Origin of the sequence: Cognatundibacterium aquatile (assembly GCF_014699135.1) — a bacterium.
GTDB classification, from domain to species: domain Bacteria; phylum Pseudomonadota; class Gammaproteobacteria; order Burkholderiales; family Burkholderiaceae_D; genus Undibacterium; species Undibacterium aquatile.
The window spans coordinates 230,686-346,028 of record NZ_JACOFT010000003.1 but is presented as its reverse complement, the minus strand read 5'-3'; the positions used below and the strand labels follow the sequence as shown (position 1 = coordinate 346,028).

The following is a 115,343-nucleotide window of genomic DNA, read 5'->3' as shown; positions in this document are numbered from 1 at the left end:
TGACGATGGCAGGCTGACGTTTCTGATTAAAGGCATAGGCGATTACACCGCAAGCTTACCGGCAACATTGAAAACCGGCGATCTGGTCAAAGTGGAAGGTCCGTATGGACGCTTCGCCTTTGACGATAATAAATCGCGCCAGATCTGGGTTGCCGGTGGCATCGGCATCACCCCGTTCATCGCGCGCATGCAGGCGCTGGCAGAGCAGGCCGACGCGCGTGAGATCGATTTGTTTTACAGCACGGCAGCACCGGATGAAAGCTTCATTGCCAAGGTGCAGGCCAGTGCCGACAAAGCTGGCGTGCATTTGCATGTCTTACGTTCGGATACCGATGGCAAACTGAACGCGGATAGGATTTGCGCTGCCGTGCCAGCGTGGTCATCCGCCAGCATCTGGTTCTGCGGACCGAAAAATTTCGGTAAAGCGCTGCGTCAGGATATGCTGGCAAAAGGCCTGTCTGGCAATGACTTTCATCAGGAATTATTTGATATGCGCTGATCCCGCCAAGGTATAAAAAAAGGCTGAACATGTTCAGCCTTTTTTAACGCTTATCAGATAGCTTTTGCGAAACGGATCAGTTTGCCGCCGGTCTGGTTTTGTGAAACACCATAGGGCTGTAAGGCACAGACGATGGTGGCGGCGATTGCAGGATGTGTTTTTTCATTGCGCCTATGATGTGCATTTCGCAGGGCTTGCAATCAAATTTGAGCGTGTATTTTTCATCGCCCGTCACCAGCGTCATCGGTTCGGCTTTAACCTGACCCTGCACGCCCTTCACGCCTTTCGCCTGTTTCGGGCACAGATTAAACGAAAAACGCAGGCAATGTTTGGTGATCATCAGCGATACCTCGCCCGCTTCTTCATGTGCTTCATACGCGGCGGCGATCAGTTGTACACCATGCTTTTTATAGAATGCCGTCGCCTTGCTGTTATACACATTCGCCAGATAACTAAGCGTTGTTTCAGGATAAGTGACTGGCGGTTCGACTGCCGGTGTGCGCGGCTGGCGTGGCCATGCCGCCACCCGCGCCGCCTCATGCGCAGCAACCGCATCACGGCGCAAGGCATTGATGACAGAGGAAGGAACAAACCACGGCTGGCGCAAACGCAGATCAACATTCGCCGCTTCAAACATGGTGTTGCCCAATTTGGCGAGGCTGTCGCGCAGCGATGCTTCAGCTTTATCGGACTGCTGCGCCGGTTCCAGCGCCAGCACCGTGTGCACTGATGAAGTGACACCATCTTCATCATGCGTGGTCAGCGTCAAGCCATCCGCATCATCGTTGAGCGTCAGCCAGACCGGCACGCGGCGCTCTGCCGATTTTTTGGTCAGTGCCTGTTCCCAGCGCTGATCGCGATTGCGATTGATCAGCATGCCGACTTTCAGCCCGATCAATTCGCTGACTTTTTCATTCGGAGAAATGCGCCAGACGTCGCCATTCTCGTTCTTGCCCATGTGCTCGACGGTGTTCGCTTGTATGCCCATGACTTCGCGTTTGTGCATGTAGTTCAGGCCATCGCCGTTCGCCATAGGCTCATTCGCTTCGATCTCAAACCAGGTCGTGCCTATCTTCGTCACGTAACCGAGATGCAGGCCGACATATTTCGGCGAATCAAACGCGCCGATATTATCGAGGCGACCGTTGGCAAAATAATCGGTGTGACCACGATGGAAATTTTTATCAACATCCGGTGTAAACGCGATCTGGCTATGACCGCTGGAGGCGCGGGTAAATTCCGGGCGGCGTTCTAAAATTTCATCGAGCAAGACACGATAATGCGCCGTGATATTTTTGACATAGCCCATGTCTTTGTAGCGGCCTTCAATCTTCAGCGATTGCACACCCGCATCCAGCAGCGCTTCCAGATTGCGGCTCTGGTCATTGTCTTTCATCGACAATAAATGTTTTTCATACGCGACCACCCTGCCCTCGCCATCGGTCAGGGTATAAGGCAAACGACAGGCTTGCGAACAATCGCCACGATTCGCGCTACGGCCATTGTCGGCATGCGAGATATAACACTGGCCGGAAAAAGCGACGCACAAAGCGCCGTGGACAAAATATTCCAGCGGCGTTTTCACTTCGGCTTTGATCGCCTTGATCTGTTCTATCGTCAGTTCACGCGCCAGCACCAATTGCGAGAAACCGACATCGCCGAGAAATTTTGCTTTCTCCACGCCACGGATATCGCACTGGGTACTCGCGTGTAACTGTATCGGTGGAATATCAAGTTCGAGTATGCCCATGTCCTGCACGATCAGCGCATCGACACCCGCTTCGTACAATTGATGGATTTGTTTGCGCGCCGGTTCGAGTTCGGATTCATGCAATATCGTATTCATGGTCACAAAAATACGCGCATGGTAGCGATGGGCAAATTGCACCAGTCCGGCGATATCACTGAGTTCATTACTTGCATTGTGGCGCGCACCAAACGACGGGCCGCCGATATACACCGCATCTGCGCCATGCAGGATCGCCTCGCGCCCGATATCAACATTCTTGGCGGGGGATAAAAGTTCAGTTTGATTAACGAGCAAGCTCATGGCGGTGACCGGTGACGAAGGAAGGGCGAAATTATAACGAAATCAAGGGCTTATGTCCTGAAGCAGCGTTTTTTACAGGAGCGAATAAGGAATTGGCATAGGTCAGAGCGAATCTGTCATAGCTTGCAGGCCGTCCGCAGACTGTTGCTGCCTGCTGCATTCCTCTACAATGCAGCATCGAAGAAAGAGGATCACCATGCTGAAACTGACGACGTGCTTGCTGGGAATAATATCTTCAACGCTGTATTCAGCCAGCCTGCTGGCACAAACGGCGCTGCCGCTGAAAGTGGAAGACGCTTTCCGCAATTCGCCGGTTCCGTCTGCGGCGATGAGTGCGGTGGTGATACCGCTGAATTCGGCAGCTGCGACGCCGGTGTTACAGCAAAATGCGGATGCCAGCTTCAGCCCGGCATCGACGATGAAGCTGCTGACGACCCTGATTGCCCTCGAAGAACTGGGGCCGACGTTTCGCTGGAAGACGCAATTTCTTGCCGATAAGCCGCTCAAAAAAGAGGTACTGAACGGTAATCTGTATTTGCGCGGTGGCGGCGACCCGAATCTGACCTGGGAAAAATTCAGCGTCATGCTGCGCGCTTTACGCACACAAGGCATACGCAAAATCAATGGCGACCTGATTCTGGATCGCAGTTATTTTCAACCTGAACGCCTCGATATCGGCACGCCACCGTTTGATGAGCATCCCGATGCGTATTACAACGTGATTCCCGATGCTTTGCTGATCCACAGTAATCTGCTCTCATTCGCCATCGAATCGACCACAGAAAAAATCGATACCCGCTTACTGACGCCTCTCGACAAAATCAAATTTTCGAATCATCTGCATTTCAATGAAAAATCCTGCGCCGAATGGGAAAGCGAATGGAAATCGCCAGTTATCGAATTTCAGCGTAAAGACCAGATCGAGATCATGCTCAGCGGCGGTTTTCCACGTCGCTGCAAAATCACCACGCACCTGAACATCATCGAGCGCAATCAATACATTGCACACATGTTCCGCACGCTGTGGCAGGAAATGGGCGGCAGCTGGCAAGGCCAGGTGCGCGACGGGCTGGTACCGGCGAACGCCACGCTCTTGCATGAACGTGCATCGGAAACGCTGGCTGACACGTTGCGCATCGTGAACAAGCAATCCGATAATGCGATGGCAAAGATTTTATTTCTGACGCTGGGCGCAGAATCCCCCGATAAAACCAACGGCAACACCTTGCAAACCGCTGATGCCCGGGTCAGAAACTGGCTGGCGAAGCAAGGGATCAATGATGCCGGACTGGTGCTCGAAAACGGCTCAGGCTTGTCGCGCACCGAACGTATCAGCGCGAATCAGATGGCGGCGATTTTAGCGGTCGGTGCGCGCAGTTTATGGAACCCTGAATTCAGCTCCAGCATGCCGGTCGCGGCACTCGATGGCACCATGCGCAAACGCCTGAAAGGCAGCGCTGGCGAGCTGCGCGCCCGTATCAAAACCGGCACGCTTAAAAACACCACGGCGATTGCTGGTTATGTGCGCGATATCCGTGATCAGCAGTGGATCGTTGTTGCGATGATTAACCATGACGACGCCGCAAAAGCCAAATCGGCACTGGATGAATTACTGAACTGGGTTGCCGCTGGCCGCCCCTGAGACGCCAACGACGGCACTGATTTCAGCATCAACAATCAACACCGCCATAAAAAAGGCAGCGCCGGATTTCTCGCGGCACTGCCTTTTTTATGCAATGCAGAATTACTCTTTGTAATACACGACCTGCGTTGTCGTTGCCAGTAATGCGCCGTCCGGCGTCCAGAGTTCCGCGATCTGATCGAAATAATTATTATAAAAACGATTCGCCCGCGCATAACCCAGCACAGGCTGCGTACCATGCGCAGTCAGCGTCGCCGCATCCGCATGAAAATACACGGTCAGTGAAACCGTTCCGGCTGGCACCGCTTGTTTGCGTTTGATAAAAATACGTGGGAAAAACGCGTCGGCAATCGCCGTCAGCGAACAGAAATCCATCACGCGTGGCGGTTCATCACGTATCCATTGCTGTGTCACCGTGTCGCTGGCCGTTTCCTGCGCCGTCGCGCTCAGCCCAAGATGGCCGCGCAGCGTGCGAACATCGTAGCGATTCACCCAGACCGGCAACCCGGTTGCAGGCATCGCCACGCCCTCACCAAGATTACTGAGATCGGGGAACTGCGCTTCGGTCGCCGACCAGGTTTCACGACGCGTCGCAAACAAGGCAGTAGCAGTCGCGGCGATCTGGTCGTTTTGCAGCAATTCCATACTCCAGTGTTGCGTCGAACGGTTGGTGCGGATCAGCTTGGGCACCAGATCAAATGCACCGTCGGCGACAGGTGCGGCAAAATTCACGGTCAGCGCCAGCGGCTCGCCCTGGCATTTTGGATGATCCATCACGGCGCGCAGCAAGGTCGCCGCCGTGACGCCGCCAAACGGGCCGACCATATTCGCGTATTTCGCAGAAGTCTGGCCACGGTAATGATCGCCCTGTGGCGTCAGTTGTATTGCTTCGTCAAACGGGTGCATCGTGTTCGCGGTCGTCATGGTCTCTCGTTTTGATTATTGTTGAACGTTGTTGAATGTGATTATTTATTGTCGCTGCTGATGTTGATCAGAAGCCGCGCACCGGAAAGCTGGCATCGCGCTGTATCCAGTTCTGCGGCGAATAATGCGTTGCGCCATCGGTGACATGCAAGGTATACGCATGGCGCGATACCGGCGAGCGATTCGGCGCGCTGTAATGCGGCAGCAGCCCGTGAAAACAGACCAGACTACCCGCTTTGACTTCGAGCGGCACAGCGGTGCTGTCATCCGGCCACGGCGTGGCATCGAGTTTTTCCACGCGCACCAGATCGCCTTCGCGTACAAAACGCTCGCGCATCGCCGTGCGATGACCGCCCGGTTCGGCCCACAGGCAGCTGTTGTCCAGCGTTGCGTCTTCGAGCGCAAACCAGAAAGTCGTGACACTGACCGGGTCGGTTTCAAAATACGTTGCATCCTGATGCCAGCGCACTTCGCCGCCTATGCCGGGCTGCTTGAAAATATACATCGACTGCCAGATTTGTGGCTGCTGCAAACCCAGTTGCTGCGCCACCTTTGCCAGCGCCGGGCCGCGCGAAAAGGCGCTGAACACCGGGTCCAGATCGTGCATCGCATGGCCGATTTTATTAATCGACAGCGATTTATCCTGACGCAGATTGCCTTGTACATCGAACGCTTCTTCTTCAAAAAAACAGCTGATGTTATTCGCTGAATTTAAGAAATAGTGATCGATATGTTGTTCCTGTTCTTTGGTCGTGAAGATGGAACGGGATTGCGCCGGGTCGAACGCATAGACAATCTGCGCCGCACGTTCACGCAGCGCAGCGATCTCGGCTGCAGTTTTAAAATCCGGGACGATGACGTAGCCGTCTTGTGTAAATTGGGTGATTTGTTCCGTCGTTAACATCGTGATTTCCTGTATGAATTTCTTGTCTGAATCCATTGCTCAGTCGCCTATCTTAATAGAATTTCTATTCCGCTGACGGCAACACTTCTTTATCGCCATGCGCATGTGTTGTTGCAACGGCGACAAACATAGCGCGAAGATGATCATTTCACCATAGAAACATTAGGCGCTGACTGAAAAATGTTAGCATCGTCAACAATGAATAAAAAAGATGAATAAAGAAGACAAATAAAGAACGCGTAAAACTACTCCGATCCGAACCAGCCCGGTCAACAACGAGACTCTCATGATTGCTTTCATCAAGCGCCGTATCCAAATTGTGATCGATGCTGTCTGCGATAAGTATTTCCTGACCTGGTTTATTCCGTTGATGGTTATTGCCCTGTTCGTGGCAGGTCTGCTGTTTGAATTGGTCAGCTACGACAGAATTTTTAAGCTGGCGCATTTGTATTCGACGCATTGTCGCGAGCTCAGCGACAAAGAAGCGTTTGCGATGCTGATGACGATCTTTATCGCTGCAGTCAGCTGCCTGACGACCATCGGCGAGTTAATGATCTTCGCCGATAAACGCCGCCGCGGTCTGCCGATAGAACATATCAGCCTGATTATCAGCGCATCGGCTGCTGTGATTTCGCTGGTGCTGATACTGGTGCTGTCGCAACAATGGTGCCGCTGAGATTAACCCCATCCTGTGCCTCACGCCCCAGCCAGTCTGCCACAATGCCCCATCTGGATTGCCGCCATACCAGCCGCTACCGCTGAACGGTATTCCGGCAGCATCTCAGTGGCATCTCAGGGACATCTCAGGGACATTTATATACTCCCCGGAGTATGTAAAAACACCCTTTATTTTATTAAGGCATTTCACTGGTTTTTCAAAAAACAGGGGGGAGTATGCATATACAGCGGATAAACGCTGGTTTGTGCAGGGCGAATGCAGTAGCATCACAGCTCTTTTCGTTTTCGCCGTTATCGACGCATGATCTCGCTTCAAGCCTCATCCTCTTTTTTCAAAAGCAATCATCAGGACATCGTGCGCGCTTTGCTGGCAGGCGTGCTCATCGCTGTACTGAGCGCCTGCAGCTCGCCGCCCGTCAGCGTTAAAACTCCGCCAGCACCGTCAGCGATCATTGCCAACGCACCACCGCCTTCGCTGCCCCTGAGTCGCGAAACGCCGCCGACACCGCGTGAATTCCGCGCCACCTGGGTTTCCACCGTCGCCAACATCGACTGGCCGAGCCGCCGCGACCTCAGCAGCGATAAACAAAAAGCGGAGATCATTACCATTCTCGACAATGCGGTACAGATGAAGCTCAACGCCATCGTGCTGCAGGTGCGCCCGGCCGCTGATGCGATTTATCCGTCGGCGATAGAGCCGTGGTCGGAATTTCTGACCGGCGAACAAGGCCGCCCACCTTCGCCGTATTACGATCCGCTGCAATTCTGGATAGAACAGGCGCATGAACGCGGGCTGGAACTGCACGCCTGGTTTAATCCTTACCGCGCCCGCACCGCGCAAGCGAAAACCATCGCCGCAAAAAACCACATAAGCAAAACCGCGCCTGACGCAGTGAAACAGTATGGCGATCAGTTATGGATGGACCCGGCGGAACCCATCGCCATGCAGCAAACGCTGAATGTGATCAGCGATGTCGTGCGACGCTACGATGTGGATGGCGTTCATATTGATGATTATTTTTATCCGTATCCGATCAAAGCCGCGAACGGTAGCGAAGTCGAATTCCCGGATGACAAAGCCTGGATCAAGTATTTGCAGAGCGGCGGCAATCTGATGCGCGCTGACTGGCGACGTGCCAACGTCAACCATCTGGTGGAAGCGATTTACACCACCGTGCATCAGGAAAAAAGCTGGGTGAAATTTGGCATCAGCCCATTTGGCATCGGTCGCCCTGATCGTTTACCAGCGGGCATCGCCGGTTTCAGCCAGTACGACAAACTGTATGCCGACGTGGAACTCTGGATGGCAAAAGGCTGGTTTGATTATCTGGCACCGCAGTTGTATTGGCCTATCAATCAGACGCCACAGGCATTCAAGGTGTTGCATGATTACTGGATTGCACAGAACGTACAACGCCGTCAGATCTGGCCTGGCTTATATACCAGCCGCATTGATCACAGCGAGAAATCCTGGCCTGCCGAAGAAATTCTGAATCAGATTGATGCTGTGCGTGAGCGCGGCGGTAACGGCCATATCCATTTCAGCGTCATCAGCCTGAATCAGAACCGCAAAGACATACGCAAGCGTCTGATGGCTGAGAAATATACCTCGCAGGCACTGATCCCGGCGATGCCGTGGCTCAACAGCAGCAATATCACCGCGCCGCAGTTGCAATTATCCGATGACAGAAAAACGCTGCAAGTCGCGCTCGCCGATGTCGCCAACACGAAGCTGCTGGCGATCTGGAAACGCACCGATCAGCAATGGCTATTCTCAGTCCAACCTGCGACAAAACTGAGCATCGATACCAGCGCCGATCCCCAGGCTGGTGCAATCCGGCAAATTACCGTGATGGCGATCAGTCGCTCAGGACAGGAAAGCCAGCAAGCAAGCGTGCAGTTCCCCTGATAAAGCAGCAAAAAAGCAGCGCGGAATGTGGTTTTTTTGAACCTCAGACTGCTGTTTTTTTACGCACATAAAAAATTATTTTTCAGTATCACCCCCCTTCAATCAGCCTGTGCCATACAGGCTGATTGAACAGTATTTTGATCTATATCTTTTAGTTATTACCCGCGTAGAATTTTTCATTTGTCACCGGCAAAGTGAAAACCCTAGTCTGAATCTCAACGCGTATATCGTTATAACGATTTTGCCTGACACCATGAAGCCAAATTGGTGCAAAAAGAAAAGAGCCTTGTTTCCGGATGTTGCAGCTAAAGGTATTTGTCATTCTGAACCCGTGACGATTGCCCCACATCCTGACCGCACATTGAACAGAATTATTTGAGGAGAGACCCGTGAAATTGAAAACCATTGCCCATTGCATCGCCATTATTGGCGTGACTGGCGTTTCTGCGACATCTGCGGTGGCGCAGGAAAAACCTGCCGATGTCACGCAACGTATCGAAATTACCGGTAGCAGCATCAAGCGTATCGCCGCCGAAGGTGCGTTACCCGTCGAAGTCATCACCCGCAAACAGCTCGAAGCCTCAGGCATCGTGACGGCCGAGCAGTTGATCTCAACGCTCAATATCAATGGCAATGGTTCCGATAATCTGGCAAGTAACGCCGACGTCACCTCCGGCGCGCAGCGCGGCAATAACGGTGCCACTTCCGCCAACTTGCGTGGTCAGGGTTCTGACAGCACGCTGGTCTTGCTGAATGGCCGCCGTATTGCCACACACGGTATGAAAGGCTCCGCAGTCGATCTGAATTCGATTCCTATGGCGGCGGTTGAACGTGTTGAAATTCTGAAAGACGGTGCGTCGTCAACTTACGGTACCGATGCGATCGGCGGTGTGATTAACTTCATCCTGCGCAAAAATTACAACGGGATTGAAGCACAGGCATTCACTGATCTGACGCAACAAGGCGGCGCCGACATTCATCGTGTATCGATGGTCGGCGGTTTCGGTAATCTTGATACCGATGGCTACAACGTGTTGATCACCGGCACCCACAGCGAGAATCAGGCATTGCGCGGCGATCAGCGTTCGTTTGTGAATACCTTCCAGCCGAATCGTGGTTTGTCGGTCGATACACGCGGTACCCCGTTTGCGACCGTGTTTGCCACGTCGCTGGCAAACACCATCATGAGTAACAAGAGCAATACCGGCCCTATCCTGCCTGGCACAAACCAATCGATGAACGCGGTCAACGTGCTGAATCTGCCGGGTGGCGCGGGTTGTAACTCCATCGATGGCATGGCTGCTTATGATTACAAAATCTGGGATGTCGCTTCTTCCAAATATGCCTGCGCCTGGGATACCGGTCGCGCCGCTGTTTTACAACAACCGGTAACAAACGATAATTTCGTTTCGCGTGCCACATTCAAAGTCGGTGAACATCAGGTATTCGCTGAACTGGTCGGTTCCCGCGTCGATGTATCAAAAAGCTTTTCACCAAATCAGGTGTCGCCAGGCAGCAATTTCCCGGTCTCGTCTTTCTATCCTAAGACCGGTGCTGCGTATGACATGGTATTCAATTCCATCGCCGCCGTTTTGCCTAGCATTAAATCCAACTACGGCGCGCCTATTGCTTATCGCTGGCGTTGTATGGAATGCGGCAACCGTGAAATCAGCACCCGCACGGATGCCGCCCGCCTGCAAATCGGCGCCGATGGTCAGATCGGTAACTGGGATTACCGCGTCGGCCTGTCACGTGCCTACAGCGAATCACAATCCACACTGGGCAACGGTTATAACTACACGGTCGCGCTGGCGAACGCGCTCGGCACCGGCATCATTAATCCTTTCCTGTTGCCAGGCCAGAAGCAATCACAGGCCGCGCTGGATCTGATCGCCAGCACCTCAGCCAAAGGCGTTGTGCTATACGGCGGTAAAACCACATTGACGCAAGCGGATGCAGCGATTTCCGGTGAAATTTTTAAACTCCCTGCCGGTGCAGTCATGGCTGCGGTTGGTACTGATCTGCGTAAAGAAGAATATACGTTTAACGGCGATGCACGCGCCGCCAATACCCGCCCTGCGATTCTGAATGCACCGTTTGATGATGCAAATGCCTTGCCTAAAGTCAGCCGCGATATCCGTGCGATCTACGCAGAGTTCCTGGTACCGGTGTTTAAAAACATAGAAGTCACGCTCGCTGGTCGTCAGGATCATTACACCGGTTTCGGCAATACCTTCAACCCGAAAGTCGCGTTCCGTTACACACCGGTCGAACAGGTATTGTTCCGTGGTTCGTATAACACCGGCTTCCGCGCACCTTCGTTCAATCAGTTGTTTAACGGCATTACTGAGTCGCCATACGCTGGTAAAGATCTGGTCGATCCAGCGACGTGCCCTGGCCTGAAAGCAGACAGCACTAAATCCGGCTGCGGCATCATCACACCAAATACCCTGACCGGCGGCAAAGCCAATCTGGGACCGGAAACAGCAAAGCAAGCGACTGTCGGCGTAGTCTGGGCACCAAGTAAAAATTTCAGCGCGAATATGGATTTGTGGGAAATCCGCAAGGAAAACACCATTACCTCGCTGGACTTAACCACCATGCTGCAAAACTATAATCTGTTCAGCGCACAGTTTATCCGTGACGCGAGCGGCGCGATTGTACAAATCGACCAGCGCTGGGTGAATGCAGGTTCAAGTATCACCCGTGGTCTGGAAGTCGGTGCCAATGCGAATGGCACAATCTGGAACGGCAAATGGACAGCAGCGATTGATGGCTCTTATCTGCTGGAGAAAAAATCCCGCCCAACCGCGAATGCACCTTATGGCGAAAGCGAAGTCGGCCGTTTCACTTACACCGGTGATTTAGGTCTGCGTTGGAAGCACACTGCTTATGTGACCTACACAGAAGGCAACTGGACAACCATGTTCTCGCAAATCTTCCGCTCTGGTTATAAAGATCAGGTCTTGCCTGGCGTACTCAATGGTCTGGTTTCCCCATCGGATTACAATCCTGATGTAAAAAGCTATTCCACCTTTAACCTGAGTGCGACCTACAGCGGCATCAAAAACATGACGCTGACCGCAGGGATCAAAAACATCCTGAACACCGACCCACCATTTGCCATCACTTACGACAGCAACTCTGGCGCCGGCAGCTCATGGGAACCACGCGTCGCCGACCCACGCGGCCGCTCCTTCACCTTGCTGGCGAATTACAAGTTCAAGTAATTCCGGTTGTACTGACAAAAAAATCCCCGGCAGTGATGTCGGGGATTTTTTTTATTCAGAGTCAGAATGAACATCACAGTAAGCTGGAGAGCAAGTGAGATGCGTTACAATGTAGATCACAGTCTCATTTATCATGTGGAGTATCACGATGCTGACAACTGAAATGAAGCGCCAGGCATTCCTGAAGCTGCGCACCGAAAACTACCGCGCCAGCTTGCGCCTGGAAGGGCTGGAGCCACGCCCAGTCAAGACCAATAAGTCGACGGCAAAACCAGTGGAGCTCAAAGCCAAGCATGTCCGATAAGTACGGAACGGGTCAGGATAAGCAATACTGCTATCCCAACTCCGCTGTCTTAATCAATAAGCTCGGCTTAAAAGACGCCGATAGCCTGGAAGCGGCTGAAATCGAGCACACTCAGGCGCGCATTGAACAGTTTGTGCCCGACTTCGACGATATTTCTATGTCGGCTCTGCGCGCAATCCACTTCCATATATTTCAAGATATCTACGACTGGGCCGGAGAATTACGTACCGTTGACATCAGCAAAGGTAGTACCCGATTCGCCAACGTCAGCAGGATAGAACCTGAAGCGAATAAGCTCTTTGGGCTTCTGGCGCAAGAAGGCCATCTGATCGATTTGCCGCGCGAACAATTCCTTGCCCGTTTGGCTCACTACTACGGCGAACTCAATGTGATTCACCCATTCCGCGATGGCAATGGACGCGCCCAGCGTTTGCTGTTTGAGACTATCAGCATTAATGCCGGCTATGCGTTACGCTGGGAGCCGATTGGACGGATTGAATGGGTCGAGGCCAACATTGAAGCCTATCATTGTCGCTTAGAACCACTCAAAACCTTGCTGGATCGTGCACTGACACCCATTTGAGGCAAGCAAGCGCAGAGGCTTACACACACAGAACGATTCATTAGCTTGTGCTTGTGCTCGTCGGTTGACGTTAGTTGCCACCTGTTTAAGACAAGCAATCACTATGCGCCTCGTGGCGAGATTTCAGTTCGTATGGCGTGAGAATAGGACGTGTGCTGTTTGAATGAGAAAAATGGTGCGTATGACGCACTCTACGGGGTACGCATGCGACGCTTGCCAAACAAACTCAATATTGAGGTTGCTATTCAAGGAGTAAAAATTGAACAACACAAAAAAAGCGTTATCGGATAATGACTCTGAAAAAAATAAGAATTCAGGCATAGTTTGGTTAGCAATTTTTTTATCTCTGCTTAGCGCCTTTTTTGTTACGTTGTATGCTGGATATAGGTGGGCAAATCAAAGTTCTAGCGAGTTAACTGGGTTGGCATACCTTTTGGTTTTTACCGACGTTTTTCCAAAAATGATGTTTTTTTGTATTCCCTTAATATTTGGGTTTAGTTTACTAAGAAATAGGAAAAAACGACGCTTTGGAATAATACTTTTGCTCTCGAGTTATGGCTTAATTATTTACTACGTTCTTACAAAAGAATTTATTTAAACAAATTTCAACCTATGTGTAAGCGTGCTGTAAACCTCCCCCAATCATTGCCAAGTGTTATTAGCGTTTTGAGATTAATGAAATAATCGATATTCAACGGTGTCATGCCGTTGAGTGAATCGGGTGGGAATTGCTTCTTGTTTCGCTGATCCACAATTCCGTTCGTGCTGTAACCTCCTGCAAGCAAGCGTAACCGATCCACGCGGCCGCTCTTTCACCTTGCTGGCGAATTACAAGTTTAAGTAATCCCGGTTGTACTGACAAAAAAATCCCCGGCAGCGATGTCAGGGATTTTTTTATTCAGCGTAAGAAATACATCGCTTTGCGACCAACGCTCTGACAAGCACAACACTTATCGACTGAAGATGGCAATATTCGGGCATAAGAAGCCATGTTCAGAAGAACACGTGATTTTATTTTTTAATAAAACATCTGATTTTTCCTGAAAATACGGCATATTAATGAATTGCTAAAATCACGTCAAAACTTGGTTGCATTATGAAATTCAATTTTATTCATCCATCATCACAAGCTCGCATTACGAGAGAATGCTCTCCATCGCTAAGTTCTATTCAAATCTTATTCGGCCTTGCTCTGATCGTATTTATATTCAGCACATCTTCCGCATTTGCGATGACCGGTCAGCCAACATTAGAACTTCCAAAATGTTCCGCCGACAAGGTATTTGAAAGAAGAATCTGCCAGCTTTCCAATTCAGAAGCAGCGACAGAGGAAATTTCTGATGGTGCCAAAGCACGAATTGAAGGCAACAATCTGACTCTCTCTTTTAAAGGCCAGGCCTCATCAGTCAGAGTCAATCTGGAGCCAGGTGTCGAGGTTCCAATGGTTGCAAAGGATCTTTGGCAAATCCGCTTGCATGTACCTGAGCTTGCACAAGCTGTCGCGAAAGTAAGATTCGAAATTCGAAATGCGATCGGCGAAACAAAAAAAATCCCCGTCGATATTCGCGGTGCGGACGCACCAAAAGCCGACTACTCCTCAAATTTAATTCCAGGCTCACAGTTCAAAGAATTTCCTATTGAGAGCAAGTTTCTTAATGCCGTGAGAGTAGTCAGAGTATGGCTTCCCCCGTCCTATAATCCAGAACACTCTTACCCAGTCGTGTATATCGGGGATGGATCAGCTCAATTCGGGAATTTGTTAGGAAGAGAAATCAGTACAGATCAGATAGCTCCTTTTATTACGGTTGGAATCGACAATTGTGGTGGAGCCAAGTCCGGTAAACCTTGGTGCCGCTATGAGGAGTATGTACCCGCGCCAGAAAAACAACGTGGAAACAGACAATCTTTTGAGAACCACGAAAGGTTTTTTCTTGAAGATGTCATACCATTCATTGAGAAAGAATTTAGCTGTGAAAAATCTAGTGCGATGAGGTCAATCAGCGGATTTTCGAGCGGTGCCGATTGGGCGATAGCAATGGCCGTACGACACCCAGACTTGTTTTCTCAAGTTATCGCGATGTCCCCTCCCATGTCTGGACATTTGGCGTATCAATATCCGATTGGGCCAAAGTTTTTTTTGAGCGCTGGATATTTTGAACCTCCGATTCAGGAGTCGGCAGTGGATGTGTACAAGGCGATTATCAAAGAAGGAGGGAAAGCGGAGATATGGACTTTCCCTTATGGACACGGTAATGAAGTCAATTTCCAGACGTTCAAACAAGCAGTTGCGCTTTGGTTAAAAAAATAAAACCAGAATTACTTTTTCTGATGCAACGAGTAATCCCGGTTTTAATGAAAAAAAAATCCCCGGCAGCGACGTCGGGGATTTTTTATTCAGCGTCAGAAATACATCACTTTGCATTCAACAGCTTTGTCAGTTTGTCGATGCCGACCGGCTCTTCTGCCTGCAAAGGAATGATGGCCCAACGCTGACTGTGTTGATCTGCGACCAGGCGGATTTGTTGCAATTCATTTTTTGCCCTTTGCTGCAACAAGCGCGATTGCGGCTGCGCCATCGCCAGGCTGTTGTTGATGACCCATGCCCACGGCTCAATACCGGCGCGGCGTAAGTCATTTTGCAGGCCAGCGGCTTCCAGCACTGGTGTGGTTTCTGCCAGTGTCACGATCACGATTTTCGTTTGTTGCGGGTCCTGCAATTGCATCATCGGTGTTGTGTAATGTACGCCGGTATGCGCCATCTGCCGCTCAATTTCGCGATGATAGGCCCCGGTGGTATCGAGCAGTAATAAGGTATGCCCGGTCGGTGCGGTATCCATCACCACGAACTTTTTCCCGGCTTCGCGGATGACGCGTGAGAATGCCTGGAACACAGCGATCTCTTCGGTGCATGGTGAGCGCAAATCTTCTTCCAGCAAGGCTTTTCCCTGTGCATCAAGATGCTTGCCTTTGCTCGCCATCACTTCCTGACGATAGCGCAAGGTTTCAGCAACAGGGTCAATCCGGCTGACGCTCAGATTCAGCAAGTTGCCTTCCAGTGTTTCAAGCAGATGCGCAGCAGGGTCAGAGGTCGTCAGATGAACCGGAAAGCCGCGTTGCGCGAGGGCGATGGCGATCGCCGCAGCAACTGTGGTTTTACCGACGCCGCCTTTGCCCATCGTCATGATCAGGCCATGCCCGCTGCCTGCCAGCCCATCGACCAGCGTCGCCAGCGATGGCGCATCAGTCAGAGCAGGCAATGCCTGCGCTGCGGATGAATCAGCGACATTCACTGCGGTAGACGCCGTCAGCAAATGGCGCAAGGAATCAAGCCCGACCAGATTGAATGCCCGCAACGGAATATGATCGGTCGGCAAGCCGCGTAATACCTCGGGCATAGCAGCCAATGCCGCCTGCTCGCGTTTCCAGACGGCGCGCGCCAGCGCATCGTGTAGTGTTTCTGCTTCCGGCAACACGCCATTGATGATCAGATATTGTTGATGAAAGCCGATGGCAGCCAGCTCGTCATGTGTGCGGGCGGCTTCCTTCAGGCTGGAATGCTGGGCACGTGCCACCAGCACCATGCGGGTACGTGCGGGGTCGGCTAAGGTCTGCACGGCTTCATGGTATTTTTCACGCTGCTTGCCCAGACCTGCCAGCGGCCCGAGGCAAGAGGCATCGCCTTTACCCTCTTCCAGAAAGCCCGACCAGGCACCGGGCAGTTGCAACATGCGTATTGTGTGCCCGGTTGGCGCGGTATCAAAAATGATGTGATCGTAATCGTGCAGCATCTGCGGATTAGTCAGCAGCCCGGTGAACTCATCAAATGCGGCGATTTCTGTGGTGCAGGCACCGGATAATTGTTCCTCCATCGCTTTGATCACCACCTCGGGCAGGGTGCCGCGCGCAGGTGTGACGATGCGGTCGCGGTACAGTTGTGCAGCCGCTTGCGGATCAATTTCCAGTGCAAACAGATTGGCAACCGACTCCACCGCTTTGATGCTGTTACCGATACGGATGCCGAATACCTGACCGACATTCGATGCCGGGTCGGTGCTGACCAGCAATACGCGTCGTCCCTGATCGGCAAGCCAGACGGCAGTGGCGCAAGCGACCGAGGTTTTGCCGACGCCGCCTTTACCGGTGAAGAATAAAAATTTCGGCGTATTGTCCAGAAAAAGCATATTCATTCCTTTTATAAAAACGGTTTAAGGCTGTCACCCGGCAACGACTCAGTTAAGCACGAATCAGGCTTTGGCGATGATCTTGTTGGCGGCGTTCAGTGCATCCTGTTTGCGTTCACTGTAACGGCTGGTCAGATAATCGCTGCGACCACGCAACAGCAAGGTGAACTTAAATAATTCCTCCATCACATCCACCAGCCGGTCGTAATACGGCGATGGTTTCATGCGTCCGGCCTCATCAAATTCTTCATAGGCTTTCGGCACCGATGACTGATTCGGTATCGTGAACATGCGCATCCAGCGTCCCAACAGGCGTAGCGTGTTGACGGTATTAAACGATTGCGAGCCGCCACACACCTGCATCACTGCCAGTGTACGCCCCTGGCTGGGACGTATCGCGCCTTGTTCGAGAGGAATCCAGTCGATCTGATTTTTCAGCACCGCCGTGATCGCGCCATGACGTTCAGGGCTGCACCAGACCTGACCTTCCGACCACAAACAGCTCTCGCGCAATTCCACCACCTTGGGATGTGTTTCCGGCACACTGCCAACCATAGGCAAATCATGCGGATTAAAAATTCTGACTTCCGCGCCCATGTGTTGCAGCAGGCGCGCCGCTTCCTCGACCAGCAAGCGACTGAATGAGCGCTCGCGCAGCGAGCCATACATCAGCAGTATCCGTGGCGGATGCTCAAAACCCGCCACCGGTGCGAGTTTCGCGGCATCAGGAATATCCATGTGTTCCGCCTTTAAGTTCGGCATTTCTTGGTCTGATACAGTGACGAATTTTCCTGCCACATCAGTCATGCGTAACTCCTTTAGTTGATAGCACCGGTGTCAGCTTAAACGCAGCGCCAGCGCGGCCAGTGTCAGCAACAGCACCGGCAAGGTCAGAACGATACCCAGCCTGAAATAATAGCCCCAGGAAATCGTGATATTTTTTTTTGCCAGCACGTGTAACCACAACAATGTGGCGAGGCTGCCGATAGGCGTGATTTTTGGCCCGAGATCGCAGCCGATCACGTTCGCATAAATCATGGCTTCACGCACCGCGTTGTTTGCCACGGCGGCATCAATCGACAAAGCGCCGATCAGCACGGTCGGCATATTGTTCATAATCGACGACAGAAATGCGCTGAGTAATCCTGTGCCCAGCGCCGCGCCCCAGACACCATGTTCGGCAAAATAATTGAGCACGCCACTGAGTTGATTCGTCAACCCGGCATTGCGCAAGCCGTACACCACCAGATACATGCCCAGCGAAAAAATCACGATCTGCCACGGCGCATTTCTGACGACGTCACGGGTGTTGATCACTCCGGCGCGCGTGGCGACGGCCAGCAACACCGCCGCCCCCGCTGCCGCGACCACACTGACGGGAACACCCATGCCATCCAGCCAGAAAAAGCCGAGCAACAGCCAACCCAGCACCCACCAGCCCGCATTGAATGTGGCGCGGTCACGAATCGCCAGCGTAGGTTGGCGCAGTTGTTGCACGTCGTAATCGGCGGGCAAGTCGCGCCGGAAAAACAGCAGCAACACCGCTATCGTGGCAGCTACCGACACCAGATTCACCGGCAGCATCACCGATGAATAGGCAGCAAAGCCCAGCTTGAAATAATCAGCCGAGACAATGTTGACCAGATTCGATACCACCAGCGGCAGGCTGCCGGTGTCGGCGATGAAGCCCGCCGCCATCACGAAGGCCAGCGTGCCTTTCGGTGAAAACCGTAGTTCCAGTAGCATCGCAATCACTATCGGCGTCAGGATCAGCGCCGCACCATCATTCGCAAACAAAGCGGCGACCACGGCCCCGAGTAACAACAGCAACACGAATAATTTGCAGCCGCTGCCACCGCCCCAGCGCGCCACATGCAATGCCGCCCATTCAAAAAAGCCCGCTTTATCCAGCAACAGGCTGATGATGATGACAGCGATAAATGTGGCCGTTGCATTCCAGACGATATGCCACACCAGCGGAATATCCGATAACTGAATCACACCGGCCAGTAAGGCCAGCAACGCGCCGCCAGCCGCGCTCCAGCCTATGCCCAGGCCACGCGGCTGCCAGATGACAAAGGTCAGCGTCAGCAAAAAAATCAGGATAGCAATCAGCACGACATGCGCCCCATTTCAGAAATGAATTTGATGTACAGCGAGATCATCAGATGGACGCATCAGTTGAGCTGCTCTCTGATCGCTTTGAGTTCCTGATGAATGGTATTTTTTTCCAGGATGTGTGCAGGCAACGAAACGAAGCTATTGACGCAAGACATAATTTCGCGGAACACCTTGCGGAACGCCGCGCGCTTTGCTTCATCGCTGCCAGTGACTGCGGCCGGATCTTCAAAACCCCAATGCGTCGTCACCGGATGACCGGGCCAGACCGGGCAGACTTCACCTGCGGCGTTATCGCAAACGGTAATGATGAAATCCATCACCGGCGCATCCGCCGCCGCGAACTCGTCCCAGCTTTTGCTGCGTAAAGCAGTCAGTGGATACGCGGTCGTCTGAATCTGCTCTATCGCCAGCGGATTGACCGTACCAGCGGGAAAACTACCGGCAGAAAAACCTTTAAAACGCCCCTGCCCCATAGTCGTGATCAGGGCTTCCGCCATGACGCTGCGCGCAGAGTTGCCAGTGCAAAGGAACAGTACGTTGTACGTTTTTTCAGTCATTTTTCTCTCGATTCATTTCAGGGTAAGGGATTAGAAGGGTAAGGAATTACAACGAAACTATGTGGTTTGCATCAGCCTATGCTGCGCGTTAAATTTCAGCTTTATCAGTAACTTTATCGGCAGCTTTATTCGCTGGCAGATTGCTCGCCTGCAGCGCGGGCAGACAGGCCTGACCGTTGCAGCAACTGTCACTCAGAAATGCCAGCAAATCATTCATGGTGCTGAAATTGGCGGCGTAAATAATAAAACGCCCATCCTGACGCGCCGAAATCAGATCGGCATTACTGAGTTCTTTGAGATGAAATGACAATGACGAAGCCGGAATCGCAAGCTCTTCCGCGATTTTGCTGGCTGCCAACCCTTCGGGGCCGACCCGCACCAGCAGACGAAACACCGCCAGCCGCGATTCTTGCGCCAGCGCCGCTAATGCGCTGATTGCTTGTTTATTTTCCATGGGCAGACTCCGGTTCAGGCTTATTTCTATATTTCGACAATTATCGAATTATAGAAAGGAAAGCGGAATTTTGGCAACAGAAATTTGTGATTCCTCATGTCCTGCGTGTGCAAAACCGACAGCTCAGTCAACAATGGTACGTATCGGCCAACGTAGCCAATATCCGCCTTGAAAAAAACCGTGAAAACAGGTCTCAAATAAGCACTTTTCGGGGAGTATCTGGCGATTTTGCCTTTATGTCCTTATAAATAAAGGGCTTTAAAAAATACTCCCCCCAGTATATTTATGCCCTCAGAGGCACGAAAATCGACTTTTTCAGCCTCTTTAGCACCCGACTTCCTACCAGATGAATGCTCTTCGTCTGTGCTTATTTTTGCGGCAGCAAGTCCGCTTCGGTTTCAGCGACAAATACTTCCGCGCCTATATCCACCTTGTCGAACAATTCAACGATATCGGCAGAGCGCATGCGTATGCAACCGTAACTGGCCGGGTTGCCGAGCAGGCTTTCTTGCGGCGTGCCGTGGATGTAGATGTAGCGCTGATACGCATGCTGATTGCGCTCTTCGGTGCCGCGCAACCATAGTATGCGGGTCACCACCGGGTCGCGCCCCGGCGCGTCTATCGCAACGATTTCACCAGTCGGCACGCGATCTTTGAACGCGGTGCCGACCGGCATACCGGCGCCGAATTTTTCAGCGATTTCCATTTTGCCGCCGGGTGTCATGTAGCTATCGGGTAAATCGCCAATGCCCCGCTTCGCGGTTGAAATGGTATAAGTGGCGATCACTTTGCCGTTATCGAATAAGCGCATTTTCTGTTCCGGCACAGAAACGACGATGCGGTGTTGCGTGTCTTTGGGTACGAATGCGGGAGTCAGCACAGACTGGCAGCCAGATAAGAATAAGGTCAGCAGCAAAAAAAAGAGGGCGAAAAGTCGATTTTTCATGTGGCAGAGATTTCAGATGTGGTGTCAGGGCTCGCTGCAACGAGGCCAGATTGTGGCGCAGGGAACAGATAGCATCAATGGCAGAATAAGCACAGCCAGCGATGATGGCAAATACTTGTTCACCAGCGACACATTACCTGCGGTTATGACTGCGCGATCAGCTTTCATTTGTGAGTGGCGCGACTCCTCTGTAAGTTCAATAGCATCGCGGAGAAATGATCATGTTGAACACCGAAACACCGAATGTCTTACATACCGAGCTCGATACCTATGCGACGGCAGAGCTGGCCGCCGCATTGATCGATGATCAGTTCATCGCAGTGCAAGCGGTGCGGGCAGCAGCGCCACAAATTGCGGCAGCAATTGATGCGGCACTGCCACGGATCAAAGCGGGCGGGCGTCTGGTGTATGTTGGTGCCGGCACATCGGGTCGGCTGGGTGTGCTTGATGGCGTCGAATTATTACCGACCTTTTCGTGGCCGAATGAACGGGCAATTTCGCTGATTGCCGGTGGCAAACAGGCGATGTTCGTCGCCGTCGAAGGTGCCGAAGATGATACCGAACAAGGCGCGATCGACATTCGTGAGCTGCATCTGAATCAGCATGATGTCGTGTTGCTGATCGCCGCCTCCGGTGCCACACCGTATGTGCTGGGCGCGTTGCAAGCGGCGCGTGCCAGTGGCGCATTAACGGTGGGTTTCGCGAATAATCCCGATGCGCCGGTGACCCGATGCGCAGACGTCGGCATCACACTCAACACCGGCAGTGAAATCATTTCCGGCAGCACGCGCCTGAAAGCGGGCACCTCGCAAAAAATTGCGCTGAATACGTTTTCCAGCGCACTGATGGTGAAACTGCACAAGGTCTACGGCAACCTGATGGTGGATGTGAAACCGACCAATATCAAACTGCTGCGGCGTACGGTCAGCCTGACCATGCATGCGACCGACAAGGATGAACAGACTTGCCGCAAAGTGCTGGAAGAATGCGACTTCCACGTGAAGACCGCGATCGTGGCGCTACAAAACAACATCAGCGTCGTTACGGCTGAAAAACTGCTGACCTTATATCAGGGCGATGTACGAAAAGCCCTGGAAGCTGTCGAATAAGCGCCTTCTGCGGTTACAATCGCAGGGTACAAACGAGTAACGGTAACAGGTAACACTCATGCGATTGCGTCACATAGAAGTTTTTCATGCGATTATGCAGGCCGGCACGATCAGCGGTGCCGCACAATTACTCAGCATTTCCCAGCCAGCCGCGACTAAAGTCTTGCAACATTGTGAATTGCAGCTTGGCCTGAAATTGTTCGAGCGCATCAAAGGAAAATTGCATCCGACACCGGAAGCGCACAAGCTGTTTTCCGAAGTCGACAAACTGAACCGCGACCTGCAATCGGTACGCCGCCTCGCAAATAATCTGAAAAACCATCCGGATGAAGCCGTCAGGCTGGCTTCAACTCCCACCTTATCGATCACGGTCGTACCAGCCGCACTGGCCGCCTGGCGCAAGAAATTTCCGCAAGTGCACTGCACTTTATCGACCCACCATACCAGCGATATGGTGAGCGCCTTGTTGCTCGGCGACGTTGATTTCGCTTTATCTTTATATGACCCCTGCCATCCGAATCTGGCATCCGAGCCGCTGGTGCGCGGCAGTATGACGGCGATTGCGCCGATAGGCAGTTGGACAAAAAAGCTCGACAACACGCCCTTGTCCGTCGCTGATTTGCCGAAAAATCTGATCGCACTGGATCTGGATGATCATCTGGTCAGCCGCGTGATGGATGCGTGCGAAGAACTCGGCATCAGCTTTACTTCTTACACCGAAGTCCAGACGTATGTGCTGGCGCGCACGCTGGTTGAATTCGGCGCGGGTGCTGCGGTGATCGACCCATTTACGGCAGCCACAGCCAATCACGACAAAGTGCAGTGCCGCCCCTTGTTACCGAATGTACCGGTGGACTTATATTTGCTGACAAAAAAATCGACGCCATTGTCACGCTCAGCACGTGCATTTGTCGAATGTGTACAGACAGCTGCTGCCGAATTTATTGCCAGAACCAGCAAGGAATAGTTCAGCATTAGGACTTACGCAGAATTGTTCCAGCTAGGCTTACAGCCGAAGGTAACCTCCTTTGTAAAGGAGGTTCGTTGCGTCGGCAGACAACATGTTGTCTGAAACCCCGACTACACCGTGTCGCCGAAGACAGTGCTTTAGCACGGCTAGGCGACAACAACAACGCTGGGGCAGTTCTGCGTAAGTCCTTAACGTAATTGTGCGGCCAGCGCGGTCATGATTTGCTCTTGCCATATACTCAGGCTGGAATACTCACCGGTATTTTTATCCGGATCGGCACCAGTGCCGCCAATCAGATAGATCATGCCGTTGCGGGTCTGCGGATCAAACACAAAACCTGATTCCAGACCATACGCAAATCCCAGATGACCGACACCGGTAAATCCATGTCCACCGGGCGTGACAGGAGGCGTCAGGCGATCGCCATGATGTGCGGCGCTGATATCAGTGAATACCTGAAACCCCAGCGCCCATGACTGAAACATGCCCTGATAATCGTCGCCATTCTGCAGCGCAGCATCGTAACGCCACTGAGGCGTTAACAAAGCCCGCACGCTGGCTGGCTGCAACAGACGCACACCGTCAAACTCGCCCTCGCACATCAGCATCTGCATCAGACGACTGAGGCCGCGCGCGCTGATGCGCAAGCCACCCTGCGGGCTGAATAAGGTGGCATTCCAGCCTGGTTGATACGTCGCCAGATAAGTACGCTTTGGCACCGCTTGCTGGTGATAATCATCGACCTGTGGCTGCCAAGCACCTGCTGTATCCCAGACATCGTTTTTCTGTTTGCGATACAAGGTGGCCAGATTATTCAGTTCTGACGGACTCAGATTTTCCGGATGAAAACTGCCGCTGATCTGCAGCGGTTGCAAAATCAATTCCTGCATCAGCACATCAAAACGTTTTCCTGATACGGATTCCATCACGGCACCGATCACACCCCAGTTCAGATTCACGTAACTGAAGTATTTTCCCGGAGCATAGTTTTTGTTACTGGCATCCGGTCTGGCCCAGAATAATGCTGATACTGCGTTTTTTTCCGCCGCTTGCAAAACACTTTGCAGGGACGTATTCGCCGGAAAATTATAGCCACCATCATCGCGCAACGACGAGGTATGACTCAGCAGCATACGCAATGTGATCGCGGCATCAGGATAAAAAGGATTTCTGAGGGTATAGCCGAGATAGCGGCTGATATCGGTATCGAGCGCGAGTTTGCCCTGTTCAACCAGACGCATTACGCCAAGCGCTGTCACCATTTTAGAGACAGACGCAATACGGAATAAGGTATCTGCATTCGCTGGCAAACCAACGGCGGCAGTAGTCGGGATAAAGCGCTCGCCGAACTGCTTTTCATAGACGATCTCACCAGCGCGTATCGCGATCACAGACAAGCTCGCCAATAGCCGTTGCGGCTGGCTGACGATGGCCTGCAATTGCTGATCGGTGGTCGTTTTCATTGATGCGCGTGTGATCGGAACTGTCGCCGTCTCTGCCATTTTTACTTCTGCCGCTTTTACATCTGCCGCTTTTACTTCAGCAGGCGGGCTTGCTGCCTCCACGATACCAGCGAAAATACCAGAAAAAAATAACACCGCCGACATACTTACTGCTGCGAAGGAAACGCGCTGTATCAACATATTCAGTCTATCCGCAGATAGGTCTGGCGAACGACAGCAGGATCACCAAAATTGAAATGCCACCATTCGCTGTTAATCCCTCTGAAACCCGCATGAAACATGGCTTGCCGCAATATCTCGCGATTGCTGCGCTGCTGCGCGGTAATTTGTCCGGCAGCCAGCATTTTTTCTTCCAGTGCCGGATGTGATTTTTCCACCATCTCGTCGAAGCCGCTGCCCATATCAATTTCTACGCCTTGCGGATCAATGACTGTCACATCGACCGCCATGCCAAACGAATGAATAGAACCGCGCGCAGGATCAGCTACATACATCTGTAAAGGTGTGCCATCCAGATGCGCCCACAGCATTTCCTGTACGCGGTGCGGGCGCAAGGCGTCCAGCACAATGATGCGATAACCCGGATGCTGCTCTGCGAGATAGTACGCCGCCTGCTCCAGCGCTGCTGCGGCTTCTCTGTGCAACCATGCGCAATCGAGATCGCCATACAAGTCACGTCCGACGAAATTATCGGTGCCGACATAACGCAGATCAACAGTAATGCAATCAATCGCCGCAAGGCGACGGAAGTCAGGGTGATCAGCAATGAATTCACAACGCATGTACGACTTCTCCAGATAAATCAGAAAACAACCAGAACTCATTTCAGCTTGTCAGAATAGAGTTTGCTCTTGCTGTCTTCCAATGAAACTTTACTTGTCACGTATAACCGTAACTCATTATTTGATGCGCGATGTTGAACAGTGGCGCATCCACTTATTTTTATCGCTTCGCGTTTTGCTTTGCATCCGGAGCGATATCGAGATAGCGCCAATTTGTGAAATCCACCGGATGCCGCTGATAATGCAGCACCCAGGGCTGGCGGATATCCGCAGACAAGGGATGCACCCGCGGTATCCACGGGTTATAAGCATGCATCAGCAATGCCATTTGACGATACAAAGCGCGCCGTTCAGGTGTGTCTGTCATCGTCAACGATTTTTCATACAACTGATTAAATGCAGGCAAATTAAAACGTGCATAATTCGCCCGCCCGATATTTGCGCCATACAGTAACTGGTAAAAATTCTCACCATCGGGAAAATCAGCAACCCAGTTTGCTTCTGTCATCTGCACCTGCCCCAGACGTGATGCACGCAAAATTTCTGAATGTTTATCGGTTTTAAAACTGATGCGTATGCCGATCGCATCCATCGTCTTGCGCCAGACTTCATCGCGCAGACGCCCGGTGGTATTAGCCTGACTGTGCATCACCAGATGCAAGGGCTGTCCATCCGGTAAGCGACGATAACCGTCTGCACCACGCAGATAAGAAAAGCGATCAAGCAAAGCATTCGCCAGCGCAGGATCGTAAGGCACAGGGCTCTTGAAGCTGGCATCGTAGCCAAGTACATTCGGTGGCAACGGTGACTGTGCCGGAATCGCCAGACCTTTTTCCATCAGGCTGATATCTTCGCGGCTGTTATAACTCATCGCAATTGCGCGGCGTAGGGCAATTTTTTCCTGACTATATCCACCGATGACAGGATCTTCCATATTCATCCAGACATAATAGGTCTGCAGTGGAGAAAATAAGGACAGTTGCACACCTTGCTGTTGCAGATCCGGCTTCAGTTTGCCGTCTTTCATGACCATGTCTGCCAATGGCGGTGGCACCTGTTCCAGCGTATCAAATTCACGGTTCAGGAAACCGAGCACGCGCGCCTGCTGCTCTTCGACGATAGCAATCGTAACGCGCGATACTAGGGGAATAGTCCGGCCTTTCAAGTCTGCCGCGATCTGCAGTGAGACGGCATCTTTCCCAGCCTCGCCATCAAACACCACTTTGCGATAATCAGGATTCGCATTCAGTACCAGACGAAAACTGCGCTGCCATTCACCCAGCATAAACGGGCCGGTGCCGACAGGGTGATTGCCAGCCTGATTGCCGTAGCTCTCTATCACTTCTCTGGCAACGGCAGACGTGGCCGTGGTCGCCAGAATAAACAAGAAATTGTTATCCGGCGCATTCAGCCGTATGCGTAAGGTGTAACGATCCAATGCCTGCAGGCCGGGAATGGTGGAGGCGCTGTCGAATTTCCAGCCGGGTGCCGCTTGTACATTGCGCAGTTTTTCGTCGCCCAGCAACTTGCCTTCAAACATAAATAACCACGGCGATTTCAGCGCAGGATCGTACAAGCGCCGTACGCTGTACACATAATCATCGGCGGTTAATTCGCGTACTTTTCCTTTGAATGCTGGGTCGGGTGTGAAATGGATGCCGGGTTGCAAATGCAGTGTATATGTCTTGCCGCCATCGCTGATTTCCGGCATCGCCTTCAGGGTATTCGGCTTCAATTTGACCGGACGCGCCAGATAATCGTAGCGCAGCATAGGTTCAAAAATATTCTCATTAATGCTGAGCGTCGCAATATCGGAAGCCACCGCCGGATCGAGAGCGCTTTCTGGCGTCGTCAGCAAAACATTCAAGGTTTTGCCTGTGCCTGTCTGAACACCCTGAACACTCAACGCAAATAGCGACAGCGCCAGCAAGGCACACAAACGACGCAGCCATGGCATTGCTTGCTTCATGCGTTTCCCTCTTGAATTCTGTCGCTGTAACGAGTGATATAAAACCATTCTTCGCCACAATGCGCACCGGCATCGGGGAATATCATGCGGCCATCCATTTCTGCCCTGACCTCGCTGCCATCGTGGCGCAAGCCGATCAGATCGCCTTTTTTTACTTCGTCAAAACTGCGCCAGTCGCGAATGAAATGATCGTCGTCGTGCAGCTTGTCGATCACATCATAGATGCGCAGGCTTTCAATTTCTTTGACGGCAGCAGGTGCTGTTCCGGCAATGATGCCGAGATGCGTCAGAGTATTGATGATCGCCCGGTACGCGACTTCCGGTGCTTGCGGGTCGAGATGCTGACCGCATTCCAGCGTGACCGCATAACCGCCGACGGAACGCATGTACTCTGTAGTACCGACACCGAACTGGGTATTCGCATTCGCCAGCATTCTGGCATCTGCATTCGGCCCCAGTCTTTGCTGACGGCGGGCGACGCCACGCGCATACGTGCTCAGCCAGCCATCCACCATGCGATGTACGCCCAGACGCAGTGCCATCGCCAGCTCGGCTTCTGCGTGGCTGAAGGGTTCGATATCGCCATCGTTATTTTCCGGTCCGACCAGAACAAAAGCCTCGCCTTCGCCGCGGAAAGAATGCAGGTCGAGTAAAACATCGTGCTCCGCCAGTAAAGGGCACAACCAGTTGGCAACATGATCCTCAAACTCCACTGGCGTTGCCGTTGGCAACAAGCGGCGGTTCAGATTACGGTCGCCCTGTCTTTCGCCGCGCTGATAAGCCAGTGGATTCGTCACCGGTACGAAAGTCACACAACCGGATACGATCTGAATGATGCCGGCGTCGATTTCAGCAATCACGCGTCGTATCGCCAGCGTGCCGCAAATCTCGTTGCCATGCACCGCACCGGTAATGATGATGCGCGATCCGGCAAGCGTTGACTGATAGCGTTGGCTGTTAAAAAACAAATGTTGCGAACTCATACTTATACTCATTCCAGACTAAAACGTAACCGACCTCTTGTTGATCACTTCTTACTTATAGGACTGACGCAAAATTGTCCCGGCAAGGCATGGCGACGAAGACAGTACGAATAGTACGGCCAGGAGCCATAACGCCGCCGGGGCGGTTTTGCGTCAGTCCCTCACTTATCACTTCTTGCCAAACTCGGGATCGACCGTAATCAAGGCTGTCACAATAAAGGTCGGAATCGCGGCGAGGCAAATCCATACAAAGAAATGCGCGTAGCCCAGCGTTGCCTGCAACCAGCCGCTGAACATACCTGGCAGCATCATGCTCATCGCCATGAAACCGGTGCAGATCGCGTAATGCGCAGTCTTGTGTTCGCCATCGGCAACCATAATCATGTACAGCACGTAAGCCGTGAAGCCGAAGCCATATCCCATCTGCTCAATGGCCACGGCGGCACCGACCAGGTAAATATTTTGCGGTTGTACGAATGCCAGATACACATACACGATGTGCGGCACATTGATCGCCAGCGCCATCGGCCACAGGCAACGCTTCAGACCATAAATTGAAATCAGCGCGCCGCCGGCGAGGCCGCCCAGCGTCAGTGCAATCATGCCACCGGTACCGTAGACGATGCCAACCGCCTGCGTCGATAAACCCAGCCCGCCTTTATCCAGACTATCCAGCAAAAATGGTGGCGCCATTTTGACTAACTGCGCTTCGCCAAAGCGATACAGCAACAAAAAAGCAATCGTCAGCAGAATATTTTTCTTCCTGATGAATTTGCCGAAAATCGTAAAAAACGTCGCGACGACCTGATTCGGATCACCTTGCGCGTGATCGCTGTCGGGTCTGGGCAAAGCCCATTTGTGATACAGCGACAGACTCACAAACATCGCCGCCAGCACGCCGAACACAACCATCCAGCCAAATGCCACATTTCCGGTCAGATCTTTCAGCGTTCCGGCAAGATAGACCAACGCGCCCTGCCCCGTCAGCATCGACATCCGGAAAAACATGCTGCGTACACCGACAAACGCGGCCTGCTGATGCTGCTCCAGTGCCAGCATGTAAAAGCCATCACTGCTGATGTCATGCGTGGCGGCACCGAATGCCAACAGCCAGAACACCAGCAAGGTCATCTGAAAAAAACTGCTCATCGGTATCGTGAATGCGACCAGCCCAAATAACGCACCGATCACCAGTTCCAGCGTAATCACCCAGAAACGTTTGGTCTTAAACATGTCCACAAACGGCGACCATAAAGGCTTAATCACAAATGGCAGATACAACCAGCTGGTGTACAGCGCAATATCGGCATTGGAAATACCCATGTTCTTGTACATAATGACGGACAAGGTCATCACAACCACATAGGGAATGCCCTGACTGAAATACAATGATGGTATCCAGCGCCATACACCGGTTGCCGGTGTTTGCTCAGTATCGTTGGCAGTTGTGACGTCTCTTGTCATCGTGTGAGTTTTTCCTGGTGAAATGCCAGAACTCATTTCATTAATAGAGATGAGTTCTACGAATACATCTTCCCAACAAAAACACCGGAAGACGATTGAATTTTTACGCTTTGCTCATAGAGTAAAGTTATACGCTGACGCTATCTTTTCATTTTCTGCGTGTCGCAAAAGCGACCTATGATAAACGAAGCAAACACTGATAGAGCATAGTCGTTAAAAAACTCTGATGTTTCGTAAAGAATTAAAGTGGCAGCAAGGCAGCGGGTTTTATCCGAAAATATGACAGAACAGATCATCCCTATATGAACCCAGCAGATTTCGTTTTTCCCGGTATAAAAGACAACGCATCAGCGCTGGCTTTGGGGATAGATACGGGCGGAACGCAGACGCGCTGGGCGCTGGCAACGGCCAACGAAGACATCATCGCCAGCGGCACCGCGGCAGGATTGACGGCTCTGCAACTCAAGGCGCAGCAGGGAAAACAGGAATTCGCACAAGTGTTTTCCGACCTCGCTGCTGCTGCACGCAGCCACGGCAACTTACAGACAGTCAGAGTCGGCATTACCGGTTTCAGTGACGATATGCGTGTCGTCATTCTGGAGATGTTGACCAGTATTCTGCAAATGCCGGAACCATGCATTCGCCTCGGTACTGACATCGAAATTGCGTATCTGGATAGTTTCAAGCCGGGAACAGGCTATCTGGTTTATGCGGGTACCGGTTCTATCGCCGCCTATATTGACGAAGCCGGACAATTTCATCGCGCTGGTGGGCGCGGCTATTTGCTTGACGATGGCGGCAGCGGCTTCTGGATCGCCCGCGAAGCAGTACGCCATATCTGGCGTGCAGAAGACGAATGCCCGGGAGCATCGCGCAATTCGCTGCTTGCGCAAGAAATATTCAAAACCATCGGCGGCGATGATTGGGACAAATCCAAAGATTTCATGTATCACCACAGCCGCGGTGACATCGGTAAACTGGCGTTGGCTGTAGCAGCCTGCGCGAATACGGATGACGTCGCAGCTGATATTTTAAAAAGAGCCGGACAAGAACTGGCGCGACTGGGAATGGCAATGTGCAAACGCTTCGGCAACAAGCCTGTGGTTCTCAGCGGGCGGGTACTTGAACTCCATCCATTGATTGCAGCATCTTGTCGTACCCATTTACCTTCAGACATCAGCTTACGTACCAGTATTTGCCAGGCACATTTTTCGGCAGCCCGGCTCGCTGCCAGACAACTTAAATCACTCACATGAAAAAATTACTCTTACTCGGATTCCTCGCCGCCTTCCTCACCGGCTGCGCTACATCACACATCGATTCCAGCATCTCGGCGAAAAGTCAGGAAGACCGCGTGCAATTTCTGATTCTGCATTACACCGCGATTGATGAGCCGACTTCACTCAAGGTATTGAGCCAGCAAGGTGTCAGCAGTCACTATCTGGTCGGCGATCAGATGCCGGTCAAAGTCTGGCAACTCGTTGATGAAAGTAAAATGTCGTATCACGCCGGACTCAGCGACTGGAAAGGTTATAGCCGCCTGAACGCCAGCTCTATCGGCATCGAAATTGTTAATCTGGGTTTCCGCGATGCGCCGGAAGGCCGCACCTACTTCCCTTTCCCACAGGCACAGATCGACCGTGTCATTGCGCTGGTGAAGGACATCGTTGCACGCCATCAGATACGTCCAGAATACATTCTTGGCCATTCCGACATCGCCCCACAACGTAAGTCTGATCCGGGCCCGCTGTTTCCGTGGAAACAATTAGCTGATGCAGGCCTGATTCCTTGGCCGGACGCAACACAAGTGGCCCAACGTATGCCGCTCTATGAAGAGCAATTACCAGATGTCAACTGGTATCAGAAAAAACTGGCACAACATGGCTACAACACACCGCAAACCGGCGTGTTGGATGAGGCAACCAAAAATGTACTGATCGCATTTCAAAGTAAATATCGTCAGGAAAAATTTGATGGCGTCCCCGATGCTCAGACAGCGGCCATGCTGGACGTCCTGACGGCAAACACGAAGACACGATAAATGCTGGATGCACTGGGAATAAGCGCGGAGATATTGCAGCAGCGCGGCTTCGTTGCGGTATCTGAAGCGACGTCTCTGGTGCTTGCTGAGGTGGGAGAGGATGGGCGCGAGTATTGGCTGACACCCGCCGCCAATCAGGCCTGGCAAGCGATGAAAAATACCGCGGCTGGTGACGGTATTGCCCTGCTGATGATTTCAGCCTTTCGCAGCGTCGCCCGTCAGGCTGAAATCATCCAGGCCAAACTTGCGGCAGGGCAGGAAATTCATGACATCTTGCAAGTGTGTGCCCCGCCGGGATATAGCGAACATCACACTGGCCGGGCTATCGACATCGCCACGCCGGAAGATCCTGAACTGGAAATTTCATTTGACACCACAACAGCATTCCGGTGGCTGCAACAACATGCCCACGAATTTGGTTTTGACATGTCTTACCCGCCAGGAAATCACAGTGGATATCAATACGAACCATGGCACTGGTGTTTTCAACACTGAACCACGTCAGACCTGAGGCTGAAATCACAATATCGCAATATCGGTTTCGGTCTGAAAACAGGGGTGTTCGTCGCGGATAAAAACACTCTGTTCCCGCCAAATGACGCTTTATCGCAAACAATTCGCCTTCCCTTATCGTGCCAATTACAGTGGCATTACTCCCACACGATATGGAAAGGAAATGGTATGAAACTCACTGCAAATATGGATGGTATCGTCATCGCCGCGATCGCGCTGGTCATGCTGAGCAATCTGATTCACCAGTTACTGGCCTGAGCATCATGCTGACCTTGCTGATCTGGATAATTTTATTTGTATTGTGCTGGCCGCTGGCAATCATGGCGCTGTTGCTGTATCCCTTATTCTGGCTGCTGTTACTGCCATTCAGAATACTCGGGATTGCCGTTGATGGCGTTTTCGAATTACTGCGTGCGATTGTCATGTTGCCAGCACGTTTGCTGGGTGGGCGCTGAACAAGCGCCGCGAGAATTAATGTACGCTGTTGAATAAGTCGTGCAACTCTTCAAAACGATCTTCAACTTCGTCGTTCGCCAGGCCAAGAAAATCGCAGGCTAGTTGCCCGCCTTTGTCCCACTCAGCCCAGTTTTCCTGACCGTGGTAACGGTATATGCCATATTCCGACACCAGCGCCAGCGCCACCAAAGCCCGCACACGGTCATTGGTCGCAGAATCCGTTAGCACGAGATAATCGTGGTGCAACAATATTGCGTTCGACACTTCTTCCGGTAATCCCCAGGTCCGCGCCATCAAAGCACCAATGGACGTATGACTGGTGCTGTGTCGCTTCTGTTCTATTGCGGTAAATTTTTCGTTGACGTCATTACCGGCTAACACCAGCGTTTCCTGATAATCAGGAAAACGTTCCAGCAACAATGGAATACCAATGTCACAGAACAAGCCGAATGTGTGTGCAATATCTGCTGAGCAAATGCGCATACGGCTCGCCAGATGCGCCATTGCCTGCGCCCGTTTAGACGAGAAATCCCAGAATTTAGCGAGCGGAATTTTTTCTGTCTGCACTGCCTGACGCGCAATAATTCCCGTCATCAGCAAACCGCATTGCTGTATGCCCAATAGTTTCACGGCATGCGCAACGGAAGTGGCCTTCAGGCGCAAGCCAAAAAAAGACGAATTGGTGACTTTGAGTAAAGATGCCGACAAGGACACATCATTCGAAATGATGGCTGCCAGCCGTCCCGGATCAGGCTCTTTGCTGGCTAACTCCGTCTGCAAATCCAATAGCATGCTCGGACGTGGCGGTATGCGTATGGTTTTGATCAGGGCGTCAACGGATTGATCGCTGGCGACGTGTGCAGTGCTTGGAGGAGTCATATCAAAACAGCAATTGAGTAATATTGTGCAACGCCCATTTTAACGCATATTACCGCGTAGAAAGAACTGTATGGCGCGTGTTTTCAGGTTCTGGTTGGCACTGATTCACCTTATTTTTTCACTGGAATCAGGGTATTTCTGTCCACTGGCACAGCTGTGACACTATTCTGCGGCGAACCATCAATCAGCTTATCCGAATAGGTCAGGTAAACCAGAGCATTTCTTTTCTGATCGACCATGCGGACAATGCGTAACTTTTTGAAAAGAATAGATAAACTTTGATTGAACACTTCTTCCTGTTGCTTTAACGGCGCCGGAAAACTGACCGGCCCGACCTGACGACAGGCAATCGACGCTTCAGCTTTATCTTCCGCCAATCCCAAGCCACCTGAAATGCCGCCAGTCTTGGCGCGGGATACATAACAAGTTACGCCCGCAACTTTAGGATCATCATAGGCTTCCACCACCACCTTATGATCGGGACCGATCAGTTTAAAAGCCGTATCCACGCTGCCGATATGTTCAGCGCAGACGGTTGTTGAAAATAAAGCCAGTGCTGCACATGCCAGAATCTGATGTTTCATGTTGTTCGCCTTCCATTCATTTTTCATTCATATCCGGCATCCGCTGCCAGACATCATTTATTCAACGCCGAGTGACGCTTGCTGTATGCGAAATAGATACTGATCGCAATGAACATCCAGATAAAAAATACTTTAAATGTCGTTCCCGACAAGTCTTTCAGAATATATAAACAGGCAAAAATACTCAGCGCCGGAATCAGGTACGGACCAAACGGTACGCGGAAACCCTGCACGCCATGCCCGATTCCTTTTTTACGTATCACAGGAATGGATGCGGAAACGACGATGAAAGCCACCAGCGTTCCCATGCTGACCATATCCCACAAAAATGTCGCGTCCACCAGACCTGCAACGATACCGACCAGCAGACAAACCAACACGGTATTAATCACCGGAGCGCGTGTGCGTTGATGCACTTTCTGAAATGAAGCAGGAATCAGACCATCTTTACTGATCGCATACAAAATCCGGCTTTGTCCATAAATCGTCACCAATGTGACACTGAATACAGAAATCACCGCCCCTGCGGAAAGCACCAAAGCTGGCCACGCCTTGCCTGTCACATTCTGCAAAATCACGGCGAGACCTGCCTCTTGCCCCTCAAACATATGTGCAGGTTGAGCGCCGACGGCAGCAATCGCGACCAGCATGTAAAACACGGTGACAACAATCAGCGCCGCCATGATTCCCAGCGGGACATTACGCTTGGGATTGTTGACTTCGGCACCCGCAGTCGCCACCGTATCGAGCCCGATAAAAGAGAAAAAGACCGTGCCGGCAGCAGCTCTCACACCCGCCATGCCCGCCAGCCCTTTGCTATTGTCGGTATTAAAAAACGGCGTGAAATGTTCAGCGTGAAAACTGGAAAAGGCAATCACTGCAAAAAATACCAGTATCGCCAGTTTGATCATGACCATGATCGCATTCACTGTCGCCGACTCTTTCGCGCCGCGCAACAGCAAGAAACAACAAATGATCACCAGTACCACCGGCGGCAGATTGAATTGCCCGGGATGAATTTCAACACCATTGGCACCGGCAACGATCATCGGCGTGCGTAGCATCTCGGGAATCTGCCAACCCAGCGCATTGTGTAGAAAATTGTTCAGATAAGCCGACCATCCTATTGCTGTCGCACTAGCCGCCAGTCCATATTCCAGTAACAGACAGGCGGCAACCACAAACGCTGCGAATTCACCGACAGTAGCATATGCAAATGAATACGAAGAACCGGAAGCCGGAATCCGCGCCGATAATTCAGAATAGCAAAGCGCCGTCAGCCCGGCAGTCAGTGCCGCAATCAGAAACGACAAAATAACCGATGGCCCGGCTTTAGGTACCGCTTCGACCATGGTGAAAAAGATGCCTGTTCCTATGGTGGCACCGACACCGATCATCGTCAGCGAAAACAATCCCAAAGAGCGATGCAGGCTATGCTGATGCTGTTCCTCAATGATCACTTCATGAGCATCGATAGGTTTCGTGCGGGTTAATTGGCGGGCTAATGATATAAAGCTCAAGATCATTCCTTGTTTTCAGAAACTGCTGCGCATCTGATGAAATAGCAAAGACCAGACACTCAGATCTGGCACGGCGTGTAAAAGTGCAGTTGAACGCAGAACTCGCCGGTCAGCTACGGACAATGTCTATAAGCAAAAACTGTACGCACATAACATCCAGGTAGGCTGACCAACTCAATTCCGTTTGTTTCATGACGATTACACGAAAAACGCAATGATAGCGGCAAATCCCTCCGGCACAACGTCAACTACCGTAATTTGCAGAGTTTGTGATACATCATGGTAAAAACCACTGGTGATGTTAGCATTCCAAACTTATGCCTATGCCAAGAATTTCCCTGCTGACATTTCACCATCTGGTGCGCACAGTATTACTGATGTATGTACTGACGCTCGGCGTTGCGATGGCCTCGCCGCTGATGAAGCCAAATGCCATGAATCTGATCTGTTCCAGCACCGGATATAAACTGGTCGGCAACACCTCGGATGCAGGCCAGGGCAAAAGCAGCGCGCAGACGCATTTACTCGATTGCCCTTTATGTGTTGCAACGACACTCCCTCCTGCTGTTGCGTCAAATAGTGTTTGCGAACCTCCGCATGCTTTGTCGTATGCCACGCAGTCGATTCCGGCTGCACGGCTTGCGGCTACCGTCTCAGCCCCTCTCCCAGCTCGGGGTCCGCCGGTAATCTGAAGACCCTATCCGGTTCTGTTTTCTCCTGTACGCGTCTGACCGACATGTGTGCGCTACATGCACGCGGCAATTGATTACGTTAATTACGTTAGTTACGTTTAATTGCGTTGAGTTGCCTTGAATTACGTGCGCGGAAACTTGCGATAACTGACCGGATATGCCTTTCAGCCTTGGTGCAGCAACTTTCTGCGCACCATACGATCACCGACCATCGCCGGAACCCCATCATTTTTCTGAGCATGGCTGCTTCAGTCTTGTTCCCGGCTGCGGTAACGCACCACATAAGAGAGACCATATTTCATGCAAACCCAATTCAAACAACATATTCTGGCGACGTCCATCGCTGCTCTGCTTCCTTGCGCGGCGGTTCAGGCGCAGGAATTACCATTACAAAAACCATCGGAAGTCGTCATTCATGCCGAAAAAATTCCGGCACCGAACATCGATGGGGGCACTCAGAAGTCAGCGCTCGCTGCTACCAGCGATGTCGCAACGCTGTTGCGCGACGTTCCCGGTGTCAGCCTGTATTTAGCTGGAGGCGTCTCAAGTCTGCCGGCGATCCACGGCCTCGCCGATGATCGCTTGCGGATACAGGTTGATGGCATGAATCTGATCTCAGCATGTGCCAATCATATGAATCCGCCGTTGTCATATATCGATCCTATGCAGGTTGGCAGTATTCAGGTATTGACTGGCATCGCCCCCGTCAGCACTGGCGGCGACAGCATAGGCGGCACTATTAAGGTAAATTCGCCTGAGCCGGAATTCGCGGCAGCTGGTCAAAGCACCCTGCTCAAAGGCCAGGCAGGCAGCTTTTATCGCAGCAATGGCAATGCCAAAGGCGTCAATTTTGCAGCGACTTATGCCACAGAAATATGGAGCCTGAATTACACCGGTGCGATTGCCGAAAGCGGTAACTACCATGCCGCCAACGATTTCAAAGCAGCAAAATTAGCGGCGGCAGACAAAGCCTGGATTGCTGGTGACGAGGTTGGTTCATCACGTTACAAATCTGAAAATCAATCGCTGTCTGTCGCGATGCGTAACGCCGGTCAACTACTGGAACTGCGTATCGGCACGCAGAATATTCCCTATCAGGGTTTTCCGAATCAGCGCATGGATATGACAGGCAATAACAGTGAACAGGTCAATCTGCGCTACAAGAGCCAGTATGACTGGGGCACATTGGAAGCACGCCTGTATAACGAACACACACGGCATCGCATGAATTTCGGCGATGATAAACAGTTCTGGTACGGTAACGCCCCCGGCATGCCTATGGATACCGAAGGCAAGAATACCGGCGCGCTGATCAAGGCTGATCTGATGTTATCAGAGCGCGACAAGCTCAGCGTCGGCACGGAATATCAGCGTTACCGCATGAATGACTGGTGGATCGCTTCCGGCACCGGCATGATGATGGCACCAAATACGTTTGTGAATATTGCCGATGGTCAGCGTGATCGTCTGGGTGTGTTTGCTGAGTGGGATGCCAACTGGACTCCGCAATGGATGACGCAACTGGGTTTGCGCTACGAAAGCGTGAAAATGAACAGCGGCAATGTCGCTGGCTATAGCAGCATGTATGGCAATCCGGCGCTGCCAAGCTCTGTCCCTGGCGCATTCAATGCCGCAGACCGTCAGCGCAAAGATAACAACATCGACCTCACAGCCACTGCCCGCTACACGCCCAATGCCACGTTCAGTATGGATGGTGGCTATGCGATGAAATCGCGCTCGCCGAATCTGTATGAGCGTTACACATGGGCCAGCAACAACACCATGGTCATGAACATGAACAACTGGTTTGGCGATGGTAATGGCTATGTCGGCAATCTCCAGTTAAAGCCTGAAGTCGCGCATACTTTGAGCGCGACGCTGAACTGGCATGATGCGGAGCTATCCGACTGGGAATTCAAAGTATCGCCGTACTACACGCAAGTGCGCGACTACATTGACGCCACCAGCTGTGCGGCGGTCGGTAAAACCTGTGGCACACGCAAAGATGGCTTTCAGAACCTGAGCCTCAGCAACCAGAAAGCAAGGCTGTACGGGCTCGATATTTCCGGTCACAAGCAGTTGATCAAAACCAGTGATATCGGCAGTGTTTCGTTCAGTGGATTACTGAATTATGTCAACGCTAAAAACACCGTGACCGACAGCGGTTTGTATAACATCATGCCGCTGAACACGCGCCTGTCGCTGACGCAGAAAAAGGATCACTGGGAAAATACGCTGGAAGTACAGATGGTCGATGCGAAAACCGATCTTTCGGACATTCGCAAAGAACTACGTACCGCTGGCTACACCTTACTCAATCTGCGCAGCAGCTATACCTGGAAACAGGCGCGTTTTGATGTCGGTATCGACAACGTGCTGAACCGCTTTTACCGCTTACCGCTGGGTGGCGCGTATCTGGGACAAGGCGCTACGATGGGTGCTGGCGTCGCGCATGATACGCAGGTTCCGGGTAGTGGACGCTCGGTGTATGCTGGTGTCACGCTGAAGTTCTGATGCAGTAACGCATATCAAAGGCGTCCTTCGGGCTTACGCCTTAACACCATGCTGCCCGGCTTATCTCAGCGGGCAGCGCAGTTCAGAAAGCGGACAAAAAGAAGATTACACATTGCGGGTGTTTTGCATGCGTCCATCCTCAGAAAAAAGCAAAGAAACCGGAGACGTAGAGGACTGCCCTGAAAGCAGGCTGCCATATTTTGCAATCACGGCCCCCAACGCGTTCGGACTTTGAGCATCGGTGTACTCGCGCTGGAATTTCACACCTTCATCCAGCGCATTTTTTGCATCGGTCATGCCAACCACAGTCATGAGTTTTCGCGCCATCGATGGTGTCTCATCGAGTGCCTTTTTTAATTGTTCCGTATAAGGGTAGTCTGCCGGAAATACCGCCTGTCCCATACTGTCATACGAGATACTGGCAGGCGCAGACGATATCCCATGGTCAGATAAAAATTTGGGAAACACATTTGAAATATGCGTACTCAGCGCGTCAATATTTCGCTGGGAAGGCATGAGTAAGGGCGGTAATTCAGCAAACGGTTTTTGTGGGCTGGCGGAAAAATAATCGTCGATGTTCAGCTCCACGCTTCCTTTGTCGGTGTCGAAGCTGGCGACCGCAGGGGTTGATGGCGTTGCTGCTGCCGTAGCAGATCTGGCGCTCTGCGATGTTATTTCTTGCATCAGTCTGTCACGTGCTGCCCCGGAAATACTGGCAGTATCACTGCTGCGTGCCGAAGCGGGTGTTTGAGCCGGAACGGTAGTGGAAAAAGTACCCGTTTTCTTCGCTACGTCAAACCATGCACTCGCGCCGCTGATGCCTTGAATATTCATGGTATGTCTCTCCTGCTGAATGAAATAACGGTTTATTCTCTGCTGATACTCCACGTAGTTTACAAAAAATCATCAAACTTCAAAGGCAAGAATTGCCCAGGATTTGCCGCATTGTTTAATCAATCGGTGTAGTACGATCGCGTGGTAGAAATTACAAGCACACATCCGGGCAACAACGCAGTGATATGTCAAACAGGCGTATTTAGCAAATAACTGAAAGCCGATCTCTCAGTATTAATGCGCCTTCTGGAGCAATTCTCACTTGCAGGGCTTATGGAATAAGGAGGTAAAACCCGGAGGAAAGGTGATAAACAGGCTTGAAGAAAAAGATTATCGGCATCATCAGTAATCGTGGTCACAGACCAACATCCATCACCACGATTATTGTGAGCTTACTCGTGTCGCAAGGCTTCAATCGGATCAAGCTGGGCGGCACGACGCGCCGGGAAATAACCGAACAACATGCCGATGCCAGCTGAAAAGAAAAACGACATCAGGTTAATCGACGTATTGAACATATAAGGCACCTGCATGATCTGCGCGAGCAGGATAGAGGCACCCGCTGCCAGCACGATACCAATGATGCCGCCGAGTGTCGATAAGACAGTGGCTTCAATCAGAAACTGCAATAGCACTTCACGCTCCAATGCACCTATCGCCAGTCGCAAGCCGATCTCGCGGGTGCGTTCTGTGACGCTGACCAGCATGATATTCATGATGCCGATGCCGCCGACCAGCAAACTCACAGCAGCGACCGCACCAAGCAAGGTTGTCATGACCTTGGTCGTACCAGACATAGTTTCAGCCAACTGCTTGGTATCGAGCACATTGAAGTTGTCTTCATCGGTATCGGCCAGTTTGCGACGTTCACGCAGCAATTGTGTCAGACTGGCTTTCAGGGTTTCACTGTCGGCGTCGTCTTTCATCGAGACCAGCAAAGTGGCAACGCGGCGATTGCCGGTCACACGACGCTGCAATGTATGCAAAGGAATCAGCACCACATCATCCTGATCATTGCCCATGGCCGCCTGCCCTTTCGACCCCAGCACACCGACAACCTCACAGGAAAACTGCTTGACGCGCAAATGTTCTCCAACCGCATTGCGTGTGTCGAACAATTCCCTTCTCACTGTTTCACCGATAATGCAGACGGCTGAACCAGCCTGCAATTCGCCTTCTTCAAACTGACGTCCTGCCGCCAGCGTCCAGTTATTCGTACGCAGCCACGCATTGGTACTGCCAGTCACGCTGCTCGACCAGTTACGTCCATTCGCCACGACGACAGCACTGGCGCGGCCTTCGGGTGCCACGGCTTGCACACCGCCGATTTGCGAGGCGATCGCTTCGGCATCGGCTTCTTTAAACGAAGCAGTGCCGGCACCGCCACCACCGCCAAAGCTCATACGCTGACCGGGGCGAATCTGCAATAAATTCGTCCCGAGACTGGATATCTGCGCCTGTACCGCAGCGGTCGCACCGTTACCTAAAGTCACCATGGTGATCACTGCGCTGACACCGATCACAATACCGAGGATGGTCAGAAATGAGCGCAGCAGATTACGGCGTATCGAACGCAGTGCCAGCAATATCGTATTCAGGAACATGCTGCGCCTCCTTCTGCCACCGCTGCCGCCGCATTGGCTACTGTATCTGCTGCGTCTGCTGACAATATCGCGACCGGATGCGGATTGATGGTATCGGTATCGAGCAGGCCATCAACAAAGCGGACGATACGTTTGGCATACAAAGCCATATCCGGTTCATGTGTGACCATCATGATAGTGATGCCATGTTCCTGATTCAGACGCGACAGCAGTTCCATAATTTCACGGCTGCGCTGAGAATCGAGATTGCCGGTCGGCTCATCCGCCAGCAACACCGCCGGTTCGGTCACAATGGCACGCGCGATAGCGACACGTTGCTGCTGACCACCCGATAATTCTGCCGGTGTATGGTGTTCCCACCCGGCCAGACCAACCGATGCCAAGGCCTTCGCTGCGAGCCGATGACGATTCGCGGGGCTTTCGCCGCGATACAACAACGGCAATTCAACATTTTCCTGCGCCGAGGTACGCGCCAGCAAATTAAATCCCTGAAACACGAAGCCGAGATAACGCCGCCGTAAGCGGGCGCGCTGATCGCGCGACAAGGCTTCAACATGCATGCCCTGAAATAAATACTCACCGCCGGATGGCGTATCGAGACAACCAATGATATTCATCGCAGTCGATTTACCCGATCCGCTGGGCCCCATAATCGCGACAAACTCACCGGCATGAATGTCAATATCGACGCCTTTGAGTGCCATCAATGCCGCTTGCCCACTGCCATATTGTTTCGTGACGCCACGCAAGCGTATCAAGGGCAGTGCATCAGCGTCCGCGTCGGTGATCTTCGTCTCAGGCACTGGTGCCGCCTTCGTTATAGCAGGGATATCCGAACTCATTTCAGAACTCATTTTGCGGCAATCTGACGTTGTTCAGTAATGACCTGCATCCCCGCCTGCAATTCCGGCGCACTGACTTCGGTCATTTTGCCGTCGCTGATACCGCGCGTCACCGCAATCGCGACCGGCGCATTGTCACGTAATATCCATATCTGCTGCACTTTTTTCCCATTCGCCGATTCTGTGGCCGACTTACGTGCTGCCTGACCAGGCGGGCGTGGCATCAGACTCGTCATCAGACCGCTCTTACCCGGCGCCGCAGCTGTGCCGCCATGTGATGGAGTGAAACGTAAAGCCGTGTTCGGTACGATCAATACATCGTTTCTTTCTTTCGCAGTGATCGTGGCCGACGCCGTCATTCCGGGACGCAGACTAAGATCGCTGTTATCCACATCCAGATAAGTGATGTAAGTCACCACATTGTCGGTAATCGTAGAGCCATACGCGACGCGGGTAATCGTGGCCGGATACTGGCGATTCGCATAAGCGCTGACGGTGAAACTGGATTTCTGTCCCAGCTGCACGGCACCGACATCGGCCTCGTCGACATTCACCTGCAAACGCAAATGCGTCAAATCTTCTGCTATCGTAAATAAGGTGACAGCTTGCAGTGATGCCGCTACCGCATTCCCGGGATCAACCGAACGGGTCAGAATCACGCCATCGATAGGCGAGCGGATAGAGGCGCGCGCTAAGTTGGTTTCATCGGTCGATAAGCTGGCCTTCGCACTGAGCACATTCGCATCTGCACTGAGGACCGTCGCTTTCGCCCTATCCAGCGTCGCAGCAGCTGTGTCGAGTTCGGCTTTCGATGGGACTTTGCCGCCAGATAAACGCGCTACTTCCTGCAAGCGATCGAAATTCGCCTGCGATTCTTTAACCGTCGCATTGGCCTGTGCCAAAGCTGCTCTGGCAGCATCCAGCGCCGCCCGCGAACGGACAATCTGATCATTTAACTTGGCAGTATCAAGCTCCACCAGCACCTGCCCTTTTTTGACTTTGTCATTCACATCAACCAGCACACGGCTGACTGTACCGGACAATTCACTGCCTATGCTGACCGAGCGTGTCGGTTGCAGAGTGCCATTCGCCATCACGGATAACGTCAGGTTGCCACGTGCCAGCGGCGTGGTGACAAACACGGGCGCGGCCTGATTCGCCTGATTTTTACTCCAGAAAAACCAGGCTGCCAGCAGCACAGTCGTCAGCACAACAATCAGCCAAAACGCAGGCCGGCGCCACCAGACGCGGGCATGCGGGTCGTCAAGCAAATTGAGCGCTTCCGCTCCGGTTTTCGTCGTCATCACGGGAGGTGTAGTCATCATTTTTTTTAGTTTAATTACTGTTCTGGTTAGCTCTGGTTACGGCTGTCGCGCGTGCTGCCGGATTCATCCTGATCGGCCTGCCAGCCGCCGCCCAGCGCTTTGTACAGGCGCACGTAATCTGCGGCCAGATCGTTGCTGGTACTGGCCACGGCATCCTGCGCGCTATACAAAGTACGCTGTGTTTCAAGGATGGTCTGGAAATCGATGAGACCACTGGCAAAGCGTTGACGAGCCAACAAAGCTGCATTGTTGGCAGCATCGGCAGCGTTGCGCAGACGTTGCAGACGCTCCCTGTCGTTCTTCAGTGCGACCAGCGCATTTTCCACATCTTGTAAGGCCGTCAGCACAGCGGCTTTATAAGCGAGCTGCGCCTGCTCAAGTGCGGCCTGCTGCGCCTGCAACTGCGCCCGGTTCGCACCACCATCCAACACCGGTAGCGAAACACTCGCCAATACGCTACTGAGCAAAGTGCCACTGCCACCAAGCGCACCGACTGTCAGCGCACGCAGACCGAGAGAGCCACTCAGATTAAAGCTGGGATAATTCGCGACGTCGGCCTGCCGCACCCGCGCCAGTGCGGCATTGATCTGATATTCAGCCGCGCGGATATCAGGACGTTGGCGCAAAGTTTCAGCGGGCAGGCTCAGCGCCAGATTGTCGTCGGTCTGAGGAATATTGGCAGCGCTCATCATGTCGCCAGTCTTCGCAGCGCGGCTCTGCAGTTGTTGACGCAGAGATTCCGGCGTCTGCCCACACAACACCTCTAGGCTGTGCAAATTCTGCGCTTCCGTGGTTTCCAGTAACGGAATTTGTGCCTGCGCCTGTTCGCTGGCGGCACGCCCCTGTTCACCTTCGAGTGATGTCAACAAGCCAGCCTGTACACGCCAATTCGTAATTTGCAAAGTCTCAGCCTGACTCGCGACGTTCGCCCGCGCGATTGCCAGACGAACCTGAGTCGTCCGCAATTGTATGTAGTTCGCCGCGACTTCGGCAGCAACGGATATCTGCACGTCGCCCAGACTGGCGGCACTGGCGCGGGCAGTTGCTTCACTGGCCGCCAGTGCCTGATGGTTGGCACCAAAAATATCTGGCTCCCAGCTGGCATCAAATCCCGTCGAGAACGAATTTGCAGTCGCTATGTCGCCCGATTTACTGCGCTGCCCCGAAGCAGAAGCATTGATTTTTGGAGATAAAGCAGCCGCACTGACATCACGCAAAGCACGCGCCTGTCGTAAAGCCGCCTGCGCATTCTGAACGCTGGTATTGGCTTGCAGTGATTGTGTGATCAGCTGATTTAGCTGCGGGTCCTGAAAGCGCTGCCACCAGACTGAGATATCGGCGTGCGGTACACTCGCCGATGGCACAGCGCCTTTTGCACTGACAACCCGCATGCCACCAGACCACGCGGCAGGAACCTCAACGCCGGTGATCGTGCTTGTCGATGACGGTGCGCCGGAAGAGACGCATGCGGCCAGAGGTGACAGCAGGAACAGCAGGCAAATTTTGCGCTTCATAGCATTTTTCTTGTGTTTCATTAAGCCATCAAACCTGATAGTCATGTCAGCACAAATTGTAGCGCTACGCTGGCGTTAATAAAGCGATACGTGTGTATCGCTTTGTGACGGACTATTGCCTCTGATCAGACAAACGTCATTATTCAGATGTAATCACCGGCGGATCATCAGAGAGACCGACGACACAGAAAAATATCAGTGACGCTTCACGTTCGCAAACGCCTCGCCTTTTTTCCAGACCGGCATCGCATCTGTATTCGCGATCTCATATCCGAGGTTCAACGTAAACTGTGCCTGCTGCACCATACCACTTAAATCCCATTGCGCATGATAGATATCGCGTTCGGTGTGGTAGTCCGCTTTGAAACTCTTCATCTGCTCTTTCAGCGCCTGTTCCGGTTGCTTCGCAAAATGGAAATGCCCATCACCGGAAAACACGGCTGAACCAACATTGAATGCAGGCACGCCTGCCCGTGCAAAATTAAAATGATCTGCGCGGAAATACGCGCCGCCCAGATCGGGTACTGCCGGCGCCAGTTGCAAATGCATTTGCGCGGCGACTTTTGCCGCACTTTCATACAAACTGCTGCGTTCGCTGCCAGCCACGCCGATATCATGTGTGGCGGCAACAAAATTCATGCTGTCGAGATTCAAGTCTGCCGCCGTTTTTGCCAACGGCCAGGGTGGATTGCTGACGTAACTCTGGCTGCCCAGTAAATACTGTTCTTCTGCACAAGGCCACAAAAATATCTGCGTGCGCTTTGCCGGTTGCCTGACTGCTGCCTGCGCCATTGCCAGCAAGGCTGCGCTGCCAGAAGCATTATCCACTGCACCGTTCCAGATATGGGTTTTGCCGTCAGCAGTTTTTTCCATGCCAAGATGATCCCAGTGCGCAGAATAAATCACGGCCTCTGTCGCCAGTTTGGGATCGGTTCCAGGCACCATCCCCAGCACATTAAACTGCTCGACCTGTCTTACCTGATTCTGTATGTTGACCTGAGCCTTGATGTGCAAATCGACAGGTTTGAAATCACGCTGTTCGGCACTCGCACGCAAACGATCAAGATCAAAACCGGCAGCAGCAAACAAAGTGCGGGCATTTTCTTCCTGTAACCAGCCTTCGACTGCATTCCCCATTCCCGGCAAACTGAAACGTTCGTGACTAAAGCTGGTCTGCGGTACATTCCATCCATAACTGGCCGATGGCGTGGTGTGTATCAGCAATACACCTGCGGCTCCCTGCCGCATCGCTTCTTCAAACTTGTATGTCCAGCGGCCGTAATACGTCAGCGCTTCACCAGCAAAGCGCTGCGGTTCTTCTTTCGTCGGATGAGGATCATTCACCATCATGATGAGCAACTTGCCTTTAAGGTCGACGCCTTTAAAATCATCCCATTGTTCTTCCGGTGCGCGGATACCGTAGCCAACAAATACCACGGGCGTATCCAGTGCAACTTTCTCCTTGCCACCGGAAGAGCCGAACACGATCTCGCTGCCCAGCGTCGGCGTTATCGTACGGCCGTTTATCTGAAAACTGATGCGACTCTCAGGCAGCGTCTGGCTGCCGATAATCCGCACTGACTGCCGGTAGCCAGCAACTGCTGGCGACTTCAGCGGCTGCAAGCCAATAATGGCGGCCTGGGTTTCGAGATAGCGGACTGCCAGATCACCACCGCGCTGTCCGGTGCCACGTCCTTCCAACAGATCATCGGCGAGAAAAGAAAGATGTGAGCGCAGCACAGGTTCACTGATCACTCTGGCAGGTGTTGCGGTCTGCGCACTCGCATTAAAGGTGGTCAGTCCGAGTAAGCCCAGCGTTACAGCATAAGAAAAAATATTCATATCAGGATAGGGAGGAAGTAAAAATTTGGGTGCATTGCTGTGTGTAAAACACCATTTCACAGAGCATATTTCGTACCACTAAGTGGAAGCGGGCAAATGAACGGTGGTCGCTTGTGGCTGCACTCTGTTCCGCCATTCGCGCGCGAGTAAAGAATAGCATCGCAGATCGACATAACGATCGTCCTTGCGTTCACATTCGCGCAAAATTCCTTCGAGTTGAAAGCCGAGTTTTTCAATCAGCTTCCAGCTTGCCGGATTATCGGGTTCGACCATCGATTGCATGCGATGCAGACTGAGTTTCGTAAAACAATAATCGAGCATGGCCGACAGACATTCAAGCATCACGCCTTTGCCCCAGTATTCAGGAAAAATCCAGAATCCGGCTTCGGCGCAATGATCATCCTGTTCCCACTCATTGATACCGCAAGTGCCGATCAAATGCTGCGGTTCGTCGCGATGGCAGATGCCCCACCAGATTCCGGTGCCGGTTTCGTAAATCAATTCAAACCAGTCCAGTTGCGCCTGCGTTAATTCCAGCGTTTCATAACTGATACCGTAATACTCGGTAACACGCGGATCAGACATGCCGCGAAAAATCTGCGTCAGATCCGTGGCGACAATTTGTCGTAACAAAAAGTGCGGGGTCTGAATCAGGGGAAATGGAGATTTTTCTGACATAATCAAAATTATTTGTGCACACACCTACGCACGCACCTACGCACATATTTATATACATTTAACATACAGCAACTAAGTTCCATCATTTAAAACCAGAAACCGGATATTTCCTAGATATTCTGTTGCATAATCGGGCACTCTATTTTTTCAGGAGTTTTTATGAGTATGGCGATGATCGTCTTCTTCAAGGCGTTGCTGGTGGTGCCTATCACTTTATTGCCAATTTTAAATCCGATTGCGATTGCGCCTATCTTTCTGTCGATGACAGGGCCGATAGAACCGGAAATCGCTAACCGGTTGGCGAAACGCATTGCGATCAATTGTTTTTTCCTGCTGATGGGCGCGATTTTTATCGGCTCTTATGTGCTGGATTTTTTCGGCATTTCGCTGCCTATTGTGCGCGTTGCCGGGGGCATCGTGGTCGGCATGGCCGGCTGGAAATTACTGAATGACCAGAGTCAGGACAAATTGCTGAATTCTGTCGCTGCTTCGCATGGCGGACAGTGGAGCCGTGAAGAATTACGCCGCCGCAGTTTTTATCCGTTCAGCTTTCCATTAACCGTCGGCCCCGGCACGATTGCGGCCTCCGTCACGCTCGGTACGCAAATGCCGCACAAGCCTATCGACTGGCTGCTGACCAGTCTCGCCTCTGCGATGGGCGTGTTACTAACAACGCTCGTGGTGTATCTGTGCTACCGCTTTGCGCGGAATATGGAACGTTTCCTCGGCGATATCGGTGCCACGGTGCTGATGCGTTTATCCGCGTTTATTCTGCTCTGTATCGGCATAGAAATCGGCTGGGCCGGTGTCTCTGATCTGATGGCAGATATGCGCCTGCGCTGATTCTTCAGGCGACATTTATTTTATTGGTTCTCCGCATGGCAGGCACACGCTTCGCCATGCGCTGCCGCCACCAACTCGTGCAAGATACCGCACTCTTTTCCATGATGTCGGTCGTCACAACGCGCACGTAACTGACTGAGTTGCTTCTCCAGCGCCCGCATGCTTTTCAACCTGGCTTTGACGCGTGCAATCTGCTGATCGATGAGCAGATTAATATCGCCACAATCTTCCGCCGGACTGGCGATGAAGGCGACCAGCCTGCGCACATCGGCCAGCGGAATATCCAGCGCCCGGCAATGACGGATAAACGACAGCCGCTCCAGATGCTCGCCGGTGTAGCTGCGATAACCGTTTTCCTCTCGCTCTGGTGCCGGTAACAATCCTTGTTTTTCGTAATACCGGATGGTTTCCAGATCCACTCCGGTCGCTTTCGCCAGTTCACTGATACGCATTTTTTCACTCACGTTGAATGATGATGGATTGATGAAGAGGTATTCATGATTAATTAATACTCCCCCGGGTATATAAAAAGCCCCTTTGTTTATGCTGACAATAGAGTGATTTCATTAAAAACAGGGGGGAGTATATGAATATCGGCCTGTATTGACGTCTTTTCTGATGCTGATTTTCAGTCGCTGCCACCATGTTTTCCATGCAATATCCCTATCGGAACAAGTGCGGAATAATATCCTCAAAAAAATTCTTGACCCCGTAGCCACTCCAGAGTCTACACTAAACATAAATGAAAACATCAGGATGTGATATGGCAGAAAAAATTGCTTGTTGTGGCCACGACCACACACCGGAAAAATCCGCTCAGCCAGAGCCGCATGCACACGCGCACGCCCATGAAGGCAAACAAAGTGAGTGCGGGCACGGGCATCAGAAATGTACAGCAGCGGCAGAATCAGTGGCAGCAGAACCTCAGCCAGATCTGCCGGAGGATGCGCAACGTCTGCGTTTGCATATCGCACAGATGGATTGCCCGACCGAAGAAGCGCTGATCCGTCGTTCGCTGTCAGGCTTGCCTGATGTATTGCGACTGGATTTTGATTTACTGAACCGGATTCTGACCGTCCATCACCACCAGCAAAATATTGCCGATATTCACAGCAAACTGAAAGCCGTCGGCATGTCCGGCACGCCGCTGGATGTCGGGCAGTCGCATGCGGCACTCAGCGAAAAGCCATCGCGCAGCCAATACTGGAAAATGGCGCTGGGCGGCATCGCGGCTTTCAGTGCAGAAGTCATCGCCTGGATCAGCGGCAAAGAAGACTCCGTGATGATAGGTGCACTGGCGCTGTTTGCGATACTGATTTGCGGCATCCCAACTCTCAAAAAAGGCTGGATCGCGCTGCGCCATTTCACCCTCAACATTCATCTGCTGATGACGGCGGCTGTGGCCGGTGCAATCGCCATCGGTCAGTGGCCGGAAGCCGCGATGGTGATTTTTCTGTTCGCCGTCGCTGAAATGATAGAAGCAGCCAGCCTGATCCACGCCCGCAATGCGATCAGCGGCTTGCTGGAACAAGCGCCAGAAACGGCACAGGTGCAGCAGGCCGACGGCAACTGGTTGGCAGTCAGTACCCGTGACATCGCCATCGGCGCATTGGTGCAGTGTCGTCCAGGTGACAGAATTGCGCTGGATGGGATCATTGAATCCGGACAATCGAGCGTCAATCAGGCCGCCATCACCGGTGAAAGCATGCCAGTCGACAAACAGCAAGGCGATGTCGTTTATGCCGGCACGCTGAATCAATCCGGCACTTTGCAGATACGCGTTTCGGCTCCGGCGAATGCGAGCATGCTGGCACGCATTGCCCATTCGGTGCAGGAAGCACAAAGCCAGCGCGCGCCGACGCAAAGTTTCGTTGATCGCTTTGCCGCCATCTACACACCAGTGGTGTTTGTGCTGGCCTTGCTGACAGCGGTCCTGCCGCCGCTGTTTCTACAACAAGACTGGCATGAAAACCTGTATCGGGCGTTGGTGCTGCTGGTGATTGCCTGCCCTTGTGCGCTGGTGATCTCAACTCCCGTCACTGTCGTCAGCGGCCTGGCACTGGCTGCGCGCCACGGTATCGTTGTCAAAGGCGGGCTGTTTCTGGAGCAAGGCAAACTGCTGAAAACACTGGCCTTCGACAAAACCGGTACGCTCACAGAAGGAAAACCCGACGTCAATCTGATACGCAGCTTCAGCGATCTGGATGAAAAAGAAATTTTGCGCCTTGCCGCCAGCCTGGATGCAGGTTCCAGCCATCCGCTGGCAATGGCGCTCACCGCTGCCTGCAACGAAGCATTATCCGGCGTCACGAATGCCCAGTTATACGAAGTACAGCGTGGCCGCGGTGTCAGTGGCGAAATCGATGGCCAGCGCTGCTACCTCGGCAACCGCGCGATGCTTGAGGCACTGAGCATCGTCGCACCTGGCGTTGGCTGGCAAAATCTGGATGCGCAAGTGCAGGCACTCGAACAACAGGGAAACACCGTTATTTTTCTGTGTCGCCAACAGCAATTGCTCGGATTGATTGCAATCTCAGATCAGGTTCGGGCAAGCAGTCAGGCGGCGATTGCCGAGTTACACGCGCTTGGCGTTACCACCCTGATGCTGACCGGAGATAATGCCGCGACCGCACAGGCAATTGCGGCACAAACCGGCATCAGCGATGTACGCAGCCAGTTGCTGCCGGAAGATAAACTCAATGTGATCAGAACTCTGCGTGCACAAGGCGTCACTGGCATGACTGGCGATGGTATTAACGACGCACCGGCCATCGCCACCGCCCATATAGGATTTGCGATGGCCACCGGCAGCGACACCGCATTAGAAACCGCAGACGTCGCTTTAATGCAGAATGATTTACGAAAATTGCCAGAATTCATCCGTATTTCGCACAAAACCAGTCAGGTTTTATGGCAAAACATCGGCTTTGCACTGGCAGTCAAACTGATATTTTTTGCACTCGCGCTGAGCGGACATGCGAGTTTATGGATGGCGGTCTTTGCCGACACCGGCACCAGCCTGCTGGTGGTGCTCAATGGTGTGCGGCTATCCCGTTATGCAGGTAAGGATGTCTGAGCTGTCTCGCCGACTGGCTCATTGAGTATCAATGCGTGCTCGACCTGATCGGATTCGTCACCGATGCGACTTTGCCAGGCGCGCATAAAGTAATTTTTCTCTGTCGGCGTTGGCGTTTCATGCCAGATCACCATCAGGGTTCCCTTGTGGTCATGGATTTTTGCCAGCTTGGTAATGCAGGCAGTATTACGATCGATGTCCGCCAGCCCCATCGCATAGCCGTAGACACGGCTCAGACGCTCGATCCGGTCTGGTTCAGTTTCGCTGTTCGTTGCAGAAATTTTTGGGTGATCCAGATACATATGCAGTCTCCATCAGAGTAGTCTTCATCTGATTCTATCTGAAGCCGGATAGCGCGGCTACACTTTCCCCTCCGGCAGTCCGCCCCGCACGACAGTTTGCCGCAAAAACCATTGACGACGTGGTATTTGTATGACGAGTGATGACTAACTTGCCTGTTGCAACAGCGGTAGATTACTGACCAGCAAATCACTCATATCGCGCCGGTTCAGCGGATGGTAGAAATAATATCCCTGAAAGAAATCACAGCCGACCTGTTTCAGGAAGCTTTCCTGATCTTCGTTTTCAACACCTTCCGCGACTGTTTTACAGGACAAAATCTCTGCCAGTGAAATGATCGCTTTGATGATCATTTCACTCTTGGCGTTGTAGCCGATCTGGGCGACAAATGAGCGATCAATTTTGACCGTATGTGCAGGGAAATGACTGAGCTTGGACAATGAGGAATAACCCGTGCCGAAATCATCAATCGCAATACTGAAGCCACGCTTTTTGAGTGCATTCAAATGCTGAATCGATATGGCCTCGTTCGCGATCAGGCCGGTTTCTGTGATTTCCAACTCCAGATAACGGGTTTCGATCCGGTAGTGCTGGCAACGCTCTTCAATCAGTTCAATCAGATCGGTACGGGCAAGATCAATCACTGACAGATTCAGCGCGACCACCGGGCTCTCGCCATGCGTATCCAGCCATAAGCGGATTTGTGCGCACACCGCGTCGAGGATAAAATCACTGATATGGTGTATCAGACCCGAATGTTCGGCCACCGGAATAAACTCTGCCGGAGAGACTCTGCCCAGACTCGCTGAATCCCAGCGCAACAGCGCCTCAACACCTGCGAGCTTGCCTTGATGGCAGATCTTGGGCTGATACATCAAATGAAATTCGTTGTGTTTGAGGCCGCTGATAATACCGACCTCAATTTCAATATTCCGCCGGATTTCCTGGGCTTCAGCGTCATCAAACAAGCTGGTGCTCTGGTCACTCGATTTCCGGGCTGCATCTAGTGCCATCTCACTGCGGCGGATAAGGTCGTCCGGCTCGCTTTCGCCGTTGCGCAGCAGAGCAATTCCGGCAGAGAACTGCACCTGCAGCATTTCGCCATTAATCTCGATTTCCTTCGGCATTTTTTCGCGGATCTGCTCAACGAACAGCACCACATCACCCGGCGTCTGAAAGCGTTCGAGTACAAACGAAAATACGATGCTCCGCAGCCGTGTGCAAAAACTGTTTTCCGGCAGAACAGCACCTAGTTCGTCCGCAAAGCGCCGCAATAAGGTATCGCCGGCAGGTGCGCCAAATTGCTGGTTGGCGTGACGTATACTATTGAGCCGGAACGATACCAGTGCCGTCACATGAATCCCGTCCTGATTCGCCAGCACAGAAGTCAGATGCTGGCGCAACATGTCCCGGTTAGGAAGATTGGTCAGCAAATCATGACTACTCAGGTAATCTTCACGTTCAATACTGAGTTGCAATGCATTATGCATTGCGTAAAAAGACGAAACATCGCTCAGTGCAACAATAAATTCGCCGGTTGAAGTCTGCGAAATATTGTTCATCACAACCATTTTCCCGTCGCGAGTCTGGTACGCGGACAGGCGCAGTTCATCTGTATCCTGACCGTATTTGTCTTGCAGGCGAACACTATTCTCCATCAACAACCAACTGAACAGATCGCGAGATTGCTCGCCGTGCGAGTGCCTGCCAAGCAAGGTGTTTGCCTGATTGTTCGCTTGTAATATTTGTCCGGCAGGATCTGTCAGGATCAACGCGGTTCCCGCATTTTCGAAAATTTCCTGATATTGCGCATGACTTAACTTCAGCGCCTTGCTGGCGCGGGTGAACTGGGTCAGCGTCGAATCAAGCTCATGCAACACCCGGAACACGGCGAGAGGCAGGCAAAAATTGAAAAACAGAAAAATTAATGCATGTACATCAGTCTGAACACTGGACAGAGAAACCTGCAGATCGGGCCAGCCGTATTGATCAGGCCGGGAAATCAGAAATAAAAACGGGAAAATATTAAAAAACATCAGCCACAAAGCCAGCCTCAGTCCCAGAAATAATCTGGCAATTAAGGGCGCTGCATAGACCAGAATATAACCGAGCGCGGCGATCTGATGATCCTGAATCAGAGTGACAACCGCCAGGGTGACGCCGTAAATATTCAGAATCAGCAAACCTGCACTAGCTCTGACGGAACGGGTGGAATAATAAATGGCAACTGACTTGATCACATACGACAGACCGACCACCCAAATAACTTTGTAGTTACCGCTGGCGAAAGCGGACGCGGAGGTGTGTACGGCTATCCAGATTTCGAGTAAAAAGCCTGAAACCAGGATGATGCGTAATGCGCTCAGTTTCCAGGCGGCGTTTTCAGCGGGCGTGAGAGCATTCTCATTTGGGAACAGCCAGCGAAACATCATCGTCAACAATCTGGAAAGTAAGGATAAATCAAGAAAAATGAAAATAAATTTTCAAGCGCAAAGAGTGATTTTCTCATAATCCAAACTTACTCAACAGCAACTGTTACAATTATTTCACAAAAGAAACACATTGACCTTGCTATCACCTTGCGCTTTCCACTTATTTGACATTAGACGACTGGTCTATTAGAATCCATTCCATGCAAAAATATGAAGAACGTCCACATACTTATCAAGATACCCGCGAGCGCATTCTGGCGACTGGCGAGCAATTGATACTGGGTCGGGGTTTCAGCGCTTTGGGATTAAGTGAAATTCTGGCAGCGGCAGCCGTACCGAAAGGCTCGTTCTATCATTATTTTCAATCGAAAGAAGGTTTTGGCGTTGCGATGCTGGAACGCTACTTCACCGACTATCAGCAGCGGCTGACATCGCAGTTCTCTGATCAGAGTCATTCAGCACGTGAGCGCTTGCTGATGTATTTCGCCAGTTGGCAAGAAACCGCAGAAAATGGCGGATGTCACAAGTTTTGTCTGGCGGTCAAGCTGGCAGCCGAGGTTTCCGATTTGTCAGAGCCTATGCGTGCCGTGCTGTCGGTCGGTATGCGTGGCATCTGCACGCAAATTGCGGAAACGATACGGCTGGCGCAGGCAGAAGGCAGCGTCTCTGCTACACTCAATGCAGAGGAGTCTGCCACATCCTTGTACAGCATGTGGGTAGGGGCTTCGTTACTGGCGAAAGTGCATCACGAGTTACAACCGCTGACACAGGCATTGAAGCAAACTGAACTTCTGCTACCAGCGACAAGGTAATGCAGACATTAGTATTAGAACTTACGCAAAACTGCCCCAGGGCGTTATGGCTCATGGCTGCACTATTCGTACTGCCTTCGTTGCCGTGCCTTGCTGGGGCAAATTGAGTAAGTCCTGATTATTAGATTCTTAACGTGGGCATTTGCCCATTTTTTTGAAGCAACAACTAGACGACCGGTCTAATCTTAAAAGGAAATCGTATGCTGGAAAAATTGCTCTCCCCCTTGCAGGCTGGTAGCGCCTTACTGAAAAATCGCGTCGTCATGGCGCCACTGACACGCTCACGTGCCGGCCAACCCGGTGACGTGCCACGCGCACTGAACGTCGAATACTATGCGCAGCGCGCCAGTGCCGGACTGATCGTCACCGAAGCGAGCCAGATCTCACGTCAGGGTCAGGGCTATGCATGGACACCGGGAATTTATACCGATGCGCAGGAAGCCGGTTGGAAAAATGTCGTCGATGCAGTACATGCGAAGAATGGAAAAATTTCCCTGCAACTGTGGCATGTTGGCCGCATCTCGCATAATCTGCTGCAGGAAAACGGCGCAGCGCCAGTATCAGCGTCAGCACTGCAAGCCGCCAACAGCCAGTGTTTCGTTGTCCAGCCGGATGGCACTCCTGCGAATGTACCGACAGCAGAACCACGCGCATTGAGCACCGAAGAAATTCCCGGCATCGTCGATCAGTATCGTCAAGCCAGCATACGCGCCAAACGCGCGGGCTTTGACCTGGTCGAAGTGCATGCGGCAAACGGCTATTTGCTGCAACAGTTCATGTCCACCAATAGCAATCTGCGTACCGATGCTTACGGCGGCAGCCTGGAAAACCGCGCTCGCCTGACACTGGAAGCAGTCGATGCGGCCATCGCTGAAATGGGTGCGGATCGTGTCGGTGTGCGTATCTCACCAAATTTTGTGGCACATGGGATTGCTGATACCGAAGCGGAAGCAATGGCACTGTATTTAGCAAAAGCATTTACCGCCCGTGGTATTGCTTATCTGCATATTGCGGAACCAGACTGGGCCGGTGGCGCCGAACTGACACAAAGCTTCCGCGAAGAATTACGCGCGGCTTTCCCGGGAACGCTGATTTGCTGCGGTGGCTACAGCGCAGCGGAAGCCAATGCGCTGATCAGCAGCGGTCTCGCAGATGCGGTGGCATTTGGCCGCCCTTATATTGCGAACCCGGATCTGGTTGAGCGTTTTGCAGCCGGCGCAGAATTGAATACACCAGACCGCAGCACATTCTACGGTGGCGAAGAAAAAGGTTATACCGATTATCCGACTTTGTAATATTGCTGTACCAGATCAGTTGCCGTCGTATCCGGATGGTGACCGAGGGTTCCGGTGACTCATCAAAAAAGGCAGACCGTCGTCTGCCTTTTTTTCTGCCTTTTTTTTTGTCTCTTTACTCTGCTTTTTATATCAGATGCTTAAGATATCAAGCCATTCTTCACGCAGGTAAGATCAGTGTCACTTGCAGGCCGCCTTCCTGACGATTGCTAAGCAAAATACGTCCACCGTGCGCCTCGATAATCTCTCTGGCAAGCGCCAGCCCAAGTCCGGTACCGTGTCGTTTTGTCGAATAAAAAGGTACTAGTGCATTCGCCATCACGGTATCGCTCATCCCGCTACCATTATCGGTTACGTCCAGACGCCAGCCATCATGAATTGCCCGCACTTGCAAGCTGACGCCATCCTCACTGGCACCGGATTCATGCGCATTTTTGAGTAAATTCAGTAAGGCCTGTTCCATTTGCGCACGATCCATCCGCGCCTCTTTCTGCAACACCGTATCATGTTCCGCCACCGCGAGTTGAAACGGTATCTGCGCTTGTAAAGCGGTCAGCAAATCGTGCCAGCTTACTGTGGTGTAAAGAGGAGCAGGCAATTTGGCAAAACGTGCATAACCGTGAATAAAACTTTCAAGATGACGACTGCGATCCGCGATTGTTTCCAGAATTTGCGGCAAACGTGTGGCATCTCCACGTTTGAGCAGTTCCTGACCGGAATGCGCCAGCGAAGTTAGAGGTGCCAGTGAATTATTCAGCTCGTGGCTGATGACACGTATCACCTTCTTCCAGGTCTGCACTTCCTGCCTGCGCAGCTCGGTCGTCAGATGCCGCAATAAAAATAGGGTGTGCAATTTCCCGTTCAGGCTGAAACTGCGCCGCGCCAGATGATAAACCTCGTCACCGTCATCCTCCTCAGGCTGGCTCTGCGCCGTCGCGACACCGATGTCAGCAACAGCGGCTTGCCTTTGGCTGCCAGCAGCAACAGTGAACAATCCATCGCCCCCTTTTTCTATCGCTTCCTTTACTGCCGGTGACAGACCTTGCAAAATGTCCTGCAAGCTGAAACCTTCGAGTTGACGCCCATGATGCAGAAGTTGACGGGCCGCGATATTCGCGAACACGATGGTTTTATTATCGGCGACCAGCAACATTGCGACCGGCGTGTTTTGCACCATGGTATCGAGCAAGAGCTCGCGCTGTACCAGATTCAGTCGCTGTTCACGCAACGTATTGCCGAGTGCATTGTGCACCTCAGCCAGTTCGGCCAGCTCATCCTTGTCTGGCCAGTGCAGACTGAAAGAATAATCCCCATCCTGATAACCAATGACGGTGCCATTCACGGCGCGGAATAAGGCCAGCATGGGTGCCAGTTGGCGATACATCAGCCATGCACTCAGCAATAGCATCATCAACGTGAATGCCACCAACGCCCACGCACGATAAGCGCCCGGCAAGCGCATCAGCCACACACTGCCGAGCACACCGCCCAAGATAAGCGCCCCTGCCAGCAGGCAGAATCGCCATAGCAAAGAAATGCGCCTGCTTGCCGGCACGCTCATTCCTGACCCGGTCTGGCAATGCCAAACCTGTCCATGCGCCGGTACAGTGATTGGCGGCTCAGGCCCAATGCCGATGCGGCCTGCGCGATAACGCCATGCGCCCGCAGCAAGGCGGACTCGACTGCTGCTTTATCCGGTTCCGCATCGCTGCTCAGACGCAAAGCCGTTGCTGCAGGCAACCCAAGATCGCCGATACCGATCTGCTCACCGCGCGCGAGTAACTGTGCCCTGTGCATCAGGTTTTTTAATTCACGGACATTGCCCGGCCAGGTATGCGCCAGCAATGCGGCTTTGGCGTTTGCATCCAGTTGTTTGTCCTTATCCAGAAACGCCTGCGCCAGCGGCAAAATATCTTCAGGGCGATCTGCCAGCGCTGGCAAATTCAGTTGTATGACATTCAGCCGATAATACAAATCTTCGCGGAACTGCCCAACCCGTATCATGGCTGGAAGATCGGCATTGGTCGCGCTGATGATCCGCACTTTCACCTGTTTTTCGCGGTTTGATCCCAGTCGCTGAAAACGCCCGGTTTCCAGCACGCGTAGCAGCTTCACCTGCCCGGCCAATGGCAGATTGCCGATTTCATCCAAAAATAAGGTGCCGCCATCGGCCGCTTCAAATTTACCTTCGCGCGATTTTCCGGCACCAGTATAGGCACCAGCTTCAGCGCCGAATAATTCAGCCTCGATCAGCTCGGCCGGAATCGCGCCGCAATTGAGGACGATGAAAGGTCCCTCTTTTACGCTGGAATTTTTTTGTACAATTTCTGCGATACGTTCTTTGCCCGCGCCATTCGGCCCGGTGATCAGGACTGACGCATCCGAACGCGCAACCTGACACGCAATTTCCAACACTTTTTCAGTCGCGCTATCTTGCCACACCAGGCCACACAGATTAAATTGTGCTTCCAGTGCTTGCTTACGCTGGCGTTCGCGCTGCAGGCGACGTTGCAAGGCGCGGTTGGCCTGCCCTAATTCGATCAGGTTACGTACCACAGTAAGCAGACGCTGGTCGTTCCAGGGTTTTCCCATGTAATCTGCCGCCCCGGCTTTGATCAAACCGACGGCAGCGTCCAGATGTGTCCATGCGGTCAGTAAGATCACCGGCATATCAGGACAACGCTGGCGAATCTGACGAAATAATTCCATGCCCTCTTCACCAGAAGTCGTATCCGCACTGAAATTCATATCCTGTATCACCAGATCAATCGCCTGCTGCGATAACAACGTCAGCCCGATGTCCGGTGTAGTCGCGGTCACACTCTCAATATCATGCAGCGACAACAGCACTTCGAGTGCGAGAGCAACAGCGGGATTATCGTCAATGATTAAGACTTTAGGCATGTCCGTATTAATTTCTCATTCTTGTTCACAGGGCTGCAAACCAATTAATTCAAGGCTGTTGGCGCTCAGGCGCAAAAGCAACGTCGGTATTGGCCAGAGACAGGGTGCCTGCATTATCAGATAAACAGACACCCTGCGGCAAACCATTTCATCAGACGCTGCGGGTCGCAGTTGCCGGAGCAATTCTGGCCGCCCGCCAAGCAGGTGCCAGCGCGGCCGCCATACCCAGCAAACAGAACAACAACGGCGACCACAGCAAATAAGACAGCGGCAATTTGCGCATATCAAACTGCGTCACGAGCAATTGATTCAAGCCCAGCGCGAGCACGCATCCCAGCACGATACCCAGCGTAGAAATCAACAGATTTTCAGTCAGAAAATGCATCAGAATATGCAATCGTGTCGCCCCTAACGCGCGGCGTATGCCGACTTGCTTGGTACGTTGTGTCACCCACAGGCTACACATGCCGACGATGCCGCTGGCCGTAATCATGATCAGCAATCCGCACACCGTCAGCAACATCCAGGACAAGCCTTTGTCATTACGGTAGCGATCTTCCCGGATACTTGTCTGCGCCTGCATCCGGATGTTTAAAGGCTCAGGAGAAGCCGCGCGCAAGGCTTTTTCCACGTCTTGCATCACCTGCTCGCGCTTACCGGCTGCGGCACGCAGGGTGTATCCGGAATAAGCATCATTCGTCATCCGTGCAGGCTGCATTACTGACATCTCGCCACGCACTCCATCCTGCGCACCGGCGCTCTGTAAAGTATCGACGACACCAACAATGCGTACCGACTCCGCACCATCCCCGGTGCCAAAGTAAAACTCGCGTCCGCCATAACTGCTGGCATCGGGAAACAAAGCACGCGCCATGGCTTTGCTAACGATCGCAACGTCAGGACTATTCCGCGCCGTGCTCTGATCTATTTCCAGAAACTCCTCTGGCGTAAAATCGCGGCCCTCAAGCAATTGCAGCTCCCAGACCTTTACCAGTGAACCGGCAGAAATATAAATCGCAGCGTTGCCGGTTGGCGATATTTGTTTGCGATCTGCAGCAATGCTTCGGTTCCAGCCAGACTGCGACATCGGTATCGAATTCACGCGCGCCAGACTCACCAGACCCGGCACCGATTTCATCACCTGCTCTTGTCTCTTTTGTGCAGTAAGCTGCTCTTCATGCCCGCCGGATTTTTGATTTTTTACAAACAGGCTGAACACCTGCTCCTCGTGTCCGATGCCACTGGAACGCTCCGAGCTGCTGAGTCGCTGATTCACCAGATAGACGGCGTTCGACAATATCGCCAGGCTCAGGGCAATTTGCAAAGCCACCAGCAAAGGCCCCGTTTTATTTTTCAACATCGCCAGTAACACCGGCTTAAAAGGAAATAGCTGTGTCATACATCCTCACTGTGATTTCAACTGTATAGCAGGTGTAATCTGGCAGGCGCGCCAGGTTGGCAATAAGCCGGCCAACAATGCTGCGACAACCGACATGACAACGGTCAGCAACAGCATTTCCCAATCCATGCGGGCAACCGCTTTCAGATAACCCGCCTGCAAACTGATCAGCTTCAGAAACAATACCGACAGCAAGATGCCGCTGAACGCGCCGACCATACCGACAACGCCAGTTTCAACCAAGGCTTGAAAAAATATCTGCCGACGCGAAGCACCCAGTGCGCGGCGCACACCGATTTCTGCCGCCCGCCCGGAAAATTTTGCCAGCAGCAAACCTATCGTATTCACCATACAAAGCATCAGAAATCCCAACGCCAGCCAGACCGACATTTTTTCGTCATTTCCTACAATCTTCAGTTCCTGCAACCAGCCATGTACATCAAACAAAAGATTAGGAGCGCGCCGCTGAAAACGTCCCATTTTTTGCTGCTCGCTCACGTATGCATCCAGATACGACGCTAACTGTGCGCGTTCTGAAGCGCGGTTCATCTCAACCCAGAAAGTCAGCCAGGTACATTCGGAATCAAGCAGCGCCTGCCAGCCGGGGCCGCTTCGCTCTGTGCAGCTCATTCCACCGGAATGCGGTGTCTGATTGCGTATCGCGCTTTCAAATGGAACGATAAAACTCTCTTCACTCATGAACGCGCCGCCACGTCCATTGAAGCGATAAAACCGCGGTAGCGGGCGCCAGGTGTCCATCACCCCGGCGATCAGATAACTGCGTCCCCACATCGTTGCCATGCGACCTACCGGATTTTCTTTACCAAACATTTTTTCTGATGTTTTGCGGCTCAGAACAACCACATCAGCACCATTTTTGTCATCCGCCACTGACCAGCGTTCGCCATACAACATCGGCACCTGCATCATAGGGAAAAAGTCGCGTGACGCAGCCATGCCCTCCACCTCTATCACCCCAAGGTCTTTACGCGGCATTTCTATCAGTGCAGAAATGCCATACAAGCCGGTACGGTGCTTTCCTATCGCGCTATTGAGTAAGGCATGCACATCGCGGTAACTCATCTGCTCGTCGATATAGCGGTCACCAGGCTTATAGTCATTAGCCGAGCCATTATCCAAAATAGGAATAAAAAGTTTCGTACTCTTTTCAGGGATAGGATCTGCGGACATCATGTGCAGTATCGTCAGTGTGGACACACTTGCGGCCACGCCGACCGATAAAATCAATATCATCAGTCCCGTCAGCCATGGATTTCTGCGCAGGCTGCGAAAGCCCAGCCATGAATAGTAAGAAAACATAAGCGCTCCCGTTCAGGCGTAATGAGCTGTCGTCGTCGCCAGCGATGGTGTCTGACGCACCAGATCCGATACTTGTCCGTCGATGATGTGCACGTTGCGCTGTGCGCGGATCGCCAGTTCAGGATCATGTGTCACCATTAAAATCGTCGTACCTCGTGCATTGATTTCTTCCAGCAATTCCATGACGCTGCGCGCCATCTGGGTATCGAGATTCCCGGTCGGTTCATCCGCCAGCAACAACTTGGGCGAGCCTGCCAGCGCGCGCGCAATCGCGACCCGCTGTTGTTGTCCGCCAGATAGTTCTGCAGGATAATGTTTCATGCGTGCGGCCAACCCAACCTGAGCCAGCGCATCTTCAATCCGCTCCTTGCGTTCTTTCGCAGGCAAGCCACGATAACGCAGTGGAACGTCAACGTTATCAAACAGATTCAGATCTGGGATCAGATTAAATCCCTGAAAAATAAAACCCAGCTTTTCATTGCGCAAACGCGTGCGGGCGTTATCGTCCAGTCCTTTGACATTCACGCCATCAAGAAAATAATCACCATCAGTCAGTTCTTCAAGCAAACCGGCGATATTCAGAAACGTGGTTTTACCTGAACCAGAAGGGCCGGTTACCGTCACGAATTCACCTTCTCTGACGTGAATTTCAAATCGCCGCAATGCATGGGTTTCGATTAAATGCGTGCGATAGACTTTATTTAAATTCTGCATTCTTAACATCACAAACTCCTATTGATTGATGGTGATCCGTTCGTTTTTTTCAAACAGTTCAGTCCCAGAGATAATGATTTTGTCTCCGGCTTTTAAGCCACTTCTGATTTCAACCGCATGTAAACTTGTTGCACCAAGGACGATAGGTGTCCGCACAGCAATGCCGTCGCGCAGAAGGTAAGCGACATGCCCGCCATCGCTTTCAACAAAGGGGCCGCGCTGCACCAGCAAAACATCCGGCTTTTCTTCGATCAGCATACGCGCTGAGACACGCTGGCTCTGCCGCAATCCAGCGGGCACCTTGCCGTCAAAGCGCACCCGCGCCAGCACTTGATTTCTGACGACTTCAGGCGACATCGCTGACAAAATACCGCGTGCCTTGACGCCATTGATTTCCAGATCAACAGCCATTCCCAATCCCAGCTCTGCGACATAACTTTCCGGAATTTCCAGCTCGACTTCCAGTTGCGATAAATCGACCAGTGTCATCAGTGCCGTGTTCGGTGCAACCACCGTACGGTTCGCCACTGCCAGCGTGCCAACGACGCCATCCACTGGGGCACGCAAACGCAATTCATCCACCCGCCTTTGCAAATTATCTTTGAGCAGACGTTGTTGCTGCAGTTGCGCCAACTTCGATTTCAACCCCAGATCAACATCTTCGCTTTCCAGCGAACTGGCCTGTAAAGCATGACGGGCACGTATTTCGGCGCTTTTCAAGGCATCCTGAACACGTAAGAATTCGTTTTTCTGCACCACGCCGCTGACGCCAGCTTTTTCTATGCGTTGATATGCGCGTTCGGCTGATACACGTTCAATTTCAGCTTGCTCGGCGTCACGGACTGCCAGCATTTTTTGCTTGCGCGCCAGAATCTGTTGTCTGGCAATTTCCGCTTCCAATTGCTCAAGCAAGGCTTGTTCACGCTTCAACTCTGACACCAGATCGGGTGAGTCCAGCTCTGCGACGACATCGCCTTTCTTTACTTTATCTCCGGCTTTCACCAAAAAACTGACGGTGCTGGCGGTACTGGAATACAGGCTGGGGCTGTTGGCAGCAACCAGCCTGCCATTCACTGCCGCATCCCGCACCAGCGTTCCTTTGGCAACCGTCGCCATACTCAGTCTGGACATTGATACAGACTGGCTGCTTCCCATCCACAGCAATAATGCATAAACAGCGGCAATGATCAGCAATAGCGCGGCAAGAATGCGCCAGAGCCATCTGGACTGCCGCCAGAACGGTAAGGCAGCAATCGGCGTATCTTGTTGTGATGTGTCGCGTATAGACATAGTCGGTATATTTTTGAAGAGTGAAACGTGAACAAACAACGGATTGACAACGGATGAACAACGTTAAGACGAATGTGAATATCAAGGAAATGACGTGCATCTCCTCAGCGAGGAATCAGCTTATTGTCTTGCTGAAGATTTCACGGTCTATCGGGTGGCTGTTGTCGGCCGTTTGCAGTAGCGGCAAGTGCCTGCATGAAGCGGAAATATAATGAGTGTCCGGGAAGTGTCCGGCGACTGTCCATTGTTTGTCCGGCAGCGGCAGCGCGGACAGTGTCTTCACCCAATCCAGCAGACCGAATGACCAGAGCCCGCTGGTGCGGTAATCCAGGGTCAGTCCGGCCCACGGCTGTATACGAATTTGAAATTGAATTTGAAATTGAAAGTGATCCAACGACAGCTCGGCTTGCACACCACAAACACGGCAAACGTCTGCGGCATGCAGACTGGTGATCTCTTTAAATTCGACGCGGCGGATACTCTCTCGCTGATCGGGGCTCAGCAATACCAGCGACAACAATAACAAAGCGATCGCACACACCAACTCTGTCGATCTCTGGCACAACCAGAGCCAGCGTTGCGGCCTGACATTTGTTTTCGCTGTGTCTCTCATGATCACCTTCCTCCTCTGTGTTGCCAGAGGTATTGCAGAAAGCGTGCCACAATATAGAAAACTTTAAGCCCTTGATTTTATTCAGATTTAATTCAACGGACCTGAATAAAAGTGATAGTCCGGACAATAAAATAAAGTGACCGGACACCTCGCGGACGTTCAGGCTGCTTATGTACCTGAAGTTTTATGGCAATGACTGGAATGACCCAAAGCCTTGATAATCGGGCACTGAGCCTGCTTCGGCGCCGACGCACAGGCATCAATCAGTTGCGCCAGCATCGTTTCCATTTTTTGCAAATCCGCCAGCTTGGCGCGCACCTGATCAAGGCGCTCACTGGCAATATCCCGTATCGCTGGTTTATCGTTACTGTCTTCCAGCATCAGCAAATGCGAAATTTCCTCCAGCGAAAACCCCAGTTCCTGCGCCCGTTTGATGAAGCGGATGCGCTCGGCATCCGCCACAGGATAGGTGCGAAATCCAGAGCTCACATCGGGTACTGCCAGCAAGCCCCGGCGCTGGTAGTAGCGTATAGTCTCGACGCCCACGCTGGCGGCTTTGGCCAATTGTCCTATGGTGTATTGATCTGAAGCAGACATAAATAAAAAGTCCTTGACTCTGTTCTCAGGTACGGAGTCTATGATACAGCGGATAGTCGATTAAGGAGAATAGTCATGACCGACAAACATCAACATAGCGGCAATTGCTGCGGACAATCTGCATCAACGCCTGCGTCGTCACCGTCGTCAGCACCAGCGCCGGAAGAAAAAAAATATACCGATCCCGTATGTGGCATGCAGGTGGCGAAGAATACTGAAAAAACGGCGCGCTTCCAGGGCGTCGCCTATTATTTCTGCAGCCAGTCATGCGTGAGCAAATTCACGGCAGCACCTGAAAATTATGTCAAAGCCAAACGCGTCATCGGTATGGGCAGCGTTCCGGCAGCATCTGCTGCTTCTACATCTGCGCCTGTAACTACTGCAAATGTTGCGGCGGCGTCAGACCCGGTGGTACGTGAAGTCAGCCGTGTTAAACCAACGACTGGCAATTCCTGTTGCGGCGGCAGTCATGTTGCAACAAATAGTATGCAACACGACCCGCAAGGCGCGCATAAAGATCCGGTCTGCGGGATGACGGTCAATGAAAATAGCCCGCATCAGTTCGTGCACGCTGGTCAAACCTATTATTTCTGCTGCGACTCGTGCAAACAGAAGTTCAGTAAAAATCCGCAAACATATTTAAATCCGGAGCAGGCACCTGCGGCAAAACCGGTTGCCAAAGATGCGATTTACATCTGTCCGATGGACCCGGAAATTGAGCAAATCGGCCCTGGTATCTGCCCTATCTGCGGTATGGCACTGGAGCCGAAAGAAGCCATTATCGAGGAAGATAACAGCGAACTTCTCGATATGAGCAGGCGCTTGAAAATCAGCATTGCTCTCAGTCTGCCCTTGTTACTGCTGACGATGGGCGACATGCTGCCCGGTATTTCTTTCCATGATTTACTGGGCATGCGTATCTTCGACTGGCTGCAGTTTGCATTGGCAACACCTGTTGTCGTATGGCTGGGGCGGCCATTTTTTGAACGGGCGATCGCCTCCTTCAAAAGCGGCAATCTGAATATGTTCAGCCTGATCGGCGTCGGCACTGCGGCGGCGTATCTGTTCAGCCTGTTTGCGCTGCTGTTTCCGCAGGCCTTGCCAGATGCATTCAAGATGGATGGCATGGCACCACTGTATTTTGAAGCCGCCGCCGTCATTATCTGTCTCGTTATTCTGGGCCAGGTGCTGGAGTTACGCGCTCGCTCGCAAACAAATCAGGCCATCAAATCTTTGCTGGCACTGACTCCGGCAACAGCCATACGCATTGCCGGCGACGGCAACGAAACTGAAATCCCACTCGACAAAGTTCAGGTCGGCGATCTGCTGCGCGTCAAACCCGGCGCCCACATTCCGGTCGACGGGCTGCTGGTCGACGGACATTCGCATGTTGATGAGTCGATGATTACCGGCGAACCGATTCCGGTTGGCAAACAGGCCGGAGATAAACTCAGCGCCGGGACCATCAATCAACAAGGCAGCTTCAGCCTGCGGGCCGAAAAAATCGGCAGAGATACGCTGATCGCGAAGATCATCGATATGGTGAATCAGGCTGGCCGTTCGCGCGCACCGATACAAAAACTCGCCGATAAAGTGGCCGGTTGGTTTGTGCCTGCAGTCATCGCGGCGGCGATACTGGCGTTTATATTATGGGCCGTCTTCGGCCCCGCCCCGGCACTGGCGAATGGCTTGATGGCAGCCGTATCCGTGCTGATCATTGCCTGCCCTTGCGCACTCGGTCTGGCAACGCCGATTTCGGTCACCGTCGGTATCGGGCGTGGCGCGGTCGAAGGCATATTGATCAAAGATGCCGAAGCACTTGAACGTCTGGAAAAAATCGACACGCTCGTCATTGATAAAACCGGCACCCTCACCGAAGGCAAACCAACGCTGCAGGAATTCATCGTGGCAGATGGTGAAAATGAAGATGAATTATCAGCAATCGCGCTGGCGACAGAACAGCAAAGTGAACATCCTCTGGCGCAGGCAGTGGTGGATTTTATCCGCAAAAAAAATATTACCGCAGCCAGCATCAGCGACTTTAAAGCCATCAGCGGCAAGGGTGTGCAGGCAACGTTCAACGGACAGCAGATATTGCTCGGCAAACCTGCGCTAATGGAAGAAAACCATGTCAGCTTGCAGGAATTCAGCCCTCGTATACTTGAGTTGCAGCAGCGTGGTCACACGGTCATGGTGATGGCAGTCAACGCCAAAGCAGCTGCGCTGATCAGCGTGGCCGATAGCATCAAAGCCAGCAGCCTGCAAGCCGTGCAGCAGTTACAGCAACAAGGAATCCGCGTGATTGTACTGACTGGCGACAACGCACAAACAGCACAGGCGGTTGCAACCCAATTGGGATTAAACGAGGTACATGCGGATGTGCTGCCGGAAGACAAATTCCGTTTCATTCAGCAATTGCAGCAACAGGGATGCATGGTTGCGATGGCAGGTGATGGCATCAACGATGCGCCAGCACTGGCACAGGCGAATGTCGGCATTGCTATGGGTACCGGCACCGATGTCGCCATGCACAGTGCACATGTGGTGCTGGTCAAAGGGGATCTGCGCGGCATTGCCAAGGCCCGCACGCTGAGCAGGAATGTCATGCGCAATATTCGTCAGAATCTGTTTTTTGCGTTTGCCTATAATTTCATCGGCGTGCCAGTTGCTGCTGGCGTGCTATTCCCCTGGTTCGGTATCCTGTTAAGCCCGATGATTGCCAGCGCAGCGATGAGCCTCAGTTCGGTCTCGGTCATCAGCAATGCCCTGCGGCTGCGTTATACCCGCCTCTAAATCAAGCATAATTCACAGTAATTCACTGCCGTTCAGGCATCATCAATCAGGAACAGGAAGTGCACAATGCACTTCCTGTTTTGCTATTTGCAGCAAGATCAGCAACCCTCATCAGGACGCAAGTCCTTGTCACATCAACGTCATCTGCCGCTGCTAGCATCACTCTCCGACACTCACACTCCCTGGACATCTGTCGGTACCGTTATCGTTTCTGACCGTAGCAGGAAAACCTGCCAACGACATCCATCAGCTAGCCGGGCGATCGCCGCAATGTATCGAATACTTCACTAACCTTTGCTGACCCATGATGAAAAAAACTCCCCTGTCAGTGCTTTTACTCAGCGCTTTGTACGCCCACAGCAGCTATGCCCAAACTGCCACCACCACACCGATTGAGCATGTGATTGTATTGGTGGGTGAAAACCGGACGTTTGACAATCTGTACGGCGTGTATCAGCCAAAAAAGAAACAGACCATCTCTAACCTGTGGTCTAAAGGCATCGTCAAAGCTGATGGTTCGCCAGGGCCGAACTACCATCTGGCAGCGCAAAAGACAGCGGAAAATTTTACGACCTATACCCCGACGCCAACTGTCAAAACCCCTTATGCCAGCCTGCCCCAGCCGTATGCTGCCGGTGCTTTCGGCCAGCGTCATGACGTACCGGATGCGCGTTTTCCGGCAGACATGCCTAATGGCCCCTATCAGATTACCAAGCACGTCAGCTACGGTGCACATACCGGCGATCCGGTGCACCGTTTTTTCCAGATGTGGCAACAGATTAACGGCGGTAATAATGACCTGTTTGTCTGGGTTGCTGAAATGACGGGTGTTGGTCCAAGCAACGCCCCCATTCCTTTCGCCCCTGGTCGCACCTATCAGGGTGGTATTGCGATGGGCTTTTACAATATGTCCACCGGCGATGCGCCGACCTTCAAAAAACTGGCCGACAACTACGCGATTGCCGATAACTATCACCAGCCTGTCATGGGCGGCACCACCGTTAACTATCTGGCGCTGGCAACAGGTGACGTGACCTTCTATACGGATCAGGGCAAGCCTGGGGTGCCTCCTGCGAAGATGATAGAGAACCCTGATCCACAGCCGAATACCAATAACTGGTACACCGAAGACGGCTACCGTGGCGGCACCTATATTCAATGCGCCGATCTGGCGCAGCCTGGCGCTGCCGGTATTCAAGCCTTTCTGAAAAAACTGCCGTATCAGGCATTCAATCAGGGCAATTGCGCGCCGGACACCTACTACATGGTCAACAATATGGACCCGGCCTACTCGCCACTGGGTGAACCGCTGGCACTGGGTGCGGATAAATTTTTGCTGCCGCCACAAACGATTCCTCACATCGGCGATGCGCTGACTGCTGCCGGTATTTCATGGAAATGGTACAGCGGCGGTCGTAATGACGGTAAGAATGTGGACAAAGAGTATTGCGCCATGTGCGATACACCGTCGTTCTTCACGTCAACCATGACCGGGCCGGATAAAAACAAATTACAAGATATGCATCAGTTTTATGTCGATGTAAAAAAAGAGGAGAAATCCTTCCCTGCTGTCTCCTACATCGCGCCTTACGACAGCCTGTCCGGTCATCCCGGCTATGCCTCGGAATCCAGTTTTGATGAGCTGGCTGCCGATGTGATCGCCCGCGTCAAAGCCAATCCGGAACTATGGAAAAAAACCGCGATCCTGATCACCTTCGATGAAGGCGGTGGCTATTACGATTCCGGCTATGTGCAACTGATTGATTTCTTCGGCGACGGCACACGTATCCCGCTGGTTGCAGTGTCACCATATGCGAAAAAAGGGCATGTCGATCATACTTATTACGATCACGCATCGATACTGAAATTCATACAGCGCAACTGGAAGCTGGCACCACTGTCGAAACGCAGCCGCGACAATTTGCCAAATCCGGTGACCGATAAGAAGAATCCGTATGTACCGCTGAACCGCCCTGCACTGGGTGACCTGATGGGCATGTTTGATTTCAAACAGAAACCGTAAGCGCAGGCACAACCGTCATCATCCGCGTAAAAAAACAGGTATGCAGCGATTGCTGTTTGCCTGTTTTTTTTATTGTCTTTCAAATGATGGGCTTTCAAAAAAATAGCCTCAGATATTACGTTCAAGACTGGATAACAGGTCGTAAATATGTCCTCGTGATGACCTTATTAATGATGTTGTTGCTGAAATGTAGCGAGTATTTCTTCCAGTTTAAATTCACTTTCCTGTCATATTGGCTGACTACACTTTGCCGCGTTGACGTCCGGAAACTTCTGCTTTTCAACGCATTAAAAGCACATTGCTTCCGCGCTTCTTCAGATAAGTATCAGATTAACTGATACCCGCTCTGCAGAACCGCCTGAAGGCACACAACATCTTCGCATTCTTATTCATCATCGACTCAGGAACCCAATCATGGCACCCAAACTTCGTCGTTCCCCGCTGTATCTGATTTTGCTGCAGGCTTTTGCTGCTCCCGCATTCGCAGAAGAAGCACCTGCAGACATTGTCAACGTCGTTATCTTCGGCCAAGGCAATACACGCCAGGTACAAGACGTTTCCAAAAAAGACCTGGCGCTGGCTTTACCTGGCAGCAGCCCACTGAAAGTCCTGGAAAAACTACCTGGCGTCAGCTTCCAGTCTGCTGATCCTTTCGGTGCCTATGAATGGTCTACACGTTTCAGCGCACGCGGTTTCAATCAGAGTCAAATGGGCTTCACGCTGGACAATGTGCCACTCGGCGACATGAGCTACGGCAACAACAACGGTCTGCACATCAGCCGTGCAATTTCATCTGAAAACATTGGTCGCGTGACCTTGTCTCAAGGTGCAGGCGCAGTTGGTACGGCATCGACCAGCAATCTGGGCGGTACAGTGCAATTCTTCTCATCTGTACCGACAGATGAATTCGGCATCACGGGCTCACAAACTATTGGCAGCGACAAAACCTATCGCACCTTCGCACGCGTTGATACCGGTTTGCTGTCTTCAGGCACTAAAGCCTATCTGAGCGTGACGCGTCAACGTGCAGAAAAATGGAAAGGCGCAGGCGCACAAGATCAGGATATTTTTAACTCCAAGCTGGTGCAAAAACTGGGCAACAGCAAACTGACTGCTTTCTTTAATTATTCTGACCGTAAAGAAGTCGACTATCAGGATTTGTCGGTAGAAATGGCAAACCGTCTCGGCTACGACTGGGATAACTATGCACCGGACTGGCAGCGTGCCGTCAATGCCGCCAAAGGTGTGTATACCGGCAAAGTTAACAGTCTGGACGACGCCTACTACCAAGGCAGCGGCTTGCGTAAAGACAGCCTGCTCGGTGCAACACTGGACAACCGTTTTGGTGATGACGTCTATCTGAAAACAACCGCTTACCATCACAGCAATGAAGGTCAGGGTCACTGGTACACGCCTTATACACCATCGACAAATGGCTTACCGATCTCCATCCGCACCACAGAATATTCGATCAGCCGCAACGGTGTGATTGCCGACCTGACAGCCGAACTTGGCCAGCACACATTCAATGGCGGCTTCTGGGCAGAGAGCAGCCTGCACACACTGACACGTAATTTTTATAATGCCACTGGCGGACAGGATACCAACGAGTTCCTGACCAATCCCACATCAACTGGCTTCAAACAAAATTTCACGACCACCACCACTCAGTTCTACGCACAGGATACGATTTCCCTGATGGCGGATAAGCTGAAACTGAATGTCGGCTTCAAATCTCCGAACGTCAAAATCAATGCCGTCAACGTGGTCGGTACCCGTGCTGCCGGTGATCTGACCGCCTCTAAAAACTTCCTGCCGCAATTGGGTCTGAATTACGCACTGACGAAATCCGATGAACTGTTCCTCAGCTTATCGGAAAATATGCGCGCCTATCAACCGGGTGTCAGTGGTCCTTTTTCTCAGACACAGACTGCATTTAATCTGAGTGCCGGCACAATCAAACCAGAAACATCGAAAACTATCGATGCCGGTTATCGCTTCAAAACTGATAGTCTGGTGGGTTCCGTCGCAGCCTATTTCACACGTTTCGATGACCGCCTGATGGCAGTCGCTACTTGCGCGGGCATTGTTGGTTGTCCAAGCACATTCGTCAACGTTGGTAAGGTAGAAGCCAAAGGTATCGAGGCGGCGGCAATGTGGACGCTGGCGAAAGACTGGTCTCTGTTCAACTCGCTGACGTATAACGATGCACAATATAAATCCAACTATATGGACCGCAAAACGCTGGTCGATATCGCTGGAAAACAGGTTGTTGATTCACCGAAGCTGATGTTCAAAACTGAACTGTCTTATGAAACGCCACAATGGTTTGGCCGCGTCGGTGGAAAATATACAGACAAGCGTTTCTACACCTACAGCAACGACGCCAGCGTTCCTGCATACTGGGTCATGAATCTGTCAACCGGTTACAAACAGAAAAATCTGGGCGGCATTAAAGATTTCTCGATTCAGCTGAATGTTGAAAACCTGCTCAACAAACAATACTTCAGCACTATAGGTTCGAATGGCTTCCAGACCTTTGATCCAACCGGCACTGCACAGACCTTGCTGTCCGGCGCACCGCGTCAGTTATTCGTGACTGTCAGCGGCAAGATCTGATTGACGCTTTGACCCGGCTGTCCGCTCTCAGCAGATAGCTTTATTCAACGCCCCGTATCTGGTACACCGGCTACGGGGTGTTTATCTATGCAACAAGCAACGCGCACAGCATAGCAAAAGCATCACAGCACAGGCTCGCGAACAGGTAAAATACGTGCCTCTGTTATTGCCTTTTGTTGTCCGGACATATTTATGCGTTTGTGCCTCTCTCTGTTGTTGCCACTTCTGATTTCATCTGCACTCGCTCAGCCTGCTCACCAGAGTCCGGCGACAAAAAAAGGAAATCAAAAAAATTCTGTTCCCACAGCCGTCACCATTTATGCCGCCGGTGACATTGCCGATTGCCGGAAAAAACCGGCTGCGGAATCAGTCGCCGCACGCACCTCAGATATGATCGCCAGTGCGTTGGAAAAAGACAGCAATGCCATCGTGATCACGCTCGGCGACAATACTTATCCTATCGGTAAACCGGAGGAATTCAGCGATTGTTATGACCCGACCTGGGGACGCTTTAAAGAGCGCACGCTGCCATCGCCGGGCAATCATGAATATGGCATGCCGAAAGCACTGGGCTATTACAATTATTTCGGCGAAATCGCCGGGCCAGAACGACGCGGCTATTATGCGAAGCACGCAGGTGCATGGCAGATACTCTCGCTCAACAGTAATCTTGATCCTGCACAGATGGAGAAGCAGGTGAGTTGGCTGAAAGAAGAACTCAGTCATAGCAAACAAACGTGCACACTGGCGTTCTGGCATCACCCTGCCTACAGCTCTGGCGGACACGGCAACAACCCGCACATGCACAGCATCTGGAAAATCCTGGCGGCAGCCAAAGCAGACATCGTACTGACGTCTCACGATCACGATTACGAACGATTTGCACCACTTGATAGCAACGGCGACAGGGACGATAAAAATGGTATCCGCAGTTTCGTCGTAGGTACTGGTGGCGCTAAACTGACACCGATGTTTCTGCCAAAAGCGGCAACCGAAATCCGCGACAACAATACGCATGGCGTGTTGAAACTGACGCTGCAGGAAAAATCCTATGAGTGGGAATTTCTGCCAGTACAGGGGAGCAACTTCAGCGACAAAGGCAAGGGAAGCTGCCACTAAGATTTCACACTTAGTCTCAACAATAATGCGGCTTAGCGAGGTATTCTGCCTGCTAAGCCGCATTGTTATTAAGTCTTGCAAACGAATTGAATGATTACTGCTCTGCCGTGATCCCGCGTATACGTCAGCGGTGATATTCCTCATTTCAAAATCAATTCCGAAGCGGCATTTTTTTAGGACTATACTTAACTACGGCTCAACGACTTGGTGCGTTTTATCTGATTCATCGCCCGGGTTGTCCCTTCCCGCGTCCGCCAGACGCATTACGGAGTCGTCATGCATATTGAAGAAACACTGAGACTTGATTTTAAAGACGTGTTGATCCGTCCCAAGCGCTCTACCCTTACATCCCGCGCCCAAGTTGATTTAAACCGGGAATTCGTCTTTCACCATTCCGGCAAAACCTACAACGGTATTCCGATTATCGCTGCCAACATGGATTCCACCGGCACGATAGAAATGGCGCGGGCACTGGAAGGCCATCAGTTATCAGCCGCCCTGCACAAGCACTACGACGAGGACACACTGGTCAGCTATTTCTCGACGCTGGAAAAAAAATCGACCGCGTTTTATTCGATGGGCATTACACAAGCTGACTTTGAAAAATTTTCAGCGGTCATGGCTCGCGCAAAAAATGCGATTGAATACGTCTGCATCGATGTGGCGAATGGCTATACCGAAGGTTTCATTAATTTCGTTAAAAAGGTACGCGCCACCTACCCTCATCTGACCATCATGGCGGGCAATGTGGTGACAGGTGATATCACCGAAGAATTAATCCTTGCCGGCGCTGATATTGTTAAAGTGGGCATAGGCCCAGGCTCCGTTTGCACCACCCGTAAAATGACAGGTGTTGGTTATCCGCAACTATCGGCGATTATCGAATGTGCCGATGCCGCACATGGTCTGGGTGGGCAAATTTGTGCCGATGGCGGCTGCGTTGTTCCCGGTGATCTGGCAAAAGCGTTCGGCGGCGGTGCCGATTTCATCATGCTGGGAGGCATGCTGGCCGGCCACGATGAATGCAGCGGTGATATGGTCGAGCGGGACGGCCAGCAATTTAAACGCTTCTACGGCATGAGCAGTCGCGCTGCGATGGACAAGTATGCGGGCGGCGTTGCCAAATATCGTGCATCGGAAGGAAAAGAAGTATTGATTCCCTACCGTGGCCCGGTAGAAGCCAGCCTGCAGGATATCCTTGGCGGCGTACGCTCTGCCTGCACCTATGTCGGCGCACATAAACTCAAAGAGCTGACTAAACGCACCACCTTTATCCGGGTCACTCAGCAACTCAACGAAGTATTCGGTAAATCCTGATACCTGCCTCACCTTCTCTTGCCACGCAACACTGCAAGGCAAGAGAAGCGTCATCCACGCTGATTTATAGCGCACAACTGCAGCAATTCAGCACTAATCAAGTGCATAACACCCGCGTCCGCTGATGATGGTTACCGGTAAACATCCTATTCAAGTCTGGAAACAGCCTGATTTTTAAAAGATGTCCGCTGGCACAATTCCTGCTGTGATTTTTTTCAAAACAATAGTGACATTGAAAGAAGTCATCACAAAAATATTGCTATAGAAATTATTCCATGTCAGGATAGGAATATATCTTTTATACAATTAACTTCCAATTGAACTGAATTTTCTTTTGCGAAAAATATAAAAAGCCGGGTGATATCGGCACAAAGCACTAAAAGATATTGATGCAGCAACCGATTTGTATAGGGAGAAATATGAATAAGGTAGTTCAACAACCAGCGAATAAGCGCCGCACGTCTGCGTTCGCCATACTTTGTACCGGTGTATTGATTACGGCGTGTTCCAAGACACCGCCACCAGAAGAACCGCCCAAGGAAACCGCTGCATCCGCCGCCTCAGGTGAAATGCCGACAGGTCTGGTCAAAAATCCCGTCAATCACGGGCATGTCGCAGACGTAACAAAATGGATGGATCAGGCATCCAACAAAACGGCGGCACAAATCGCGCAGGAAGAAAAACTGCTGAAAGAAGCCAAAGAAAAAGAAAAAGAGAAGCAGGCACTGGAAGCAAAACGCGCGCAGGAAAGTAAAACACCGCCAGCTAAACCTTCACCTGTTGCACGGGAAGTCTTGGCCGCAGCCTCGACCCCGGCTCCCGCGCCGACACCTGTCGTGACGAAACCGGTAGAAGCAGCCCCGGTTGTCGCTGCAGCCCCGGCTCCGGTTGTTGCAAAAGCAGCAGAGCCAGAGCGCATCGTATTAAAACTGCTGAACAGTGTTCAACCGAAATACCCCGCAAGTGCGGCACGCGCCGGCGTGACTGAAGGTGTGGTCAGCGCCAAAATTCATGTCGAACCGGATGGCAAAGTGTCACAGGTGGAGATTTTGAAAGCACGCCCGCCCAGGCATTTTGATAAAGAAGTCATTGCTACAGTGATGCAGTGGAAATACGCGCCGATATCGAGAGCGCAGACAACGGTCACCGAGTTTAATTTCAAAATAGACTAGGCCTCTGCACTGCAAATATGCCGCTCCGCTAAACCGCTCTGCTAAATATTAAAAAGCCCTGATCGCTTCGCGCTGATCAGGGCTTTTTGATGTTGGATGATAAAGATGGATTATTGCTTGTGATTACTGCTTGCTGACCAGACCCAGTTCAGGACCAGACATCAGTTTTTCAATATCCAGCAAAATAATCATACGGTCATCAATGTCGCCCAGACCAACCAGATAATCTGAGGAAAACGTTGTCCCCATATCTGGCGGCGGTTTGATTGCCGAGGCTGGCAAGGTCACAACGTCAGACACACTGTCAACGATCATTCCTATGACATGCCCGTCGATGTTGAGCACGATCACCACAGTCGAAGCGTCAAACGTCGCCTCTCCGGTCGCGAAACGCAAACGCATGTCTATCACGGGGACAATGACACCGCGTAAATTCATTACGCCTTTCAGGTATTCCGGCGCATTTGCAATCCGCGTCAGCGCTTCAAAATTACGAATTTCCTGGGTCAGTAAAATCGGAATACCGTATTCCTCGGAGCCCAGTCGAAAAGCAAGAAATTCCTGATCTTTCTGGATCGCCTGACGATCATCAGAATCTGCTTTTGTTGCGCTAAGTTCAGCAACGCTCATTGTTCTGTTCCTTAAAAAAAATTTAAAACAAAAGACGCAAAGGTGTTTATCTGCCTGCGTTCTGATGAGATTAAATTCAGATGAGTTTAAGACGATGTGATGTATCGCCGCACACCACTGTCGTCAAAATATTTCCTTAAGGCACTAATTTTACTTGATTTATGCTTGCTCAAGCGGCTTTTAACTTATTTTTCAAGCTGCGCTAATTGACGCAGAACATGCGCTGCCGCCATTAAACCGAACGATGCCGTCACCACTACAGAAGAGCCAAAACCAGCGCAGTTCAGGCCGCTTATACCATTGGTGCTACCAGCGCTGCCAGTACTGCTGGCATCAACCTCACACGCCTCGGCCGTTTCCGGCATCGTCAATGCTTCCATAGAAAACACCGCGTCGATACCGAATTTACTTTTTGTTCCACGCGGAAAACCGTGATTCTGTCGTAAGCGTTTGCGCACCAGCGCCAGCAAGGGTTCCTGCTCGGTACGCGATAAATCTCGGATTTCTATCTTGCCTGGATCAGTCTGTCCGCCGGCTGCGCCTATCGTAATCAAAGGAATCGCGTGCTGACGACAATAAGCGATCAAGGCCGTTTTTGCCTTAACGTTGTCAATTGCATCAATCACATAATCAAAACCATGCTGTCCCAGCATCGCATCAAGGTTGTCCGACGTCACAAAATCTTCAACCTCGGTCACCTGACAAAAAGGATTGATTAAGGCTATCCGCTCCGCTAAGGCGGTCACTTTGGCTTTCCCCAGAGTGTCACTGGTCGCCTGTATCTGGCGATTAACATTGGATTCGGCAACGTTATCGAGATCGATCATCGTAATACGCCCGATAGCACTGCGGGCAAGCGCTTCCACAACCCATGAACCGACACCGCCAACGCCGATCACGCAGACGTGAGCGGTCGTAAAACGTGCCAAGGCATTGCTGCCATAAAGCCGTGCGATACCGCCAAAACGACGATCAAAATCAATGTCAGAATCTTGTTGCATAATAAGAAGAAATTTAAATTCAGGCGCCATTTTACAAGACCACGGTTGATGTGTCGCAAGCAGGTCTACAATGGGTATTGCATAATGATGATCAACATCTCCAGAAGGAGTCTGCATGAACAACTTATTTGACAGTGCGCCGGGCTTTGATCAGCCACTCGCCGTTCTTAAACATTGCCACGACCGTATCCGCAAGCAACTTGCAACGATGGATAAACTGGTAGTGCATCTGAATGATGTTGGTATTGATGAAAATGCGCAGCAAGCGGCAAAAGCTGTTTTGCGGTACTTCAATAAAGCAGCGCCTCTGCATCACGAAGATGAAGAAATTGATTTACTGCCAGAGTTGCAAGCGACCGCCACCGGTGAGGATGCGAGTCTGTTGGCCGTATTACTGACAGACATCTTGCAGCAGCATCAGCAAATGGCAGCGCAGTGGAAAGTACTGGGCGCTCAGTTGCAGGCAATTGAAGATGGCACAGGAACTGATTTATCGGCTGCCGAGGTTGAGGATTTTGCAGCGCTGTATGCCAAACATATGCAAATTGAAGAAGGCCAGATCGCACCGATGGCGCAGCGTTTATTCAGTGCTGCACAAATGCAGAAATTAGGTGCGGCGATGCAGGCGCGCCGGGGCATCAGCGCCTAGCGCCAGAACCCCGACTGTGCCGCCATAACGTCAGCCGTAAATACAGACAACCCCATTTTGTTTTTAAAGGAATCGTATGTCTATCGCCCATCTCCGCAAGGATTATCAACAAGCCAGCCTGACCGAATCAGACGTCGCCGCTGATCCGATTGAACAGTTTGGCATCTGGTTTGACCAGGCATTAAAAGCGGATGCTGCCGAAGCAAACGCCATGAGCTTATCCACTGTCAATGATGACGGACGCCCAACGTCCCGCATCGTACTGATCAAGGAATTTGATCAACGTGGTTTTTGCTGGTTCACCAATTATGACAGTGCGAAAGGTAAGGATCTGGCAGCTAATCCCTACGCGGCCTTGTTATTTTTCTGGTCTGCTCTGGAACGTCAGGTTCGCATTGAAGGTCGCATAGAAAAAGTGTCTTCCGAAGAAAACGATGCGTATTTTTATAGTCGCCCATTAGGCAGCCGCCAGAGCGCCAATGCATCAGCCCAGAGCCAGACGATTGCCAATCGCGATCTGCTGGAACAGCAGTTAGCCAGCGTTGTCGGTACATTTGGCGACCAACCACCGCGCCCAGAACATTGGGGCGGTTACCGTCTGGTACCGGAAAAAATCGAATTCTGGCAAGGCCGCAGTTCGCGTCTGCATGATCGTATCGTCTACACCCGTAATGCCGATGGCAGATGGAGTATAGGCCGCTTGCAGCCTTAATCAGCTCTCTCGCTTTCTGCTGCGCCGTCTTATATGGCGCGTACAAATCCCCCGTCACGATTTGCCTGGCCGGGGGATTTTCTTTATCTCGCGCCAGCATTCAAAAAACCCGTAGACTGCTGCCTCAGATCACGTCATCAAGTCATCACACTGCACTGTTATGCTGAATGATCGTTTCCGATCAGTTCAAATTCATGCGAAAAAAAATCTTGTTGCTCAGCGTTTCTGCGGGGAGCGGGCATAAACGGGCCGCAGAAGCGCTGCTCGCCTGTGCCTTGGCCGGCGACGAAGAAGCGGAAATACGCCATCTGGATGTGATGGATTTTGTTACCGCCGGATTTCGCAAGATCTATACCGATTTTTATATCCGACTCGTCAACCGCGCTCCGCTGCTATGGGGCTATCTGTATCACGCAAGTAATAGCGCGCAGGCCAACGGCTTCCTCGAAAAACTACGCCGCGGCGTGGAAAGACTGAATGCCCGCCCGCTGAAAAAAATGCTGACCGGATTTCAGCCTGATGCGATTATCTGCACACATTTCCTGCCGGCAGAAATGCTGTCGCACCTGATACGAAAATCGGAACTCAACTGCCCGGTGTGGGTACAAGTCACCGATTTCGACTTACATCGCATGTGGGTGCATGACAATATGGCAGGCTATTTCGCCGCTAATGCCGAAGTCGCTGAACGCATGCGCCAGAATGGCATTCCTGCGCAAAAAATACATGTCACCGGCATTCCTGTGATGCCCGGATTCACGCAACGGCATGATCGCCGCAGCTGTGCCGCGGAGTATGGACTGGACCCGCACAAACCAACGGTTTTGCTGATGGGCGGCGGTGCCGGTGTCGGCGATCTCGACAAACTGGCTGCGCACTTATTGCGCTTAGAGACGCCGTTTCAACTGATAACACTGGCAGGAAATAACACGCAGATGCTGCATAAAATGCAGGCGCTGGCACAGCATTATCCTGGCAAGCTGCTGCCACTCGGATTCAGTAACAAAGTTGAACGTCTGATGGCTTGTGCGGATCTGGTCATTACCAAACCTGGTGGTCTAACCACCTCGGAATGTCTTGCCAGTGGCGTGGCGATGATCGTGACATCCCCGATTCCCGGGCAGGAAGAAAGGAATGCCGACTTCTTACTCGAACAAGGTGTCGCACTGAAAGCCCACGACCATATCAGCCTTGCCTACCGTCTGAACGTACTACTCAGTCAGCCCGAAAAATTACATGAGATGCGCCGCAAAGCGCTCGCCTTAGGTAAGCCACATGCTGCGGCCGATGTCTTAACACAAGTATTCGGACGGCAAGAGGCAAACACAATGCAGACAGCAAGCTAATGTTGAGCAATCAAGCAACAACCCCCTGACCAGCACGTCATTCACACTTACTTCAAGCGTATGAATTCATCCTTCAAAAACTTATTTTTAACCCTGTTATGGGTCTTTGTGCTGGCTGTATTTTTTGCGCAGGTGGAAATTCAGATCGAAGGTGCGAATGGCTGGGGCGGTAGTCTGCCAACCTGGCGCATAAAAAACCATTGGTTGCTTGACTTGTTCTGGGGTGGTCGCGCCATGACCGGCTATCACGCCTGGGTATTTCCGTTTATCGCCATCTTTTTCCATTTCCCCATCATCTGGATGTCGCAATGGAGCTGGAAAATACAAGCGCGCATAGCCGCATGCATTATCATTTTCTGGATCACGGAAGATTGCCTGTGGTTCGTGATGAATCCCGCCTATGGCATCAGCAGTTTTAACCCCGTGCTGGTTCCCTGGCATCGCCACTGGCTATGGGGAACACCCATAGATTACTGGATAGGCGGAGTAGTCGCCATCCTGTTGCTTTGCTATTCCTACAAAAAAGAAAAAGTCCGCTGAGGCAGAAAAACTGCATCAGCGGTACAACGTCTTTGTGCCTCAGGCACCTGCGCTGTAGGCTTTTTTAGGATCATCGCTGACGTCCGCCCCCGATGCTGTCGACGTCACGGCAACCGGTGCATTCTGCGTTTTTTCGGGAATTTTAAAACCCGCATAAGTGCCGGCGCTCATGCCCATTAAGGTCAGAATATTGCCGTCAAATTCAGGCATACTGACATGCTGTACAACATACAAAATGAACAGGACGCCAAACAACAAATTGAACACCAGCATCTGAAAACGGTACAAAGCCAATCCCTGAGCATCACTCAGAATATCGCTCCAGAATCCCTGACTCTCGCTATTAACCGGTGGCTTGGTCGCATCCACACTGGCGGCGGCAAAATACGTGGCACTTCCGATACCAAGCAAGCCCAGCGCCTGACTCGATAAGGTCGGTATTCCCTCTCCAACCAGCCACAACCACATATAAGAAGCAAAGACGATAAAAAACCACCATGCCATCTGTACCCGCGACAGGCTGAAACTGCGACTACGTACGGCGAGATCGGTGACATCCCGCAATAAACCCGAATCACGCCCGAGGCGCAACAATGCAAAGCCGACACCCAGAATAAAGCCGAAGCCAAGCAACAGATAAGCAGGACGCAATACCTGCAGGCGCAACATTCCGCTCACCAGCACACCACCGCCAACAGCGGTGTTCAAGGTCAGACTGTAAGGCAGATCACGCCGAAAGCCGTGTTTTGCATCTTTCCATGGGGAGCCGACCAGCAATTCGTGCATGGCGCCGAGATCGCTGCCATCGAGCTGCGGCATAAAAAATTGCAAACCATATCCGGTCGCAGCCGGATTGCAATCCATCGGTTTCAGTGGCGTCAGTTGTCCCTGTATGCGCAATTCCACTCCGGCGTACTGATCGCTGCTGACACGGTCACAAATACCGGGGCTGGCAATCACAAAGCGATGATTGATTTCAACCGCCACAATATCGGCGGAGCGGGCAGCATCGGCAGCATCAGCAGTAATCGAAGACAAACCACAAAGAAGAAAAACAGCGACAAAACATCGTTGCAGCACAGCACACAGAAATGAAGGCGCTCTCATTGTTTTCTCCTCAAGCGGATTGTGCAACTGGTATGATAGGTGTAAAGGATGCGGGTGCTCCGGCTGGCGTCACTACCGGGGTCAGAAATAAATCCCGTTCGGCGGCACGACGTTTGACCAGTCCCGGTAAGGGTTTGCCATCCGCCATGACCCAGCGCCCGAACTGATCTGCAGCACCGGCACGGTTATTCGCATTGAGCATCTTCAGCAACGTTGAACTGCGCAAATTACCGATGCCCAGATTGAAGGTAAAGCTGGTCAGCGCACCGAATTCATTGTCATTCAGGGACACCAGCACTACCGACGACACATCGCGCCTGCATTCATCAGATCCGTATGCAACAAGGCTTCGGCCTGAGCGAGTGTAATGCCACCGGGATACAGGCTTTGCACCTGCGCCTTATCCGCAGCCCCTTTCAGGAAGCGCCCCTGATAGGTGATCGCATGACCCCATCCTATAGTCCAGATACCAACCGGATCCAGATAGGGATCAATATTGTCTGTTGCGGGATTACCGTCCGGTATCCCTTCGTATTGTTTGACCAGGTCTACCGTCGCCTGATTCACATCGCGCAGTGCCATTGCAGCCTCCAGAACAGAATACATCGGTGCGGAGCCCTGATATCGTCATCCGTATCTATATAGCAGGACTGATGTCAACCGCCCCGGTGGTGTTGCCGTGTCTTGCCGTGTGTTGCAGCGCTTCGGCCTGCGGCGTCACGATCGCTACGAACGATAACCGGGAACAATTTTGCGTAAAACCTATGCAACAGGTTCTGGAAGAATAGTATCAAATAAATATGTCAATCAATTAATTTTTCAGCAAAAACCTGACACGCTTTTGCCACTTTAGGCGCCACCACGAAAGCGCAATAGCCTTGCTCAGGGTGCTGGCGATAGTAATTCTGGTGGTAGTCTTCGGCAATATAAAACATCGGTGCCATCGTGATTTCCGTCACGATCGGTGCATCCCATACCGCAGCCATCGCCGCGACCACTTCATGCGCTATTTTTTTCTGTTGTTCGCCATGATAAAAAATCGCGGAACGATACTGCGCTCCGACATCGTTACCCTGACGATTCAGCGTCGTCGGATCATGTATCGTAAAAAAAACTTCCAGTAATTCACGATAAGAAACGAGAGCCGGGTCAAACGTCAACCGCACCACTTCTGCGTGACCAGTCTGACCGGTGCAGATCTGCTCATAGCTGGGCTGATGCACACTGCCGCCGGTATAACCGGATTCCACTTTCAGCACCCCGCGAATTTGTTGAAACACCGCTTCAGTGCACCAAAAACAACCGCCACCCAGGGTGGCAATCTCTGTGCCGGGATTCGTCATAGCATATTCCTGGTTACGTTAAACAAAGAGGGTCAGAACAAAAGCATTCTCTTTCGCAGACTACTGAATTTCTGACCATCGCTACATTTGCGGCCTTGTGTGAGTATATACAAGCATGAACGGCTTTACAGGTTTGACCCCAGGCAGCTTAGGACATACCGTATGCAAGGCCGAAGCTGTTGCAGTGGCGCTCAGCGTCTTGATCACAGAGGGTGGACGATCTTGTGTGCGCTTCGGACCCGCTTACTGCGGAACAATGTTGCGTCAGCCTTATGTAATTAAAATTACAATTCATTACACGTTGTTTGTTCCTCTTGCGCTTAAAATTTGCGATCAATATTTTCTGGCAGGAGTGCTCACCATGCTTTATCAGGCCATCAGCAAACTCAGGGATCAGCTACGCACCGTATTCCATGTACGCCGTCAGCGCCTGCTGCCGCCGCCCGGCGCGAAACCGGCATTCGGCAGCACCATCACTCTCGACAGGCTGAAGATGCAGCTGTTTTTGCCTATCGATTATGAACAATGGGAATGGCTGACTTTACGCGGCTGGCGCACGCTTGAATCGCGCCAGAACCGTCGTCGCTATTACCGGGTGCCGCGCTCTGCCGTTACGCGTCTGCTGCATGCCACGCCGGATGAGCGTGAATTTGTGCATCAGCGCATCGTCGAACACAAATACGATAAAAAAAGGCTGGAATAAGCAAGGGCAAACCACGACTTCGCCGCAACAAGCCGCAACAAGTCACAACAAGTCACTACTAGCGCCAGCCGCCAACGGCAAACGGGTTCGGCAGGCTTAGCGCACGGAAAAATGCCTCATTGCGCTGCCATTTTTCCTATAAAAATACAAAAATTGGGGAGTATGTGCCAAAAATGCATAGATCTCTACATAAACAAAGGGCTTCAAAATATACTCCCCCCAGTATTATTTTGGCTCCAGGATCGATTCTGCGGCCATTTCAGCCTGATTCTGGATTCTGCGACCAGCGCCGGATAGCGTGAAAACCATCAATCATCGCCTCATTTCCCCGTTTCAAAATAGCTTTCAGACAATACTCAAGCCCCTTGCAAGCGGGTAAAATGCCGTATGCAAAATTTTAGTGACGACGCTCACGTCCAGACTGAGGAAGACCTCGCTCTGCAGACGTATTTCAAAACTGGTATTTCTCCCGACGACGTTTCCGCCGTTTTCCCCTTAAAGCGCGCCCAGCCTGTATTGCAGGCATTCACGGCGCTGTTTCATGGCGGCTTCAACGGCGTCTTGTTGCGTCTGCTGGTCTTGCGCGAGCTGACGGCGGATGTCGAAACACCGTCGCTAAGTCGTGCCGACATCAATGCCAAACTCGGTTATCTGGAGCCGGATGCGCTCGAAACCGTGCTGTCGCGCCTGCGTTCAACCGGCCTGCTGGTGTGGGATGCGAGCCAGTCGGTGTATCGCATCACGCCAACCGCACGCAATGTGCTGGCCGCCATAGAATCGCTGCTGCATGTGGAAGAAAATAACGATCAGGCTGAGATGAGCTACATGCTGACGCAGGTCGCCGGTGCGCAAGCGGTTGGCGGTGTCTCTGTCGAGCAATTGCACCATCTGCTGGGCCGTCTGATCGAGCTGACCGAAGAATTTTCAGATGCGATTGCGTCCGGCTCTGAATTCCAGTTACGTGCAGCGCAGCAGAAATGGCATACGGCCTGCGACTGGGTGGAAAAAGGCTCGCAAATCATTCACGCCATTACCCATGATGAGCGGGCAGATTCAGCCACTCATCGTGCAGCGCAGGCAATAGGCCGCGCTCAGAGTGCGCTGCTGAATATGCAGGGCATGTTTTCACGTGCGCTGAATCAGATCGAACGGCAACGCGTGCATCTCGGTCAGTCGGGTTTATCGACGACCGATATCAAAACCTGGTTGCTGCAAAAAGAAGACCTCGCCGCGCTGGCTGACGATGCGCTGGCGAACCCGGTCACACCGTTATTTATCACACCATCTGAAATGATAGACGTGGCCGAAAGCGAATTGCTGAGCCATCGCGTATCCGCCGTCGCCGGTGCTTTGCCTGCCGGTGAAAATGCCGTCTCCATCGCCAATGACGACAGCGACGCGCTGCATGAACTCGACCACTGGCTCGCGCTGCTGAGTAAATCAGACCCGACTGAAAAACCGATCGCGCTGCAAGATCTTTTACTGCCCGCCAGTTTTGCGATTGCGTCGTATCGTGCGTCGATGCTGCCTTTGCTGGGCGACGCCAATGAATCCGCACTGCAAGGCGCGACGGCGAATTTAGCGCGCTTGCCGCTGGTCTTTCAGTCCAAAGACAAAATGCAAAAGGTGCAAGATCCCCATATCGCTGCACTTTCCGTCGCCAGCATCAGCGCTGCACCTGCTGCCACTATTCACACGATTTCCAGTGCCGACAATGCTGGCAAAAACGCCGGCACTGACGTAGGTAAAAACAGAGAAACACCATGACCGAAGATGCACAAATTCTGATTGCGCGCCTGCTCGCGCATCAAACCCTGCGCCGTGAAGACAAGCTGGTCAAACGCGCTTTATCCGATGAAATTTTCCGCACCGAACTCGATGCGAGGCTCAAAGCCTGTGGCATGAAATTCGTTGATAACGTGTATGCCGATTACGTCACGCTGGCATTGACACGCGACAGCGAATCGAAAGTGTTCGGCACCAAAGAAACCTGGCAGAACAATAATTTTGGTCTCGCCCGCGATGGCGTGGCCCTGTTGGTAGTGTTGTGGTCGCTGATTATTTTGCCAAAACGCGAACGTCAGGAAGCACATCAACTTGCAGAAGAAGATCAGAACGATATGTTCGGCAAAGAGAAACCTTTGCCACGCGCCGAAGATACCTCGATCGGCATTTCATACCGTGCGCTGCTGGCCGATTTCGGTGACAAACTAGGTAAAAAAACGCGTATGGATATGAACCTCGGTCAGCTGGCGCGCGTTGGCTTTATCGAACGCAAAGGCGATCTGATTCTGGAAGGCCCGCTGCTTGATCTGCTGATGGATACCGACACACTGAAAGACCGCATCATCAATGGTGCACTGTCGGATATTTTCCAGATTCCTGCTGTACGCACGCCTGCTATCCTGACACCGGCCAACGATGAACCTGATGCCGCGGAGACGACGACAAGTGATGACATCAGCGACGACACCAGAGATAACACCAGCGATGCCGATATCCAGGCAGACGCGCCCCTCAACACCGGAAAAGAATAAGACTTATGTTTCATATTAAATCGCTGGAACTGGTGCACTGGGATTACTGGCAGCGCATCAAAAATATTCCTCTCGACGCCAAGATCATTACGATTGCCGGACAAAATGGTTCCGGCAAAACCACCTTGCTCGATGCTCTGCGCACCTTGTTTGGGCTCGAATGTTCTATGGGCCGCTCTTACAAACACTATGCCCGCCATTCCGGCCAGCAAACTGCATGGATACGTGCGGTTGTCGATAACAGTGCGGTCGGGCCGCAGATTTCTAATCGCCCTTTCCGCATGTCGGGGCTGTATGAAGATGAAGTCACGCTGTTCTGCAAAATAGAAAAAAACGGCGGCGACTGGAAGCGTCAGTATCTGATGCGCGGCGGTAAAGTTGAGATTGAAGAAGTCACCGAAGCACACGACTGGCTGGGTGTGGAAAGTTACCGCAAACGCTTATCCCATGCGGGTTTATCGAATGCGATGGGCAAGGTGCTGGCGCTCGAACAGGGCGAAACCGACAAGCTGTGCGAATACGCCCCACGCCAGTTGCTCGATCTGGTGTTTCAGGTCTTTGGCGATAAAGAAGTGCTGGATGCTTACGACGATGCGAAGCGCCATCAGCATGATACCGAAGTCGAATTGCAGCGCTTTGAAACTGAACTCGAAGGGGCAAAAGCCAATCTGGAAGGTTTGCGCCTGAAGGTCGCGAATTACCATCAGTATGAAAGTCTGCATAAAGAAAAACGTGATCTGCAGGAAGAAATTCTGCCAACGCTGCAATACCATGAAGACCTAGCCAGAGCCGCAGCCACCAGCCAGTCGCTGCGCAACAGCAAACGCTTGCTGAAGACGCAGGATGAAGCCTTATCCGGGCGCCGTCAGCATCTGGCACAGCAAGCGCATGAGGTGTCGGAAGCCAAGCAAGTGGAAACCGCGCTGGAAGCCGAAGAATCTGCGCTACGTGAAAAGCTGCAGCAAATCAATGCGAAGCTGAAACCGCAGGAAAGCCTGCTGGAACAAAAAAGCCGCCTGCAAAAACTCGCCGCCGAAGCCGATGCCGATGTCGCCAATGTCGCCGACGATTTAGAGAAAAAAGAAGCCGAACTCTCGCGCCAGAAAGCCGATCGCGACGCGCTCAGCCAGCGCATCGCCAGCGAGATGGATACCATCGCCGCACTGCAAGGAAAATCTGCCCTGCCCGACCCGGAAAACGTGCGTCACATGCGCCGCGCCCTGAACGATGCAGGCATCGCACATTGCATGTTGCCGGATATCGTCGAAGTCACCGACCCGCAATGGCAAGGCGCGGTAGAGGGGATGTTGCGCGGCTATACCTCAGTGATACTGCTCGATAAAGCCAGCGACGCCGCTGCCGCCTACCGCATTGGTGAAAAGCAGAAATACAGCCACTTCATCGTGCCTGAGCGCATCAGTGCACCCGTCGTCAAAGACCAGAGTTTGCTATCGGTCGTGAATTTCACCGCGCAGGCACCGGCCTGGCTGATCGAACAATTACAACGCGTCTCCACCGTCGGCTCGATTGAAGCAGGCATGAAACTGCCGCGCTCGCAAGAATGGATTACGCCCGACGCGTATCATTTTGAACGGCGTGGCGGCCGTTCTCTGTTTGTCGAAGTATCACGCTACCGTTTCGGCAATGCTGGTCGCACTCAGCGTCTGGAAGCATTGCTGAAATCGCTGCCGCGCCTGCAATCGCAGGAAGATGTGCTGACCATGAATATCAGCAAACTCGCCGGAGAAATCAGCGCGTATAAAGCGCGTCTGGCGGGTGTCGATGCAGCGAAAGAACTCAGTGCACGTCATGCTGAATTTGAAGAAGCACAGCGCAATACGCAACCGCTGAAACAACAGCGTATCGAAGTCGGCAGCCGCTTAGGTGAAATCGCCCCATTGCTGAAAGCAGCAACAGAGCAGCGTTCCGTCGCGCATCTGAAATGGGAACAGGCCAAGGCAGCGATCGCCGATGCGGAAGCGCAATTGCGTGTATCAGAAAAGCGTCACGCCGAAGAGCGCGCCGCCCAATACGAAACCCTGCGCAGCATGCGCGATACCTGGCATACCTTGCCGCCAAACTGGAAGCGTGCCTCGCACCGGCGTGAACTGGTGGCGGAACATGAAAATGTCCATCAGATCGAATTGCGCATCCGCAGTCTGAGCAATAATCTGGCGCGCGATGACTGGGAAACTGACGCCACCGTGGTCGATCAGTACACCCGTCTGAACGCCTTGCTGCAAGGTCGTCAGGCAGAAACCGATGAACGCCGTTATCAGAATAACCGCGCAATCGAAGCCACTATCAATGCCCGCGCCGCCTACATGGACAGGCTGCGTTACACCATCAAGGCTTACAGTAAAAATATCCGGCAACTCGGTGAACTGGCTGGCATAGAAGTGCATACCGATCCGGTCAAACTGGAGAACGATGATATTCAACTGGCGCAGGCCGGTTTGCATGTGCGTTTCAAATTCGATGGCAAAGGCCCTATCGGTATGAACGACGGTGAAGCCTCCGGTGGTCAGCAGGTGATGAAATCACTGATTCTGCTGATCGGTCTGCTGAAATCTGAAGATGGTTCCGGCGGTTTCGTTTTCATCGATGAACCGTTTGCCCATCTGGATATCCGCAATATTCAGCTGGTCGGCGAGTTCCTGAAAAATACCGATGCGCAATATCTGATGACGACACCATTGACACATAACACTGACGTCTATGACCCGTCAGAACTGACGCTGATCACCAGCAAAAAGAAAAAAGATACCGAATGGGCGCAGCCGATTTTCGTCTTGCAACGGAAGGTGGAAAAAAGCAAGGAAAACCGTGCCTGACCTCTTGCATACACAGTTTCGTAATCAATAGCCGACAGTCTGAAAAAATATCCAGTGCAGCCCGCAGTTGCACTGGGGTATCTCTCAGAAAAACCGTACAATGCTTTTTTTGAAATATCTGGCATTGTCTGCCGGCTGAAGGGGAAACATCACCCCCATCGTCACAGTGTATGAAGGAGAGATGCTGCATGAGCATGGAAATGGATGTCGCCACGGATGTCGTGAGCGAGGCGTTGATCGTCAATGAAGCAGAAAAGGCTGCGGGCGGTTCCCATGCTGCCAAAGTACATGCGCCTACCGGCAACTGCGCCAATTGCGGCACGCCTTTGACCGGTGCCTATTGTCATGCCTGTGGGCAGTCAGCGCACATTCATCGCTCTCTGCTGCATATGGCAGAAGAGCTTTTACACGGATTGTTGCACTTTGAAACCAAAGCCTGGCGCACTATCCCGGCACTGATTTTTAAACCCGGACAATTAACCCGCAATTATATTCAGGGACAGCGGACACGCTATGTGTCACCGCTGGCGCTATTTCTGTTTCTGATTTTCCTGATGTTTTTCGTCTTTTCAATGACGGCGAGTCATCAGGAAGAAAAGTTATCGTCTGCAACGAAAAGCAAGGTCGGCATCAACACCACCACTGACGGCAATAAAGAAAAAATACCGCAGGCCGATGACAACACTGTTCAATCAGACATAGATAAAGAACTAAAACAGTTGCGCAAGGAACTGAACGAAGGCGCAGACACGCAGCAAAAAACTGACAAAGAGCAAAGTCAGAAAAAAGACCCGACAGCGCCTGACCAGCCCGCAGCTATCACTATGGAGACAGGGAACGCGGCAACTGATAATGAGGTTGTCGATGCCAGCACACTGATCAAAAAAGTCGACCGGCAGTTTGACAACAAAAAAATGTCTTCGGCCCTGCCAAGGTTGGAACAGAAAATTAGGACGGCCGTTAAAAATCCTGAGCTGATTCTCTACAAAATGAAAAGTAATGCCTCAAAATTTGCTTTTCTGCTGATGCCGATGTCACTGCCATTTTTGTGGTTGCTGTTTATGTTCCGACGTCAGTACGTCATGTTTGACCATGCTGTTTTTTCGCTGTATTCATTATGTTTCATGAGCTTACTGCTGATGTGCACCGCGCTGTTAAACAGGTTCGGTTTCAGCGGAATTGCGGCGATGCTGTTCGCATTTGTACCGCCGGTGCACATGTATACGCAGCTAAAACAAGCGTATCAGCTGAGTGTCAAAGGCGCACTCTGGCGCACCTTTGCATTACTTTTTATTGCAACATGCACGCTGTCTTTTTATGCGATTGTTGTGCTGTCAGTCAGTGTTTAAATATCTATCTTCTGACTTCTTAACTTACGGATAGGATATTTCGGTATCAGTATTTTCTTAAAAGAAAAAAGCCCCGCTTAAATATATTGCGGGGCTTTTTTTACGGCAGCCTGGTAATTTACATGCTGGAATGCGGATGCAAATGCAGACGATGGTCGTTGGCTTCGAGTTTGCCCTGACAATCGATGCAACGTTCGGCTGTCGGCTCTGCCTCTAAACGCGCAAAAGGAATGGTACTGCCACATTCGCTGCAAATATCGGCGACGTTTTCATTGAGTCTGGCCTGTGCCCGCTGCAACGCCTGCCACTCCGCATGATGATGCAGGTATTGCGCCATCTCATCGGCATTGAGCGCATCATTCGTGAGACGGTCGCCCTCGCCCGATTGTATCTGCAAGCTTTCAGGATTATGTTGCCGCAATTCCTCTTGTATGCTTTGCTTCAAGCCATCCAGTTTCTCTTTTAAGCTGTTTTGTTGTGCACTGTTGAGACTCATGTTTTCTCCCTTAAATCGATGACCTGCCAAGTGTCCAGATTACTCTGATCAAAGTAAAACCGTCTTGATAAAACACAATCCGGATGCCGCCAATCTGTTCTTAAAACAAGAATATAAAAATCTGACCTGTATGGTGAATATTCTGGTCTACGTTATCACACGTCTGTGTGCGATAGCAATGCAGGGCTTTAGGTAACAGCAGATGTCCGGCCTCATGCATATCAAAGCACAAATAGCTCCCTACAAGCATCATCGGCATGAAATAATTCTGTTGTACGCTGTTATTCCTCTCGCATCCAGTCGGCCTCCTGTGGCTGGCTGTTTTGTTAACCTCCATTGAACATCAGAACATGAAACCGATGAAGCCCTCCCTGCTTTGTATGCGCCCTGTGCGCAGGCTGTTTTTACTTACTTGTCTCGCTGCCACCAGCAGCCTGGCAGCATTTCCGGCGATTGCGGCAGACAAACCTGCACAACCAAAACTGGTCGTGGTACTGGTGGTCGATGGTTTGCCGCAAGAGCAAGTCACGCGTTATCGTGATCAGTTCGGTCAGGGCGGATTCCGCCGTCTGCTGGATCAGGGAGCCTGGTTCAATAATGCGCATCAGGCGCACGGCGTAACAGTCACCGCGGTCGGTCACGCTGCCGTACTGACGGGCGCGTATCCTTACCAGCACGGCATCATCTCGAACGACTGGACAGATACGAAAACGCTGGAATCCATGTACTGTACGCAAGACAATGCGCACAGTTATATCGGCGATGAAACCAAACCCGGTGCGGGAACCTCGCCTGCAAATTTACGCGCCAGCACGGTGGGCGACGAATTGCGCTATGCAACCGGTAACCGCGCGAAAGTGATCACGGTATCCGGCAAGGATCGCGGCGCGATTCTGCTCGCAGGCAAAGCGGGGACGGCGTATATGTATATGGGCAAATCCGGCAATTTCGCCAGCAGCACCTATTACATGCAAAGCCACCCGCAGTGGGTGCAGCAATACCATGCCAGCAAGCCACAGGATAGATTCTATGGCAAAGAATGGCGTCCCTTACTTGCAGATGCGTCGTATGCCGGTGATGCCAGCGACGATCTGATCGCTGACGAAAAAAACCGCTTCCCGTTTAAATATGAAAGCAAATCCGGCAAACCGGATGCGGAATATTACGGCAAGCTGTACACCGGTCCTTATCTCGATGAAATGACACTGGACTTTGCACGTGCTGCGGTGGAAGGCGAAAATCTGGGCCGCAATCCTGCCGGTGTGCCGGATGTGCTGGGCGTCAGCTTATCCAGCCATGATTATGTGAATCATAGTTTCGGCCCTGAAAGCCGGATGTCGCACGATCATTTGCAAAGACTCGATCGTCTGCTGGCGAATTTTTTCAGCTATCTGGATAAACGTGTTGGCCTTGATAACACCATGGTCGTACTGACTGCTGATCATGGTTTCCCGAATGTGCCGGAATTCTCGCAATCGATCAAACGCGATGCACAGCGCCTTGATGGCAAGCAAATGTCGGCAGCATTGAGTAAACATCTGGCAGAAAAATTCGGGCAGGAAAACCTGGTCAGAAAATGGTCGCCGCCAAATGTGATTCTTGATTACACACTGATAGAGCAAAAGAGTCTGAAACGGGAAGAAGTAGAAAACACCGCCGCACGTTTCTTGTTGAATTACCCCGGCGTCGCCAATGCCTTCACCCGCACGCAACTGGAAAATGGCAATCTGCCCGCTACCCGTATCGGTACCCTGATGCAACGCGCGTGGAACCGTCAGGTATCCGGTGACATTATGGTGGTCGTCAAACCTTTCTGGTATTTCAGCAGCGGAAAGCAAGGTACTTCGCATGGTTCACCTTACTCGTATGACACGAATGTGCCGCTGATGATCATGGGCAAACCGTGGATTAAAGCAGGCGCTTACGGTCAGTATGCAGAGGTGATGGATATTGCACCGACACTCGCGCATCTGTTGCGCGTGCGCCCACCATCCGCCGCCGAAGGCCGGGTACTGACAGAAGCCCTGCACTGATAGCGAATTGTTGATTCCTGATATTCGATACCTGTAATTGAAAACGAAAAAAGCCGCATGAAAAATCATGCGGCTTTTTTTATTTCAGCGGCCTGACTTGTTGCTTCAGGCTTTGCGATAGTTATTCAGCATTTTGTAGTTCTTTGCATACAGCGCAAACAACAAGGCTGCGAGTAAGGCAAAACCGGCGAAGAAGAACATCTGGAACGCCGCCACACTGATGCCTGTCGTTTTGATCTGCTCCGTCACTGCCGTGCTTTTGACACTGGAATTGGCAAGCAAGACCCATAAGTTACCTATCGTCACGGACAGATTCCAGAAACTCATGATCACGCCTTTCATTGCCAGCGGTGCCTGACTGTAAGCGAATTCCAGACCCGTTGCCGATACCAGCACTTCACCAAAAGTCAGCAAAGCATACGGCAAGATTTGCCAGGTGATATCTATCGAATTGCCGCCGTCAATCGCCAGTTGCATAAAGCCGACGACGATCCATGCCAAGCCGGAAAACGCGATGCCCAGCCCCATACGACGCAGGGCAGTCAGCTCAACGCCCATGCGCTTGAGCATAGGGTACAAAATCAGGTTATTGAATGGAATCAGCAGCATCACCAGCATAGGGTTTAATGCCTGCATCTGTGAGGACTGGAACCACGATGGTTTCGTCATCAGATCGGCCTGCAATACCCAGGTTGACGCTTTCTGATCAAACAAAGACCAGAAAGGCGTCACCAGCGCAAACACCACCAGAATGCGCAACACAGAACGCACGCCATCGACTGCCTCATCAGGATGGGCACCACGCGCGCGATCCAACTGCATCCATGCACCCATGCCACCGAATCCCAGCATCAACACCAACACCAGACACAAAGCAGCGACTAAGCCGATGGCCGGAATCAGAAACAGCGAGCCAATTGCCAGCACCGCGCCCAACCATGCCATCAGCGTGCCGCTATTCGATTGCCCGGCAACTTTGGTCGTCAGCGCAGTACGCACGACATTCAGGAAAGAATGCGGGTCTTTTGATACCGGCGGTACATGCACATATTTCTTGCGGCCAGACCAGAAAATCATGGTCGCGATGAACATCAGCGCACCAGGAATACCAAAAGCGACGCTGGCACCCAGTTGCTTGAGAAACAGCGGCATCAGCAAGGAAGCAAAGAAGGAACCGAAATTGATGATCCAGTAAAAACCATCGAATACTTTTTGTGCCAGCTTGCGATTGGTCTGGTCAAACTGATCGCCGACAAACGAGGTCACCAGTGGCTTAATCCCGCCGGAACCGAGCGCGATCAGAAACAGGCCGGTATAAAAACCATTGCGGTTATCCTCGAATATCGCCAGACACGCATGTCCTGCGCAATACACAAGACTGAGCCAGAACACGGTATTGTATTTACCAAAGTAACGGTCGGCCAACCAGCCACCCAGCAAAGGAAAAAAATAGACGCCGATCACGAAGGTATGAAAAACTTCCTTCGCCATGCCTGCACGCATGTTTTCAGGCATCGACAATAACAGGCTGGTAATCAGAAATGAGGTCAGGATGTTGCGCATGCCATAAAAGCTGAAACGTTCACAGCCTTCATTCGCGATAATGTAGGGAATTTGTGGCGGCATTTTCGCTTGTTCAGCGTGCCCGGTGTTTTGCGTCATCGACCTCTCCAGTTTCATTGTTGTTGTGTTGAACAATAAGAAAACGGCCCTTGGTAAAGGCCGTCTGTAAAAAACATTTTATCCTGCTGTATTTTTCGCCCTAAATGGTGGGCGAAGTATCCTGATTTGCCGGTATCACGTCAAGCTTCAGAAGCGCCAGCAAGCAGGTAAAGCCTTGACTTGCTGACGATAGCGGATTGATTTTTCGTTTTATTTTCTGCCTTTTATTTTGCGCCAGATCCGGAATGGCAGGCGGAAAATAAAGCGTATAAACGTCACGGTGAATATTGCCTCCAGCAAGGTCAGCACAAATGCTACAGCCGTATTCCAGCGTTCATCGCGACGGTGGAATTTCGCCACCATGCGGTCGCTGTTGATTTCTATACTGTCATAGAAAGTCGGCACCACGAGCAAGGTCAGCAAAGTCGAGGTGATAGTGCCACCGATAATTGCAATTGCCAAAGGACGGTAAAACTCGCCGCCTTCACCGAGACCGATTGCGACTGGCAACATACCTGCAATCAATGCAAATGTCGTCATCAGAATCGGCCGCAGACGTTTGCGCCCGGCATACATCAGCGCTTCTTCGCGCTCAAAACCTTCACGCTCACGTTCACGCGCACAGTCCAGCAGCAAAATCGCATTCTTCGCCACCAGCCCCATCAGCATGATGATGCCGATAAAGCTCATCAGATTGAGTGTGCCTTTGGTCAGCAACAGCGCCACCACCACACCGATCAGACTCAAGGGCAAAGACAGCATCACCGCAATCGGTGCCGTGAACGAACCGAACTGCATGACGAGAATCAGATACATCAGACCGATGCCCATCACCAATGCAATTCCCATCTCGCTGAACAATTCTTTCTGCGAGCGGGCGGCACCACCGAGTTCGAGTGCATAACCAGTAGGAAAACTCATCGCTTTGGCGATTTTCAGCGCATCGGAAGTCACTTCACCGGCAGAACGTCCCTGCACGTTGGCTGACACCGCAATCATGCGTTTGCCATCGTAATGCTGAATCTGCGATGGCCCTTTGCCCATCGTGATTTTCGCAATCTGTTCCAGCGGCACCATCTTATCGCTGCCGGTCACGGAGATCGGCAAACGTTCGATGTTTTCCAGATTGACGCGGTCACCCGGTTGCAAACGCACAGATACATCGCGCGTTTCGCCGGTAGGATCAACCCAGTCGCCAACTTCCACACCGGCAAACGCGACCCGCAATGCTTGTGCGGCGTCATTCACAGAAATGCCCAGGGTATTCGCCAGCCCGCGATCCATTTCTATCTGCAATTCATCTTTAGGATCTTGTTCAGACAAGCCGACATCAACTGCGCCATCGACTTTTCTGAGCTTATCCATGAATTCATTTGCAATCGACAACAGCTTGCGGGCATCCGGGCCAGAGAACTGTATCTGCACCGGCTTACCGCCGCCATTATTCAGATCATCCTGCACCACATATTCGGCACCGATGATGTTGCCGACCAGCTTGCGCAATTCAACGGCAATCTCTGCCGCCGAGCGTTTACGTTCTGTGCTTTTGCCAATATCAACATAGACGCGGCCACCGCTCAGATTGACCGTGCTGTTGGTTGCCTTGGTTTCTTTGATAGTACGCGCAAGCTCTGCTGATTTTTCAACTTTCAGACGAGAGTATTCCAAACTCGAACTCGAAGGAGTGCGCACGTTGACGATCAGCATGCCGTTATCGGCTGCTGGCAAAAAGCTGGAGCCGCCCAGTGTCGCATGTAAGACGATCGCCACAACAAATGAGACACCGGCAATCACCGCCATCCAGACGCGGTGATGCAGCGCCCATGCAATCACATTACCGTAACGGTCTGACTGATGATCGAACCATTGATTGAACCTTACCAAAACCAGACTAATGCCTTTTTTCGGCAATTCATGATGCCCCGGCGGATCACCCCAGTAAGCCGACAGCATAGGATCGAGCGTAAAGGAAATAAACAGACTGACCAGCACCGAAGACGCCACGGTCAACGCAAACGGCCGGAACCACTCGCCGGAAACGCCCGGCATAAACGCGACAGGAATGAAAACAGCAATGATAGAAAACGTCGTTGCCGCCACTGCCAGCCCGATTTCTTTCGTCCCGTTACTTGCAGCAGTACGTCTGTCCACACCCATTTCCATGTGCCGGACGATGTTTTCGCGCACCACAATCGCATCATCAATCAGCACACCGATCGCCAGCGATAATCCCAGCAAGGTCATGAAGTTGAGGGTAAAGCCGGATAACCAGATCGCAATAAATGCGGCCACAACCGAGGTCGGCAGACTCAGCGCTGTAATCAGAGTTGAACGCCAGGAATTAAGGAAAACATACACCACGAAAATCGTCAGCACCGCGCCGAAAATCAGCGATTCGATGACGTTATTCAGACTGCTTTCAGCATCCTTACCGCCATCCTGCGTGACTTCCATTTTAGTACCGGCAGGCAGTGTTTTGTTGATCTCATCGACCATGCTGCGAATGCGTTTTGCCACCGACACCGTACTCGCATCGCGTGAACGGGTCACAGAAATACCGACGTTAGGATTGCCGTTGCGGACGCTGAAACCGCTGATCTCAGCAAAGCCATCGGCGATATCAGCAACCTGTGCCAGGCGGATGATTTCATTACCACGGCGCTTGATGACGATTGCCTTGAAATCCTCCGGCGACTCTATCCTGCCGATCAGACGTATGCTTTGTTCGTTGAGTTCACCTTTAACTTTACCCACCGGCGCTGTGGTGTTCTGGCTTTTTAAGGCGTTCACGACTTCCGCCACCGACACATTGTATTCACGCAGTTTCTGCGAATGCAGCAAGACACTCAGCTCGCGTTTCAGCGAACCATTGACAGTGACTGTCGCAACGCCATCAATGCCCCGGAATTTTTCCGAAAATTCATCTTCGGCCTTGCGTGAAATCTCAGCGTGCGTCAGTGTGCTGGAAGACAAAGCAATCTGCATGATGGGTTGCGCCGACGGGTCTATTCTTTGCAGCACCGGTTCACGCATTTCCACCGGCAGCTTGTAGCGCACACCGGCAATCGCATTTCTCACCTCATCCGAGGCTTCCACCATGTTCTTATTAAAGTTGAAGAAGATGACGATACTAGCGCTGCCCTCATAAGCAGTTGAGGTCAATTTATCGACACCGGTGATACTCTGCAAAGATTTTTCTATGCGGTTAATCACTTCCCTTTCCACGGTTTCCGGTGAGGCACCGGGATACGGCACGCTGACCACCAGCAAGGGCTGATCGACATCCGGAATCTGATTAACCTTGAGTTTTTTCAGGGCGAGTAAGCCCAACGCCATCAATGCGATGATGATGACGATCATCGCTATCGGGCGTTTGATACTGAAGTCGGATAAAAACATAGTTTATTTCCCCGCAGCCGCAGTAGCTGTAGCTGTAGCTGTAGCTGTAGCTGAGGCTACTGCAGCGGATGCTGCTGCCGGTGCAGGTACTGCAACGGGCGTATTTTTAGGAACAGAAGCCACCATTTGCACTTTTTGCCCGTCTTTCAACGTGGACAGCGGATTGCTGACCACCTTATCGCCATTCAGCAGGCCGCTGCGTACCACAAAATCGCCCCGACGCGGATCACGTTCACCGATGCTGACGCTGACTTTACTGAGCACGCCATCCTTGACGCGCCATGCGTAAGCCTTATCACCATCGCGCACCAGTGCCGAACCGGGGATCATCAGTGTTTCTGTGGAAGCTGCTTCTATCATGCCTTCGGCAAACAGGCCGGATACGCGTGGTTGTGTGCCCTCGCCTAACGTGACCAGCACTTCGACCTGACGTGTCGTTGCGTTTGCCGCTAAATCGACGCGCTTCACTTTTCCTCTGAATTCCTGATTGCCATAGCCATTGATGCGGAAAGAGACTGCTTGTCCGATCTTGACGCTGGTGACTTTGTCGGCCGATACCAATCCTTCAAAACGCATGCTGGTCGGATCAATGACTTTCACCAGTTCCTTACCGATTTGTGCGGTATCACCAGCCGACACTTTACGTTCGCTGACCACGCCGTCAAACGGTGCGCGGACTTCCGTGCGTTGCAATTGCTGACGTGCCTGCACTGTACGCGCCTTTGCGGCAACCAGATCGCTTTGCGTGTTGTTGCGACGGATTTCAGCATCTTCTAATTGTTGAGTGGATGCCATACCGGAAGCGCGCAGCGTCTTCAGTCGCTGCAACTGGCGCTCGGCCTGATCAAACGTCTGCACCGCAGCGCGCTCCGCTTCCTGCGCGGAATGCAGACTGTCTTTGATCGACGTGTCGTCCAGCCGCACCAGCGTATCGCCGCGCTTCACGGTTTCGCCGTTTTCTTTCAACACCTGCAAAACAACCGAGGAGATTTCTGATCGCAGATCGGCTTTTCGTTCTGGCTGGATAGAGCCGGTAATCACGGGGCCAGAAGAGAGTGCATTACTCTGTACGGTGGATAAATCCTCATTGGTCACCATCAAAGGTTTATCGGCAGTCGCAGAGGCGCTGGCCTTCGTCTGGTCATCACTTTTTTTGAACTTGCTACAGCCGGTGAAGGCAAGTGCAATACTTAATACAATCAGACTAGGTCGCAACATAAGGAATCTCCGGAATACTTTAATTTTTAGAAGGCAGCTTGGACTGAAAATAAAGAAAAAAGGTTCAACGACCGAACCTGTCATGCTGAACATCGCAACACATGACGCTGACCAGACCTGAAAATGGTAAACGTGAGGTAAAACCGAGGTCAAAGACAGGAACCAGATTCAACCTACATCAGTCAGCATCAACACAATGGCACGGGAAAAATCCCGGAAACACTCAATATTGCCAGTCAGTTTTTCAGCATCCCGCGAATTACACTTGCACTCAATTAAATGCGTCGTGAGGGAATGAAGCTGGCAGTATCCATGAGTCGCAAAGCTCTTGTCAATCGGGCATTGCGTGTATTAAATAAGACAGGCACAAGCCTTTGTACGGCTTGCTTTTCCCCTGCAAGTCCGGTAGGCTCCGGCCTCCTTTGCTTTTCCGTATTTGTTGTGCCAGCCTCTGTCAAATCTGCTCAAACTGCATCCCCTGCTGCCCCCGTAACTGCTGCATCAGCCAACTTCGCTGCGACCATACTGATCGCCACCGATGTCTTTGGAATTACCCCTGCGGTACAGAGTCTGGTACGTCAGCTCTCAGTCAACGCCCTCATCATCAGCCCGTTTCAGGATACTGAACGCCAGTTCCGTTCAGAGCAAGACGCATACCAGGCCTTCATTGCCGAAGGCGGCGTCGCCCGCTATACAGAAAAGCTCGATACTATCCTGCAACAGCACACCGGGCTTACTCATGCGATAGGATTCAGCGCCGGCGCCAGTGCATTATGGATCAGCAGCCAGCACGAATTCGTGCGTTCATTGCAGAACATGGTGCTGTTTTACGGCTCACGGATACGCGATTATCGAGAGGTACTTCCTGTTTGCCCTGTACGCCTGATTTTTGCGGAACAGGAAGCAGCTTTTGATCCCGCGAAACTGGTCAACGATCTGCGCCAACGCGGTCATATTGCAGAACTCGCCAAAGGAACCCGGCATGGTTTCATGAATGCGTATTCCCGCGGATGCTGCGTTAAATCGCAAACCCGTTATACCGCAGAATTATTCGGCCTGCTGCATCCGGCGTCAGATAAAGCCGCCGCATGAAATGAATGGCATATTCAAATCTGCGCCAGACATTGTGGATGCCGGTTTGTGCCGTATTGATTTGCTGCGGGTATCAGAACAGCTCCGGATTTGAGTAAATGTCTGGCGTCCCTTATACTTCCTTCCGCGTGACACAATCACCGCCCTGCGCTTTTGATTGCACCAACCAGCAATCAGAAGCTTTTTTTTATCCAGTATTTGTTGTACCCGTTTTGTCCTTTTTCATTCACTTTTTGCGGCCAGACGCTGTTGCCTTATCAGGTTCACAGTATTACGCCGCGCGGAGCCATAAGCATGACCGCTTTTGTATTTAACGAAATCAACTTCGACAACCACGAACAGGTTGTTTTTGCCTCAGAAGAAAAATCCGGCCTGAAAGCCATTATCGCTGTTCACAATACGCATCTCGGCCCGGCAATGGGCGGCTGCCGTATGTGGAACTATGCCAGTGAAGCAGAAGCGGTACGCGACGTACTACGCCTGTCACGCGGCATGACTTATAAAAACGCGGTTGCCGGCCTGCCTATCGGCGGCGGTAAAAGCGTCATCATCGGTAACCCGAAAACAGATAAAACACCGGCTTTGTTTGAAGCCCTCGGCGAAGCGCTTGAGCGTCTCGGCGGTCGCTATGTCACGGCAGAAGACGTCGGCACCAGCCCGGCAGATATGGCCAATGTCGCCAGCAAAACAAAATACGTTGCTGGTCTCGGTGACCGTGGCGATCCGTCACCATTTACGGCACTCGGCTGCTTCGTGGGTGCACAGGCTGCCATCAGACATCAACTCAAACGCGATAGCTTTGATGGTCTGACCGTTGCGCTGCAAGGCCTGGGGCATGTCGGTTACGACTATGCCCGCCGTCTGCATGCAGCAGGTGCAAAATTAGTCGTGGCCGATATCGATCAGGCTGCATTGCAACGCGCGCAAGACGAGCTGGGTGCAGAAGTTGTCGGCATTGATGCGATCTACGATGTGCAGGCCGACATTTATGCGCCTTGCGCTCTCGGTGCGACACTGAATCCGGATACGCTTTCCCGCCTGAAAGCAAAGATCGTTGCGGGTGCGGCCAACAATCAGTTAGCCACCGCCGATATCGGTGAAGCCTGTCGCCAGAAAGGTATTTTGTACGCACCGGATTTCGTCATTAATGCCGGCGGCATTATCAAAGTCTGCTACGAATACCTGAATACACCTGAAGACGGCATGGAAGCGCATGTACGCCGTATCGGCGACACCCTGGCAGAAGTATTCACCCGCGCCGATGCAGAAGGTTTGCCAACCAGCGTGGTAGCTGATCGCATCGCGGAAGCGAAGTTTAAAAACTAAGCATGCTGACGGTATACTGATGCACTGATACCGTCATCGCAAAGCCACCTGGACAACATGTCAGGTGGCTTTTTTCATCTGGGCTTAATACCGACATCTACTTAACATCTGCATTATCAGCGGACGGATCAAAAAAAGCGCACGGCCAAGCTCACATCACGTAAAGGTGAAAGTTCACTTTTCCGCAGACTTAGGCAGTAAGCCCTCCAGTTGCGAGGGTAAAGATCCGGCGGAATCATAGTTCGACAGCACGATCATCGTGTATCCACTGTCGAGGTACATTGCAACATCGCCGGACACACCACGCAGACTACCGGAATGTCCCGCCACTTTTCCTAATGCGCTATTCCACACCTGAAAGCCTAAACCGTATGGTCTGCCGCCCGCGTTTTGTCCCAGGCTGTTATCAGTCAAATGTAATTGCAGCGTAGCTTTTTTAATTAACTTCCCGCTCTGCAATGCGGTAGTGAAGCGCCATAAATCATGGACGGTCGAGTAGCCTGCGCCGAATGGCAGCCCCCGCAAAGGAATATAAAAATTATTCTCTTTTGAAAAATCCGGCGCTTCCGGCGTAGAAAAATAGCCGGTCGCCATGTTATCGACAGGCTCATCCCGGAAATAACTGTCAGAGTTCAGCATCCCTGCAGGTTGATAAATATGCTCCCGGATATAGCTGAAAAAATTTTCTCCCGATGCCTTCTGGATCACCAGACCTAATAAAAAATACCCTGTATTGCTATAGGCAAACCGGCTGCCCGGTTCGGCTTTCAGCGTGTCGCCTTGCAATAACGATTTGTAATCCTCCAGCTCTCGCAAAAACAGCAGTCTGATATAGGGCGCGTGCGTTATCTGCTGCGACAGCATGTCACCAAAGCCAGCACGATGTGACAACAACTGCCGTATCGTGACCTTATCCAGTACATTTTTGGGATACCAGCTCGCATCCACGTATTGACTCAACTTATCGTCGTAACTGAGTTTTCCCGCGTCCGCCAATTGCGCAATCGCCACAGCGGTCAACATCTTTCCTATCGACGCGATATTAAATTTAGTGTCTATCGTATTCGCATAGTGGTAGCGCTTATTTGCCTGTCCACACACACCATCGGCAATGAGGCGCTCTCCTTTCGCGATTAATATCGCTCCGGAAAACTGATTCTGCTGACATTTGTCCTGAAGAAGTGCGCGGATATTATTCGCTAATTGCGTTTCCGCCGTACTTAATAACGCCGTCTTGTCCTGCGTCTCCGCACCTACCGGCGTTGCTGATACAAGCTGAGCGCTCACTTGCGCAGAAGCAAATGAATATCCGCTGAAAAACAAAACAGCTCCGCTCACAATAAACAGCAGTTTTTTTATCCCCATGCGATCACCTTATTTTTCATTGAAAGAACAAGCGGCATTCATTTAACTACGGACTTGAAAAATGAGCAATCTCAGCACCCCGGCATTTTCACCATCTGTCATTCCGGTGTGCATTAAAAATACATGCGTTAAAAATGACGAAGCCGCCTGAAAAAGGATACAGGCGGCTTGCGAGGTCTGCTTAGTAACAGGAAGGAAATTACACTCGCTGTTCAGCCTCGTCCGTCGTGAATTCTGCATCGCTGTTAAACACGTTTATATCGGTTTCACCCAATACCCGGCTGGTGATCGTCCCTGCTGTAATCGCACCGCTGACATTCAATGCCGTACGCCCCATATCAATTAAGGGTTCCACGGAAATCAACAGCCCCGCTAATGCGACTGGCAGATTCATCGTCGAAAGAACAATCAGGGCAGCAAAGGTTGCGCCACCACCGACACCGGCAACACCGATCGAACCTATCGTCACAATCGCAATTAACTGCGCGATAAAACTGAAGGTAAATGGATCTATGCCTACCGTTGGCGCGATCATGATCGCCAGCATCGCAGGATAAATTCCGGCACAACCGTTCTGACCTATCGTTGCACCAAATGAGGCAGCGAAATTCGCAATGCCTTCCGGTGTACCCAGGCGCTGGGTCTGAGTCTGCACATTCATAGGAATGGCACCCATGCTGGTGCGCGAAGTAAACGCAAATGCCAATACCGGAAAGATCTTTTTAGCGAACTTAACCGGATTCAGTCCAGCACCGGCGATCAGGCATAAATGCACGCCAAACATCAGCAACAGCGCGCTGTACGATGCGACGACAAAGTTAATCAACTTCAGAATATCGGCATAACTCGATTCCGCCACAACCATCGCTATTAATGCAAAAACGCCATACGGTGTCAGACGCAATACCATGGAAACCATGCGCATGATGATGGCGTGGGCGACATTGACAAACTGGGTAAATGAGGCAAACAGTAAGGGGTTGGCTGTGGCGATGCCGGTCGCAGAAAGACCGATGAAAATCGAAAAAATCACCACTGCAATCGTTGATGTTTTACGTGCGCCGGTGATATCCAGAAATGGATTCGTCGGAATAAAACTCAAGAGCAAACTTGGCAGGCTGATTGCCTTTGCATTTGCCAGCGTGCCTTGCAGATATTCGCCACGCGCGACTTCGGCCGCGGCTGAACTCAAGCCAACGGCAGTCAGGCCAAAGAATTTGGCCATCATAATGCCGATGCCTGCTGCTACCGCTGTCGTTGCCAGCAAGGTGCCTATGGTTAAAGCACTGATTTTCCCGAGTTCAATGGCACCATTCAGTTTCAGAATCGCGCCGACGATCGACACCATAATCAGCGGCATCACGATCATCTGCAACAGCTTGACGTAACCAGTACCAACGATGTCGAGATAAGCATTGGTCGTGGTGATAATCGCTGCCGTGCTGGCATCACCGCTATACAACAGATGCATCGCTGCACCCAGCAATACGCCCAGCGCCAGGCCAGTCAGCACACGCACAGTAAACGTTGCCTCCTTGCGCTGTTGCCGGTACATCAATCCGCCTATCGCCACAGCGATGGCCAGATTAATCAAAACAAAGATGGTGGAATAAGTAGCGATCGGACCGATCATGAACTAGCCTCTGTCTAAATGAAATGAAGTGAAAAGCAGTGACGGATAGGCCACTCAGCATGTTGAGATTTTTCGATAAAAATCAATGATTCCTGTGATTATACTTGGCAACGATAAAGTCACTGCGTGGTGGCGACGTCGCCACTAGAGCGCACGTATCAAAGCGCATTGCGAAAGCGTTCCTGTACAAATACACTGTCCGTCTTGCTGCAAAGCAGCCCTACTGATTAACTCTGATGCCTGAGAAGGATGCCGATAATGACGATCTTGCTTACCCCACGCCTGCAATTAATCCCGATGGACGATAGTCATTTTGATGGGCTGTTCGCGATGAACAGCGATATCGACGTAATGCGTTACATCACCGGAAAACCGGATACACCCGCCGACACGCAAGCGATGATCGATCGCGTCAAAGCGCGCTGGAAAGAATATGGATTTTCCTGGTGGTCGTTTTTTGAAAAAGACAGCGGTCAATTAATCGGTGCGGGTTGTATTCAGCATCTGGGGCGCGATCCGGCAAATCCGCTGGAGACCGGCTGGCGGCTGCGCCGTGACCGCTGGGGCAACGGCTATGCGTCAGAAGCAGCCAGAGCGATGGCTGGCTTTGCTTTCGACACCCTGAACGCGCCGCTGTTGTGTGCCGTCTGTCATCCGGATAATCATGCGTCTGCCCATGTCATGAAAAAACTGGGTATGCAGTTTAAAGCAACCGAATCATGGTACGACATGCAAGTCGCCGTCTACGATATGCCGCGTGCAGTCTGGCAAGCGAACAGCGCCGCGCAGCATCAGTCAAATTAAGTCTGCCAACACTGGCTCACAAGCGTCAGCAAGGTCAAAAGATTCCCCTGAAGCGACATCACCTACGATGTCGTTTTTTTCATTCGTCTGCCATCAGCAACGCTCGTTCATTTTTACAACATCGTTATACACTGAGTCCATTCGAGCTTCTTGCGCAGCCAGCCTGCCAACCTCTCGCTCAGCTGATGCATCCTCGTCATATCGTTTTGCGCTGCCTTTGCACTGCGTTTGTATTGATGCCTGGCGCAGACAATGTTGCGTAAGTTCCGTCTTATTTGAATTTTTTCATTTCATTCAAACAACTTCTCTCTTAGAATTGCTTTTATGATTAGATTGTCCGCACATCAACAAGCAGTTGAAGTTCATGTTGAATAGCGTCTTCCTTTTCAATAATTCATCGGTATCCGCGCCACATCGTTGGCTCGCCGCTTTCGTCGCAGTACAAATCAAGGAGAAAAAATGAGTATGGTGTTTTGCCGCGGCTGCGGTAAGGAAATTCATGAAACCGCTGTGACCTGCCCCAATTGTGGCGCACCACAGGGAACGCCAAAAGAAGCGAGCAATTCCGACAAGCGGATTTTGCCTGCTGCATTGCTGTGCTTTTTCTTAGGCGTCTTTGGCATACACCGTTTTTATGTAGGAAAAATCGGTACCGGTATTTTGCAGCTGCTGACGTTTGGCGGTCTGGGTATCTGGGCACTGATCGATTTCATCATGATCGTGGTCGGCAGCTTCACCGATAAAGACGGCAATACGATCAACCTCTGGACCTGAGATCACAGCAACGAGCAAACCCGGCAAGCCTGCGACGTATGCACGATGCGGTGTTGGCCAGTGATCTGTCAATGTGCTGAAAAAATTATCTGAAAAGGAAAACTATGAGCATGGTATTTTGCCGCGGCTGCGGTAAGGAAATTCACGAAACTGCTGCAACCTGCCCGCATTGTGGTGCGCAGCAAACGGCGCCAGCACCAGCGGCGAACATTGCTGGCGATGAAGTTCAGGCGTTCGACTGGTATGTCGCTGTACTCAGAAATTATGCCGGCTTCAGTGGTCGCGCACGTCGCAAAGAATACTGGTTCTTTCTTCTTTTTAACATACTCATCAGCACGGGTTTAACCTTGGTCGATGGCATTACAGGTAGCATCAACATTTCATCAGGTATGGGATTTCTTGGCGGTCTTTATACGCTGGGCACATTTATCCCTGCCATTGCAGTTACCATACGCCGTCTGCATGATACGAACCGCAGCGGCTGGTGGATGCTGATCGCGCTGATTCCTTTGATCGGTGCCATCGTGCTGTTAGTATTCCTCGCGAGCGAAGGGCAAAAGACAGAAAACCGTTACGGTGCCCCGGTCAAATAAGCCGACCGGCATCGTCAGAACAAATCATCAGGCGCTGACCTGATCGTCTCTGCAAATAAAAAAGCGACATCACCTACGATGTCGCTTTTTCTTTTTTCCGGTGTTTTTTGTAGCCCGGAAATTTTACGAACCAGACGCTGGCAAGCGTTGTTTCAATTCAAATCCCTCACAAGGCTGGCCTGACGCTTCGACAATTTCCATCAAAGGCTGACGTTGACTTTTAATACCGAACATGCGGCATCCATACATGAAATTCACATCATGCGTAATGTAGTAATGCACGCATAAACGGCAGTTTTGCTGTATCGGTTTATTCGTTTCAGACATCATGTGCAAGATGATAACAAGACTAAGGCGAACGCGTTATCGCGGTCACGCCTGCCTGCAGAGGCTCTGCGAGCCTCAATAATACTCCCCCCAGTATCTTAAATCGCCCTTTGTTTATGCCGACAATAGCGGCGTTTTTATAAAATAAGGGGGGAGTATGCTGTTTTCCCTGAAAAAATCTGGCACGCTAGCGCGATAGCGCCGATGCCGGAGTCGTTGACGTCGTTGCCGGCGTGCTTGCAGGTGCTGTCGCTTTTCGGATTGCTGGCTGCAAGGTCAGCCAGCGCTGATACACCAGTAAGGCGACATGTGCATCATTCGCCGCGTAGGCAATCTGCTTGTCCGTCAACGGCTGCTGCGCCCAGTTGGATGTCGAGGTCTTTTTTGATTTCGATAACTGCATGCCGAAAAATTTTGCCACCGCCGCTTTGGCGCCCATATCCTGATGCCGGTTTTCACGCAGCGCTTTGGCCAGATCGAGTACGTTCGTCGTCGTGATATCGAGTTTGCTTTTCAAATGCCGCAAATCGTCACTCAAGCCGAAGCCGACTTTCAGAATATGCTGCGCTTCCAGTACCGCTTTGACGACATCAATATTCACGGCCTGCACGACAGGAAAAAGAAAGGCCTTGGTTTCGGTCGCCAGTTGTATCAGATGCGGCCCCTGATGGCGCTGGCCTTTTTGAAAAACGGGTTTGGTTTCAGTATCAAAACCGAGCACGCTCGCCTGCGACAGATGCAAATGCGCAAACGCAGCTGAGGTGGCATCTGCAACGATATGGATATTGGCTTCAGCGATCCCCGGGTAAAGCGGCAGGGTTGTTTCCTGTTCTGACATCATGGAATAAGTGTGGTGAATGACGGAATGACTGCCAGTCTATCAGTACCGGCAGCATGCAGCATGAACGACGCACAAGGCTAATCATTGACATCCTGCCGGCGGCGTGCGGGGTGACTGGCACGCACCGCGAGTGAAATCATCAGAGACTGACCATCAGGCAAAGTCACCGCCATTTTTTCGCTGCCATTATGCTGAAAATGATAAATCGTCAAATCGCCCACCGCCAGCGATTTCTGAATCTCGGCATCGACCAATATATCGGCCAGGGCATTAACGGCGCCGACGTGCCACACCAGTTGATTGGTCGCCGCTTTGCTCATGACTCACTCCTCAACACGCCGCGCCTGATTTTTCAGTACGAACGCTTCAAAAGCAGACGCATCCACTGGCTTAGAAAAATAATATCCCTGCACCTGAGTGCAGCGCATCTCTTTGAGCAAGCTTGCCTGTTCATTTTTTTCGACACCTTCCGCCACGACATTCAGACCCAGACTCAATCCCATGGCAATGATCGCGCCGGCAATCGCGGCATCATCCGGATTCACATGAATATCATTGATAAATGATTTATCGATCTTCAGCTCATCAATCGGGAAACGCCGCAGATAAGACAAACTGGAATAGCCCGTGCCGAAATCATCGAGTGAAATCGATAAGCCCAGATTTTTCAGTGACCGCAAGGTCATCAGGGTGCTGCTGACATCTTGCATCACCATGCTCTCGGTTAATTCCAGTGTGACTGCGTGAGGGTCAACGCCACTTCGTTGAATAATATTGGCAACGCGCTCGGCAAGATCATCCTGGCGGAACTGGCGTGAAGACATATTCATCGCAATCTTGAACACGCCCATCCCGTTATTGACCCAGGCAACCTGCTGGCGGCAGGCTTCATTCAAGACCCATTCGCCGAGCGGCAAAATCAGCCCGGTTTCTTCAGCCAGCGGGATAAATTCTATAGGATGAATCAGACCTATCTGCGGGTGATACCAGCGCACCAAGGCCTCGGCGCCAACGACCAGCCCGCTTTTCAGATCAATTTTTGGCTGGTAATGCAAGGCAAATTCGGCGCGTTCCAGACCACGCCGCATCGCGCTTTCCATGTTCAGGCGACTGATCGCAGTAACGCCCATTTCTGGAATAAACTGACGCACGCTGTTACGCCCGTGCTCTTTGACGCGGTACATCGCAATATCGGCATAACGCAGCAGAATTTCGCCATGATCACCATCACGCGGATACACCGATACGCCGATACTGGCAGTGACAAAAACTTCTCTGCCATTGATGTGCATGGGGCGGGACAGGGCATGCATGATTTTTTCTGAAATCGCTTCCACGTCATCGCTCTCAGGCAAATCCGTCAACACGATCACGAATTCATCACCACCGAGACGCGCAACCGTATCAGTGTCACGCACACACAGATTCAGCCGTTGCGCGACTTGTTTCAGCATTTCATCTCCGGCGCCATGACCGGAAGCATCATTGATCAGTTTGAAATGATCAAGATCCAGCAGCAGCAAACCCACATGCAGATTCTGACGTTTGGCCCAGGCAATCGCCTGAGAAATGCGGTCATTCAGCAGATTGCGGTTCGCCAGCCCGGTCAGGCTGTCATGCGTCGCCTGATATTCGAGTTCTTTCTGATAATTAACGCGCTCGCTGACATCATTGATCACGCTGACGAAATGGGTCGTCACCGCACCCGCAGCATCCTTGACCGGGGAAATCCGCAACTCATTCCAGAACTGCGAGCCGTCTTTGCGATAATTTCTCAGCAAAGCGCGCCCCTCGCGCCGCTCACGCAGCGCAGAACGGATTTCTTCCAGATCCGGCTGCGCCAGATCGTCACGCACCAGAAAGCGCCCTTCACGCCCGATCACTTCGTCGGCGTGATAACCGGTGATCCGTTCAAACGCAGGATTCACATAAACAATGGAATGGTCGGTCTCGTCACTACGGGTGATCATGATGCCATTGCTGCTCGATACCAGCGCCTGTTCCCGCAACAACAATGCCTGTTCCACTTCCTGTAACTGAAACTGCTTATCAGAAATATCCTGACGCACGGCCACCAGATGTGTGACCTGTCCGGCTTCATTGTACAAAGGGCTGACGACCTGCCGCTCCCAGTACAGATGACCATTAAGATGTCGGCTCTGTACATCGCCATGCCAGTGTTCACCACTCTTCAACGCCAGAAACGCGTTTCTATGCGCGGCATCACTGGCAGCGCCGTTATTCCACAGCACATGGGTTTTCTTGACTTCGTTCAGGCTGAAACCTGAGATACGGGTATAGGCGGCATTGCAGTATTCAAGCTCACCGACAGCATTTGTGATCAGTATCGCGTACGGGCTTTGGTGCACTGACAGCGCCAGCAACTCCAGATTATTTTGCAGATCATGATGATCTTGTGTGGTCAGCAGCGCGCGGACTGCACTGACCAGCTCTTCCGCAAAACGCGTCAATACTTTTCTTGGCTCTGCTGCTTCATTGAGTTCAAATGATGCTCTGACAGATAATGTCAGATGCATCTGCGGTGCGACATTGAAATCCAGCGTCAGCGCATGGGTGCCATAGTGCTCATCATCTGAGGAGTTAAACAAAAAATCCGGTGCCCGTGCAGAAGTCGCTTCAAAACGGGATTTTTCACCATTGTTTTCAAAAAAAATTTCAGTATGTGAATAGCCTGCCCGCAACACCAGTATCTTGCAAAATCCTTCCAGCAATCCGGGTAAATCATCCGGATACCAAAGACAATCCGTCAGCTCTCCCAGCAGCAGATACCAGTTTTCCAATCTTTGCGACTCTTCGTCCAAAGAATTTGTGCGGCCTGTTATGTCCATCAGCTACATCGCTCCCCTCAATCGTCGTGAAATCTGCGAGAAGATTTTTATACCTTGTTAAAAACATTAACGCAATATAAACGTTGATGTGAAGAACGAAAAGTGAGCACGACGGCGTTTCACGTTGCGGCAATGTGTCGCCTAGTCTGAGTGGATGACATTACTACCCGCATTTCTAGGTTAAAATCGAAGGTTTAGCAAACATTATTCCTCGCGCCGCCCAGGCTGCGATAAAGGCAGACAGCACGATGCTCACATTTCAACAAATCATCCTGACATTACAAGATTACTGGGACAAACAAGGCTGCGCCTTGTTGCAACCTTACGATATGGAAGTCGGTGCAGGAACATCGCACACTGGCACCTTCTTACGTGCGATCGGGCCTGAACCCTGGCGTGCAGCATACGTCCAGCCATCACGCCGTCCGAAAGATGGTCGCTATGGTGAAAATCCGAATCGTCTGCAACACTATTATCAGTATCAGGTGGTATTGAAACCGGCACCGGAAAACATTCTCGATTTGTATCTTGGCTCACTCAAGGCGCTGGGGCTGGATTTACAGCAAAACGACATCCGCTTTGTTGAAGATGACTGGGAAAACCCGACGCTGGGCGCCTGGGGACTGGGCTGGGAAGTCTGGCTCAACGGTATGGAAGTCACGCAATTCACTTACTTCCAGCAAGTCGGCGGCATTGATTGCAAACCTATCCTCGGTGAAATCACTTACGGTATCGAACGTCTGGCGATGTATCTGCAAGGCGTGGAAAATGTCTATGATCTGGTCTGGACCGAACGCGAAGAAAACGGCAAAACCGTGCGCCTGTCCTACGGCGATGTCTTCCATCAGAATGAAGTTGAGCAATCGACCTTCAACTTTGAATATTCAAATACCGATTTCCTGTTTTCTCTGTTCACCAACTACGAAGCAGAAGCCAAGCGCCTGCTCGAAGTAACAGAGAAATCGCTGGCGTTGCCTGCTTACGAAATGATCCTGAAAGCCGCACACACATTCAATCTGCTCGATGCGCGCGGGGCTATTTCGGTGACAGAGCGTGCCGCCTATATTGGCCGCATCCGTAATCTGTCGCGCGCTGTTGCCGCCGCCTATTACGCATCGCGCGAAGCACTCGGTTTCCCGATGTGCGCCGCTGACGATAAGCATAAACCTGTTGTCGCCTGAAACCTGAACGCGCAGACGCCTTACATAATTTCGGATGCCGGTTGCTGACCGGTATGCAGGAAAGATAAACATGAACCAAACACTGTTAGTTGAATTATTTACAGAAGAACTGCCACCCAAAGCGCTGGCGAAACTCGGCGAAGCGTTTGCCGCTGGCATCGTCAATGGCTTGAAATCACGTGATTTCTTAGAAGCGGATTCCGTCGCCACCAGCTATGCTTCACCGCGCCGTCTGGCCGTCAGCATCACGCGTGTGCGCGCCACATCGCCGGATAAACAAATCCGCGAAAAAGTGCTGCCGGTTTCTGTCGCCATGGATGCCGCAGGTCAGCCAACCGCACCACTGGCGAAGAAACTCGCAGCGATGGGTTTCGCTGATTTGCAAATCAGCGATCTGGAGCGCGCGGCCGACGGTAAAGCAGAGAGTTTTTTCTATACCTATACCGCAGCCGGTTCCGCGCTGGCACCAGCATTGCAAATTGCCATAGAAGAATCGATCAGCAAATTACCGATTCCTAAAGTGATGAGTTATCAGCGTACCGATGGCGATACTGTGCATTTTGTACGTCCGGTACATAAAATCATCACTCTGCACGGTGCGGACATCATCCCTTTATCCTTGCTTGGTCTGAGCAGTGATCGCATCACCAAAGGCCATCGTTTCCTGTCCGCTGGCGAAGTCAGTATCAGCCACGCCGACGATTACGCCGCTGCGCTGAAAACCGAAGGCAAAGTGATTGCCAGCGTCAGCGAACGTAAAGAACAAATCCGCACCGCGCTGTTGGCAAAGGCAGGCGACGATCTGGTGCTGATGCCGGAATCGCTGCTGGATGAAGTCACGGCGCTGGTCGAATGGCCAGTCGTCTATGAATGCCATTTCGAAGAGGAATTTCTGGCAGTTCCGCAGGAATGCCTGATTCTGACGATGCAAACCAATCAGAAATATTTTGCGCTGACCGATGCCAACGGCAAACTGCGCTCACGCTTTCTGATCGTCTCGAATCTGGAAACAGCAACACCGGAACACATCATCCAGGGCAATGAGCGCGTGGTGCGCCCACGCTTGTCGGATGCTAAATTTTTCTTTGAGCAAGACAAGAAAAAAACGCTGGCATCGCGTCTGCCTCTGCTGGCGAATGTGGTGTATCACAACAAGCTGGGTTCGCAAGCCGAACGCACAGAACGGGTCAAAACACTGGCCGGAAAAATCGCTGCAGCGTTGCATAGCGATGTTGCACTGGCAGAACGTGCGGCCTTGCTGGCAAAAACCGATCTGCTGACCGACATGGTCGGTGAGTTCCCTGAATTGCAAGGCATCATGGGCACCTATTACGCCCTGCACGATGGCGAGCATGCCGACGTTGCTGCCGCAGCGTCCGAACACTATCAGCCGCGTTTTTCAGGCGATACATTGCCAGCAACTGCAACCGGCACCGCCGTTGCACTGGCCGACAAACTGGAAACCTTGGTCGGTATCTGGGGCATAGGTCTGCAACCAACCGGCGACCGTGATCCGTTTGCGCTGCGTCGTCATGCCTTGGGTGTTTTGCGCATGCTGGTTGAGAAACGTTTGCCCTTGTCTTTATCTGCCTTACTGGCGGACGCAGTCGCTTTATTTGCCGGCAATAGCCAGTTCAAAGATCCGAGCGCCGATGTCTTGAATTTCCTGTTCGACCGTTTGCGTGGCCAATTACGTGAACGTGGCTTTGCGCAAAATGAAGTTGAAGCCGTCGTCGCGCAAAATCCGGATACGCTGGACAACATCGTCGAACGTTTGCAGGCAGTTCAGGCATTCGCAGCTTTGCCGGAATCAGTCTCGCTGGCCGCTGCGAATAAACGTATCACCAATATCCTGAAAAAAGCCGAAGGCACTCCGGGTGCAGTGAATGCAGCCCTATTGCAGGAAGCGGCTGAGCAGGCGCTGGCAAAAGCAATGGCTGATGTGAAACCACAAGTTGATGCTGCCTTTGCCAAAGGCGATTTTACTGCTGCGCTGAAAACACTGGCCGCTTTGCGCGCTGAAGTCGACAGCTTCTTTAATGACGTGATGGTAAACGCTGAAGACCCAGCGTTGCGGAATAATCGTTTAGCACTGCTATCCAGTCTGCACGGCATGCTGAATCAGGTTGCTGATATTTCTAAACTCGCTGCTTAAGAATGACGTCTAAGGATTTGCCGATGAAACTCATTATTCTCGACCGCGATGGCGTCATCAATCATGATTCCGATGCCTTCATCAAGTCGCCGGATGAATGGGTGCCTATCCCCGGTTCGCTGCAAGCGATCGCACGCCTGAATCAGGCGGGTTATCGCGTGGTGGTGGCAACCAATCAGTCTGGCATAGGGCGTAAGTTGTTTGATATGGCCACACTCAATGCAATTCACCAGAAGATGCATGCGGCAGCACAACAAGTCGGGGCAACGATTGATGCGGTCTTTTTTTGCCCGCACATGGCCGATGAAAATTGCGATTGCCGCAAACCTAAACCAGGAATGTTGCAGGAAATCTCCCGCCGCTATGAAGTCAATCTGAGAGGCGTGCATACCATCGGTGACTCTTTACGCGATCTGCAATCCGGCTTTGTGGTCGGCTGCATTCCCCATCTGGTGCTGACGGGTAAAGGCCAGAAAACGCAGGAAAAAGGCGGGCTGCCACCGGGCACACAAATTCATCCCGACCTCGCAACCATGGTCGATAATTTGCTTGCTTCAAATCAGGCTGATATCAAAACTGACATTAATATTGCGATCTGACTCTGCTGTCAGTCGTAATGAACGGAAATCTCATGTATCGCGCTATT

Annotated in this window: 95 protein-coding genes and 1 pseudogene (2 of these 96 only partly in view); 46 read left to right on the top strand and 50 right to left on the bottom strand. The window is 51.9% G+C overall.

From position 1 onward, the window contains the following. Positions 1–499 carry the 3' end of a ferredoxin reductase family protein gene (locus H8K26_RS10100; protein WP_190479248.1) on the top strand. The gene continues 830 nt to the left of window position 1, outside the view, so the window shows 499 of its 1,329 coding nt (coding positions 831–1,329); the start codon falls outside the window, past its left edge; its stop codon occupies positions 497–499. Between the two features lie 76 nt (positions 500–575). Here H8K26_RS10100 and H8K26_RS10095 read toward each other — a convergent pair whose 3' ends face one another. Continuing rightward, complete coding sequence (locus H8K26_RS10095; protein ID WP_190479246.1) at positions 576–2,549, bottom strand: peptidase U32 family protein; 1,974 nt, start codon at positions 2,547–2,549, stop codon at positions 576–578. A 196-nt stretch (positions 2,550–2,745) separates the two neighbouring features. On the opposite strand from H8K26_RS10095, the gene dacB reads away from it, so the two are divergent. Then, a complete protein-coding gene (gene dacB / locus H8K26_RS10090) occupies positions 2,746–4,191 on the top strand; it encodes a D-alanyl-D-alanine carboxypeptidase/D-alanyl-D-alanine endopeptidase (RefSeq protein ID WP_190479244.1) in 1,446 nt (481 codons plus the stop codon). A 102-nt stretch (positions 4,192–4,293) separates the two neighbouring features. Here dacB and H8K26_RS10085 read toward each other — a convergent pair whose 3' ends face one another. Together H8K26_RS10085 and H8K26_RS10080 are read right to left on the bottom strand one after the other, a co-directional pair. Continuing rightward, a complete protein-coding gene (locus H8K26_RS10085; protein WP_190479242.1) occupies positions 4,294–5,115 on the bottom strand; it encodes an acyl-CoA thioesterase in 822 nt (273 codons plus the stop codon). Between the two features lie 67 nt (positions 5,116–5,182). Further along, on the bottom strand, positions 5,183–6,055 hold the full coding sequence (locus tag H8K26_RS10080; protein ID WP_223826956.1) for a phytanoyl-CoA dioxygenase family protein: 873 nt from the start codon (positions 6,053–6,055) through the stop codon (positions 5,183–5,185). Positions 6,056–6,305: 250 nt separating this feature from the next. On the opposite strand from H8K26_RS10080, the gene H8K26_RS10075 reads away from it, so the two are divergent. The 7 genes from H8K26_RS10075 (at position 6,306) to H8K26_RS10045 (ending at position 15,031) form a co-directional block, all read left to right on the top strand. Further along, positions 6,306–6,695 (top strand): hypothetical protein, encoded by a 390-nt coding sequence (locus tag H8K26_RS10075; RefSeq protein WP_190479240.1) that lies wholly within the window; start codon positions 6,306–6,308, stop codon positions 6,693–6,695. A gap of 303 nt (positions 6,696–6,998) precedes the next feature. After that, positions 6,999–8,606, top strand: a complete 1,608-nt coding sequence (locus H8K26_RS10070; RefSeq protein ID WP_190479238.1) for a glycoside hydrolase family 10-like protein — start codon at positions 6,999–7,001, stop codon at positions 8,604–8,606. Between the two features lie 389 nt (positions 8,607–8,995). Then, positions 8,996–11,836, top strand: coding sequence for a TonB-dependent receptor domain-containing protein (locus H8K26_RS10065; protein WP_190479236.1), 2,841 nt, complete (start codon positions 8,996–8,998; stop codon positions 11,834–11,836). 133 nt (positions 11,837–11,969) lie between these two features. Further along, the gene (locus H8K26_RS10060) at positions 11,970–12,140 is read left to right on the top strand and encodes a YhfG family protein (protein WP_190479234.1); all 171 of its coding nucleotides are present in this window, start codon (positions 11,970–11,972) and stop codon (positions 12,138–12,140) included. Continuing rightward, positions 12,130–12,723 (top strand): putative adenosine monophosphate-protein transferase Fic, encoded by a 594-nt coding sequence (locus H8K26_RS10055; RefSeq protein WP_190479232.1) that lies wholly within the window; start codon positions 12,130–12,132, stop codon positions 12,721–12,723. The genes H8K26_RS10060 and H8K26_RS10055 overlap by 11 nt, the downstream gene beginning before the upstream one ends. A 259-nt stretch (positions 12,724–12,982) precedes the next feature. Next, positions 12,983–13,321: a hypothetical protein gene (locus H8K26_RS10050; protein WP_190479230.1), complete on the top strand. Its 339-nt coding sequence runs from the start codon at positions 12,983–12,985 to the stop codon at positions 13,319–13,321. A gap of 498 nt (positions 13,322–13,819) precedes the next feature. Continuing rightward, complete coding sequence (locus H8K26_RS10045; protein ID WP_190479229.1) at positions 13,820–15,031, top strand: alpha/beta hydrolase; 1,212 nt, start codon at positions 13,820–13,822, stop codon at positions 15,029–15,031. Positions 15,032–15,134: 103 nt separating this feature from the next. On the opposite strand, the gene arsA is transcribed toward H8K26_RS10045, so the two are convergent. From arsA to H8K26_RS10015, 6 genes are all read right to left on the bottom strand, one after another. Next, entirely contained in the window at positions 15,135–16,904 is a 1,770-nt protein-coding gene (gene arsA, locus H8K26_RS10040) for an arsenical pump-driving ATPase (protein ID WP_190479228.1), read from the bottom strand. Positions 16,905–16,967: 63 nt separating this feature from the next. Next, entirely contained in the window at positions 16,968–17,666 is a 699-nt protein-coding gene (gene arsH / locus H8K26_RS10035; RefSeq protein WP_190479690.1) for an arsenical resistance protein ArsH, read from the bottom strand. A gap of 75 nt (positions 17,667–17,741) precedes the next feature. Further along, positions 17,742–19,022 carry an arsenic transporter gene (locus H8K26_RS10030; RefSeq protein WP_190479227.1) on the bottom strand — a complete coding sequence of 427 codons (1,281 nt, stop codon included), beginning with the start codon at positions 19,020–19,022 and terminating at the stop codon, positions 17,742–17,744. A 59-nt stretch (positions 19,023–19,081) separates the two neighbouring features. After that, a complete protein-coding gene (locus H8K26_RS10025) occupies positions 19,082–19,582 on the bottom strand; it encodes an arsenate reductase ArsC (RefSeq protein ID WP_190479226.1) in 501 nt (166 codons plus the stop codon). An 88-nt stretch (positions 19,583–19,670) separates the two neighbouring features. Further along, a complete protein-coding gene (locus H8K26_RS10020) occupies positions 19,671–20,036 on the bottom strand; it encodes an ArsR/SmtB family transcription factor (protein ID WP_186896912.1) in 366 nt (121 codons plus the stop codon). A gap of 367 nt (positions 20,037–20,403) precedes the next feature. Further along, complete coding sequence (locus tag H8K26_RS10015) at positions 20,404–20,982, bottom strand: L,D-transpeptidase (RefSeq protein ID WP_190479225.1); 579 nt, start codon at positions 20,980–20,982, stop codon at positions 20,404–20,406. Positions 20,983–21,203: 221 nt separating this feature from the next. On the opposite strand from H8K26_RS10015, the gene murQ reads away from it, so the two are divergent. Beyond that, positions 21,204–22,091: an N-acetylmuramic acid 6-phosphate etherase gene (gene murQ, locus H8K26_RS10010; protein ID WP_190479224.1), complete on the top strand. Its 888-nt coding sequence runs from the start codon at positions 21,204–21,206 to the stop codon at positions 22,089–22,091. 58 nt (positions 22,092–22,149) lie between these two features. Further along, positions 22,150–23,058, top strand: coding sequence for a LysR family transcriptional regulator (locus tag H8K26_RS10005; protein ID WP_190479223.1), 909 nt, complete (start codon positions 22,150–22,152; stop codon positions 23,056–23,058). Positions 23,059–23,249: 191 nt separating this feature from the next. Here the strand turns inward: H8K26_RS10005 and H8K26_RS10000 are convergent, their stop codons facing one another. The 5 genes from H8K26_RS10000 to H8K26_RS09980 all read right to left on the bottom strand — a co-directional run bounded on the left by H8K26_RS10000 (position 23,250) and on the right by H8K26_RS09980 (position 29,722). Beyond that, the gene (locus H8K26_RS10000; protein ID WP_223826955.1) at positions 23,250–24,704 is read right to left on the bottom strand and encodes a serine hydrolase domain-containing protein; all 1,455 of its coding nucleotides are present in this window, start codon (positions 24,702–24,704) and stop codon (positions 23,250–23,252) included. Between the two features lie 2 nt (positions 24,705–24,706). Beyond that, the gene (locus tag H8K26_RS09995) at positions 24,707–25,348 is read right to left on the bottom strand and encodes a M15 family metallopeptidase (protein ID WP_223826954.1); all 642 of its coding nucleotides are present in this window, start codon (positions 25,346–25,348) and stop codon (positions 24,707–24,709) included. 118 nt (positions 25,349–25,466) lie between these two features. Then, positions 25,467–27,275, bottom strand: a complete 1,809-nt coding sequence (locus tag H8K26_RS09990; RefSeq protein WP_223826953.1) for an ABC transporter substrate-binding protein — start codon at positions 27,273–27,275, stop codon at positions 25,467–25,469. After that, positions 27,272–28,258, bottom strand: a complete 987-nt coding sequence (locus tag H8K26_RS09985) for a M14 family metallopeptidase (RefSeq protein WP_190479222.1) — start codon at positions 28,256–28,258, stop codon at positions 27,272–27,274. Before H8K26_RS09985 ends, H8K26_RS09990 begins: the two co-directional genes overlap by 4 nt. A 168-nt stretch (positions 28,259–28,426) precedes the next feature. Further along, complete coding sequence (locus tag H8K26_RS09980) at positions 28,427–29,722, bottom strand: AmpG family muropeptide MFS transporter (RefSeq protein WP_190479221.1); 1,296 nt, start codon at positions 29,720–29,722, stop codon at positions 28,427–28,429. 302 nt (positions 29,723–30,024) lie between these two features. On the opposite strand from H8K26_RS09980, the gene H8K26_RS09975 reads away from it, so the two are divergent. From H8K26_RS09975 to H8K26_RS09960, 4 genes are all read left to right on the top strand, one after another. After that, complete coding sequence (locus H8K26_RS09975) at positions 30,025–30,978, top strand: N-acetylglucosamine kinase (RefSeq protein WP_190479220.1); 954 nt, start codon at positions 30,025–30,027, stop codon at positions 30,976–30,978. After that, complete coding sequence (locus H8K26_RS09970) at positions 30,975–31,763, top strand: N-acetylmuramoyl-L-alanine amidase (protein ID WP_190479219.1); 789 nt, start codon at positions 30,975–30,977, stop codon at positions 31,761–31,763. Before H8K26_RS09975 ends, H8K26_RS09970 begins: the two co-directional genes overlap by 4 nt. Next, positions 31,764–32,258 (top strand): M15 family metallopeptidase, encoded by a 495-nt coding sequence (locus H8K26_RS09965; RefSeq protein WP_190479218.1) that lies wholly within the window; start codon positions 31,764–31,766, stop codon positions 32,256–32,258. 281 nt (positions 32,259–32,539) lie between these two features. After that, positions 32,540–32,731, top strand: a complete 192-nt coding sequence (locus H8K26_RS09960; RefSeq protein WP_186883000.1) for a hypothetical protein — start codon at positions 32,540–32,542, stop codon at positions 32,729–32,731. 16 nt (positions 32,732–32,747) lie between these two features. Here the strand turns inward: H8K26_RS09960 and H8K26_RS09955 are convergent, their stop codons facing one another. From H8K26_RS09955 to H8K26_RS09945, 3 genes are all read right to left on the bottom strand, one after another. Continuing rightward, positions 32,748–33,611, bottom strand: a complete 864-nt coding sequence (locus H8K26_RS09955) for an HDOD domain-containing protein (RefSeq protein ID WP_186882999.1) — start codon at positions 33,609–33,611, stop codon at positions 32,748–32,750. Between the two features lie 110 nt (positions 33,612–33,721). Further along, positions 33,722–34,222 carry a CreA family protein gene (locus tag H8K26_RS09950; protein WP_390366552.1) on the bottom strand — a complete coding sequence of 167 codons (501 nt, stop codon included), beginning with the start codon at positions 34,220–34,222 and terminating at the stop codon, positions 33,722–33,724. Positions 34,223–34,248: 26 nt separating this feature from the next. Beyond that, entirely contained in the window at positions 34,249–35,715 is a 1,467-nt protein-coding gene (locus tag H8K26_RS09945) for an APC family permease (RefSeq protein ID WP_223826952.1), read from the bottom strand. A gap of 317 nt (positions 35,716–36,032) precedes the next feature. Between H8K26_RS09945 and H8K26_RS09940 the strand changes: the two genes are divergently transcribed. Both H8K26_RS09940 and H8K26_RS09935 read left to right on the top strand, forming a co-directional pair. Next, positions 36,033–36,407 carry a DUF2946 family protein gene (locus H8K26_RS09940; protein WP_190479216.1) on the top strand — a complete coding sequence of 125 codons (375 nt, stop codon included), beginning with the start codon at positions 36,033–36,035 and terminating at the stop codon, positions 36,405–36,407. A gap of 300 nt (positions 36,408–36,707) precedes the next feature. Next, positions 36,708–38,921 (top strand): TonB-dependent receptor, encoded by a 2,214-nt coding sequence (locus tag H8K26_RS09935; protein WP_190479215.1) that lies wholly within the window; start codon positions 36,708–36,710, stop codon positions 38,919–38,921. Between the two features lie 105 nt (positions 38,922–39,026). Here the strand turns inward: H8K26_RS09935 and H8K26_RS09930 are convergent, their stop codons facing one another. The 7 genes from H8K26_RS09930 to H8K26_RS09900 form a co-directional block, all read right to left on the bottom strand. Then, positions 39,027–39,755, bottom strand: a complete 729-nt coding sequence (locus H8K26_RS09930; protein WP_190479214.1) for a hypothetical protein — start codon at positions 39,753–39,755, stop codon at positions 39,027–39,029. A gap of 392 nt (positions 39,756–40,147) precedes the next feature. Then, positions 40,148–41,359, bottom strand: a complete 1,212-nt coding sequence (locus H8K26_RS09925) for an ABC transporter permease (protein ID WP_186882992.1) — start codon at positions 41,357–41,359, stop codon at positions 40,148–40,150. After that, entirely contained in the window at positions 41,350–42,201 is an 852-nt protein-coding gene (locus H8K26_RS09920) for an ABC transporter ATP-binding protein (protein ID WP_190479212.1), read from the bottom strand. Before H8K26_RS09920 ends, H8K26_RS09925 begins: the two co-directional genes overlap by 10 nt. Before the next feature lie 8 nt (positions 42,202–42,209). Further along, positions 42,210–43,526: an efflux RND transporter periplasmic adaptor subunit gene (locus tag H8K26_RS09915; RefSeq protein WP_190479210.1), complete on the bottom strand. Its 1,317-nt coding sequence runs from the start codon at positions 43,524–43,526 to the stop codon at positions 42,210–42,212. Between the two features lie 26 nt (positions 43,527–43,552). Then, positions 43,553–45,040 carry an efflux transporter outer membrane subunit gene (locus tag H8K26_RS09910; RefSeq protein ID WP_190479208.1) on the bottom strand — a complete coding sequence of 496 codons (1,488 nt, stop codon included), beginning with the start codon at positions 45,038–45,040 and terminating at the stop codon, positions 43,553–43,555. Between the two features lie 195 nt (positions 45,041–45,235). After that, on the bottom strand, positions 45,236–46,882 hold the full coding sequence (locus H8K26_RS09905) for a M28 family peptidase (protein WP_190479207.1): 1,647 nt from the start codon (positions 46,880–46,882) through the stop codon (positions 45,236–45,238). A gap of 78 nt (positions 46,883–46,960) precedes the next feature. After that, positions 46,961–47,560: a GNAT family N-acetyltransferase gene (locus H8K26_RS09900; RefSeq protein ID WP_190479205.1), complete on the bottom strand. Its 600-nt coding sequence runs from the start codon at positions 47,558–47,560 to the stop codon at positions 46,961–46,963. Between the two features lie 159 nt (positions 47,561–47,719). Between H8K26_RS09900 and H8K26_RS09895 the strand changes: the two genes are divergently transcribed. Next, positions 47,720–48,403: a MarC family protein gene (locus H8K26_RS09895; RefSeq protein WP_223826951.1), complete on the top strand. Its 684-nt coding sequence runs from the start codon at positions 47,720–47,722 to the stop codon at positions 48,401–48,403. Between the two features lie 20 nt (positions 48,404–48,423). On the opposite strand, the gene cadR is transcribed toward H8K26_RS09895, so the two are convergent. Continuing rightward, positions 48,424–48,855, bottom strand: coding sequence for a Cd(II)/Pb(II)-responsive transcriptional regulator (gene cadR / locus H8K26_RS09890; protein ID WP_186882987.1), 432 nt, complete (start codon positions 48,853–48,855; stop codon positions 48,424–48,426). A 311-nt stretch (positions 48,856–49,166) separates the two neighbouring features. Here cadR and H8K26_RS09885 point away from each other — a divergent pair, with 311 nt between their 5' ends. Beyond that, the gene (locus H8K26_RS09885; RefSeq protein WP_223826950.1) at positions 49,167–51,479 is read left to right on the top strand and encodes a heavy metal translocating P-type ATPase; all 2,313 of its coding nucleotides are present in this window, start codon (positions 49,167–49,169) and stop codon (positions 51,477–51,479) included. Here the strand turns inward: H8K26_RS09885 and H8K26_RS09880 are convergent. After that, complete coding sequence (locus tag H8K26_RS09880; protein ID WP_186882985.1) at positions 51,458–51,781, bottom strand: hypothetical protein; 324 nt, start codon at positions 51,779–51,781, stop codon at positions 51,458–51,460. The two genes, H8K26_RS09885 and H8K26_RS09880, sit on opposite strands and share 22 nt — an antisense overlap. A gap of 144 nt (positions 51,782–51,925) precedes the next feature. Further along, a complete protein-coding gene (locus H8K26_RS09875; protein WP_190479203.1) occupies positions 51,926–54,211 on the bottom strand; it encodes a putative bifunctional diguanylate cyclase/phosphodiesterase in 2,286 nt (761 codons plus the stop codon). Positions 54,212–54,411: 200 nt separating this feature from the next. Between H8K26_RS09875 and H8K26_RS09870 the strand changes: the two genes are divergently transcribed. Both H8K26_RS09870 and H8K26_RS09865 read left to right on the top strand, forming a co-directional pair. Continuing rightward, on the top strand, positions 54,412–55,023 hold the full coding sequence (locus tag H8K26_RS09870; protein WP_190479201.1) for a TetR/AcrR family transcriptional regulator: 612 nt from the start codon (positions 54,412–54,414) through the stop codon (positions 55,021–55,023). Positions 55,024–55,223: 200 nt separating this feature from the next. Further along, positions 55,224–56,318, top strand: coding sequence for an alkene reductase (locus tag H8K26_RS09865; protein WP_190479199.1), 1,095 nt, complete (start codon positions 55,224–55,226; stop codon positions 56,316–56,318). A 160-nt stretch (positions 56,319–56,478) separates the two neighbouring features. On the opposite strand, the gene H8K26_RS09860 is transcribed toward H8K26_RS09865, so the two are convergent. The 8 genes from H8K26_RS09860 to H8K26_RS09825 form a co-directional block, all read right to left on the bottom strand. Beyond that, positions 56,479–57,849 carry a sensor histidine kinase gene (locus H8K26_RS09860; protein WP_223826949.1) on the bottom strand — a complete coding sequence of 457 codons (1,371 nt, stop codon included), beginning with the start codon at positions 57,847–57,849 and terminating at the stop codon, positions 56,479–56,481. Between the two features lie 26 nt (positions 57,850–57,875). Beyond that, complete coding sequence (locus H8K26_RS09855; protein WP_223826948.1) at positions 57,876–59,222, bottom strand: sigma-54-dependent transcriptional regulator; 1,347 nt, start codon at positions 59,220–59,222, stop codon at positions 57,876–57,878. Positions 59,223–59,373: 151 nt separating this feature from the next. Then, positions 59,374–60,621, bottom strand: a complete 1,248-nt coding sequence (locus H8K26_RS09850; RefSeq protein WP_190479196.1) for an ABC transporter permease — start codon at positions 60,619–60,621, stop codon at positions 59,374–59,376. 6 nt (positions 60,622–60,627) lie between these two features. Then, positions 60,628–61,941: an ABC transporter permease gene (locus H8K26_RS09845; RefSeq protein ID WP_190479194.1), complete on the bottom strand. Its 1,314-nt coding sequence runs from the start codon at positions 61,939–61,941 to the stop codon at positions 60,628–60,630. 12 nt (positions 61,942–61,953) lie between these two features. After that, the gene (locus H8K26_RS09840; RefSeq protein ID WP_190479192.1) at positions 61,954–62,664 is read right to left on the bottom strand and encodes an ABC transporter ATP-binding protein; all 711 of its coding nucleotides are present in this window, start codon (positions 62,662–62,664) and stop codon (positions 61,954–61,956) included. 9 nt (positions 62,665–62,673) lie between these two features. Continuing rightward, positions 62,674–63,945, bottom strand: a complete 1,272-nt coding sequence (locus tag H8K26_RS09835; RefSeq protein ID WP_190479191.1) for an efflux RND transporter periplasmic adaptor subunit — start codon at positions 63,943–63,945, stop codon at positions 62,674–62,676. A 115-nt stretch (positions 63,946–64,060) separates the two neighbouring features. After that, entirely contained in the window at positions 64,061–64,558 is a 498-nt protein-coding gene (locus tag H8K26_RS09830) for a hypothetical protein (RefSeq protein WP_190479188.1), read from the bottom strand. Positions 64,559–64,726: 168 nt separating this feature from the next. After that, positions 64,727–65,155, bottom strand: coding sequence for a MerR family transcriptional regulator (locus tag H8K26_RS09825; RefSeq protein ID WP_190479186.1), 429 nt, complete (start codon positions 65,153–65,155; stop codon positions 64,727–64,729). Positions 65,156–65,230: 75 nt separating this feature from the next. Between H8K26_RS09825 and H8K26_RS09820 the strand changes: the two genes are divergently transcribed. From H8K26_RS09820 to H8K26_RS09795, 6 genes are all read left to right on the top strand, one after another. Continuing rightward, positions 65,231–67,948: a heavy metal translocating P-type ATPase gene (locus H8K26_RS09820; RefSeq protein ID WP_190479184.1), complete on the top strand. Its 2,718-nt coding sequence runs from the start codon at positions 65,231–65,233 to the stop codon at positions 67,946–67,948. Positions 67,949–68,252: 304 nt separating this feature from the next. Beyond that, positions 68,253–69,971 carry an alkaline phosphatase family protein gene (locus H8K26_RS09815; protein ID WP_223826947.1) on the top strand — a complete coding sequence of 573 codons (1,719 nt, stop codon included), beginning with the start codon at positions 68,253–68,255 and terminating at the stop codon, positions 69,969–69,971. 414 nt (positions 69,972–70,385) lie between these two features. Next, entirely contained in the window at positions 70,386–72,590 is a 2,205-nt protein-coding gene (locus tag H8K26_RS09810) for a TonB-dependent receptor (protein WP_190479183.1), read from the top strand. Between the two features lie 192 nt (positions 72,591–72,782). After that, entirely contained in the window at positions 72,783–73,709 is a 927-nt protein-coding gene (locus H8K26_RS09805) for a metallophosphoesterase family protein (RefSeq protein ID WP_190479180.1), read from the top strand. Positions 73,710–73,985: 276 nt separating this feature from the next. Continuing rightward, positions 73,986–75,026, top strand: a complete 1,041-nt coding sequence (locus H8K26_RS09800; protein WP_190479178.1) for a GMP reductase — start codon at positions 73,986–73,988, stop codon at positions 75,024–75,026. A 419-nt stretch (positions 75,027–75,445) separates the two neighbouring features. Next, positions 75,446–76,198: an energy transducer TonB gene (locus H8K26_RS09795; RefSeq protein WP_190479176.1), complete on the top strand. Its 753-nt coding sequence runs from the start codon at positions 75,446–75,448 to the stop codon at positions 76,196–76,198. 123 nt (positions 76,199–76,321) lie between these two features. Here H8K26_RS09795 and H8K26_RS09790 read toward each other — a convergent pair whose 3' ends face one another. After that, positions 76,322–76,828, bottom strand: coding sequence for a chemotaxis protein CheW (locus H8K26_RS09790; RefSeq protein ID WP_186882968.1), 507 nt, complete (start codon positions 76,826–76,828; stop codon positions 76,322–76,324). A gap of 185 nt (positions 76,829–77,013) precedes the next feature. Further along, positions 77,014–77,829: a tRNA cyclic N6-threonylcarbamoyladenosine(37) synthase TcdA gene (tcdA, locus tag H8K26_RS09785; RefSeq protein WP_190479174.1), complete on the bottom strand. Its 816-nt coding sequence runs from the start codon at positions 77,827–77,829 to the stop codon at positions 77,014–77,016. Positions 77,830–77,944: 115 nt separating this feature from the next. Between tcdA and H8K26_RS09780 the strand changes: the two genes are divergently transcribed. From H8K26_RS09780 to H8K26_RS09765, 4 genes are all read left to right on the top strand, one after another. After that, entirely contained in the window at positions 77,945–78,478 is a 534-nt protein-coding gene (locus H8K26_RS09780) for a hemerythrin domain-containing protein (protein WP_186882966.1), read from the top strand. 76 nt (positions 78,479–78,554) lie between these two features. Next, positions 78,555–79,190 carry a pyridoxamine 5'-phosphate oxidase gene (gene pdxH, locus H8K26_RS09775; RefSeq protein ID WP_190479172.1) on the top strand — a complete coding sequence of 212 codons (636 nt, stop codon included), beginning with the start codon at positions 78,555–78,557 and terminating at the stop codon, positions 79,188–79,190. Positions 79,191–79,384: 194 nt separating this feature from the next. Further along, entirely contained in the window at positions 79,385–80,536 is a 1,152-nt protein-coding gene (locus H8K26_RS09770) for an MGDG synthase family glycosyltransferase (RefSeq protein ID WP_190479170.1), read from the top strand. Between the two features lie 60 nt (positions 80,537–80,596). After that, a complete protein-coding gene (locus tag H8K26_RS09765; protein WP_186882963.1) occupies positions 80,597–81,076 on the top strand; it encodes a hypothetical protein in 480 nt (159 codons plus the stop codon). A gap of 39 nt (positions 81,077–81,115) precedes the next feature. Here H8K26_RS09765 and H8K26_RS09760 read toward each other — a convergent pair whose 3' ends face one another. From H8K26_RS09760 to msrA, 3 genes and pseudogenes are all read right to left on the bottom strand, one after another. After that, positions 81,116–82,183: a hypothetical protein gene (locus H8K26_RS09760; RefSeq protein WP_190479168.1), complete on the bottom strand. Its 1,068-nt coding sequence runs from the start codon at positions 82,181–82,183 to the stop codon at positions 81,116–81,118. A 10-nt stretch (positions 82,184–82,193) separates the two neighbouring features. Beyond that, positions 82,194–82,765, bottom strand: a pseudogene (locus H8K26_RS18030) (lysozyme). 221 nt (positions 82,766–82,986) lie between these two features. Further along, positions 82,987–83,526, bottom strand: coding sequence for a peptide-methionine (S)-S-oxide reductase MsrA (msrA, locus tag H8K26_RS09750; RefSeq protein WP_190479166.1), 540 nt, complete (start codon positions 83,524–83,526; stop codon positions 82,987–82,989). 361 nt (positions 83,527–83,887) lie between these two features. Here msrA and H8K26_RS09745 point away from each other — a divergent pair, with 361 nt between their 5' ends. From H8K26_RS09745 to H8K26_RS09725, 5 genes are all read left to right on the top strand, one after another. Then, positions 83,888–84,229: a hypothetical protein gene (locus tag H8K26_RS09745; protein ID WP_186882959.1), complete on the top strand. Its 342-nt coding sequence runs from the start codon at positions 83,888–83,890 to the stop codon at positions 84,227–84,229. Between the two features lie 387 nt (positions 84,230–84,616). Then, positions 84,617–85,996: a hypothetical protein gene (locus tag H8K26_RS09740; protein ID WP_223826945.1), complete on the top strand. Its 1,380-nt coding sequence runs from the start codon at positions 84,617–84,619 to the stop codon at positions 85,994–85,996. Beyond that, complete coding sequence (locus H8K26_RS09735) at positions 85,993–86,766, top strand: hypothetical protein (RefSeq protein ID WP_190479165.1); 774 nt, start codon at positions 85,993–85,995, stop codon at positions 86,764–86,766. The genes H8K26_RS09740 and H8K26_RS09735 overlap by 4 nt, the downstream gene beginning before the upstream one ends. A gap of 5 nt (positions 86,767–86,771) precedes the next feature. Further along, positions 86,772–89,600: an ATP-binding protein gene (locus H8K26_RS09730; RefSeq protein WP_190479163.1), complete on the top strand. Its 2,829-nt coding sequence runs from the start codon at positions 86,772–86,774 to the stop codon at positions 89,598–89,600. A 188-nt stretch (positions 89,601–89,788) separates the two neighbouring features. Continuing rightward, positions 89,789–90,949 carry a DUF3667 domain-containing protein gene (locus tag H8K26_RS09725; protein ID WP_190479160.1) on the top strand — a complete coding sequence of 387 codons (1,161 nt, stop codon included), beginning with the start codon at positions 89,789–89,791 and terminating at the stop codon, positions 90,947–90,949. Positions 90,950–91,067: 118 nt separating this feature from the next. Here the strand turns inward: H8K26_RS09725 and H8K26_RS09720 are convergent, their stop codons facing one another. Continuing rightward, positions 91,068–91,445 carry a TraR/DksA family transcriptional regulator gene (locus H8K26_RS09720; protein ID WP_190479158.1) on the bottom strand — a complete coding sequence of 126 codons (378 nt, stop codon included), beginning with the start codon at positions 91,443–91,445 and terminating at the stop codon, positions 91,068–91,070. A 359-nt stretch (positions 91,446–91,804) separates the two neighbouring features. On the opposite strand from H8K26_RS09720, the gene H8K26_RS09715 reads away from it, so the two are divergent. Continuing rightward, positions 91,805–93,478: an alkaline phosphatase family protein gene (locus tag H8K26_RS09715; RefSeq protein ID WP_223826944.1), complete on the top strand. Its 1,674-nt coding sequence runs from the start codon at positions 91,805–91,807 to the stop codon at positions 93,476–93,478. Between the two features lie 105 nt (positions 93,479–93,583). Here the strand turns inward: H8K26_RS09715 and H8K26_RS09710 are convergent, their stop codons facing one another. From H8K26_RS09710 to H8K26_RS09700, 3 genes are all read right to left on the bottom strand, one after another. Next, on the bottom strand, positions 93,584–95,140 hold the full coding sequence (locus H8K26_RS09710) for a POT-type proton-dependent oligopeptide transporter (RefSeq protein WP_186896962.1): 1,557 nt from the start codon (positions 95,138–95,140) through the stop codon (positions 93,584–93,586). Positions 95,141–95,350: 210 nt separating this feature from the next. After that, positions 95,351–98,539 (bottom strand): efflux RND transporter permease subunit, encoded by a 3,189-nt coding sequence (locus tag H8K26_RS09705; RefSeq protein ID WP_190479157.1) that lies wholly within the window; start codon positions 98,537–98,539, stop codon positions 95,351–95,353. Between the two features lie 3 nt (positions 98,540–98,542). Beyond that, complete coding sequence (locus tag H8K26_RS09700; protein WP_190479155.1) at positions 98,543–99,757, bottom strand: efflux RND transporter periplasmic adaptor subunit; 1,215 nt, start codon at positions 99,755–99,757, stop codon at positions 98,543–98,545. Positions 99,758–100,198: 441 nt separating this feature from the next. Between H8K26_RS09700 and H8K26_RS09695 the strand changes: the two genes are divergently transcribed. Both H8K26_RS09695 and H8K26_RS09690 read left to right on the top strand, forming a co-directional pair. Continuing rightward, on the top strand, positions 100,199–100,849 hold the full coding sequence (locus H8K26_RS09695) for a dienelactone hydrolase family protein (RefSeq protein WP_190479153.1): 651 nt from the start codon (positions 100,199–100,201) through the stop codon (positions 100,847–100,849). Positions 100,850–101,143: 294 nt separating this feature from the next. Continuing rightward, positions 101,144–102,175 (top strand): Leu/Phe/Val dehydrogenase, encoded by a 1,032-nt coding sequence (locus H8K26_RS09690; RefSeq protein WP_190479151.1) that lies wholly within the window; start codon positions 101,144–101,146, stop codon positions 102,173–102,175. A gap of 174 nt (positions 102,176–102,349) precedes the next feature. Here the strand turns inward: H8K26_RS09690 and H8K26_RS09685 are convergent, their stop codons facing one another. Together H8K26_RS09685 and H8K26_RS09680 are read right to left on the bottom strand one after the other, a co-directional pair. After that, entirely contained in the window at positions 102,350–103,540 is a 1,191-nt protein-coding gene (locus H8K26_RS09685; RefSeq protein ID WP_190479149.1) for a serine hydrolase domain-containing protein, read from the bottom strand. A gap of 199 nt (positions 103,541–103,739) precedes the next feature. Further along, complete coding sequence (locus tag H8K26_RS09680) at positions 103,740–105,173, bottom strand: L-cystine transporter (RefSeq protein ID WP_190479146.1); 1,434 nt, start codon at positions 105,171–105,173, stop codon at positions 103,740–103,742. A 258-nt stretch (positions 105,174–105,431) separates the two neighbouring features. Between H8K26_RS09680 and H8K26_RS09675 the strand changes: the two genes are divergently transcribed. The 3 genes from H8K26_RS09675 to H8K26_RS09665 all read left to right on the top strand — a co-directional run bounded on the left by H8K26_RS09675 (position 105,432) and on the right by H8K26_RS09665 (position 107,344). Continuing rightward, positions 105,432–105,977, top strand: a complete 546-nt coding sequence (locus H8K26_RS09675; RefSeq protein WP_190479144.1) for a GNAT family N-acetyltransferase — start codon at positions 105,432–105,434, stop codon at positions 105,975–105,977. A 459-nt stretch (positions 105,978–106,436) separates the two neighbouring features. Then, positions 106,437–106,751, top strand: a complete 315-nt coding sequence (locus H8K26_RS09670) for a TM2 domain-containing protein (RefSeq protein ID WP_186882947.1) — start codon at positions 106,437–106,439, stop codon at positions 106,749–106,751. A gap of 104 nt (positions 106,752–106,855) precedes the next feature. Next, positions 106,856–107,344: a DUF805 domain-containing protein gene (locus H8K26_RS09665; RefSeq protein ID WP_223826943.1), complete on the top strand. Its 489-nt coding sequence runs from the start codon at positions 106,856–106,858 to the stop codon at positions 107,342–107,344. 123 nt (positions 107,345–107,467) lie between these two features. Here the strand turns inward: H8K26_RS09665 and H8K26_RS09660 are convergent, their stop codons facing one another. The 4 genes from H8K26_RS09660 to H8K26_RS09645 form a co-directional block, all read right to left on the bottom strand. Then, positions 107,468–107,674: a hypothetical protein gene (locus tag H8K26_RS09660; RefSeq protein ID WP_200178844.1), complete on the bottom strand. Its 207-nt coding sequence runs from the start codon at positions 107,672–107,674 to the stop codon at positions 107,468–107,470. A gap of 184 nt (positions 107,675–107,858) precedes the next feature. Further along, the gene (locus H8K26_RS09655) at positions 107,859–108,512 is read right to left on the bottom strand and encodes a 3'-5' exonuclease (RefSeq protein WP_190479142.1); all 654 of its coding nucleotides are present in this window, start codon (positions 108,510–108,512) and stop codon (positions 107,859–107,861) included. Between the two features lie 77 nt (positions 108,513–108,589). After that, complete coding sequence (locus H8K26_RS09650; RefSeq protein WP_186882945.1) at positions 108,590–108,832, bottom strand: hypothetical protein; 243 nt, start codon at positions 108,830–108,832, stop codon at positions 108,590–108,592. 3 nt (positions 108,833–108,835) lie between these two features. After that, entirely contained in the window at positions 108,836–111,361 is a 2,526-nt protein-coding gene (locus H8K26_RS09645) for a bifunctional diguanylate cyclase/phosphodiesterase (RefSeq protein WP_190479139.1), read from the bottom strand. 248 nt (positions 111,362–111,609) lie between these two features. Here H8K26_RS09645 and glyQ point away from each other — a divergent pair, with 248 nt between their 5' ends. From glyQ to H8K26_RS09625, 4 genes are all read left to right on the top strand, one after another. Beyond that, positions 111,610–112,542, top strand: coding sequence for a glycine--tRNA ligase subunit alpha (gene glyQ / locus H8K26_RS09640; RefSeq protein ID WP_186882943.1), 933 nt, complete (start codon positions 111,610–111,612; stop codon positions 112,540–112,542). 70 nt (positions 112,543–112,612) lie between these two features. Beyond that, positions 112,613–114,697, top strand: coding sequence for a glycine--tRNA ligase subunit beta (glyS, locus tag H8K26_RS09635; RefSeq protein WP_190479137.1), 2,085 nt, complete (start codon positions 112,613–112,615; stop codon positions 114,695–114,697). 23 nt (positions 114,698–114,720) lie between these two features. After that, positions 114,721–115,296, top strand: a complete 576-nt coding sequence (gmhB, locus tag H8K26_RS09630; RefSeq protein WP_190479135.1) for a D-glycero-beta-D-manno-heptose 1,7-bisphosphate 7-phosphatase — start codon at positions 114,721–114,723, stop codon at positions 115,294–115,296. Positions 115,297–115,328: 32 nt separating this feature from the next. Then, on the top strand, positions 115,329–115,343 hold the beginning of the coding sequence (locus H8K26_RS09625) for a lysophospholipid acyltransferase family protein (protein ID WP_190479134.1). The gene runs 732 nt beyond the window's last position; the window shows 15 of its 747 coding nt (coding positions 1–15); its start codon is at positions 115,329–115,331; its stop codon lies off the right edge, out of view.

Bases quoted from the DNA above. Each gene is read 5' to 3' on its own strand.
- H8K26_RS10095 (WP_190479246.1), bottom strand. From the start codon at position 2,549: ATGAGCTTGCTCGTTAATCAAACTGAACTTTTATCCCCCGCCAAGAAT.
- dacB (WP_190479244.1), top strand. From the start codon at position 2,746: ATGCTGAAACTGACGACGTGCTTGCTGGGAATAATATCTTCAACGCTG.
- H8K26_RS10085 (WP_190479242.1), bottom strand. From the start codon at position 5,115: ATGACGACCGCGAACACGATGCACCCGTTTGACGAAGCAATACAACTG.
- H8K26_RS10080 (WP_223826956.1), bottom strand. From the start codon at position 6,055: ATGGATTCAGACAAGAAATTCATACAGGAAATCACGATGTTAACGACG.
- H8K26_RS10075 (WP_190479240.1), top strand. From the start codon at position 6,306: ATGATTGCTTTCATCAAGCGCCGTATCCAAATTGTGATCGATGCTGTC.
- H8K26_RS10070 (WP_190479238.1), top strand. From the start codon at position 6,999: ATGATCTCGCTTCAAGCCTCATCCTCTTTTTTCAAAAGCAATCATCAG.
- H8K26_RS10060 (WP_190479234.1), top strand. From the start codon at position 11,970: ATGTGGAGTATCACGATGCTGACAACTGAAATGAAGCGCCAGGCATTC.
- H8K26_RS10055 (WP_190479232.1), top strand. From the start codon at position 12,130: ATGTCCGATAAGTACGGAACGGGTCAGGATAAGCAATACTGCTATCCC.
- H8K26_RS10045 (WP_190479229.1), top strand. From the start codon at position 13,820: ATGAAATTCAATTTTATTCATCCATCATCACAAGCTCGCATTACGAGA.
- arsA (WP_190479228.1), bottom strand. From the start codon at position 16,904: ATGCTTTTTCTGGACAATACGCCGAAATTTTTATTCTTCACCGGTAAA.
- arsH (WP_190479690.1), bottom strand. From the start codon at position 17,666: ATGCCGAACTTAAAGGCGGAACACATGGATATTCCTGATGCCGCGAAA.
- H8K26_RS10025 (WP_190479226.1), bottom strand. From the start codon at position 19,582: ATGACTGAAAAAACGTACAACGTACTGTTCCTTTGCACTGGCAACTCT.
- H8K26_RS10020 (WP_186896912.1), bottom strand. From the start codon at position 20,036: ATGGAAAATAAACAAGCAATCAGCGCATTAGCGGCGCTGGCGCAAGAA.
- H8K26_RS10015 (WP_190479225.1), bottom strand. From the start codon at position 20,982: ATGAAAAATCGACTTTTCGCCCTCTTTTTTTTGCTGCTGACCTTATTC.
- murQ (WP_190479224.1), top strand. From the start codon at position 21,204: ATGTTGAACACCGAAACACCGAATGTCTTACATACCGAGCTCGATACC.
- H8K26_RS10005 (WP_190479223.1), top strand. From the start codon at position 22,150: ATGCGATTGCGTCACATAGAAGTTTTTCATGCGATTATGCAGGCCGGC.
- H8K26_RS10000 (WP_223826955.1), bottom strand. From the start codon at position 24,704: ATGTTGATACAGCGCGTTTCCTTCGCAGCAGTAAGTATGTCGGCGGTG.
- H8K26_RS09995 (WP_223826954.1), bottom strand. From the start codon at position 25,348: ATGAGTTCTGGTTGTTTTCTGATTTATCTGGAGAAGTCGTACATGCGT.
- H8K26_RS09990 (WP_223826953.1), bottom strand. From the start codon at position 27,275: ATGAAGCAAGCAATGCCATGGCTGCGTCGTTTGTGTGCCTTGCTGGCG.
- H8K26_RS09985 (WP_190479222.1), bottom strand. From the start codon at position 28,258: ATGAGTTCGCAACATTTGTTTTTTAACAGCCAACGCTATCAGTCAACG.
- H8K26_RS09980 (WP_190479221.1), bottom strand. From the start codon at position 29,722: ATGACAAGAGACGTCACAACTGCCAACGATACTGAGCAAACACCGGCA.
- H8K26_RS09975 (WP_190479220.1), top strand. From the start codon at position 30,025: ATGAACCCAGCAGATTTCGTTTTTCCCGGTATAAAAGACAACGCATCA.
- H8K26_RS09970 (WP_190479219.1), top strand. From the start codon at position 30,975: ATGAAAAAATTACTCTTACTCGGATTCCTCGCCGCCTTCCTCACCGGC.
- H8K26_RS09965 (WP_190479218.1), top strand. From the start codon at position 31,764: ATGCTGGATGCACTGGGAATAAGCGCGGAGATATTGCAGCAGCGCGGC.
- H8K26_RS09960 (WP_186883000.1), top strand. From the start codon at position 32,540: ATGCTGACCTTGCTGATCTGGATAATTTTATTTGTATTGTGCTGGCCG.
- H8K26_RS09955 (WP_186882999.1), bottom strand. From the start codon at position 33,611: ATGACTCCTCCAAGCACTGCACACGTCGCCAGCGATCAATCCGTTGAC.
- H8K26_RS09950 (WP_390366552.1), bottom strand. From the start codon at position 34,222: ATGAAAAATGAATGGAAGGCGAACAACATGAAACATCAGATTCTGGCA.
- H8K26_RS09940 (WP_190479216.1), top strand. From the start codon at position 36,033: ATGCCTATGCCAAGAATTTCCCTGCTGACATTTCACCATCTGGTGCGC.
- H8K26_RS09935 (WP_190479215.1), top strand. From the start codon at position 36,708: ATGCAAACCCAATTCAAACAACATATTCTGGCGACGTCCATCGCTGCT.
- H8K26_RS09930 (WP_190479214.1), bottom strand. From the start codon at position 39,755: ATGAATATTCAAGGCATCAGCGGCGCGAGTGCATGGTTTGACGTAGCG.
- H8K26_RS09925 (WP_186882992.1), bottom strand. From the start codon at position 41,359: ATGTTCCTGAATACGATATTGCTGGCACTGCGTTCGATACGCCGTAAT.
- H8K26_RS09920 (WP_190479212.1), bottom strand. From the start codon at position 42,201: ATGAGTTCGGATATCCCTGCTATAACGAAGGCGGCACCAGTGCCTGAG.
- H8K26_RS09915 (WP_190479210.1), bottom strand. From the start codon at position 43,526: ATGATGACTACACCTCCCGTGATGACGACGAAAACCGGAGCGGAAGCG.
- H8K26_RS09910 (WP_190479208.1), bottom strand. From the start codon at position 45,040: ATGAAGCGCAAAATTTGCCTGCTGTTCCTGCTGTCACCTCTGGCCGCA.
- H8K26_RS09905 (WP_190479207.1), bottom strand. From the start codon at position 46,882: ATGAATATTTTTTCTTATGCTGTAACGCTGGGCTTACTCGGACTGACC.
- H8K26_RS09900 (WP_190479205.1), bottom strand. From the start codon at position 47,560: ATGTCAGAAAAATCTCCATTTCCCCTGATTCAGACCCCGCACTTTTTG.
- H8K26_RS09895 (WP_223826951.1), top strand. From the start codon at position 47,720: ATGAGTATGGCGATGATCGTCTTCTTCAAGGCGTTGCTGGTGGTGCCT.
- cadR (WP_186882987.1), bottom strand. From the start codon at position 48,855: ATGCGTATCAGTGAACTGGCGAAAGCGACCGGAGTGGATCTGGAAACC.
- H8K26_RS09885 (WP_223826950.1), top strand. From the start codon at position 49,167: ATGGCAGAAAAAATTGCTTGTTGTGGCCACGACCACACACCGGAAAAA.
- H8K26_RS09880 (WP_186882985.1), bottom strand. From the start codon at position 51,781: ATGTATCTGGATCACCCAAAAATTTCTGCAACGAACAGCGAAACTGAA.
- H8K26_RS09875 (WP_190479203.1), bottom strand. From the start codon at position 54,211: ATGATGTTTCGCTGGCTGTTCCCAAATGAGAATGCTCTCACGCCCGCT.
- H8K26_RS09870 (WP_190479201.1), top strand. From the start codon at position 54,412: ATGCAAAAATATGAAGAACGTCCACATACTTATCAAGATACCCGCGAG.
- H8K26_RS09865 (WP_190479199.1), top strand. From the start codon at position 55,224: ATGCTGGAAAAATTGCTCTCCCCCTTGCAGGCTGGTAGCGCCTTACTG.
- H8K26_RS09855 (WP_223826948.1), bottom strand. From the start codon at position 59,222: ATGCCTAAAGTCTTAATCATTGACGATAATCCCGCTGTTGCTCTCGCA.
- H8K26_RS09850 (WP_190479196.1), bottom strand. From the start codon at position 60,621: ATGACACAGCTATTTCCTTTTAAGCCGGTGTTACTGGCGATGTTGAAA.
- H8K26_RS09845 (WP_190479194.1), bottom strand. From the start codon at position 61,941: ATGTTTTCTTACTATTCATGGCTGGGCTTTCGCAGCCTGCGCAGAAAT.
- H8K26_RS09840 (WP_190479192.1), bottom strand. From the start codon at position 62,664: ATGTTAAGAATGCAGAATTTAAATAAAGTCTATCGCACGCATTTAATC.
- H8K26_RS09835 (WP_190479191.1), bottom strand. From the start codon at position 63,945: ATGTCTATACGCGACACATCACAACAAGATACGCCGATTGCTGCCTTA.
- H8K26_RS09830 (WP_190479188.1), bottom strand. From the start codon at position 64,558: ATGAGAGACACAGCGAAAACAAATGTCAGGCCGCAACGCTGGCTCTGG.
- H8K26_RS09825 (WP_190479186.1), bottom strand. From the start codon at position 65,155: ATGTCTGCTTCAGATCAATACACCATAGGACAATTGGCCAAAGCCGCC.
- H8K26_RS09820 (WP_190479184.1), top strand. From the start codon at position 65,231: ATGACCGACAAACATCAACATAGCGGCAATTGCTGCGGACAATCTGCA.
- H8K26_RS09815 (WP_223826947.1), top strand. From the start codon at position 68,253: ATGATGAAAAAAACTCCCCTGTCAGTGCTTTTACTCAGCGCTTTGTAC.
- H8K26_RS09810 (WP_190479183.1), top strand. From the start codon at position 70,386: ATGGCACCCAAACTTCGTCGTTCCCCGCTGTATCTGATTTTGCTGCAG.
- H8K26_RS09805 (WP_190479180.1), top strand. From the start codon at position 72,783: ATGCGTTTGTGCCTCTCTCTGTTGTTGCCACTTCTGATTTCATCTGCA.
- H8K26_RS09800 (WP_190479178.1), top strand. From the start codon at position 73,986: ATGCATATTGAAGAAACACTGAGACTTGATTTTAAAGACGTGTTGATC.
- H8K26_RS09795 (WP_190479176.1), top strand. From the start codon at position 75,446: ATGAATAAGGTAGTTCAACAACCAGCGAATAAGCGCCGCACGTCTGCG.
- H8K26_RS09790 (WP_186882968.1), bottom strand. From the start codon at position 76,828: ATGAGCGTTGCTGAACTTAGCGCAACAAAAGCAGATTCTGATGATCGT.
- tcdA (WP_190479174.1), bottom strand. From the start codon at position 77,829: ATGCAACAAGATTCTGACATTGATTTTGATCGTCGTTTTGGCGGTATC.
- H8K26_RS09780 (WP_186882966.1), top strand. From the start codon at position 77,945: ATGAACAACTTATTTGACAGTGCGCCGGGCTTTGATCAGCCACTCGCC.
- pdxH (WP_190479172.1), top strand. From the start codon at position 78,555: ATGTCTATCGCCCATCTCCGCAAGGATTATCAACAAGCCAGCCTGACC.
- H8K26_RS09770 (WP_190479170.1), top strand. From the start codon at position 79,385: ATGCGAAAAAAAATCTTGTTGCTCAGCGTTTCTGCGGGGAGCGGGCAT.
- H8K26_RS09765 (WP_186882963.1), top strand. From the start codon at position 80,597: ATGAATTCATCCTTCAAAAACTTATTTTTAACCCTGTTATGGGTCTTT.
- H8K26_RS09760 (WP_190479168.1), bottom strand. From the start codon at position 82,183: ATGAGAGCGCCTTCATTTCTGTGTGCTGTGCTGCAACGATGTTTTGTC.
- msrA (WP_190479166.1), bottom strand. From the start codon at position 83,526: ATGACGAATCCCGGCACAGAGATTGCCACCCTGGGTGGCGGTTGTTTT.
- H8K26_RS09745 (WP_186882959.1), top strand. From the start codon at position 83,888: ATGCTTTATCAGGCCATCAGCAAACTCAGGGATCAGCTACGCACCGTA.
- H8K26_RS09740 (WP_223826945.1), top strand. From the start codon at position 84,617: ATGCAAAATTTTAGTGACGACGCTCACGTCCAGACTGAGGAAGACCTC.
- H8K26_RS09735 (WP_190479165.1), top strand. From the start codon at position 85,993: ATGACCGAAGATGCACAAATTCTGATTGCGCGCCTGCTCGCGCATCAA.
- H8K26_RS09730 (WP_190479163.1), top strand. From the start codon at position 86,772: ATGTTTCATATTAAATCGCTGGAACTGGTGCACTGGGATTACTGGCAG.
- H8K26_RS09725 (WP_190479160.1), top strand. From the start codon at position 89,789: ATGAGCATGGAAATGGATGTCGCCACGGATGTCGTGAGCGAGGCGTTG.
- H8K26_RS09720 (WP_190479158.1), bottom strand. From the start codon at position 91,445: ATGAGTCTCAACAGTGCACAACAAAACAGCTTAAAAGAGAAACTGGAT.
- H8K26_RS09715 (WP_223826944.1), top strand. From the start codon at position 91,805: ATGAAGCCCTCCCTGCTTTGTATGCGCCCTGTGCGCAGGCTGTTTTTA.
- H8K26_RS09710 (WP_186896962.1), bottom strand. From the start codon at position 95,140: ATGACGCAAAACACCGGGCACGCTGAACAAGCGAAAATGCCGCCACAA.
- H8K26_RS09705 (WP_190479157.1), bottom strand. From the start codon at position 98,539: ATGTTTTTATCCGACTTCAGTATCAAACGCCCGATAGCGATGATCGTC.
- H8K26_RS09700 (WP_190479155.1), bottom strand. From the start codon at position 99,757: ATGTTGCGACCTAGTCTGATTGTATTAAGTATTGCACTTGCCTTCACC.
- H8K26_RS09690 (WP_190479151.1), top strand. From the start codon at position 101,144: ATGACCGCTTTTGTATTTAACGAAATCAACTTCGACAACCACGAACAG.
- H8K26_RS09685 (WP_190479149.1), bottom strand. From the start codon at position 103,540: ATGGGGATAAAAAAACTGCTGTTTATTGTGAGCGGAGCTGTTTTGTTT.
- H8K26_RS09680 (WP_190479146.1), bottom strand. From the start codon at position 105,173: ATGATCGGTCCGATCGCTACTTATTCCACCATCTTTGTTTTGATTAAT.
- H8K26_RS09675 (WP_190479144.1), top strand. From the start codon at position 105,432: ATGACGATCTTGCTTACCCCACGCCTGCAATTAATCCCGATGGACGAT.
- H8K26_RS09670 (WP_186882947.1), top strand. From the start codon at position 106,437: ATGAGTATGGTGTTTTGCCGCGGCTGCGGTAAGGAAATTCATGAAACC.
- H8K26_RS09665 (WP_223826943.1), top strand. From the start codon at position 106,856: ATGAGCATGGTATTTTGCCGCGGCTGCGGTAAGGAAATTCACGAAACT.
- H8K26_RS09660 (WP_200178844.1), bottom strand. From the start codon at position 107,674: ATGATGTCTGAAACGAATAAACCGATACAGCAAAACTGCCGTTTATGC.
- H8K26_RS09655 (WP_190479142.1), bottom strand. From the start codon at position 108,512: ATGATGTCAGAACAGGAAACAACCCTGCCGCTTTACCCGGGGATCGCT.
- H8K26_RS09650 (WP_186882945.1), bottom strand. From the start codon at position 108,832: ATGAGCAAAGCGGCGACCAATCAACTGGTGTGGCACGTCGGCGCCGTT.
- H8K26_RS09645 (WP_190479139.1), bottom strand. From the start codon at position 111,361: ATGGACATAACAGGCCGCACAAATTCTTTGGACGAAGAGTCGCAAAGA.
- glyQ (WP_186882943.1), top strand. From the start codon at position 111,610: ATGCTCACATTTCAACAAATCATCCTGACATTACAAGATTACTGGGAC.
- glyS (WP_190479137.1), top strand. From the start codon at position 112,613: ATGAACCAAACACTGTTAGTTGAATTATTTACAGAAGAACTGCCACCC.
- gmhB (WP_190479135.1), top strand. From the start codon at position 114,721: ATGAAACTCATTATTCTCGACCGCGATGGCGTCATCAATCATGATTCC.